The sequence below is a fragment of the Stenotrophomonas sp. LM091 genome (genome assembly GCF_001806305.1).
Classification (GTDB): Bacteria; Pseudomonadota; Gammaproteobacteria; order Xanthomonadales; family Xanthomonadaceae; genus Stenotrophomonas; species Stenotrophomonas bentonitica_A.
Genome location: NZ_CP017483.1, coordinates 1717109 through 1832451 on the forward strand (window position 1 = coordinate 1717109; position 115343 = coordinate 1832451).

The 115343-nt window shown below is 67.9% G+C and carries 82 protein-coding genes, 1 pseudogene and 2 riboswitches (2 of these 85 running past the window's edge); of the genes and pseudogenes, 40 read left to right on the plus strand and 43 right to left on the minus strand.

The window, feature by feature from the left end; translation table 11 throughout:
- Positions 1-101, minus strand: the beginning of a protein-coding gene (locus tag BIZ42_RS07540) for a hypothetical protein (protein ID WP_070426046.1). The gene continues 904 nt to the left of window position 1, outside the view; only the first 101 of its 1005 coding nucleotides appear in the window; the start codon lies at positions 99-101; the stop codon falls past the left edge of the window.
- Positions 102-538: 437 nt separating this feature from the next.
- Between BIZ42_RS07540 and BIZ42_RS07545 the strand changes: the two genes are divergently transcribed.
- On the plus strand, positions 539-2719 hold the full coding sequence (locus tag BIZ42_RS07545) for a primosomal protein N' (protein WP_070427475.1): 2181 nt from the start codon (positions 539-541) through the stop codon (positions 2717-2719).
- Positions 2720-2733: 14 nt separating this feature from the next.
- Here the strand turns inward: BIZ42_RS07545 and BIZ42_RS07550 are convergent, their stop codons facing one another.
- On the minus strand, positions 2734-3354 hold the full coding sequence (locus tag BIZ42_RS07550; RefSeq protein WP_019183569.1) for a glutathione S-transferase: 621 nt from the start codon (positions 3352-3354) through the stop codon (positions 2734-2736).
- Between the two features lie 74 nt (positions 3355-3428).
- Entirely contained in the window at positions 3429-4190 is a 762-nt protein-coding gene (locus tag BIZ42_RS07555; RefSeq protein ID WP_019183568.1) for an NYN domain-containing protein, read from the minus strand.
- A gap of 162 nt (positions 4191-4352) precedes the next feature.
- Here BIZ42_RS07555 and BIZ42_RS07560 point away from each other — a divergent pair, with 162 nt between their 5' ends.
- Positions 4353-5645: an NAD(P)/FAD-dependent oxidoreductase gene (locus BIZ42_RS07560; protein WP_070426047.1), complete on the plus strand. Its 1293-nt coding sequence runs from the start codon at positions 4353-4355 to the stop codon at positions 5643-5645.
- A gap of 58 nt (positions 5646-5703) precedes the next feature.
- On the opposite strand, the gene BIZ42_RS07565 is transcribed toward BIZ42_RS07560, so the two are convergent.
- Positions 5704-6048, minus strand: a complete 345-nt coding sequence (locus BIZ42_RS07565; protein ID WP_019183566.1) for a ribonuclease E inhibitor RraB — start codon at positions 6046-6048, stop codon at positions 5704-5706.
- 86 nt (positions 6049-6134) lie between these two features.
- Positions 6135-6404 (minus strand): GIY-YIG nuclease family protein, encoded by a 270-nt coding sequence (locus tag BIZ42_RS07570; protein ID WP_070426048.1) that lies wholly within the window; start codon positions 6402-6404, stop codon positions 6135-6137.
- Positions 6405-6448: 44 nt separating this feature from the next.
- Positions 6449-6531: riboswitch (glycine riboswitch) on the plus strand.
- Positions 6532-6551: 20 nt separating this feature from the next.
- Positions 6552-6643, plus strand: a riboswitch (glycine riboswitch).
- A gap of 94 nt (positions 6644-6737) precedes the next feature.
- Here BIZ42_RS07570 and BIZ42_RS07575 point away from each other — a divergent pair.
- From BIZ42_RS07575 to BIZ42_RS07590, 4 genes are all read left to right on the plus strand, one after another.
- On the plus strand, positions 6738-7355 hold the full coding sequence (locus tag BIZ42_RS07575) for a trimeric intracellular cation channel family protein (protein WP_019183564.1): 618 nt from the start codon (positions 6738-6740) through the stop codon (positions 7353-7355).
- A gap of 203 nt (positions 7356-7558) precedes the next feature.
- Positions 7559-8725 carry an MdtA/MuxA family multidrug efflux RND transporter periplasmic adaptor subunit gene (locus BIZ42_RS07580; protein WP_019183563.1) on the plus strand — a complete coding sequence of 389 codons (1167 nt, stop codon included), beginning with the start codon at positions 7559-7561 and terminating at the stop codon, positions 8723-8725.
- On the plus strand, positions 8722-11829 hold the full coding sequence (locus tag BIZ42_RS07585; protein WP_070426049.1) for an MdtB/MuxB family multidrug efflux RND transporter permease subunit: 3108 nt from the start codon (positions 8722-8724) through the stop codon (positions 11827-11829). Before BIZ42_RS07580 ends, BIZ42_RS07585 begins: the two co-directional genes overlap by 4 nt.
- Positions 11826-14891, plus strand: coding sequence for an efflux RND transporter permease subunit (locus BIZ42_RS07590; protein WP_070426050.1), 3066 nt, complete (start codon positions 11826-11828; stop codon positions 14889-14891). Before BIZ42_RS07585 ends, BIZ42_RS07590 begins: the two co-directional genes overlap by 4 nt.
- 15 nt (positions 14892-14906) lie before the next feature.
- On the opposite strand, the gene BIZ42_RS07595 is transcribed toward BIZ42_RS07590, so the two are convergent.
- The 6 genes from BIZ42_RS07595 to BIZ42_RS07620 form a co-directional block, all read right to left on the minus strand.
- A complete protein-coding gene (locus BIZ42_RS07595) occupies positions 14907-15383 on the minus strand; it encodes a GNAT family N-acetyltransferase (RefSeq protein WP_070426051.1) in 477 nt (158 codons plus the stop codon).
- A gap of 3 nt (positions 15384-15386) precedes the next feature.
- Positions 15387-15656 (minus strand): DUF1778 domain-containing protein, encoded by a 270-nt coding sequence (locus BIZ42_RS07600; RefSeq protein WP_070426052.1) that lies wholly within the window; start codon positions 15654-15656, stop codon positions 15387-15389.
- 178 nt (positions 15657-15834) lie between these two features.
- A complete protein-coding gene (aroG, locus tag BIZ42_RS07605) occupies positions 15835-16938 on the minus strand; it encodes a 3-deoxy-7-phosphoheptulonate synthase AroG (protein WP_070427476.1) in 1104 nt (367 codons plus the stop codon).
- 239 nt (positions 16939-17177) lie between these two features.
- A complete protein-coding gene (locus BIZ42_RS07610) occupies positions 17178-17525 on the minus strand; it encodes a DUF6616 family protein (RefSeq protein ID WP_019183559.1) in 348 nt (115 codons plus the stop codon).
- Between the two features lie 14 nt (positions 17526-17539).
- Positions 17540-18280, minus strand: a complete 741-nt coding sequence (locus BIZ42_RS07615) for a DNA alkylation repair protein (RefSeq protein ID WP_070426053.1) — start codon at positions 18278-18280, stop codon at positions 17540-17542.
- Positions 18277-18771 carry a MarR family transcriptional regulator gene (locus BIZ42_RS07620; protein WP_070426054.1) on the minus strand — a complete coding sequence of 165 codons (495 nt, stop codon included), beginning with the start codon at positions 18769-18771 and terminating at the stop codon, positions 18277-18279. Before BIZ42_RS07620 ends, BIZ42_RS07615 begins: the two co-directional genes overlap by 4 nt.
- A 130-nt stretch (positions 18772-18901) precedes the next feature.
- On the opposite strand from BIZ42_RS07620, the gene BIZ42_RS07625 reads away from it, so the two are divergent.
- Both BIZ42_RS07625 and BIZ42_RS07630 read left to right on the plus strand, forming a co-directional pair.
- Positions 18902-19186: a hypothetical protein gene (locus BIZ42_RS07625; protein ID WP_070426055.1), complete on the plus strand. Its 285-nt coding sequence runs from the start codon at positions 18902-18904 to the stop codon at positions 19184-19186.
- Between the two features lie 116 nt (positions 19187-19302).
- Positions 19303-20463, plus strand: coding sequence for a serine hydrolase domain-containing protein (locus BIZ42_RS07630; protein WP_070426056.1), 1161 nt, complete (start codon positions 19303-19305; stop codon positions 20461-20463).
- Positions 20464-20481: 18 nt separating this feature from the next.
- On the opposite strand, the gene BIZ42_RS07635 is transcribed toward BIZ42_RS07630, so the two are convergent.
- Together BIZ42_RS07635 and BIZ42_RS07640 are read right to left on the minus strand one after the other, a co-directional pair.
- Complete coding sequence (locus tag BIZ42_RS07635) at positions 20482-21531, minus strand: LLM class oxidoreductase (RefSeq protein ID WP_070426057.1); 1050 nt, start codon at positions 21529-21531, stop codon at positions 20482-20484.
- A gap of 15 nt (positions 21532-21546) precedes the next feature.
- Positions 21547-22182, minus strand: a complete 636-nt coding sequence (locus BIZ42_RS07640) for a glutathione S-transferase family protein (RefSeq protein WP_070426058.1) — start codon at positions 22180-22182, stop codon at positions 21547-21549.
- 225 nt (positions 22183-22407) lie between these two features.
- On the opposite strand from BIZ42_RS07640, the gene BIZ42_RS07645 reads away from it, so the two are divergent.
- Positions 22408-23307: a LysR substrate-binding domain-containing protein gene (locus BIZ42_RS07645; protein WP_070426059.1), complete on the plus strand. Its 900-nt coding sequence runs from the start codon at positions 22408-22410 to the stop codon at positions 23305-23307.
- A 96-nt stretch (positions 23308-23403) separates the two neighbouring features.
- On the opposite strand, the gene groL is transcribed toward BIZ42_RS07645, so the two are convergent.
- Together groL and BIZ42_RS07655 are read right to left on the minus strand one after the other, a co-directional pair.
- A complete protein-coding gene (gene groL / locus BIZ42_RS07650; RefSeq protein ID WP_070426060.1) occupies positions 23404-25053 on the minus strand; it encodes a chaperonin GroEL in 1650 nt (549 codons plus the stop codon).
- 91 nt (positions 25054-25144) lie between these two features.
- Positions 25145-25432 carry a co-chaperone GroES gene (locus BIZ42_RS07655; protein ID WP_019183551.1) on the minus strand — a complete coding sequence of 96 codons (288 nt, stop codon included), beginning with the start codon at positions 25430-25432 and terminating at the stop codon, positions 25145-25147.
- A gap of 293 nt (positions 25433-25725) precedes the next feature.
- Here BIZ42_RS07655 and BIZ42_RS07660 point away from each other — a divergent pair, with 293 nt between their 5' ends.
- From BIZ42_RS07660 to BIZ42_RS07680, 5 genes are all read left to right on the plus strand, one after another.
- A complete protein-coding gene (locus BIZ42_RS07660) occupies positions 25726-27510 on the plus strand; it encodes an endonuclease (RefSeq protein ID WP_070426061.1) in 1785 nt (594 codons plus the stop codon).
- 72 nt (positions 27511-27582) lie between these two features.
- Entirely contained in the window at positions 27583-27921 is a 339-nt protein-coding gene (gene cutA, locus BIZ42_RS07665) for a divalent-cation tolerance protein CutA (RefSeq protein WP_070426062.1), read from the plus strand.
- The gene (locus BIZ42_RS07670) at positions 27921-30281 is read left to right on the plus strand and encodes a protein-disulfide reductase DsbD domain-containing protein (protein WP_172838043.1); all 2361 of its coding nucleotides are present in this window, start codon (positions 27921-27923) and stop codon (positions 30279-30281) included. Before cutA ends, BIZ42_RS07670 begins: the two co-directional genes overlap by 1 nt.
- Positions 30278-30838, plus strand: a complete 561-nt coding sequence (locus tag BIZ42_RS07675; RefSeq protein WP_070426064.1) for a TlpA disulfide reductase family protein — start codon at positions 30278-30280, stop codon at positions 30836-30838. The genes BIZ42_RS07670 and BIZ42_RS07675 overlap by 4 nt, the downstream gene beginning before the upstream one ends.
- A 144-nt stretch (positions 30839-30982) precedes the next feature.
- Positions 30983-33499, plus strand: coding sequence for a sulfite reductase flavoprotein subunit alpha (locus tag BIZ42_RS07680; RefSeq protein ID WP_070426065.1), 2517 nt, complete (start codon positions 30983-30985; stop codon positions 33497-33499).
- A 15-nt stretch (positions 33500-33514) separates the two neighbouring features.
- On the opposite strand, the gene BIZ42_RS07685 is transcribed toward BIZ42_RS07680, so the two are convergent.
- Together BIZ42_RS07685 and BIZ42_RS07690 are read right to left on the minus strand one after the other, a co-directional pair.
- Positions 33515-36097, minus strand: coding sequence for an excinuclease ABC subunit UvrA (locus BIZ42_RS07685; RefSeq protein WP_237393569.1), 2583 nt, complete (start codon positions 36095-36097; stop codon positions 33515-33517).
- Between the two features lie 123 nt (positions 36098-36220).
- Positions 36221-38782 (minus strand): methyl-accepting chemotaxis protein, encoded by a 2562-nt coding sequence (locus tag BIZ42_RS07690; RefSeq protein ID WP_070426067.1) that lies wholly within the window; start codon positions 38780-38782, stop codon positions 36221-36223.
- A 309-nt stretch (positions 38783-39091) separates the two neighbouring features.
- Between BIZ42_RS07690 and BIZ42_RS19520 the strand changes: the two genes are divergently transcribed.
- The 3 genes from BIZ42_RS19520 to BIZ42_RS07700 all read left to right on the plus strand — a co-directional run bounded on the left by BIZ42_RS19520 (position 39092) and on the right by BIZ42_RS07700 (position 40076).
- Positions 39092-39235 carry a hypothetical protein gene (locus BIZ42_RS19520; RefSeq protein WP_019183543.1) on the plus strand — a complete coding sequence of 48 codons (144 nt, stop codon included), beginning with the start codon at positions 39092-39094 and terminating at the stop codon, positions 39233-39235.
- Positions 39232-39429 (plus strand): hypothetical protein, encoded by a 198-nt coding sequence (locus BIZ42_RS07695; protein WP_070426068.1) that lies wholly within the window; start codon positions 39232-39234, stop codon positions 39427-39429. Before BIZ42_RS19520 ends, BIZ42_RS07695 begins: the two co-directional genes overlap by 4 nt.
- Before the next feature lie 125 nt (positions 39430-39554).
- Positions 39555-40076 (plus strand): nuclear transport factor 2 family protein, encoded by a 522-nt coding sequence (locus tag BIZ42_RS07700; RefSeq protein ID WP_156785706.1) that lies wholly within the window; start codon positions 39555-39557, stop codon positions 40074-40076.
- 25 nt (positions 40077-40101) lie between these two features.
- Here BIZ42_RS07700 and BIZ42_RS07705 read toward each other — a convergent pair whose 3' ends face one another.
- Positions 40102-41307 (minus strand): MFS transporter, encoded by a 1206-nt coding sequence (locus BIZ42_RS07705; RefSeq protein ID WP_070426069.1) that lies wholly within the window; start codon positions 41305-41307, stop codon positions 40102-40104.
- Positions 41307-42515 (minus strand): MFS transporter, encoded by a 1209-nt coding sequence (locus BIZ42_RS07710; protein WP_156785707.1) that lies wholly within the window; start codon positions 42513-42515, stop codon positions 41307-41309. The genes BIZ42_RS07705 and BIZ42_RS07710 overlap by 1 nt, the downstream gene beginning before the upstream one ends.
- Positions 42516-42628: 113 nt before the next feature.
- Between BIZ42_RS07710 and BIZ42_RS07715 the strand changes: the two genes are divergently transcribed.
- Together BIZ42_RS07715 and BIZ42_RS07720 are read left to right on the plus strand one after the other, a co-directional pair.
- Entirely contained in the window at positions 42629-43222 is a 594-nt protein-coding gene (locus tag BIZ42_RS07715; RefSeq protein WP_070427477.1) for a TetR/AcrR family transcriptional regulator, read from the plus strand.
- Between the two features lie 115 nt (positions 43223-43337).
- Entirely contained in the window at positions 43338-43559 is a 222-nt protein-coding gene (locus BIZ42_RS07720) for a hypothetical protein (protein ID WP_070426071.1), read from the plus strand.
- Here the strand turns inward: BIZ42_RS07720 and BIZ42_RS07725 are convergent.
- Positions 43545-43925, minus strand: a complete 381-nt coding sequence (locus tag BIZ42_RS07725) for a helix-turn-helix domain-containing protein (protein WP_070426072.1) — start codon at positions 43923-43925, stop codon at positions 43545-43547. The two genes, BIZ42_RS07720 and BIZ42_RS07725, sit on opposite strands and share 15 nt — an antisense overlap.
- An 83-nt stretch (positions 43926-44008) precedes the next feature.
- On the opposite strand from BIZ42_RS07725, the gene BIZ42_RS07730 reads away from it, so the two are divergent.
- From BIZ42_RS07730 to accC, 6 genes are all read left to right on the plus strand, one after another.
- Entirely contained in the window at positions 44009-45076 is a 1068-nt protein-coding gene (locus BIZ42_RS07730) for an SDR family oxidoreductase (protein ID WP_216636723.1), read from the plus strand.
- 170 nt (positions 45077-45246) lie between these two features.
- A complete protein-coding gene (locus BIZ42_RS07735) occupies positions 45247-48042 on the plus strand; it encodes a PAS domain-containing protein (protein ID WP_237393570.1) in 2796 nt (931 codons plus the stop codon).
- A gap of 139 nt (positions 48043-48181) precedes the next feature.
- The gene (aroQ, locus tag BIZ42_RS07740) at positions 48182-48631 is read left to right on the plus strand and encodes a type II 3-dehydroquinate dehydratase (protein WP_070426075.1); all 450 of its coding nucleotides are present in this window, start codon (positions 48182-48184) and stop codon (positions 48629-48631) included.
- Positions 48631-49053: a lysozyme inhibitor LprI family protein gene (locus BIZ42_RS07745; protein WP_070426076.1), complete on the plus strand. Its 423-nt coding sequence runs from the start codon at positions 48631-48633 to the stop codon at positions 49051-49053. Before aroQ ends, BIZ42_RS07745 begins: the two co-directional genes overlap by 1 nt.
- Before the next feature lie 55 nt (positions 49054-49108).
- On the plus strand, positions 49109-49597 hold the full coding sequence (accB, locus tag BIZ42_RS07750; protein ID WP_019183531.1) for an acetyl-CoA carboxylase biotin carboxyl carrier protein: 489 nt from the start codon (positions 49109-49111) through the stop codon (positions 49595-49597).
- 10 nt (positions 49598-49607) lie between these two features.
- A complete protein-coding gene (gene accC, locus BIZ42_RS07755; RefSeq protein WP_019183530.1) occupies positions 49608-50975 on the plus strand; it encodes an acetyl-CoA carboxylase biotin carboxylase subunit in 1368 nt (455 codons plus the stop codon).
- 173 nt (positions 50976-51148) lie between these two features.
- Here the strand turns inward: accC and BIZ42_RS07760 are convergent, their stop codons facing one another.
- Together BIZ42_RS07760 and BIZ42_RS07765 are read right to left on the minus strand one after the other, a co-directional pair.
- A complete protein-coding gene (locus tag BIZ42_RS07760; RefSeq protein WP_070426077.1) occupies positions 51149-51523 on the minus strand; it encodes a hypothetical protein in 375 nt (124 codons plus the stop codon).
- Positions 51520-52482 carry a hypothetical protein gene (locus BIZ42_RS07765; protein ID WP_070426078.1) on the minus strand — a complete coding sequence of 321 codons (963 nt, stop codon included), beginning with the start codon at positions 52480-52482 and terminating at the stop codon, positions 51520-51522. The genes BIZ42_RS07760 and BIZ42_RS07765 overlap by 4 nt, the downstream gene beginning before the upstream one ends.
- A 188-nt stretch (positions 52483-52670) precedes the next feature.
- On the opposite strand from BIZ42_RS07765, the gene prmA reads away from it, so the two are divergent.
- From prmA to purD, 6 genes are all read left to right on the plus strand, one after another.
- Positions 52671-53591, plus strand: coding sequence for a 50S ribosomal protein L11 methyltransferase (gene prmA, locus BIZ42_RS07770; protein WP_019183527.1), 921 nt, complete (start codon positions 52671-52673; stop codon positions 53589-53591).
- A gap of 30 nt (positions 53592-53621) precedes the next feature.
- Positions 53622-54539 (plus strand): DUF3426 domain-containing protein, encoded by a 918-nt coding sequence (locus tag BIZ42_RS07775; RefSeq protein WP_070426079.1) that lies wholly within the window; start codon positions 53622-53624, stop codon positions 54537-54539.
- Between the two features lie 113 nt (positions 54540-54652).
- Positions 54653-54928, plus strand: coding sequence for a DNA-binding transcriptional regulator Fis (fis, locus tag BIZ42_RS07780; RefSeq protein WP_026069829.1), 276 nt, complete (start codon positions 54653-54655; stop codon positions 54926-54928).
- Between the two features lie 175 nt (positions 54929-55103).
- Entirely contained in the window at positions 55104-56687 is a 1584-nt protein-coding gene (gene purH / locus BIZ42_RS07785) for a bifunctional phosphoribosylaminoimidazolecarboxamide formyltransferase/IMP cyclohydrolase (protein ID WP_070426080.1), read from the plus strand.
- A 17-nt stretch (positions 56688-56704) separates the two neighbouring features.
- A complete protein-coding gene (locus BIZ42_RS07790) occupies positions 56705-57640 on the plus strand; it encodes a hypothetical protein (protein WP_070426081.1) in 936 nt (311 codons plus the stop codon).
- A gap of 93 nt (positions 57641-57733) precedes the next feature.
- Positions 57734-59020: a phosphoribosylamine--glycine ligase gene (gene purD / locus BIZ42_RS07795; RefSeq protein WP_070426082.1), complete on the plus strand. Its 1287-nt coding sequence runs from the start codon at positions 57734-57736 to the stop codon at positions 59018-59020.
- Between the two features lie 64 nt (positions 59021-59084).
- Here the strand turns inward: purD and BIZ42_RS07800 are convergent, their stop codons facing one another.
- From BIZ42_RS07800 to BIZ42_RS07825, 6 genes are all read right to left on the minus strand, one after another.
- Entirely contained in the window at positions 59085-59417 is a 333-nt protein-coding gene (locus BIZ42_RS07800; RefSeq protein ID WP_019183521.1) for a DNA-binding transcriptional regulator, read from the minus strand.
- Positions 59401-59790, minus strand: coding sequence for a type II toxin-antitoxin system RelE/ParE family toxin (locus tag BIZ42_RS07805; protein WP_083279815.1), 390 nt, complete (start codon positions 59788-59790; stop codon positions 59401-59403). Before BIZ42_RS07805 ends, BIZ42_RS07800 begins: the two co-directional genes overlap by 17 nt.
- Positions 59791-59942: 152 nt before the next feature.
- Positions 59943-60818, minus strand: coding sequence for an RNA polymerase sigma factor RpoH (gene rpoH, locus BIZ42_RS07810; protein WP_019183519.1), 876 nt, complete (start codon positions 60816-60818; stop codon positions 59943-59945).
- 446 nt (positions 60819-61264) lie between these two features.
- Positions 61265-64942: a TonB-dependent receptor gene (locus tag BIZ42_RS07815; RefSeq protein ID WP_237393571.1), complete on the minus strand. Its 3678-nt coding sequence runs from the start codon at positions 64940-64942 to the stop codon at positions 61265-61267.
- Position 64943: 1 nt separating this feature from the next.
- Positions 64944-80009, minus strand: a complete 15066-nt coding sequence (locus BIZ42_RS07820) for an Ig-like domain-containing protein (protein WP_172838044.1) — start codon at positions 80007-80009, stop codon at positions 64944-64946.
- Between the two features lie 114 nt (positions 80010-80123).
- The gene (locus BIZ42_RS07825) at positions 80124-82151 is read right to left on the minus strand and encodes a DUF11 domain-containing protein (protein WP_019183516.1); all 2028 of its coding nucleotides are present in this window, start codon (positions 82149-82151) and stop codon (positions 80124-80126) included.
- Positions 82152-82628: 477 nt separating this feature from the next.
- Here BIZ42_RS07825 and BIZ42_RS07830 point away from each other — a divergent pair, with 477 nt between their 5' ends.
- Complete coding sequence (locus BIZ42_RS07830; RefSeq protein WP_257785241.1) at positions 82629-82979, plus strand: helix-turn-helix transcriptional regulator; 351 nt, start codon at positions 82629-82631, stop codon at positions 82977-82979.
- A gap of 15 nt (positions 82980-82994) precedes the next feature.
- Here the strand turns inward: BIZ42_RS07830 and ung are convergent, their stop codons facing one another.
- From ung to rhlB, 5 genes are all read right to left on the minus strand, one after another.
- A complete protein-coding gene (gene ung, locus BIZ42_RS07835) occupies positions 82995-83714 on the minus strand; it encodes a uracil-DNA glycosylase (protein WP_070426084.1) in 720 nt (239 codons plus the stop codon).
- On the minus strand, positions 83711-84553 hold the full coding sequence (locus BIZ42_RS07840) for a response regulator (RefSeq protein WP_070426085.1): 843 nt from the start codon (positions 84551-84553) through the stop codon (positions 83711-83713). Before BIZ42_RS07840 ends, ung begins: the two co-directional genes overlap by 4 nt.
- 7 nt (positions 84554-84560) lie before the next feature.
- A complete protein-coding gene (ftsX, locus tag BIZ42_RS07845) occupies positions 84561-85511 on the minus strand; it encodes a permease-like cell division protein FtsX (RefSeq protein WP_070426086.1) in 951 nt (316 codons plus the stop codon).
- Entirely contained in the window at positions 85508-86194 is a 687-nt protein-coding gene (gene ftsE / locus BIZ42_RS07850) for a cell division ATP-binding protein FtsE (RefSeq protein ID WP_019183511.1), read from the minus strand. Before ftsE ends, ftsX begins: the two co-directional genes overlap by 4 nt.
- Before the next feature lie 105 nt (positions 86195-86299).
- Positions 86300-88012: an ATP-dependent RNA helicase RhlB gene (gene rhlB, locus BIZ42_RS07855; protein WP_070426087.1), complete on the minus strand. Its 1713-nt coding sequence runs from the start codon at positions 88010-88012 to the stop codon at positions 86300-86302.
- A 559-nt stretch (positions 88013-88571) separates the two neighbouring features.
- Here rhlB and trxA point away from each other — a divergent pair.
- Both trxA and rho read left to right on the plus strand, forming a co-directional pair.
- Positions 88572-88901, plus strand: coding sequence for a thioredoxin TrxA (trxA, locus tag BIZ42_RS07860; RefSeq protein WP_019183509.1), 330 nt, complete (start codon positions 88572-88574; stop codon positions 88899-88901).
- Positions 88902-89123: 222 nt separating this feature from the next.
- On the plus strand, positions 89124-90932 hold the full coding sequence (rho, locus tag BIZ42_RS07865) for a transcription termination factor Rho (protein ID WP_070426088.1): 1809 nt from the start codon (positions 89124-89126) through the stop codon (positions 90930-90932).
- An 81-nt stretch (positions 90933-91013) separates the two neighbouring features.
- Here the strand turns inward: rho and BIZ42_RS07870 are convergent, their stop codons facing one another.
- Positions 91014-93545, minus strand: a complete 2532-nt coding sequence (locus BIZ42_RS07870) for a glycoside hydrolase family 3 protein (RefSeq protein WP_070426089.1) — start codon at positions 93543-93545, stop codon at positions 91014-91016.
- 342 nt (positions 93546-93887) lie between these two features.
- Here BIZ42_RS07870 and BIZ42_RS07875 point away from each other — a divergent pair, with 342 nt between their 5' ends.
- The gene (locus tag BIZ42_RS07875) at positions 93888-94895 is read left to right on the plus strand and encodes a LacI family DNA-binding transcriptional regulator (RefSeq protein WP_046273075.1); all 1008 of its coding nucleotides are present in this window, start codon (positions 93888-93890) and stop codon (positions 94893-94895) included.
- Positions 94896-94904: 9 nt separating this feature from the next.
- Here the strand turns inward: BIZ42_RS07875 and BIZ42_RS07880 are convergent.
- Positions 94905-96181 (minus strand): annotated as a pseudogene (locus BIZ42_RS07880) (sugar MFS transporter).
- Positions 96182-96602: 421 nt separating this feature from the next.
- Here BIZ42_RS07880 and BIZ42_RS07885 point away from each other — a divergent pair.
- The 3 genes from BIZ42_RS07885 (at position 96603) to BIZ42_RS07895 (ending at position 102545) form a co-directional block, all read left to right on the plus strand.
- The gene (locus BIZ42_RS07885; RefSeq protein ID WP_019183504.1) at positions 96603-99614 is read left to right on the plus strand and encodes a TonB-dependent receptor; all 3012 of its coding nucleotides are present in this window, start codon (positions 96603-96605) and stop codon (positions 99612-99614) included.
- Between the two features lie 111 nt (positions 99615-99725).
- Positions 99726-100742 (plus strand): cupin-like domain-containing protein, encoded by a 1017-nt coding sequence (locus BIZ42_RS07890; protein WP_070426090.1) that lies wholly within the window; start codon positions 99726-99728, stop codon positions 100740-100742.
- 216 nt (positions 100743-100958) lie between these two features.
- Positions 100959-102545, plus strand: a complete 1587-nt coding sequence (locus tag BIZ42_RS07895) for a sensor domain-containing diguanylate cyclase (protein ID WP_070426091.1) — start codon at positions 100959-100961, stop codon at positions 102543-102545.
- A gap of 36 nt (positions 102546-102581) precedes the next feature.
- Here the strand turns inward: BIZ42_RS07895 and BIZ42_RS07900 are convergent, their stop codons facing one another.
- From BIZ42_RS07900 to BIZ42_RS07930, 8 genes are all read right to left on the minus strand, one after another.
- Positions 102582-103457, minus strand: a complete 876-nt coding sequence (locus BIZ42_RS07900) for an energy transducer TonB (RefSeq protein ID WP_139146346.1) — start codon at positions 103455-103457, stop codon at positions 102582-102584.
- 57 nt (positions 103458-103514) lie between these two features.
- Positions 103515-105227: a bifunctional isocitrate dehydrogenase kinase/phosphatase gene (aceK, locus tag BIZ42_RS07905; protein ID WP_070426092.1), complete on the minus strand. Its 1713-nt coding sequence runs from the start codon at positions 105225-105227 to the stop codon at positions 103515-103517.
- Between the two features lie 183 nt (positions 105228-105410).
- Positions 105411-107636, minus strand: a complete 2226-nt coding sequence (locus BIZ42_RS07910) for an NADP-dependent isocitrate dehydrogenase (protein WP_070426093.1) — start codon at positions 107634-107636, stop codon at positions 105411-105413.
- A gap of 269 nt (positions 107637-107905) precedes the next feature.
- A complete protein-coding gene (locus tag BIZ42_RS19260) occupies positions 107906-108475 on the minus strand; it encodes a hypothetical protein (RefSeq protein WP_237393572.1) in 570 nt (189 codons plus the stop codon).
- A gap of 314 nt (positions 108476-108789) precedes the next feature.
- Positions 108790-109293, minus strand: a complete 504-nt coding sequence (locus tag BIZ42_RS07915; protein ID WP_019183498.1) for a hypothetical protein — start codon at positions 109291-109293, stop codon at positions 108790-108792.
- 39 nt (positions 109294-109332) lie between these two features.
- Entirely contained in the window at positions 109333-109626 is a 294-nt protein-coding gene (locus BIZ42_RS07920) for a LysM peptidoglycan-binding domain-containing protein (protein WP_070426094.1), read from the minus strand.
- A 94-nt stretch (positions 109627-109720) separates the two neighbouring features.
- Positions 109721-110539, minus strand: coding sequence for an NADPH-dependent 7-cyano-7-deazaguanine reductase QueF (gene queF / locus BIZ42_RS07925; protein WP_070426095.1), 819 nt, complete (start codon positions 110537-110539; stop codon positions 109721-109723).
- A gap of 169 nt (positions 110540-110708) precedes the next feature.
- Positions 110709-112040, minus strand: a complete 1332-nt coding sequence (locus BIZ42_RS07930; RefSeq protein ID WP_070426096.1) for a M20 family metallopeptidase — start codon at positions 112038-112040, stop codon at positions 110709-110711.
- Between the two features lie 231 nt (positions 112041-112271).
- Between BIZ42_RS07930 and BIZ42_RS07935 the strand changes: the two genes are divergently transcribed.
- On the plus strand, positions 112272-113510 hold the full coding sequence (locus BIZ42_RS07935; RefSeq protein WP_070426097.1) for an efflux RND transporter periplasmic adaptor subunit: 1239 nt from the start codon (positions 112272-112274) through the stop codon (positions 113508-113510).
- An 88-nt stretch (positions 113511-113598) separates the two neighbouring features.
- A protein-coding gene (locus BIZ42_RS07940) for an efflux RND transporter permease subunit (protein WP_070426098.1) crosses the window boundary here: on the plus strand, positions 113599-115343 show its 5' portion. The gene runs 1495 nt beyond the window's last position; the window shows 1745 of its 3240 coding nt (coding positions 1-1745); it begins with the start codon at positions 113599-113601; its stop codon lies beyond the right edge, outside the window.

A 115343-nucleotide genomic window follows, 5' to 3' on the forward strand; every position in this document is an offset into this window, starting at 1 on the left:
TGCAGCTCGGCCACGACCAGGGCCCGGCGTTCAACGCCACGAAGAAATGCCGACAGCGCGCCGGCTGCGGTAGAGGAAACAGGGGCGGGCGCAGCCGTCATAGCAACTCCATCATTGTGGGGAAATGATAGCGATTGCGTCACTGCTGCGGCGCGCGGATGTTCATTTCCTGTGAGCGGCCACGGTCTGCAAAGCGTTCCGGTGGAAAAGGTTGTGCACAGCACCACGAAAAACCGGGGTAGAACCGCAGGTGAGGCCCACGTCAAGTCTGTTTCAACTTTGTTTCACAGCTATCTTGTTGTTTTTATTGATCATTGTTTCTTGGCTATTTTTTGACCAACCTGAGGAGAACATCGGAAGTTCCTGACGCAAGGCGGTCACATACGCAATGGCACACAGACTTATCCACAGAAGATGTGGATAAGCCTGAATCTCCAATCAACTCGGATATTTAGGTGGGATTTATGATTCGGCGCGCACCTGGTTGAGACGGTGAATGGGCGTGATCCGCGTCCACCTGCCCCGCTACACTGGCCCGATGACCTCCTCGTCTTCGACCCTGCGCGTCGCCCTGCCGGTGCCGCTGCCGCAACTGTTCGACTACGCCCCGCCGCCTGGGCCGGTCCCGGACCCCGGAATGACCGGGCAACGGGTACGGGTGCCGTTCGGCTCCCGCGAGCTGGTGGGGGTGGTGGCCGGGATCGGTCAGGTGGAGGATCCCGGCAGCCTGCGCGCGGCGATCGAGTGGATCGACACCACGCCGCTGCTGACCGGCGAGCTGTGGCGCTCGCTGCAGTGGCTGGCGCGCTACACCCATGCGCCGCTGGGCGAGGTGATCAGTACGGGCCTGCCCGGCCCGCTGCGGCGCGGTGAAGCAGTGCCGGACACCCATCAGTGGGGCTGGCAGCTCACCAACGCCGGGCACGACCCGCAGCCGAAGTTGCGCAACGGCACCCGCCCGCAGCGACTGGCCGAGTGCCTGGCCGAGGGGGTGGTGAACGAAGACCGCCTGGATACGTTGATGGACGACTGGCGCAGCGCCGCCCGCTCGCTGGCCAAGCGCGGGCTGGTTGAACGGATCGCGCTGGCCCATTCGCCGGCCGTGGCCTCGCCCGCAGGCGGCCCCGCGCCCAACGCCGAACAGGCCGACGCGATCGCCGCGATCACCGCCGCCGACGGCTTTGCCGCCTACCTGCTCGATGGCGTGACCGGCAGTGGCAAGACCGAGGTCTACCTGCAGGCGATCGTGGCGTGCCTTGCGCGTGGCAAGCAGGCGCTGGTGCTGGTGCCGGAGATCGGGCTGACCCCACAGACGCTGTCGCGCTTCCGCAATCGCCTGGGCATTCCGGTGCATGTGCTGCACTCGGGCCTGAACGACAACGAGCGTGCCCGCGTGTGGGCGGCTGCCGCGCGAGGTGAAGCGCAGGTCATCGTCGGCACGCGCTCGGCGGTGTTCACCCCGCTGCCGAATGCGGGCCTGATCGTGATCGACGAAGAGCACGACGGCAGCTACAAGCAACAGGACGGCATCCGCTACCACGCGCGGGATTTCGCGCTGGTGCGCGCCAAGGCACTGGACGTGGCGGTGGTGCTCGGCAGTGCCACGCCCTCGCTGGAATCGCTGCACAACGCGCAGGCCGGCCGCTACACCCACCTGCGCCTGAAGCAGCGCGCGGGCGCGGCGCGGCCCCCCGTGGTGCGCGTGCTCGACGTGCGCAAACGGCCGCTGCGCGATGGGCTATCGCCGGAGGTACTGGCCGGCATCACCCAGCATCTGCAGGCCCGGCACCAGGTGCTGGTGTTCAAGAACCGCCGCGGCTATGCACCCGTGCTGCTCTGCCATGACTGCGGTTGGACCGCCCCGTGCCAGCGCTGCGATGCGCCGATGACCGTGCACGCCGGCGGCCGCCGCCTGCAGTGCCATCACTGTGGCGCACGCCAGTCCGCGCCGCTGGCCTGCCCGGACTGCGGCAGCCTGGCGCTGCAGCCGCAGGGCATCGGGACGGAGCGGCTGGAAGAACATCTGGTCGAGGCCTTCCCGGATTTTCCGGTGATCCGCATCGACCGCGGCACCACCGGCAAGCGCGACGCGCTGGAGACCCAGTTGGCCTCGCTCGGCGATCGCGCGGGGATCCTGGTCGGCACGCAGATCCTGGCCAAGGGGCACGACCTGCCGAAGCTGACCCTGGTGGTCGTGGTCGGCATCGATGAAGGCCTGTTCTCGGCCGACTTCCGCGCCAGTGAAAAACTCGCGCAGCAGCTGATCCAGGTCGCCGGCCGCGCCGGGCGCGCGGTGGATGCGGGGGAGGTCTGGCTGCAGACCCACCACCCGGGGCATCCGTTGCTGGAGACACTGGTCAACGGCGGGTATCACGCCTTTGCCCATGCGGAACTGCAGCAGCGCGAGGCGGCCGGTTTTCCGCCCTTCGCGCATCTGGCACTGCTGCGTGCCGAAGCGCAGCAGGTGGAGCATGCCAACGCGATGCTCAGTGCCGTGCGCGCGTTGATTCCCGACGATGCGGCGGTGGAACGCTATGGCCCGATGCCCGCGCCGATGCCGCGCCGCGCGGGCTACCAGCGCACCCAGTTGCTGCTGTCCTCACCGGCGCGGCGCCCGTTGCATGGTGTGCTGGACCAGGTGACGCCGCAGATTGCCGGCTTGCCGCAGGCACGCCGGGTACGCTGGTCGCTGGATGTGGATCCGATGGATCTGTATTAGCGCGGCACGGTCGCTCAGGTGAGCGCGGTCATGACCCCACGCTGATATGCCGGCCGCTGTTTCAGCCGTTCGTACCAGGCCGCCAGGTGCGGCAGGTCCGGGCGCTGGATCGGCATCTCGAACCACGCATAGATGAAGGCGCCCAGCGGAATATCGCCCATCGCGAACTGCTCACCGGACAGATACGGCTGCCGCGACAGGGCTTCATCGGCCATCGCCAGCAACTCGCCGGAGCGCACCAGCGCGGCAGCGATGCGCGCCTCGTCCCGATCCGCCGGCGCGGTCCGCAGCGTGCCCCAGAACAGATCGCGGAACACGCCGGCGAAGGTCGAGGTGGTCCAGTCCATCCACTTCTCCGACTGCGCGCGCGCCACCACGTCTTCCGGGTACAGCGTGCCCAGCGCGTAGCGCGCGGAGAGGTAGCGCACGATCGTGTTGGATTCCCACAACGGCAGGCCCTGGTCCTCGATCACCGGCACCAGCCCGTTCGGGTTCATCGCACGGTATTCCGGCGACTGCGTGCCACCGAAGGCACCGCCGACCTCGATCGACTCGTACGGCGCGCCGATCTCCTCGGCACACCACAGCACTTTGCGCACGTTGCTGGAATTGCGACGGCCCCAGATTTTCAGCATGATCGGATTCTCATATCGGGCGATGCGCGGCACGGGTCGCGCGGTGCGGATACGATACGCCGATCGGCGGGGGCTTACTTCGCCGCTTTGGCCGCGCTCTTCTTGGGCAGCGCGCGCACATAGGTCGATTTGCCGTCCTTCTTCATCTCGAACAAGCCGGTCGCGGCCAGCAGATCGCTGAGTTTGCTGTACCCGTAATTGCGCGAATCGAACGAGGCCTGGTTGCCGATCTGGCTACCGACCGGCCCCAGGTGCGACCAGCCATCCTCCGCTTCGGCCGACGTAACTGCACGGCGCAGCATCTGCACCAGCCGGGTGTCGTTGCGCAGTTCGGGCCCGCTCTTGCGCGGGCGCGTTTCTTCGTTGTCCTGTTCCACTTCCTGATCGGCCGCGTGCGGCTGGCCCAGCGCTTCGATGTAGGTGAACTTCGAGCACGCGTTGACGAACGGCTCGGGCGTTTTCTTCTCACCGAAGCCGTACACCTTGACCCCGTCGGTCAGCAGGCGCATCACCAGCGGCGTGAAGTCGGCATCGCTGGAGACGATTGCAAAACCGTCCAGATTGCGCGCGTACAGCATGTCCATCGCATCGATCACCATCGCCATGTCCGAGGCATTTTTGCCACGGCTGTAGGCGAACTGCTGGATCGGGCGGATCGCGTATTCGTGCAGCACCGATTCCCACCCTTTCAAGCGCGGGCTCTTCCAGTTGCCGTAGGCACGGCGGACATTGGCCACGCCGTAGCGGGCGACTTCGGCCAGCACCGCATCGATCTTGGAGGCGGGTGCGTTGTCGGCATCGATCAGCAGGGCGATGCGCTTTTCCGGTTCGGACATCTCGGTCTCCAGGGCGGGATCGGATCGGCCATCGGGCAAGCGCGATGGCCCCTGAACCCAGTATCGGCCATCGACGTGAACATCGCGCTTCACGTGCGACCATGGGCCGCATCACGAGACGACCTGCGCCGCCCCCCTCCGGCGCCCGCCAAGGAGTGAAGCATGACCCGCGATCCCACGCCCCACCTGCTCATCATCGGTGGTGGTTTTGCCGGCCTCTGGGCCACCCGTGCCCTTGCCTCGGCGCACGTGCGCATCACCCTGGTGGACCGTCGCAACCACCATCTGTTCCAGCCGCTGCTTTACCAGGTGGCCACCGCCGGCCTCTCGGCACCCGATATCGCCGCCCCGCTGCGCCACATCCTGGGCCATCAGCGCAACGTTGAAGTGCGCCTGGGTGAAGTCACTGACATCGACAAGGCCGCACGCACTGCGACGCTGGCCGATGGCACGCAGATCGCCTACGACACGCTGATGCTGTGCACCGGCGCCACCCACGCCTACTTCGGTCACGACGAATGGGCCGCCGATGCGCCGGGCCTGAAAACGCTGGACGATGCCATCGCCCTGCGCCGCAAGCTGCTGCTCGCCTTCGAGCGCGCAGAGGCCGAGCCCGATCCCGCGCGCAAGGCCGCCTGGCTCAGTTTCGCCGTCGTCGGTGGCGGCCCCACCGGGGTGGAACTGGCCGGCACCCTGGCCGAGATCGCAAGGCATACCCTGCGCAATGAGTTCCGCCATATCGATCCCGCCTCGGCCAAGGTGCGCCTGGTCGAGGCCGGCCCGCGCGTGCTGTCCACCTTCCCCGAGGTGCTCTCGCTCAAGGCGCGCCGCCAGCTGGAGAAACTGGGCGTGGAAGTGCTCACCGGTACGCCGGTGAGCGACATCAACGCCGAGGGCTTCCAGCTGGGCGAGCGCTTCGTCGAAGCGCGCACCGTGGTCTGGGCCGCCGGTGTCGCCGCCTCACCGCTGGCGCGCACGCTGGAGGTTCCGCTGGATCGCGCCGGCCGCGTGCCGGTGCAGCCCGATCTCACCTTGGACGGTCACCCGGAGATCTTCGTGGCCGGGGATCTGGCCGCATTGACCCAGGCCGATGGCAAGCCGGTACCCGGCGTTGCCCCGGCAGCCAAGCAGATGGGCAAGCACGTGGCGACCACGATCCAGGCGCGCCTGTCCGGCAAGCCCGTGCCGGGCCCGTTCAAATACCAGGACTTCGGCAATCTGGCGACCATCGGTCGCATGGCCGCGATCGTCCACCTCGGCCGCCTGCAGCTTTCCGGCGTGCTGGCCTGGTGGTTCTGGCTGGCCGCGCACGTGTTCTTCCTGATCGGCTTCCGCAACCGCGTGGTGGTGCTGCTGAACTGGGCAGTGGCGTACTGGAGCTACCAGCGCAGCGCGCGGATCATCTTCGGCGATGCGCAGGATGATCGCCGGCCGAAGCGGCCGCCGACGCCCTGAGTGGTCGAGCGGCCACGGTGGCAGCCAGCCATGCCGGGCTGCCACACGGATGGGCCACTCAGCCCTGCGACAGACAGCCCCAGCCATCAACCTGGCCGCTGTAGGAGACCGCCTCGCTGGCGAGCAGCCCTTCGAAACCCGAGATGTTCTGGTGGGTCGGCAGCATCAGCGGATGCACCACCACCTGCCACGGGTATTCCTCGTTGCCCTCGTACGCGGCCAAGGACACCTTCTGCTCGTTCTTGAGCAGGTGCACGGCGAAGGCGATGGCCACGTCCTGGGTCGGGAAGATCAGCGCGAAATCCACCTCGCGCGGAATCGACAGGTCGTCGCCATCCTGCAACATGTTCCAGAGCACATCGCCATTCTCATCTTCCGGGTACAACGACAGATCGCGGGACATGGCACTCCAGGGCTTGGGCAAGCGGATAAACGAACGGAGATCGATGGTATGCCGCCGGCGAAGGCCCGAACAACCAGTACGCAGGGCTACATGGGATCGGGCAGCGCCAACCACGCCAGCTTGCGCTCGCGCGGTTGCCGCTTGAGCTGCCATTCGGCCTTCGACGCCGCGGCCCGGTCCGGGTAGGCGCGCATCGCCAGCACCCTCACCGGTGGGTGGGCCCGGGTGTATTTGGCCCCTTTGCCGGCGAGGTGGGCCTGGAAGCGCGCCTCCACGTCGTTGCTGATGCCGGCGTAATAGCTGCCGTTGCGGCATTCAAGCAGGTACAGGTACCAGAGGGCGGGTTCAGCGGGCATACCGGGATTATCCCCCGGCGCGGGCCCGGCGGCTGCTAGAATCCGCCCCGGATGCAGGAGAGAGGCGCCGCGCTGGCGCCCGCCGAAGGCGCAGGCTCCCATAATCGCTCAGGCCGGTGGCTCGATACGCCACCAACCATGCATCCGACACGCCGATCTGGAGAGAGGTCTTCAATGACCCGCCGAAGGGGCACGTGGCCTTGGCCACCGAACTCTCAGGCAAAAGGACAGCGGGAGCGGCAACGGAATCCCACCCTCATGACAGTGCAGCGGCGCTGGCGTGATGCGTGTGCGTTTCCGTCCCCGCCTGACGTGCTTTCCGGAGCCACCCCCATGCTGCTCTCCTTGATCTACCTCATCGCCATCTCGGCCGAAGCCATGACCGGCGCGCTGTCGGCCGGCCGCCGCCGCATGGACCTGTTCGGCGTGGTCATCATCGCCTGCGTCACCGCGCTCGGCGGCGGCTCACTGCGCGACATCGTGCTCGGGCATTACCCGCTGGGCTGGGTGAAGCACCCGGAGTACCTGGGCTTCACGATCTGCGCGGCGCTGATCGCGACCTGGGTGGCGCGCTGGATGCACCACTTCCGGCGCACCTTCCTGGTGCTCGATGGCCTGGGCCTGATCGCGTTCACCCTGATCGGCTGCGCGGTCGCACGCGAGGGCGGGCACACCGTGCCGATCATCCTGATCGCCGGCATGCTGACCGGTGCGTTCGGTGGCGTGCTGCGCGACGTGCTGTGCAACGAGGTGCCGCTGATCTTCCAGAAAGAACTGTATGCCGTGATCACCCTGCTCACCGGCGCGGCCTACCTGACCCTGCTGGAACTCGGCGTGTCGCTCAACGCGGCCACGCTGTGGTGCCTGGGCGGCGGCTTCCTGTTCCGCCTGCTGGCGATCCACTTCAAATGGGAAATGCCGAAGTTCGTGTACCGCGACGAGGTGCATTGACGCACGCGCAGGCATGACCAAGGTCACGGGAGCTTGAGCGGCCTGGCCCTGTATCATGGCGCTCCCGTTCCAATCGAACGGCATCCAGCCACGCGGCGGTGTTCCACCCGCTGCCCCGCCAGACACCCTCTCCCCCGTTGACCTGCCGCACTCGGCCGGTCCCCATGGACGCACTGCTCCGGTGGAGGGTGCGCAGGATGCGTATGTCCGCTTCAACGCCCGCCTCGTCTCGCCGTCGTTTCGCCAAACCGCTGTTGATCGCTGCCGCCGTCGGCCTGGCCGCGATCGCCGCATGGAAGCTGCTCTCGCCCGCGCCTGCCGCCAGTCCCGCCGGTGGCCCGCAGCCGACCCCGGTGCGCGTGGCCACTGCGACGCAGGAAGACCTGGTGGTGCGCCTGAAGGCGCTCGGCACGGTGACCCCGCTGCATACGGTGAGCCTGCGCAGCCGCGTGGATGGCGAACTGCTGCGGCTGGCGTTCTCCGAAGGCCAGCACGTCAAGGCCGGCGAGCTGCTGGCCGAGATCGACCCGCGCCCGTTCCAGGTACAGCTGTCGCGTGCGCTGGGCACCCAGCAGCAGAACCTGGCCGAGCTGGACAACGCCGAGAGCCAGCTCAAGCGCTTCACCGAACTGCAGACCAAGCACTTCGTCTCCGCGCAGGACCTGAGTGATCAGCAGAGCAAGGTGCGCCAGCTGCAGGGCCGTCGCCAGACCGACCAGGCGGCCGTGGATGAAGCGCGCCTGCAGCTGCAGTACACCCGGATCACCGCACCGGTGGCCGGGCGCATGGGCCTGCGCAACGTGGATGTCGGCAACCTGGTGCGCAGTGGCGATACCGAGCCGCTGGCCACGATCACCCAGACCACGCCGATCAGCGTGCTGTTCACCGTGCCCGAGCCGGACCTGCCGGCGGTGGTCGCCGCCGCCCGTGCCAATCCGCAGCTCACCGTGGAAGCCTGGGATCGCGAGGAGCGCACCGCGCTGGGCGACGGCGTGCTTTCCAGCCTGGACAACCGCATCGATACCGCCACCGGCACGCTCAAGCTGCGCGCGCAGTTCGCCAACGCCGATGAGTCGTTGTTCCCCAACCAGTTCGTCAACGTGCGCCTGCAGGTCAGCAGCAGCGATTCGGTGGTGATCCCCAATGCCGCCGTGCAGTTCGGCAGCAAGGGCAGCTACGTCTACGTGATCGCGGCCGATGCCACCTCGCACCTGCGCAACGTAGTGCTCGGCCCGGCCGATGGCGAACGGGTTTCGGTGCGCGAAGGGCTCAAGGCCGGCGAGCGCGTGGTGGTGGAAGGCATCGACGGCCTGCGCGAAGGCGCCAAGGTCGAGGTGGTGGAGCAGGACCCGCCGCGGACCGGCGCATGAACCTCTCGCGCCCCTTCATCGAGCGCCCGGTCGCGACCACGCTGCTGATGGTGGCGCTGCTGCTGTCCGGCGTGATGGCCTACCGCCTGCTGCCGGTCGCGGCACTGCCGCAGGTCGATTACCCGATCATCCAGATCACCACGCTGTATCCCGGTGCCAGCCCGGAGGTCACCACCAGCGCGGTCACTGCACCGCTGGAGCGGCAGCTGGGGCAGATCCCCGGCCTGAAGCAGATGTCCTCGACCAGTTCGGGCGGCGCGTCGGTCATCACGCTGCAGTTCTCGCTGGAGGTCGCGCTCGGCGTGGCCGAGCAGGAAGTGCAGGCCGCGATCAACGCCGCCGACAGCTTCCTGCCCGATGACCTGCCGGTGCCGCCGGTGTACCGCAAGGTCAACCCGGCCGATACCCCGATCCTGACCCTGGCGGTGACCTCGCAGGGGCTGTCGCTGCCGCAGGTGCACGATCTGGTCGATACGCGCATGGCCCAGCGCCTCTCGCAGCTGCCCGGCGTCGGCCTGGTCAGCCTGGCCGGTGGGCAGCGCCCGGCGGTGCGCATCCAGGTCAATCCTTCGGCGCTGGCCGCCAACGGCCTGAGCATGGCCAGCATCCGCACCGCGATCGGCACGGCCAACGTCAACATGCCCAAGGGCAGCTTCGACGGCCCGACCCGCGCGATCATGCTCGATGCCAACGACCAGATGCGCTCGGTGGCCGAGTACCGCGCGCTGATCCTGGCCTGGAAAGACGGCGCGCCGCTGCGCCTGGGCGACGTGGCCACCATCGAGGATGGCGCCGAGAACCGCCAGCTGGCCGCGTGGTCGGGCACCACCCCGGCCGTACTGATCAACATCCAGCGCCAGCCGGGCGCGAACGTGATCGCCGTGGTCGACCAGGTGCGGGCGCTGCTGCCGCAGCTGCAGGCGTCGCTGCCCAAGGGCGTGGACGTGGCAGTGCTGAGCGACCGCACCGAATCGATCCGCGCCTCGATCCGTGGCGTGCAGCACGAGCTGCTCATCGCGATCGCGCTCGTGGTGATGGTCACCTTCGTGTTCCTGCGCAACATCCGGGCCACGATCATTCCCAGCATCGCGGTACCGCTGTCGCTGGTGGGCACCTTCGGGGTGATGCTGCTGGCCGGCTTCTCGCTCAACAACCTCACCCTGATGGCGCTGACCATCGCCACCGGCTTCGTGGTGGACGATGCGATCGTCATGCTGGAGAACATCGCCCGTCACCTGGAGCGCGGCGCGACGCCGATGCAGGCGGCGCTGAAAGGCGCCAGGCAGATCGGCTTCACCCTGATCTCGCTGACGCTGTCGCTGATCGCGGTGCTGATCCCGCTGCTGTTCATGGCCGACGTAGTCGGCAAGTTGTTCCATGAGTTCGCGATCACACTGGCGGTGGCGATCGGCATTTCGCTGCTGGTCTCGCTGACGCTGACGCCGATGATGTGCGCGCGCCTGCTCAAGGCCGGCCACGCGACCCGTCGCGATGCCGATGGGCAGGAATCGTCGCAGCAGGGCGACCCGTTCGACCGCGTCGTGGCGCTCTACGATCGCCAGCTGCACTGGGTGCTCCAGCGCCAGCCGCTGATGCTGGCCGCCACCGTCGCCACGCTGGTGCTGACGGCCATGCTGTACATGTGGGTGCCCAAGGGCTTCTTCCCGGTGCAGGATGCCGGGCTGATCCAGGGCATCAGCGAGGCGCCGCAGTCGATTTCCTTCCAGGCGATGGCGCAGCGCCAGCAGGCGTTGTCCGCGGCGTTGCTGGAGGATGAGGACGTGGCCAGCCTGTCTTCGTTCATCGGCGTGGACGGCAACAACGCCACGCTCAACAGCGGCCGCCTGCTGATCGAGCTGAAGCCGCATGCACAGCGCGCTGCCGATGCACAGGCGATCATCGCGCGGCTGCAGCAGCGCGTGGCGCACGTACCGGGCATCAAGCTGTACCTGCAGCCGGTGCAGGAACTGGGCATCGAAGACCGGATCAGCCGGACCCAGTACCAGTTCACCCTGACCAGCCCGGACCTCGCGCAGCTGGAAACATGGACGCCGCGCCTGCTCGCGCACCTGCAGCAGTCGCCGGCGCTGGCCGACGTCGCCAGTGATCTGCAGAACCAGGGCCTGCAGGCGCATGTGGTGATCGACCGGGTCGCCGCCGCGCGGCTGGGGATCAGCGTGGAGGCCATCGCCGACGCGCTCTACGACGCCTTCGGGCAGCGCCAGATCTCGACCATCTTCACCCAGGCCAACCAGTACCGCGTGGTGCTGGAAGCGCGCCCGGACGTGGCCTTCGGCCCGGATGCGATCGCGCGCCTGCACGTCACCGGGCCGGACGGGCGGCAAGTGCCGCTGGGCGGCATCGCGCGGATCGAACAGCGCCCGGCGCAGCTGCTGATCAACCATGTCGGCCAGTTCCCGGCGGTGACGTTCTCCTTCAATCTCGCCCCGGATGCGTCGCTGGGCGAAGCGGTGGCGGCGATCGAAGGTGCACGCGCCGCGATCGGGCTGCCGGCCAGCGTCGAACTGCGCCTGCAGGGCGCGGCCGATGCGTTCCGCGCGTCGCTGTCGAGCACCTTGTGGCTGGTGCTGGCCGCGGTGGTGGTGATGTACCTGGTGCTGGGCGTGCTCTATGAGAGCTTCATCCACCCGATCACCATCCTTTCCACCCTGCCCTCGGCCACGGTGGGTGCGCTGCTGGCGTTGCTGGTCAGCGGGCGCAGCCTGGACCTGATCGCGGTGATCGGCATCGTGCTGCTGATCGGGCTGGTCAAGAAGAACGCGATCATGATGATCGACTTCGCGCTGGAGGCCGAGCGCGAGCATGGCATGGCGCCGCGCCAGGCGATCCACCAGGCCGCCCTGCTGCGCTTCCGCCCGATCCTGATGACCACGCTGGCCGCGCTGTTCGGCGCGATTCCGCTGATGTTCGCCAGTGGCTCGGGCGCCGAGCTGCGCCAGCCGCTGGGCCTGGTGATGGTGGGTGGGCTGATCGTCAGCCAGGTGCTGACCCTGTTCACCACGCCGGTGATCTACCTGTTCTTCGACCGCTTCCGCCAGCGCCCCGCGCCGGTGACCGACGAGGCTGACGAGGCGCTGGCGTGAGTCCGCTGTCGCGGGCGATCGGCTGGTTCGTGCAGCATCCGGTCGCCACCGTGCTGCTCGCGGTCGCGGTGGTGCTGGCCGGCCTGCTCGGGCTGCGCCTGCTGCCGGTCGCGCCGTTGCCGCAGGTCGACTACCCGGCCATCAACGTCAGCGCCAGCCTGCCCGGCGCGAGCCCGGAATCGATGGCGGCCAACGTCGCCACGCCGCTGGAGCGTGCCCTGGGCACCCTCCCCGGGCTGACCGGGATCGACTCGGCCAGCACCCAGGGCTCGACCCAGGTCGAGCTGAAGTTCGCGCTCGGCCGCGACGTGGACGATGCCGCGCGCGACGTGCAGGCCGCGATCAATGCCGCGCGCGCGCAGCTGCCCAGTGGCATGCCGGGCATGCCGCAGTACCGCAAGGTGAATCCCTCGCAGGCACCGATCATGGCGCTCGCGCTGAGTTCGGACAGCCTCTCGCCGGGGCAGATCTACGACGTGGCCTCCACGGTGATCGCGCAGAAGCTGGCGCAGATTCCCGGCGTCGGCGAGGTGCAGGTGGGCGGCAGTTCGCTGCCGGCGGTGCGCGTCTCGCTGGATCCCAATGCACTCAACCATCACCGCATCGCGCTGGACGACATCGCCGCGGCGATCCGCAATGCCAACGCACTCAAGCCACTGGGCACCGTCGCCAGCCAGGCCCAGCAGTGGCAGCTGGAAGCGACGCTGCAGCTGCGCACCGCCGCCGAGTACCGCCGCCTGATCGTGGCGATGCGCGATGGCCGCCCGGTGTACCTGGAGGACGTGGCCGGGATCAGCGAAGGGGTTGAAGACCGCTACGCCAGCGGCTTCCACAACGAGCGCCCGGCGGTGCTGCTGATCGTCAGCCGCCAGCCGGAGGCCAACATCATAGAGACCGTCGACGCCATCCAGGCACAGATGGACACGCTGCAGGCGCTGCTGCCGGCCAACATCGACATGCAGGTGGTGATGGACCGTTCGCCGGTGATCCGCGCCACCCTGCGCGAGGCCGAGCTGACGTTGCTGCTGGCGATCGCCCTGGTGGTGCTGGTGGTGCTGGCCTTCCTCGGCCACTGGCGCGCGGCGCTGGTGCCGACCGTCGCCATCCCGGTCTCGCTGCTGGGCGCGCTGGCGATCATCGCCCTGCTCGGGTTCTCGCTCAACACGCTCTCGCTGATGGCGCTGATCGTGGCCGCGGTGCTGGTGGTCGACGATGCCATCGTGGTGCTGGAGAACATCGCCCGCCACCGCGAGGAAGGCGCCTCACCGATGACCGCCGCGCTGCGGGGCGCGGGGGAAGTCGGCGCCACGCTGCTGTCGATGAACATCGCGCTGGCCGTGGTGTTCATCTCGATCCTGTTCCTGGATGACTTCGTCGAGAAGCTGTTCCGCGAGTTCTCGCTGACCCTGGTGGCGGCGATGGGTGTCTCGCTGCTGGTTTCGCTGAGCCTGACCCCGATGCTGTGCGCGCGCCTGCTCGGGCAGGCACGGCCCGGCCCCGGCAATAGCCTGCAGCGCGCCGGCACCGCGCTGTTCGAGCGTCTGCGCGGCGCCTATGTGGGCAGCCTGCAGACAATGCTGCGCTGGCTCGCGCTGCCCCTGCTGCTGTTCGCAGGTGTGATCGCGCTGAACGTGTGGCTGTTCCAGCAGGTGCCCAAGGGCATCGTGCCCAAGCAGGACACCGCGCAGCTGCGTGGCTTCGCGCGCGGCGACGATGGCCTCTCGTTCCAGGTGATGCAGCCCAAGATCGAGGCCTACCGCAAGCTGCTGCTGGCCGACCCGGCGATCAGCGACATCATCGGGTACATCGGCGGCCGCAGCGGGGTCAACAACGCCTTCATCATGATCAAGATGAAGCCGCTGGCCGAGCGCAAGGTCTCCAGCCAGCAGGTGATCGACCGCCTGCGCGCCAACATGCCGAAGATTCCCGGCGGCGGCATGTTCCTGTGGGTGGACCAGGACATCAAGCTGGAAGGCAGCGGCGACAGCGGCCAGTACGAGTTCCAGCTGCTCTCCGGCGAGCTGGAACCGCTGCGGCAGTGGACGCCCAAGGTGGCCGATGCGCTGCGCGCCCTGCCCGAGCTGGTCGATGTGGAATCCAAAGGCGATGAAGGCATGCGCCAGGTGGTGCTCGACATCGACCGCGATGCCGCCGCCCGCCTGGGCGTGGACATGCGCATGATCGCTTCCGTGCTCAACAATGCCTTCAGCCAACGCCAGGTTGCCACGCTGTACGACACGCTCAACCAGTACCGCGTGGTGATGGAGCTGGACCCGCGCTACACCCAGGATCCTTCCACGCTGGAGCAGATCCATGTGATCGGCAAGGACGGCCAGCGCCTGCCGTTGTCGTCGATCGCGCGGTGGGACTACGGCATGGCGCCGGACCGGATCTATCACAGCCAGCAGTTCGCCTCGGTGTGGATCGAGTTCGCGCTGGCGCCCGGCGTCACCCTGGACCAGGCAGTGAAAGCGGTGGACCAGGCCATGGCCAGGATCATGCTGCCCACCCATGTGCAGGCGCGGCTCAGCGGCGAGGCCGGCGGCTTCGAGAAACTGCGCGAGCGCCAGCTGTGGCTGATCCTCGGCGCGATGCTGGCGGTGTATCTGGTGCTGGGCGTGCTGTACGAAAGTTTCGTGCAGCCGCTGGCGATCCTCTCCACCCTGCCCTCGGCCGGCGTGGGCGCGTTGCTGGCGCTGATGGCCTTCGGCAACGAGCTGAACCTGATCTCGCTGCTCGGGCTGTTCCTGCTGGTGGGCGTGGTGATGAAGAACACCATCCTGATCATCGACTTCGCGCTGTCGGCCGAACGCGAGCGCGGCCTGTCGTCCTACGAGGCGGTCTGCGAGGCGGCACGACTGCGGTTCCGCCCGATCCTGATGACCAGCGTGGCCGCGTTGCTGGGCACGCTGCCGCTGATGCTGGCCACCGGCGAAGGCTGGGAGATGCGCCAGCCGCTGGGCATCGCGATCGTGGGCGGCCTGCTGGTCAGCCAGTGGCTGACCCTGTACACCACGCCGGCGATCTATCTGGCGTTGGCGAAGCTGAGGCGCGCCGCGTGATCATCAACGGGCGCGCTATGCAACAGGCAACATCATCGTCCTGCCATCCATCGGCGACGCGATGAAGCCATGCTTGAGATAGAACGCTTTGGCAGTGTCGTCGAACGCATGACACAACAAGGCGCGCGCGCCGATGTGCCCGCAGACCTGCATCGTGCGTTGCACAGCGTCTTTCAGCAGTCCCGCGCCGACGCCCTGGCCGACCCAGTCGGCATGGACGGCCAACCTGCACAGCACGATGACCGGAATGGGGTGCGGCATGTTCCGGCGAAGGCGACCGGGAACCAGCTGGTGCGAAACGCCGCCGGCAGCGAGCGCGTAATAGCCCACCACATTGTGTTGCGCATCACACACAACAAAACACCGCGATGCCCCCGATGCCTGGTTCTGGTGGGCACGCTCCATCAACCACGAGGTCAGCTCCGCCGCGCTGCATCGAAACTGCTCCAACCGATGCGCTTGAGCCAGCGCATGCGGCGCAGACAACCGCAACGCTCAGCGCTCCCAGGGTGCAGGCGTGCTCAACAGTTTCCTGATGGCCGCGTTGTTTTCCAGCGGTGCATCCAGCAACGCATTAAAGCGTCGCAGCTGCTGAGGATCCAGGGAGAACTGTGTCTGGTCCGCGAGTACCTCCCGCGCCTTCTCACAGGCAGCATCCAGAATGAACTCGGTTCGGCTCACCCCGGTAACCTCAACGGCGCGGTCGATCAGCGCCTGCTTGTCGGCGGGCGCCCGGAAGTTGATGACTTTGCTGGCGAGGGCCACGGAAGGCGCTCCGGAGGTCTGTGCATACAATGTACACACAACTGGATGATCGCTCAACGGCTCCCCCTCTTCTCAGATCGTAAGGCAAGGGTAATCCGTTGGCTCTCCATGGAAAATCGGGAGTTTCCCCGGAAAGCCGTAGGCCTGAGCGCCCCGCGAATGGGGGCGCCCCCACCCGTTACGCCGCCTCGCTGATCCGCGCCGCCCGCCGTGCCCGCACTGCCTCGGCCAGGCTCTCCAGCACCGCCAGCGAGCTGTCCCAGCCGATGCAGCCATCGGTGATGCTCTGGCCGTAGGTCAGCGGCTGGCCGTCCACCAGGTCCTGCCGGCCGGCCACCAGATGACTCTCGACCATGACGCCGACGATGCGCTCTTCGCCGTTGGCCAGCTGCGCGTTGATGTCGGCGATGACCTTGGGCTGGTTCTCCGGATTCTTGCTGCTGTTGGCGTGGCTGGCATCGATCATGATGCGTGCGGCCAGGTGCGACTTGGCCAGCGTCTGGCTGGTCGCTTCCACGTGGTCGGCATCGTAGTTCGGCGTCTTGCCGCCGCGCAGGATCACGTGACAGTCCGGATTGCCGGCGGTGGCCACGATGGCGGTGCCGCCTTCCTTGGTCACCGACAGGAAGTGATGCGGGTTGGAGGCCGCGCCGATCGCATCGGCGGCGATCTTGATGTTGCCGTCGGTACCGTTCTTGAACCCGACCGGGCACGACAGCCCCGAGGCCAGTTCGCGGTGCACCTGGCTTTCGGTGGTGCGTGCGCCGATGGCGCCCCAGGCGACCAGGTCGGCGATGTACTGCGGCGAGATCACATCGAGGAATTCAACGCCGGCCGGCAGGCCCAGCTTGTTGATGTCGCGCAGCAGGCCGCGCGCCACACGCAGGCCCTTGTTGATGTTGAAGCTGCCATCCAGGTCCGGATCGTTGATCAGGCCCTTCCAGCCCACCGTGGTGCGCGGCTTTTCGAAGTACACGCGCATGACGATTTCCAGCTCATCGGCGTAGGCATCGCGCAGCGGCTTGAGGCGCTGGGCGTACTCGATGGCGGCCACCGGGTCATGGATCGAACACGGGCCGATCACCACCGCGAGGCGATCGTCGCGGCCATGCAGGATCTCGTGCAGGGCCGCGCGCGAGGCGCTGACCGTATCGGAGGCTTCGTCGTCGCAGGGCAGCATCGCCAGCAGCTGTGCCGGCGGGGTCAACGGTTCGATCTTGCGGATGCGCAGGTCGTCGGTATGGGGGGCATGGGGTAACTCCTTGGAAGTGGGGGTCCCCAGCGCGGCGGCAACAAAAAAGCCGCCAGGTGCGCTGGCGGCTTTCGGGAATGCGTCTGAAGGTTTCTTCAGGGTGAGCGCATGCCTTCCTCCGCCGCTGGCTTCGGAAAGTAATACCAAAAGTAGGAATTGGCGGGGCGTGCGTTCATTGGGGAGTATTGATAACACAGGGGTTTGGAGGTGCCAACTGTTTCATTCGCAACTGCGGCATCGGTTCAGGCCCCTCCCCGCGAGCGGTGCGCTCACCCCCGCGGCAACGCCGCCAGCTCGGCCAGGTGCTGCTGCAGCGTGCCTGCTGCCCCCACCGCGTGCGTGGTGGTGAAGTACTCGTGCCACCCGGTAGCGCCGATCGCGGCCAGCAAGGCATCGGCATCGAGCCGTTCGGCGCACTGCCACACCGCATAGAACTGCTCGGCCGTGGTGTGCGGAACGTCCTGTTCGATGCGGCCCATCGCCACCGGCGTGATGCGGGCCGGATCCACGTGCTGCATGCCGGCGCCGATGCGGGCGAAGAACGCCCCGCGCGACACCGGGTCCAGCGCGGTCCAGGCGGGGGTGGCGGTGTAGAGCTCGATCAACATGTGCGACATGGCGTTCCTTGAGGTCAGAGCGAGCGCAGTGCGCGCGTGCGGATATAGGTGTTGGCCGGATCATCGGCGTGGTGCTGCTGCCATTCGCTGCACAGCGCGCGGACCCAGTCGGGCTGGCTTTTGCCGGCGTCGTTGAGCCAGTTGCCCACCGAATCCTGCACGTAGCGCGAGGCATCGCAGCACAGCGCCTGCAGCAGCGGCAGCGCGTGTTGCGGCGCCTGCTTGAACAAGGTGATGTGCGCAGCCCACACGCCCCGCGGGCGCAGCGCTTCGCAGGCGAAGCGACGCACGTTGGGTGAGACGTCGGTGGTCCAGCCGTGCAGGTGCGCGAGTACACGCAGGGGTTCGGCGACAACATGCGGACGCACAGCCAGCCATGCCCACTCGCGGACGCCGAAATGCGCATCGTCGGCCAGCGTGCGCAGCGCATCGAGCCTGTGCTCGAGCGACAAGGCCGGGTCGCTGCCGATCAGATAGCAGGCCCAGCCACGCACGGTGTCGCTGGCGTGCCGCGACCACCGTGCATGATCGCCGTGGCCATGCACGCGCAACAGCGTCGCGGCGCCCTGCATGCGCAGCGTGATGCCGCGCTTGGCGGCATTGCGCATCGGCGTGATCGCAGCGGCGGGCAAGCCGGGGGCGACATGGGCCATCAGCTTGGCGAAGTCGACGGCCAGCACTTCGGCCAGATGCGTGGCTTCGGTTTCACCGCGATCGAGCTGACCGCGGCGTTCGCGGGTGATGGGCTGTTTCATGCCGCACGCCCTGCGTCGGTGCGCGACCACACGCGCTGCAGCAGCGTGCCGAGCGTGCGCCGTTCCCGCGGGCTGATATCGGCGAACAGCGAGGCGATCCACGCGGTCTGCTGGTCGAACAGGCGCGCGGCCAGCGCCTGACCCGCCCTGGTCAAGCGCACGTGGATGCGGCGCTTGTCATCCGGATCACTGTGGCGGCTGACCAGGTGCTCGCGCTCCAGCCCATCGAGCAGGCCGGTGATGGTGGCGCGGGTCACCCCGGCGCGCTCGGCCAACTGGTGAGGCGAGAGTGCCGTTTCCGCACCCCGCAGCAGGAACAGCAGCACGAAACGCCCTTCACTCAGGCCCAGCGGCGCCAGCCGGCTGGCACAGTCCTGGTCGATCGCGCTGGCCAGCGACAGCACCTGGAAGCACAACGCCAGTTCGCCCGAATCGGGCTGGCCACGGCGCTCCAGCTCGGTCAGGAAAGCGAGGTGTTTGGTTTCCAGCATGCACGGAGACCCAGGATGATATGGCGGCTAACTATATCGCTGTCGCGACCTGCCTGGAAGCGCCGCCGTCCTTTACGCCGTGCAGGCAACAAGCGAAGATCGCCACAGGATCGCCCACGAGGATGTGTAGATGACCGCTTCCCAGGCTGACGCCATTGCCCAGGCCATCCTGCGGCCGGACACCAGGCGCGAGGCCGTCCAACAACGTCAGCGCGCGCAGGCGCAGTACCTGGCGCGACAACGCGTTGCCGTCGGCGTCGGCATGGTCGGCATGGCGCTGGGGACAGCGGCAGCGATACGGCTGCCCATGGCGAACTCGCAGGGAATGCTGGTGGGTGGCGCGCTGTTCTTCCTGCTTGCGCACCTCGGCCTCGCCTGGCGCGAGCGTCGGCGCGTGGCGCGCGCGCCGGGCTGACCGGCTGACCCCGGCAGAGCCCTGCCATCGACGCCAGAGGTCACGATGACCTTCGGCGCTGTACGCGGGGCCGCGCCGCGGTAGGATGCGGCCGAGTCCTGGAGGAGTGCCGTGCCATGCGCCCGTTCGCCTTGATGCTCGTGCTGCTGACGGCGGCGCCCATCGCGCGCGCCACGCCGCCCACAACGCTTCCAGACCCTGCCGCGGTCGATGCCGAGATGGCGCGGATGATGGCCAAGACGCGTGCGCAGGGCTTGGCACTGGCCGTGATCGATCATGGGAAGGTCGTGCAGGTGCATGCGGCCGGCAAGCGCAACGCCGCCGGTGACCCACTGACGACCGACACGGTGATGTACGGCGCGTCGCTGACCAAAATGGCCTTTGCCTACATGGTGATGCAGTTGGTGGACGAGGGGGTGCTGGACCTGGACCGGCCGATCGGCGAGTACCTGCAGCGCCCCTTGCCGGACTACCCGGCAGAGAAGCAGTACGCGCCCTGGCCGGACCTCAGGGACGACCCGCGCTGGCGTCGCCTGACCGCGCGGATGCTGCTCAGCCATCGCAGCGGGTTTGCCAATTTCGCGTTCCTGGAGCCGGATGGAAAGCTGCGCCTGCACTTCGATCCCGGCACGCGCTATGCCTACTCCGGCGAAGGCCTGATCCTGCTGCAGTTCGTGCTGGAGCGAGGATTGGGCCTGAAGGTGGGCGCGGAGATGCAACGGCGGGTGTTCGACCGCTTCGGCATGACCCGCACCAGCATGCTGTGGCGCCCCGACTTTGCCGGCAACCTGGCCGATGGCTGGACCCAGGACGGCACAAGCGAGCCGCACGATGAGCGCAGCCGCGTGCGAGCTGCCGGTTCAATGGATACCACCATTACCGACATCGCGCGTTTCGCTGCCGGCTACATGCGCGGCGAGGGGCTGTCGGCAAAGGGGCGTGCCGAGCTGGTCCACGCGCAGTGGCCGATCACCACGGCCAGCCAGTTTCCGACCCTGCAGGACGAGCTGGCGCCTGCGCAACGGCGCCGTGACCTCGCCGCCGGGCTGGGCGTGGTGGTGTTCCAGGGACCGCAGGGGCGCGGGTTCTACAAGGGCGGCCACGACGATGCGGTGGGCAACACGCTGGTGTGCGTGGCGCGACGCCAACGCTGCGTGGTGGTGCTGGGCAATGACGTGCGCGCCGAAGCGGCGTTCCCGGCCCTGGTGCGGTTCGTTCTGGGCGAAACCGGCGCGCCGTGGTCGTGGGAGTACGGGGGCAAGACGTTCGTCGAATGACGCAGGCCACGTAGCGGCTTACCAGCGCACCTGTGCCGGCAATGGCCCGTCATGCGAGGGAAACAACGGCAGCACGTACTCGGCCAGCTCCTGCAGCACCTCGGCTGCGGGGCGCTGCGAGAACTGGATCCCCAACGCAGCATGGTTCACGCCGGTACGCTGCCACTCGCAGAGTAGATCGATCAGCCCGTTCCGACCCGTCCTCAGCATGTAGCCACCCTTCACCGGGGTGCGTGGATGGTTCGGGTCCTCGACCAGATCCAGCCATTCGTTGGTGACATGCGGGCGGAAACCCCCGTCGGGAATGAGGCGGCGCCAGGCCTGGATCTTGCCGGCCAGGCGCTGCGGCCCGGCGGCGTGATGGGTTGCCTCGGGATAGGTCAGCCAACCATCGGCATGCTGCCCGACCCAGTCCAGTGTCTGCTGCGAGGTGCCGGTCACCAGCAGCGGAATCGCCCCGGCGACCGGCTTGGGCAACAGCTCGACGCCCTGCAGCGCGCCCAGTGGCGACTCGATATGCAGGGGACCGTGCTGCATCAACTGACGCACGCAGGCCACCGAGGCGGCGAAGCGCTTGCCACGGTCTGCATGCTGCAGGCCATACGCCGGGAACTCGACCGGGCGATCACCCGAAGCGATGCCCAGCACCAGGCGCCCACCGGACAGCTGGTCGATGGTGGCCGCGGACTTGGCCAGGTCGATCGGGTGGCGCAGGGAGAAGATCGCGCTGCCGGTGGCCAGCGCCAGCCGTTCGGTGCGCGCCGCCAGGAAGGCCAGGTAGGTGAACGGATCGAACACCTGCCCGGCATCGCCGAACAGCGGATCGAACAACGGCACATCCCGCACCCAGGTCGCGGCGAAACCGTCGCGGTCCAGCTGGCGCACCAGGTCGGCCTGGCCGGCCAGCACCTGCATGTCCCCCTGGTAGAAGCGCAGCGGCAGGAACACGCCCAGCGTGAGTGCTCCCTCGCGGAACATCCGCTGGTAACCGGCATGCCGGGCGAACGCGGGGGCGGAGGCGCCGGTCAGCGGCCCCTGTGCAGCGCTGATATCGGTCAACAGCGTCATCGTGATCGTCCTGGATCAGGGGCCGGTGGCCGGTTCGGGGAGCTGCACGCCGCGCTGCACCGCAGGCCGCTGTGACATGCGCAGGTGCCATGCACTCAAGTGGGGGTACGCGCTGAAATCGAAGCCGATCAGCTGTGCGATGTGGCTCCAGCCGTAGCCGGCGATGTCGGCGATCGAGTACGCCTCGCCGGCCAGCCATGGGCGGTCTGTGAGGCGCTGGTCCAGCGTGGCGAAGAACGCCTCGCTCAAGCGCCGATAGCGTTCGATCGCGGGCGCATGGGGCGCGTCGGCGAACATCTCGACATGCACGCGCTGGCCCAGGATCGGGCCGACGCTGGCGGCATGGAACATCAGCCAGGTGATTGCCTCCCAGCGCGCGCGTGGCGCCTGCGGCAACAGGCGTCCGCTCTGCTCGGCCAGGTAGAGCAGGATGGCGGCGGATTCGAACACCGTGATACCGGTTGCCTCGTCGACCAGCACCGGAATGCGGCCGTGTGGATGCAGCCGAAGGAAATCGGGATGGCGGTGCTCACCGGCGTCGATGCGCACGTGATGCAGCACGTAAGGGATGCCGAGCTCTTCCAGCGCGATGGTGATCTTGAAGCCGTTGGGCGAGCTGTCGGTGTACAGGTGCAGCGACGCTGGGGACATGCGGGTCTCCTTGGCAGGGGATGGATGGCGGAGGGAGGTCACGTCACGTCACGTCACGACGCCACGCCGCGATGGCAGCGCATGCCGGCTGCGGGCGCATTGGTGGAGTTCATGCAATGCAGCTGGACTAAACCGCCGTGAATCAACATGATCACGATGCTACGCAGGCCATGGCCTGCTGTAGAACGATTTATCGTGCTTGCTCAAGAGAGAAAATCTAACGTCATGGGCGCTGTCCTTCCCCTCCTCGCGCTGCGCGCCTTCGTCGAAACCGGACGTCATGGCAGCCTCAAGGCAGCCGCGGCAGTCATGGGCGTCACCCCGGGTGCGATCAGCCAGCAGCTCAAGCTGTTGCAGGCGCGCACCGGCGTGGAGCTCTTCACCCGCACGCGGCACGGCGTCGCCCTCACCGCCGCCGGCGCGCAGGTGCACCCTGCGCTGCTGCGTGCGTTCGATCAGATCCAGGACGGCATGGCGACGCTGGACGCCATCCATGCGCGGCAGACACTGACGATCAGCACCGTGCCCAGCTTTGCCGCCGCCTGGCTGGTGCCGCGGCTGGGCCGCTTCACCGCGCGGCATCCAGAGATCGAGGTGCGCGTGGAAGCCTCGTCGGCCTTGGCGGATCTGCGCCGCGATCGCATCGACATCGCGATCCGCCACGGTCTCGGCGAGTATCCCGGGCTGGTCTCGCGCCCGCTGGCGGCACCGGTGCTGTTGCCGGTGGCCTGCCCGACGCTGCTCGCCGAGGGGCCGCCGATCCACTCCCCCGCGGACTGCCTGCAGTACCCGCTGCTGCAGGATTCCGATCGCAGTGACTGGTCGCTATGGTTCCGCGCGCTTGGCCTGCCCGCCGATCCGCGCATCGAGCGTGGCCCGGCCTTCGATGATGACGTGCTGCTGATCCGCGCCGCGGAAGCGGGCCAGGGCATCGCGCTGGTGCGCGATCTGTATGTGGACGCCGAAGTGGCCAGCGGTCGGCTGGCGGTGGTGCTGGATCAGCCCTGGCCGACGCGGTTTGCGTACTACGCCGTCACCCTGCCCGGCGCCGAGGAGACACCGGCCATCGCAGCGTTCCTGGGTTGGTTGCAGGACGAGGTCGCGGCCCCCACCAGCGCGCTGTGAGTCGGTACTACGCGCACAAAAAAACCCCGCCTTCCGGCGGGGTTTTTCGTACTGCGGTGGCGGATGGCAGGTGCCGACCGATGGCCGGCCTCTACATCAGAAGTCCATGCCGCCCATGCCACCCATACCGCCCATGCCGCCGCCGGCTGCGCCAGCGCCGTCATCCTTCTTCGGGGCTTCGGCAACCATGGCTTCGGTGGTGATCATCAGGCCAGCGATCGAGGCCGCGTTCTGCAGCGCCGAACGGGTCACCTTGGTCGGGTCCAGGATGCCGAATTCCAGCATGTCGCCGAACTCGCCGGTGGCGGCGTTGTAGCCGAAGCTGCCGGTGCCTTCCTTGACCTTGTTGACGATCACGGACGGCTCTTCGCCAGCGTTGGCCACGATTTCGCGCAGCGGGGCTTCCATCGCGCGCAGGGCGATCTGGATGCCGTGGTTCTGGTCTTCGTTGGCACCCTTCAGGCCGCTCAGCGCGGTGACCGCACGGACCAGGGCAACGCCGCCGCCCGGGACCACGCCTTCTTCAACGGCTGCACGGGTCGCGTGCAGGGCGTCGTCGACGCGATCCTTCTTTTCCTTCATTTCGATTTCGGTCGAGGCACCGACCTTGATCACGGCAACGCCGCCGGCCAGCTTGGCTACGCGTTCCTGCAGCTTCTCGCGATCGTAATCCGACGAGGTGTCTTCGATCTGGGTCTTGATCTGGGTGACACGCGCTTCGATGCTGGCCTTCTCGCCGGCGCCATCGATGATCGTGGTGTTTTCCTTGGAGACCTGCACCTTCTTGGCGCGGCCCAGGTCCTTGATCGTCGCCTTTTCCAGCGACAGACCGATTTCCTCGGAGATCACGGTGCCGCCGGTCAGCACGGCCATGTCTTCCAGCATCGCCTTGCGACGGTCGCCGAAGCCCGGTGCCTTGACGGCCACGACCTTCACGATGCCACGGATGGTGTTGACCACCAGGGTGGCCAGCGCTTCGCCTTCGATGTCTTCGGCGATGATCAGCAGCGGCTTGCCGGCCTTGGCGACGCCTTCCAGCACGGGCAGCAGGTCGCGCACGTTGGAGATCTTCTTGTCGTGCAGCAGCACGTACGGATCGTCCAGGTCAGCGGTCTGCGACTGCTGGTTGTTGATGAAGTACGGGGACAGGTAGCCACGGTCGAACTGCATGCCTTCGACGACGTCCAGCTCGTTGTCCAGGCCCGAGCCTTCTTCAACGGTGATGACGCCTTCCTTGGTCACGCGGCGCATCGCTTCGGCGATGATGTTGCCGATCGACTCGTCCGAGTTGGCCGAGATCGTGCCGACCTGGGCAATGGCCTTGTCGTCAGCGGTCGGCTTGGAGATGTTCTTCAGCTCGGCGACGGCGGCGATCACGGCCTTGTCGATACCGCGCTTGAGGTCCATCGGGTTCATGCCGGCAGCGACGGCCTTGGCGCCTTCGCGGATCAGGGCCTGGGCCAGCACGGTGGCGGTGGTGGTGCCGTCGCCGGCGTCATCGTTGGTGCGCGACGCGACTTCCTTCACCATCTGCGCGCCCATGTTCTCGAACTTGTCAGCCAGTTCGATTTCCTTGGCGACGGAGACGCCGTCCTTGGTGATGGTCGGCGCGCCGAAGCTCTTCTCGAGCACGACGTTGCGGCCCTTCGGGCCCAGGGTGGCCTTGACGGCATTGGCGAGAACGTTGACGCCGCGAACCATGCGGGCGCGGGCGTCTTCACCGAAACGAATATCTTTGGCAGCCATTGCGATTACCTTTTTATGTAGAGCCGGGCCATGCCCGGCTGCTTGAACGGGAGGAAGTGCGGAAGCGCCGGCACGGGGCCGGCCGCATCACTCAGCCGACGATGGCGAGGATGTCGTCTTCGCGCAGAACCTTGAACTCGACGCCTTCGGACTTGTAGCTGCTGCCGGCGTACTGGCCGTAGATGACCTTGTCACCGACCTTCAGCGACGGCGCGCGCACGCTGCCGTTGTCCAGGGGCTTGCCCGGGCCGACGGCCACGACTTCACCCTTGGTCGACTTTTCCTTGGCGGAATCCGGAATCACGATGCCGCCGGACGAGATTTCGTCGGCTTCGATCGGCTTGACTACGACGCGGTCATGAAGCGGCTTGATGCTCATGTGAGACCCTTTTAAGTTGTTGATTGGTCTAGGAAAGTCTGGCGATGTTAGCACTCGCACAGGGCGACTGCCAGCCACGCTCACGAAAAAACCCGACGGTGCGGGACAGAGCAGAGATGGTGCTGGCCCCTGCCCTTTCAAGGGCAGCCGATCGGATTTTTTTGCCGGCCGGTGGTCGGACGTGAATGTTTGACGCAGTTCTCAGTGCGAAAGGTCGAATCCGACAGGGTGGCGGATGTGTCATCTGGATTGCGTAGATTCGAGCGGCACTGACCAATCACAAGGAGCCGTAGATGAGGTTGCTGACGCCGCTGTCCCTGGCCTGCCTGCTGGTACTGGCCACCAGCCCGGCCCGGGCCGATGTATTCATCAATGAACTGCATTACGACGACAGCACCCCGGCCGGGGATGTCGGCGAGGCGATCGAGGTGGTCGCCACCGCCGGTGAGGACCTGTCCGGCTACCGGCTCTACCTCTACAACGGCAGCAACCCCTCGGCCGCCGCGGTCTACGCCGACAACGCGGTCCCGGCCGGCACCGCCAGCTGCGGCAGCGCGCGGCTGGCCACGGTCAGCTACCCGACCAACGGCCTCCAGAACGGTCCCAACGATGGCATCGCCCTGGTCGATGCCAGCGGCAAGGTGGTCCAGTTCCTCAGCTACGAGGGCACCATCACCGCGGCCGGGGGACCCGCGGCGGGCCTGACCAGCCAGAACCTCCCGGTCAGCGAGACCAACAGCACTGCCCCGGGCACCTCTCTGCAGCTGACCGGCACCGGCAGCCAGTACGCGCATTTCACCTGGGCCGAAACGGCCGGGCAGACCTTCGGCGCCTGCAACCACGGCCAGACCTTCAGCGGCGGCGGTCCGACCGGCCCGAATACCGCGCCCTCGGTCACGGCGACCACCCCCGAACAGGGCGCCAGCACGTTCCCGGCCGCGGCCGACCTGAGCGTCATCTTCAGTGAGCCGGTCACCCTCTCCAGCGGCGCGTTCGCGCTGAGCTGCGGCCAGTCCGGCACGGTCGCGCTGAGCCATGCGACCACCGGTACCCGCTTCACGCTGGCCACCAACACCGCGCTGGTGGCGGGGGAAGCCTGCCGCTTCGATATCCGCGCCACCCGCGTGAAGGATGCCCAGGGCGCGCGCCCGGCCGCCGATACCCGCATCGCGTTCACCGTGGCCACCGCCACCACGCCCGACCCGGGCAATCCGGGCAACCCCGGCGAGTACTACGCGAAGGTGAACACCTCCAGCCCCAGCCAGCTGCGCTGCTCGCTGCACGAGACCATCAAGGGGCACACCGCGTATCCGTACAGCGGCTCGGGCACCAGCACCTGGACCATCCTGGAGATCGCCGACGAAGATCCCAACAACAGCGGCAACATCCTCGATGCCTACCGCAACCGCAGCTATACCAAGGTCAGCGGGCGGGCCGGCACCGGCAGTGGGCTGACCTACAACCGCGAGCACACCTGGCCCAACTCGCTGGGCTTTGCCAGCACCACCGGCGACAAGGGCCTGCCCTACGCGCCGTATACCGACACCCACATGCTGTACCTGACCGATGCGCAGTGGAATGCGGACCGCGGCAACAAGCCCTACGCCAAATGCGACAGCAACTGCGGTGAGCGTGCAACCGAATCCAACAACGGGTCCGGCGGCGGCAGCGGCGGCTACCCGGGCACCTCCAACTGGGTGCGCACGCCCGATGGCAATGGCGGCTCGTTCGAAGTGTGGGGCCATCGCAAGGGCGATATGGCGCGTGCGGTGATGTACATGGCGATCCGTTATGAAGGCGGTAAAGATGCGAAAACCGGCCAGTCCGAGCCGGACCTGGAGCTGACCGACGACCGCAGCAAGATCGTCAAAACGTCGGCCTCGCCTGCTTACATGGGCCTGCTCTCGACCCTGATCGACTGGCACCTTGCTGACCCGCCGGATGCGGCAGAACGCGCTCGCAATGAGGTGATCTTCAGTTTCCAGGGCAACCGCAATCCGTTCATCGACCACCCCGAATGGGCCACCCCGGCCCTGTTCACCTCGGCCAGGCCGGCCACCTGCCAGCTGGCCAACTGAGCCCGTCCGACCGGCGCCCCCTCGCGGCGCCGGTCGGACCATTGGCCTCCAGCGGTCCTATACTCGGCGGTCATGTCGATTGCCGATCCCGTCTTCGTGCTGTTCACCACCTGCCCCGACGTGGCCTGCGCCACGCGGCTGGCACATGCGCTGGTGGACGAACGCCTGGCCGCGTGCGTGACGCGCCTGGACGGGGCGCACTCGACCTACCGTTGGCAGGGCGAGGTCACCGAGGACCATGAGGTCCAACTGGTGATCAAGACCACCGGCAGCCGCCTGGATGCCGCGATCGCGCGCGTGCAGGCCCTGCATCCGTATGAACTCCCCGAGTGCATCGCGGTCGAAACCCGCGCCGGCCTGCCGGCGTACCTGGATTGGATTCGGGCGCAGACCCGTGAGGAAAGTGATTGATGACGCTGTTTCGTCGTGTTGCCGCGCTGTGCGCGTTGCTCGTGGTCTCCCTGCCGGCCTGGGCCGTCAGTGAAAAAGACCTGCTCCCGGTCGATGAGGCCTTCGGGCTTACTGCGCAGGCGCGTGACCGCGATCGCGTGGAGATCAGCTGGAAGATCGCCCCGGGTTATTACCTGTACCGCCACCGCACCACGGTCAAGGCCGAGGCCGGCTTCGATGCCGAGGCGCTGCAGCTGCCGGCCGGCAAGAAGCACCACGATGACTTCTTCGGCGAGGTGGAAACCTACCGCGAGCGCCTGACCGGTGTCCTGCCCGGCAAGGCCGCCGACGGCGCCGACACCGTCACGCTGGAAGTGCGCTACCAGGGCTGCGCCGATGCTGGCGTGTGCTATCCGCCGCAGAAGCGCACGCTGCAGGTGAAACTGCCGAGCGGCGGCAGCGGCGCGGCCAGCAGCGCCCCGGCCGCCGCCAGCGCTGCTGCCTCCCCGTTCAACAACCCGCTGGCCGGCAACACCGGCACCGGCCTGCGCCTGCCCGGCACCAGCACCACCCAGGCGCTGCCGCTGCCCTCCGAACGCGCGTTCGGCTTCGATGCGATCGTCGGCGATGGCAATACCGTGCTGCTGCGTTTCACCCCGGCGCCGGGCTACTACCTGTATCGCGACCGCACCTCGCTGGCGCTGGAAGGCGCCCCGGGCATCCGCGCGGACAAGCCCAAGTGGCCGGCTGCCAAATCGCACCGCGATGAACACTTCGGCGATGTCGCGGTGTATTTCGACCAGATCGATGTACCGCTGCCCCTGCGCCGCAGCACCGCCGGTGCGACCGACGCCACGCTGGTGATCACCTTCCAGGGCTGCCAGACCGATGGCATCTGCTACCCGCCGATGACGCGCCGGGTGAAGCTGGCGCTGCCGGCAGGCACGATCAACGCCAAGGCCGATGAGGTCGCGCAGAAGACCGAGGTCATCGCCCCCCTGCCCAATCGCGACAAGCGCGACCAGGCCCGCAGCGACGCCGGCAGCCAGCCGATGCTGATCCGCCCGAACGAACCGGCGCTGGCCGTGCCCGGCGATACCGCCACCCCGCCCGATGCCAGTGCCGACAACGCGCAGCGCACCCCGCCGCCGGTGGCACCGGCCGCCGCGCCCGGCAACCTGCTGGTGCTGCTGCTGTTCGCCGTGGCCGGCGGCCTGATCCTCAACCTGATGCCGTGCGTGCTGCCGATCCTGTCGCTGAAGGTGCTGGGCGTGGCGCAGAGTGGCGAGAGCCGCCAGCGCGCGCGCAGCCATGCGCTCTGGTACACCGCCGGCGTGCTGGTGGCCTTCGCTGCCATCGGCGCCCTGGTGATCGCGCTGCGGGCGGCCGGCCAGGCCGCGGGATGGGGCTTCCAGTTGCAGCACCCGTGGTTCATCGCCGCGCTGGTGTACCTGATGTTCGCCGTGGGCCTGAGCCTGTCGGGCGTGTTCACCCTCGGCGGCAGCCTGGGTGGCATGGGCCAGTCGCTGGCCTCGCGCAGCGGTCCGGTCGGCGATTTCTTCACCGGCGTGCTCGCCTGCGTGGTGGCCAGCCCGTGCGTGGCTCCGTTCATGGGGCCGGCCCTGGCCTACGCCTTCGCGGCACCCGGCCTGCAGGCGATGCTGGTGTTCCTGGCGCTCGGCCTGGGCCTGGCGCTGCCATTCCTGCTGATCGGCTTCGTGCCCTCGCTGGCGCGCCGCCTGCCGCGCCCCGGTGCGTGGATGGAAACCCTCAAGCTGGTGCTGGCCTTCCCGATGTACGGCACCGCGATCTGGCTGCTGTGGGTGCTGGGCAAGCAGCGCGGCGTGGACGCCATGGCCCTGGTGCTGGGCGGCCTGGTGATCCTGTCGCTGGCCCTGTGGTGGTTCGAGCGCAGCCGCTGGCGCAGCCAGCGCGTGGGTGGCCTGCTGGCCCTGCTGTTGGTGCTCGGCGCGCTGTATCCGATCTGGGGCGTGACCCGCCTGGATCCGCCGGCCAAGGCCGCACAGTCGGCCAGCGACAACGTGGTGGAGTACTCGCCGCAGATGCTGGACCGCCTGCGCCAGGACAACCGCGTGGTGTTCGTCAACATGACCGCCGACTGGTGCGTGACCTGCAAGGCCAACGAGCGCGCGGTGCTGGGCACCGACGCCTTCCGCGATACGTTGCGGCGGACCAACGCGGTCTACATGCGCGGCGACTACACCAATGTCGACCCGCAGATTACCGCCTTCCTGGATGAGCACAAGGCCGTCGGCGTGCCGCTTTACGTGGTCTACGGCCCGGGCGCCCCGCCCACCGTGCTGCCGACCGTGCTGACCCAGGCGCTGGTGGAAGAAGCGCTGCTGCGGACCGCGCGATGAGCCTGCGGCCACCACGGCGGACGGTCGTGGTGGTCGTGATCGCGGCCGTGCTGGGCATCGGCGCCGGCGTCTGGTTCGCCGGGCATGACGAGCGCCCGGCCACTGCCCCGCCACCGCCACGGCCGGCGGTGGTCGCGGCCCAACCGGGGGATCCGATGCCGGCGATCACCCTGCCGGACCTCCAAGGGAAACCGCAGGACCTGGCCAGCTTCCACGGGCGTCCGCTGCTGATCAATGTCTGGGCCAGCTGGTGCGGCCCCTGCGTGGAGGAAATGCCCGCGCTGACCGCCTTTGCCGACGCCCAGGGCGCTACCGGCGTGCAGGTGCTCGGGCTGGCGCTGGATACGCCCGAGGGCGTGCGCGATTTCCTGACCCGCGTACCGGTCGCCTATCCGATCGTACTCGATACCCCCGGGCCGGCCGATGCCAGCGTGCGGCTGGGCAATGCGCAGGGGCTGCTGCCGTATTCCGTGCTGATCGACGCGCAGGGGCGCATCGTGAAACAGAAGCTGGGGCCGTTTGCGGCCGGCGAAATCGAGGCCTGGGCAACGCCCTGACGCGCTTGGGCGAAGTGGCTGTTTGATCGGGGGCCCTACGGGCCCGACCTGGGCTATTGACCGCCTCCGGCCTGCGCCCAACAATGACGAGATCCATTCTCATCCACCGCCGGGCGCGCTTCGCCTTGCCGCCGGACCGCCCCCATGTTGAAGACCATCATTTTCCAGCTGCACTGGCTGCTGGGCATTACCGCTGGCACCGTGTTGGCGGTGATGGGCCTGAGCGGGGCCACGCTGGCCTTTGAAGACGAGATCATGCGCGCGGCCAACCCGGCCCTGGCGCAGGTGGTGCAGCGGCACGCGGCGGGCGAGCAGCCACTGGCCCTGACAGAGCTGCTGCCACGGCTGCAGCAGGGCATGCCACAGCCGCTGCAGCGGCTGCGCGTGGACGCCACCGGGCAGCGCCTGTCGGTGGCGCGTTTCGAAGGCGGCCAGGCGAATTGGCGCTATTTCGATCCGTACACCGGCACCGTGCTCACCGGGCTGAAGGGGCTGGACTTCTTCGCCTTCGTCGAGGATCTGCATCGCCACCTGGTCAGCGGTGAGCGCGGCAGCCTGATCACCGGCAGCTGCGCGATCGCGCTGGTGTTTTTCTGCCTGTCCGGCCTGTACCTGCGCTGGCCGCGGCGCTGGTGGCACTGGCGCACCTGGCTGGCGGTGGAGTGGGCGCGCAGCGGGCGCAGTTTCCTGTGGAGCCTGCACTCGGTGGTCGGCACCTGGGTGCTGCTGGTCTACCTGATGATCGCGCTGACCGGGCTGTGGTGGTCGTTCGACTGGTACCGCAAGGGCGCAACCGCATTGCTGGGCGGCCCCGCGGCCGAGCAGACCGCGCCGCGCACCCGTGGCGGCCCACTGGACCTGCACAAGGTGCAGACCACGCTGTACGCCTTGGAAGGCGTGCGGCGCGGGTACATCGATCTTCGTTTCCCGGCCAAGCCAGGCCGTGCGCTCACCAGCCGCGTGCAGGGAAGCAACACCGCGCACGACCGCGCGCAGGACATCCTCCAGCTCGATCCGTCCACGGGTGCCCTGCTCTCCTACGAGCCTTACCGCAGCAAGACCGTTGGCGGCAAGATCATCGTCAGTGTGTTCGCGCTGCACTCGGGCAGCTTCTTCGGGCTGCCGGGGCGGATCATCGTGATGCTCTCCAGCCTGGGCATGCTGGTGTTCTTCATCACCGGCTGGATGCTGTACCTGGACCGCCGCCGCAAGAAACGCGACGTGCGCGCCTCGCGCCTGCCACTGGCGACCGCCATCGGCACCGGGCAGCCGTGGCTGGTGGCATTCGCCAGCCAGAGTGGCTTTGCCGAACAGCTGGCCTGGCGCACGGCTGCACAGCTGCAGGCGGCCGGCCTGCCGGTGCACGTCCGCCCGCTGGCGCAGGTGGATGCCGCAGTCCTGGCAGACACGGACACCGCGTTGTTCGTCATCAGCACCTTCGGCGATGGCGAAGCACCGGACGCCGCGCGTGCCTTCGAGCGTCGGGTGCTGGCGCACGCCGCTGCGCTGCAGGGAATGAGGTATGCCGTGCTTGGGCTCGGCGATCGCGAGTACGCCCGCTTCTGTGGTTTCTCGCGCCAGGTGGACGGCTGGCTGGCGGCGCAGGGCGCGCAGCGGCTGTTCGCCAGCATCGAGGTGGATCGCACGGATGCGGTGCCACTGGCCCAGTGGCAGCAGCAGCTGGCCCTGCTGACCGGCGTTGAGGACCACACCCCGCTGCCGGCGCCGGTGGCGCTGCAGCCGTGGGCACTCGGTGCGCGCACCGTGCTCAATCCGGGCAGCGCCGCCGGGGCGATCTGGCAGGTGGCACTGCACCCGCCGGCCCACGCGCACTGGCAGGCCGGTGACATCCTGGAGATGGCGCCCCGCCACGCGCGTGCCCACGTGCTGGCGGCACTGGCCCGCAACGGCCTGGATCCGCAGGCACCGGTGACGGTCGATGGACGGATCACGACGCTGCTCGAAGCGGCTGCCGCGCGCGTGCTGCCGGAGGCTGTGGAGCCACGTGATCCTGCCGCCGCAGCCGATGCCGCGCGCTGGCTGGCGCGGCTGCCGGCGCTGCCCCATCGCGAGTACTCGATCGCCTCGGTACCGGCCGATGGGGCCGTGCAGCTGGTGATTCGCCTGACCGCGCTGCCCGACGGCCGCCATGGGCTGGGCTCTGGCTGGCTGTGCGTGCATGCCACCGAGGCGGAGAGCATCGCGGCCCGGGTACGTCGCAACACCGGCTTCCATCGCCATCCCGAGCATGCCCCGATGCTGCTGATCGGCAACGGCACCGGTATCGCCGGCCTGCGCAGCCTGCTGCGCGAAGCGGACGCACAGGGCGACCGCGGGCACTGGCTGGTGTTCGGCGAGCGCACCCGCGCGCACGATTTCCTCTATCGCGAGGAGATCGAGGCCTGGCAGGCGAAGGGCCATCTGAGCCGCGTGGACCTGGCGTTCTCGCGCGATGCCGAGGGTGGCGGCTATGTGCAGGATCGGCTGCGCGCCGCACCGGAGGCACTGCGCGCATGGGTGGATCTGGGTGGCAGCATCTATGTGTGCGGCTCGCTGCACGGCATGGCCGAAGGCGTCGATGCGGTGCTGCGCGAGGTACTGGGCAACGATCCGGTCGATGCCCTGCTCAACGACGGACGCTACCGTCGCGATGTGTACTGAGCAACGCCCGGCCGCTCAGGGGAACCAGCGGCGCAGATAGCGCGCCGTCGCCCCCTGCGTGGCCCGGCTGACCTGTGCCGGCGTGCCCTCGGCCACGATCCGCCCGCCCTCTTCGCCAGCCCCCGGCCCCACATCGATCACCCAGTCCGCATCGGCCACCACGCGCAGGTCGTGCTCGACGACCACCACCGTGTTGCCGGCATCCACCAGACCGTGCAGCTGCGCCATCAGCTTGTCCACGTCGGCCGGATGCAGGCCGGTGGTCGGCTCGTCCAGCACGTACAGGTTGCTGCCGTGCTGGCTGCGCTGCAGCTCGGTGGCCAGCTTGATCCGCTGCGCTTCGCCGCCGGACAGCTCGGTGGCGGGCTGGCCCAGGCGCAGATAGCCCAGCCCGATATCCCGCAGCAGCTGCAGCGGCCGCTGCACCGGTGGCTCCTCGGCGAAGAAGGCCAACGCCTCCTCCACCGTCATCGCCAGCACCTGCGCGATGTTGCGCCCGTTCCACTGCACCTCCAGCGTCTTGGCGTTGTAGCGCTGGCCATGACAGGTGGGGCACGGCGCGTAGACGCTGGGCATGAACAGCAGTTCGACGTGGACGAAGCCCTCGCCTTCGCAGGTCTCGCAGCGGCCGGCGGCGACGTTGAAGGAGAAGCGGCCGACGCTGTAGCGCCGCGCCTTGGCCGAGCGTGTACCGGCGAACAGCCGGCGAACATGATCGAACAGGCCGGTATAGGTCGCCAGATTCGAGCGCGGCGTGCGCCCGATCGGCTTCTGATCCACATTGACCAGGCGTTTGATCGCCTTGGCCCCGTTCAAGCGGCCCCGCGTGCGTTCCATGCGGCTGGGCTGCAGCAACTCGCTGTCGGTTTCCTCGATCACCGGCTCCTGCCCCAGGTGTTCGCCCACCAGCTCCACCAGTGCCTGGCTGACCAGACTGGACTTGCCCGAGCCGGAGACGCCGGTGACTGCGGTGAACGCACCAAGCGGAAAGCGCGCCTCCACGCCATGCAGATTGTTGCGGTGGACGCCCTGCAGGCCCAGCCAGCCGGACGGCGCGCGCGGCGTGCGGCGCGTGCCGGTGGCGTCCTGGAACAGATACGGCGCAGTGACCGAGGCTTTGACCGTGCGCAGGCCGTCCGGCGGCCCGCTGTAGAGCACCTGGCCGCCATGCTGCCCCGCGCCGGGGCCGACATCCACCAGCCAGTCCGCGCGGCGCAGCATCTCCAGATCATGCTCGACCACGAACAAGGTATTGCCGCCGGCCTTGAGCTGGGCCAGCGCGTCGTACAGGGCCTCGCCATCGGCCGGATGCAGGCCGGCGGTGGGTTCATCCAGCACGTACACCACCCCGAACAGGCTGGATCGGATCTGCGTCGCCAGGCGCAGGCGCTGCAGCTCGCCCGGCGACAGCGTCGGGGTCGCGCGGTCCATCGACAGATACCCCAGGCCCAGCGACTGCAGCGTGCCGATCCGCTCGACCAGATCGTGCGCGATGCGCTGTGCCGCGATGCGTTTCTCTTCGGACAGATCCGGCGTGCGGCGCACGTCACTGCCGCCGGCATGCGCATTGCCACCGGCGGCCACGCGCTTGGCGGTGGCCTGCCGACCTGCGCTGCGGCTGCGTGTGGCCGTAGCGGCCGGCGCATCGAAGTGGCCTTCGGCCGCAGGACGCAGCGCCTGCGCCATCGCACTGAGCGGCAGCTGCGACAGCGTGCCGATGTCCATGCCGGCGAATGTCACCGACAGCGCTTCGCGCTTCAGCCGGCGGCCATCACAGACCGGGCACTGGGCGCCGATCATGTAGCGGGCCACGCGCTTTTTCATCATCGCGCTCTGCGTGGTCGCAAAGGTGTGCAGCACATAGCGGCGCGCACCGCTGAAGGTGCCCATGTAACTGGGTTCCTCCTTGCGCCGCAGCGCGGCGCGGGTTTCGGCCGGGGTAAAGCCGGCGTAGACCGGCACCACCGGTTGTTCCTCAGTGAACAGGATCCAGTCGCGCTGTTTCTTGGGCAGCTCGCGCCAGGGAATGTCCACGTCGTAGCCCAGCGTGACCAGAATGTCGCGCTGGTTCTGCCCGTGCCACGCCGGTGGCCACGCGGCGATGGCGCGCTCGCGGATGCTCAGCGAGGGATCGGGCACCATCGATTGTTCGGTCACTTCATACACGTAGCCCAGCCCGTGGCAGTTCGGGCAGGCGCCCTGCGGTGTATTCGGCGAGAAATCCTCGGCATACAGCATCGGCTGCCTGGCCGGATAGGTACCGGCGCGCGAGTACAGCATCCGCAGCAGGCTCGACAGCGTGGTGACGCTGCCGACGCTGGAGCGCACGCTGGCAGTACCGCGCTGCTGCTGCAGGGCCACCGCCGGTGGCAGCCCTTCGATCGCGTCCACGTCCGGCACGCCGACCTGGTCGATCAGGCGACGTGCGTAGGGCGACAGCGATTCCAGGTAGCGCCGCTGTGCCTCGGCGTAAAGCGTGCCGAACGCCAGCGAAGACTTGCCCGAGCCGGAGATGCCGGAGAACACCACCAGCGCATCGCGCGGGATCTCGACATCCACATTCTTCAGGTTGTGTTCGCGTGCACCCCGGACGCGCACGAAGGCATCCGGGGCAGTGGGAGGCGACGGCCGGCGCGTGGATTTCTTCATAGGTGGACAATAGCGAACCACAGCGCCGGCTCACCGCCGGTGAAGAACGGTGAGCGCGGCCTTGACGCAGCCTCAGGCCGTCGCCCGCACACGCGCCGGCGGCGGTGGCGTCACGACGAAGGCATCCACCGCTTCGCCCAGCAGCGAGGCCTGGCGGTCCAGGGCGCGCGCCGAGGCCGAAGCCTCTTCCACCAGCGCCGCATTCTGCTGCGTGCTGCCATCCATCTGCAGCAACGTCTGGCTCACCTGCTCGATGCCCGCCGTCTGCTGCTGCGACGCGGCTGAAATGCTGGCCATGATCGATGTGACCCGCTGCACGCTGCCGACGATCTCACCCATGGTCGCACCCGCGTCATCGACCTGGCGCGTGCCGGCATCGACCTTCTCCACCGAGGCTTCGATCAGCTGCTTGATCTGGCGCGCGGCGTCGGCACTGCGTTGTGCCAACAGGCGCACTTCGCTGGCCACCACCGCGAAGCTGCGCCCCTGCTCGCCGGCCCGCGCCGCTTCCACGGCGGCGTTCAGGGCCAGGATGTTGGTCTGGAACGCGATCCCGTCGATCACCCCGGTGATCTCCCCGATCCGCCGCGAGGACAGGGCGATATCGGCCATGGTGGTGACCACCTGCGCCACCGATTCGCCGCCGCGGGCCGCAACTTCGGCCGCGCGTATCGCCAGTTGGTTGGCCTGCTGCGCTGAATCCGCGTTCTGCCGGACGGTGGCCGAGAGCGCCTCCATCGACGAGGCCGTCTCTTCCAGGTGCGCCGCCTGGCGCTCGGTGCGATCGGAGAGGTCGTGGTTGCCGGCGACGATCTCCCCGGCGGCATGGTTGATCGCCAGCGACGCCTGCTGGATGCGCGCGACGATGTCGGTCAGCTGCATCACCGTAGCATTGGCATCGTCGCGCAGGCGGGCGAACACGCCGTGGAAGTCACCGTGCATGCGGACGCGCAGATCGCCCTGCGATAGGGCCGAGAGGAGCCCCTGCAGCCCGGACAGATTGCTCTGGAACGTATCGAGCAGGTGGTTGATGCTCAGGGCCAGGGTTTTGACGAAGCCCTGCTTGTCGTCCACCGTGATGCGCTCGTGCAGTTCCCCCCGTGCGGCGGCGTCCACCAGTGCGGCGACTTCGTTTTCCACCGTGGTTTCCAGCGCGCGGCTGCGCCACTCCACCGCTGCGCCCAGCAGCTGGCCGTGGTCCACGATCGGGGTGATCACCAGCTGGTAGCGGATGCCCGCGTGCTCGATCTCGCGGCTGGCGCGCTGGCCGGCCTGCAGCGTCGGCACCAGGGTGGCGAAGGCCGGATGCAGGGCGGCAGCCGGTTGGCCGCTCCAGTCCGCGTGCGTGAGCTGCAGTTCGGCCAGCAGCGCCTGGTTGAGGAAACCGATCTGCCCCTCACCGTCGAGCACCATCACCCCGGTCTGTGCGCAGTCCAGCGCCTGGCGGGCACGGGTGTTGTCGCGCGCGGCCGCGCGCTCGGCGTCGATCCGCTCACGCAGGCGGTGCTGCATGTGGCGCAGGCGCGCGGCCAGCTGGCCGATTTCATCGTGCGGATTATGCAGGGGCAGGACGGTGTCGAGTCGATCCTCGGCGATGTCCTCGGCAAAGCGCAACGTATCGGTGATCGGGTGGCGCACCGCGCGCAGCACCAGCAGCAGCGTGGCGATCAGCACCACCGCGACCAGCAGCAGCGTGAGCGCGAATACGATCCCCATGGTGCTGGCCCGCGCGGCCTGTCGCTCGCGTGCCGCCGCCAAGGCCAGCGTCTGCGCCTGTTGCAGCGCCTGCAGCCCGGGGCCGATCTGGGCCGCGGTCTCGGCCAGTGACTGCGCTTCCACGTCCAGCCCGATGCGGGCAGCGGTGTAGGCCAACAGCGCGCCCTGGTAGTCGTCCATCTGCGTCCGCAGTGCCTCCTGTATCTCCGGCCCCAGGCGCGCCTGGCCCAGTGCGAGATCGAAGGGCAGCTTCTGTTCGCTGGCGCGATCGGTGTGCGCCGAATCGCCGGTGAGCAGCAGCAGGCTCTCCTCGCGGCGCATCTTCTGCAGCTGGGCCATCAGCGCCGGGCGCGCGCTGGCCTCGACGCTGGCCTCCAGCGTGGCAGCCGCTGCTTCCAGCTGTGCACGCAGGCCGGCATCGCCGCGTCCCATCTCGTCCACGCGGGCGTTCAACGCGGTGATGCCCTCGGCAAAGTCGGCTGCCCGCGTCGCCAACTCACGCAGCGCACCGGCACTGCCGGCATCGTGCGGATCGCGCTGCAGCCGGGCCAGCGTGGCCTGCAAGCGCTGGTGCGCCGCCTGCAGGGCGTCGCGATCGACATCATCGAAGGTGCTGGCATACCGTGTCTGCAGGCGTCTCGCCTCGGCGACTTCGGTTGCCAGCGTGGCCGCCAGCGCGGCCTCCTGCTGGTGGGCGGCGAAGGTCTCGGCCGCCCGCTCGGTATCATGCCGCGTCCAGCCGTACACCACGGCCACCGCGAACAGGCCCAGGCCGCAGATCAGCAGGCTGGCCCTGAGTTTCTGTGCCACGCTGAGACGACCGAGCCCGGCCAACCGGGACGGCGGGGCCAGACGGAAGCGGAACCGGTCGCCCAGGCGGGCGACGAACAACGACAGGCGGCGGGGGACAGCCGACATCACGTACTCCAGGCGGAAGGACGCATCGATATCGGCGGGTTTTGGATGAACTTTAGGGCCCATCTCAACCAGCGGCCGTGGCGTCGCCAGCGGCTCCCGTTGTAAGCGAGCCAGACGACGAAGTGATGACGGTCCGGCGACGAGCGCCCTGCGGCTCGGGGTATCCCTCGCAGGGACAGCGCCTTCACGGCGATTGCGCTGAACTAGCGCTGGGGTCGCGGCCGGGGCCGCTGCAGGCGCCGGTGCGCGCCACCGCGCCTTGGGCCGATCACGACGCATCAACGCCATACCGCACGGAGAGAGACCGCCATGAATGCCGCCTTCAAGATCTTTCTGCTCGCCGGTGCACTGCTGTACGGCCTGCCGGGGCTGGTGTGGTGGGTAAACCATCGGCGGGCCAAGCGCGCACGGCTGGCCCAGGGCGCGATCAGCGTCGAGGTCCGCGCGCCATGAGCGGAAGCGAAAGCACCCGGGCGCCCCTGACTGAAGAACAGCGGCAGATCCTTCGCGACATCAACGCTACGCGTCCGGTCAGCGATGAGGCGGCCAACTGGGCCGTCAAGGCCGGCTACGCCGCGCAGGCCGAAGACGGTGACATCGACCTCACCCAGGCCGGTCGCCAGCGGGTGGACTCCAGCACGCTGTAGGGGGCCACTGCCCTCGCCCGTGATTCCGTGCGCCGGAGGTCATCCGTCCGAATGACACTTGAAGGGCGTCCCGGCCCGTGCGAAAAGTGACGCCCGCTCTGGTCCGATCGAAGCAGGCACTGCCGATGAAACGCTCCCCCGCTGTTGTCGCCGCCGTGCTCGCGGCTGCCGGCATGCTCGCGCCCCTGGCGGCATCCGCTGGCGAGGAGGCCGAAGACGCCGCTGCCCTTACGCGCACCATCACCGGATTGGATGACCAGGTCTTCGACGCTTACAACCGCTGCGACCTGGAGACCTTTACCCGCTACTTTTCGCCTACCGTCGAGTTCTATCACGACAGCGGCGGGGCCACGTTCGATCGCGACACGGTGGTCTCCAACACGCGCAAGTACATTTGCCACAAGGTCCGCCGCGAACGGGTTCCCGGGACGCTCAAGGTCTACCCGATCAAGAACTTCGGCGCGATCGAGGAAGGCGAGCACCGCTTCTGCGAGGTGGCCACCGGCAAGTGCGAAGGCAGCGCGAAGTTCGTGATGGTCTGGCAGCACAAGGACGGGCAATGGCAGATGACCCGGGTGCTGAGCTACGGCCATCGCGCGTTGACCGTGGCTGAAAAGGCGGCGCTGGAGACGACAGGACAAAAGTGAGGCCTGGCAGGGTCGGTCCGCACTGTCACAGTGCGCCTGAGGGCTTGCCGGTATCCCGTTGCGCCGGTTGCATCCGGCGGCCGGCAATGCACACCACCACCGCCGCGACCGCGAAGCCTCCGGCGAGCCAGAGATTGGCGGTCAGGCCATACTGGTCCAGTGCCTGGCCCCCCATCCATGCCCCGGATGCGATACCGATGTTGAAGGCGCCGACGTAGAGCGAGGAGGCGACCTCCACCGCCCCTGGTGCGGCCTTCATCATCCACGTCATCAGGCCCACCGATACCCCGCCGTAGGCCAGCCCCCACGCCAGCAGCGCCATGGCGCCGCCCAGGCGGGAATCGCCGATGGACAGGAACAGCAACGGGGCCAGCACCAGGCCCGCCGCGATCAGCGACACCGTCAGCGGGGTACGTCGTGCTGCCACGATGCCGGCGATGAAGTTGCCTGCCATCCCGGCGGCGCCGTAGCCGAACAACAACAGCCCGACCCAGCGCGCGTCGAAGCCCGACACCGACAGCAGCAGCGGCCGCACGAAGGTAAAGGCGATGAAGTGTCCGGCCACCAGCAGGAAGGTCAGCATCAGCCCGAGCTGCAGCCCGCGGTTGCCCAGCGCGTGCCCGAATTGACGCAGGGGGGTCGCACCGGACGAAGGCAGCCGGGGCATGACGGCCATATGCAGGACGAGTACGGCACCTCCCAACAGCGCCATGCTGCCGAACGCCCAGCGCCATCCCAGCAGTTCACCGATCAGCGCACCCAGTGGAACGCCCAGTACCGACGCCGCCGCCACGCCGCCGAAGATGAGCGATGTTGCCAGGCCAACCGATCGGGCGGCCACCAGCCGCACCGCCAGGCCGCCGGCAATGGCCCAGATGCCGCCCATGCAGAGCCCGACCAGCACGCGGGCTGCCAGCATCCAGGCCAGGGTCGGTGCCAGCGCGGAGACCAGGTTGGCGATGACCAGAATCCCCAGCAGCGCGCACAGCAGCGTGCGGCGATCCACGCTGCCGGCGCTGATCACCACCAGCGGTGCGAACAGCGCTGCCAGCAGTGCGGGCAGCGAGACCATCACGCCTGCGGTGCCGGTGCTCGTTCCCAATGCGTCGGCGATCGACGTCAGCAGCCCTACCGGCAACATTTCCGTGGTGACGACCGAGAAGGTGGCCAGACTGGCGGCGGTGACCGCCCACCACGCGCGCGGCGATGTCGATTCCACGTGCGTGCGCATCAGCCTTCCCCCAGGTCGCGGTCGTCGCGCGGCCGCAACTGTCGATACGCGACCACGGCCGCCAGCAGCACCGCACCGCCGGCAGTGACCGCCAGCAGGAATCCAGCGCGCGCGCCGTACGCATCCACTCCGTAGCCTGACATCGCCGCGCCCAGCGCCACGCCCACGTTCAGCGCCGCCAGCAGCCAGGTCATGCCCTCGGTGAGCTGGCGCGCCGGTACCTGCTGCTCGATCAGCGACATCGCCACGATCATCGTCGGTGCGAAGAAGGCGCCGGCCACGAGCACCGTCGCCACAAGTGAGCCGATGCTGCCGACCAGTAGCAGCGGCACGGTCGTCAGGGCAGTCGCCATTCCACCCAGCAGCACCAGGCGATGCAGTGGCGCCTTCAGTTTGAGTGCGCCGAACAGGACCCCGGACAGACAGGACCCGGCCGCATACGCAGAGAGCACCAGGCTCGCCGCGGCCGGCTGGCCCAACTGCGCCGCGTAGGCGACGCTGACGATATCGATGGTGCCCACGATCACCCCCATCGCCACCATCAGCAGCGCCAGCCAGCGCACGCTTGCCAGGCCGATCACGGACCCTGAGTGCTCGCCGGTCGATGGCACGGCCTCGATGGGCGGCTCGGTCCTGCGCTGGGCGACCAGGGCGAAGACGCCGATCGGCAGCAGCATGGCCGCGGCAAGCACGCCGGCCTGCGGAAACAGCGAGACCGCCAGACCGACGGAGAGCGGCGGCCCGGCAATGAAGGTCACTTCATCGAACACCGTTTCCAGCGAGTACGCCGTCTGCAGGCGCGGCTGACCGCGGTAGAGCGCCGTCCAGCGCGCGCGCACCATCGCCGACAGGCTGGGCATGGCACCGGCGAGCAGTGCACCGACGAACAGCAGCGCGACCGGGGCGTGGTACCACGAGCCGCCGAGCAGGAGCAGAAGGCCGATCACGCTGATGCCGGTCGCCATCGGCAGTACCCGGCGCTGCCCCTGCCGGTCCACCAGGCGCGAGACCTGCGGAGACACCAGTGCATAGGTGAGCACGAAGGTCGCCGCGACCGCGCCGGCCAGCGCATAGCTGCCGCGCACCTGGGACAGCAGCGCGATGATGCCGATCCCGGTCATCGGCAGGGGCAGCCGCGCCAGCAGGCCGGCCAGGGTGAAGCCGGCCGTGCCGGGCGCAGCGAACAGATCGCGATAGGGGCGGTTCAACCTCTTCTCCATGGGCATGCTCACCCATTTACATACACATCGTATGTTTAAAATACTATATACATACGCACCGGATGTAAACAATCATCCGCCCCGTATGCCAGGAGATGACGATGGTTCGCCGCACCCGCGCCGAGATGGAGCAGACCCGCGCCACGCTGCTGGCCACCGCCCGCGCGTTCTTCAGCGCGCGCGGCTACGCCGACACCTCCATGGATGACCTCACCGCGCAGGCCGGCTTGACCCGTGGCGCGCTGTATCACCATTTCGGCGACAAGCAGGGCCTGCTCGCGGCGGTGGTGGAGCAGATCGACGCCGAGATGGACGAGCGTCTGAACGCGATCTCCGATGCTGCAGCCGATCCCTGGGAGGGGTTTCGCCTGCGCTGCACCGGGTATCTGGAGATGGCGCTGGAGCCGACCATCCAACGCGTCGTCCTGCGCGATGCCCGCGCGGTACTCGGCGGTGCCTCGCCGGAATCGCAACGCCACTGCATCGATTCCATGCAGCGCCTGCTCGCCGCCCTGATCGATCAGGGCATGGTCGCCGAGGCCAACCCGCAGGCCCTCGCCTCGCTGGTGTACGGCAGCCTGGCCGAGGCCGCGTTCTGGATCGCCGATGGCGATGATGGCGATGCGCGGCTGGCACAGAGCGTGGCGGCGCTCGACCTGCTGCTGCGTGGGCTGCGGGTCACCCCGCAGCACTGACCGCTCATCCGGTCAGGCCGCCATTGGATCCCGTCCCTGACCGCAGGTCATATATCGCTCCATGTGATCGCAGGGCCACCCCTACGCTTCTCCCATCTACTGAAGGAGAGGACGCATGAAGATTCTGGGTGTTGTGCTGATGGCATCGGCACTGGTGATGACCGGCTCCGCTGCGGCAACGAACGCTGCCCCGGCCCGAACCGAGGCGCTGGCCCGCGAAGCTGACGCCTTCTTCAAGGACCAGCAGCCGGGCGGCGTGGTCCTGGTGACCGATCCGCTGGAGGGGAGCCGTACTCTGCCCGATCCGGCTGGCCTGCCCTGCTCAGCGCCGACGTGAGGTCGCGCGCGGCTGCAACGCGTCCAGGGCGCCAGCATTGCGGCGCGCCCAGTCGTAGATCAGTTCGATCGGTTCGACCAGTTGGCGCCCCAGCGGGGTCAGCGTGTAGTCCACCGAGGGCGGCACGGTGGGGTACTCGGTGCGCAGCACGATTCCCGCATGCTCCATGTCACGCAGCGTCTGGATCAGCATCTTCTTGGAGACGGCCGGCAGGCTGCGGTGCAGCGCGTTGCTGCGGGCGGTACCGTCATGCCGCACGGCCAGGGTGTGCAGCACCATCGAGGTCCACTTGGTGCTGAACAGCTCCAGCACCCGCCGGGGGGCGCAATCCTCTCGCCAGTGCTCTTCGGGAGTACCCGTTTTCATGTGTGGTTACCGTTTGGTGCCTTCTTTCGAGGCGTACCTGGATATCCTAAGGTGTGCGCCTGTAAAGCAATGAAAGAGGCGACATCGTGAGGCAGAAAGCGTTGGTGGTCGGTGCAACGGGCATCGTGGGCAGTGCACTGATACAACGGCTGCTGCAGGAGGGCTGGGAAGTTCACGGCCTGGCCCGTCGGCCCGATTCGCTGCCCGCCGGCGCCCACGGCGTCTGTGCCGACCTGCACGATGCGCAGGCCACGCGCGCCGCGCTGTCCGGACTGGCACCCACGCACGTGTTCATCACTACCTGGTCCCGGCAGGCCAACGAGGCCGAGAACATCCGGGTGAACGGCGCGATGGTGCGTCACCTGCTGCAGGCCCTGGCGCCGGCTGGCACAGTGCAGCACGTAGCGCTGGTGACGGGCCTGAAACACTACCTCGGCCCGTTCGAGGCGTACGCGCAGGGCAACCTGCCGCAGACGCCCTTCCGTGAAGAACAACCGCGCCTGCCCGTGGACAACTTCTACTACGCGCAGGAGGACGAGGTGTTTGCCGCCGCCGCCCGCGATGGCTTCCAGTGGAGCGTGCACCGTCCGCACACGGTGATCGGCGCGGCGGTGGGCAATGCGATGAACATGGGCACGACCCTGGCCGTGCACGCGAGCCTGTGCAGGCACACCGGGCGCCCGTTCCAGTTCCCCGGTTCGCTCGCCCAATGGGAGGGGCTGACCGACATGACCGATGCCGGGCTGCTGGCGCGTCATCTGCTGTGGGCCACGCAGACACCGGCCGCCGCCAACCAGGCCTTCAACGTGGTCAACGGCGATGTGTTCCGGTGGCGCTGGATGTGGGGCCGGATCGCGGCGTGGTTCGATATCGAGGCCGTACCCTTCAGTGGCCACGTGCGGCCGCTGGCGGCGCAGATGGCCGACGATGCCGCGCCCTGGTCCGCACTGGCCGCCACGCACGGTCTGGCAGAGCCGGATATCCATCGGCTGATCTCGCCCTGGCACACCGATGCCGATCTCGGGCGCCCGCTGGAGGTGATCACGGACATGTCCAAAAGCCGCCGGATGGGCTTCCTGGACTACCAGCCCAGCGACGATGCGTTCTTCGACCTGTTCGCCCGCCTGCGGGCGGCGCGCCTGATCCCCTGATCGAGCCGGAGCCACGGGCGACCGACGGGATCCAGCCCGGGCAGCGGGGGCGAACGGGGGGGTGTTCCAAAGCGGCGCCCGGCAGCGATACCCTATCGTTGCCGCCCCGTGTCGCCTGCAGTACGGGCCACCGGGTTCCGGACCCGCCCCCCGCCGATCGCAGGTACCGCTTGAGTTCTTCACCTTCCCCCGGCTCCCACCGCGAGCGGGATTCCGAGCGCGTCAAGATGGCGCTGGCCGCCGGCGCGATCATCGGCACCTGGTTCTGGGACGTGGCCCGGGACAACCTCACGGTGGACGATGCCCTCGCCCTCGCCCATGGCCTGGACCCTGCCCTGGCGCGCACCGAACTGCGGCTGGAACAGGTGGTCGCCGCCGTTCATCCCGACGACCGCGCCGGCCTGGCCGATGCGATCGCCGAGGCGGTCCGCCGGGGCGGTCGCTATGCGCACCAGTACCGTACCCGCGGCCCGGACGGCGCGTACCGCTGGATCGAAGCGATCGGCCGGGTGGATCTCGATGCGCAGGGAGAGGCCATCGGCTTCCCCGGCGTGCTCATCGATATCGACGAACGCCGCCGGATCGAAGCCGAGCGGGACCAGGCACAGACCCTGCTGCGCTCCTTCGTCGAGGCAGCGCCCGGCGTGGTGTATGCCAAGGACCGCCAGGGCCGGATCCTGATCGGCAACCGCGGCACCACCGACCTCATCGGCCTGCCGCCGGAAGTGTACGTGGGCCGCACCGATGCCGAACTGCTGAACGACCCTGCCCAGGCCGCCACGGTCATGGCCACCGACGAGCGGGTCATGGCCAGCGGGCAGACCGAGCAGCTTGAAGAGGAAGTGAGCTTTCCCGATGGCCGGCGCGCCTACTGGCTGTCGACCAAGTCACCGTTGCGTGACGCCGACGGCACCGTGGTCGGCCTGGTCGGCACCTCGCTGGACATCACCGACCGCAAGGCCGCCGAGGCCCGCCACCTGGAAGTGGAGGAGCGCTATCGGCTGGCCGCCCAGGCCACCAACGATGCGATCTGGGACTGGCGGATCTCCGATGGCCATGTGATCTGGAACGAGGCGCTCACCACCCTGTTCGGCCATCCCCTGGCCGAGACCACGGCGCAGTGGTGGCTGGACCACATCCATCCCCATGACCGTGCGCGCGTCGATGCCGACATCCATGCGGTGATCGAAGGCGGCGGGACGGGCTGGAACAGCGAGTACCGGTTCCGGCGCGCCGATGGCAGCTTTGCGCCGGTGCTCGACCGCGGCACCGTATTGCGTGGCGGCGTGGGTGAGCCGCTGCGGATGATCGGCGCGATGCTCGACCTGACCGTCCGCAACACCGCCGAAGCTGCGCTGGCCAAGAGCGAGGAACGCCTGCGCTTTGCCACCGAGGCCGGTGACATGGGCTTCTGGGATGTCGACCTGGTCCGCGATGAACTGATCTGGCCGGCACGGACCAAGGCGATGTTCGGCATCTCGCCCGGGGTGGCAGTGACGTTGCGCGACTTCTACGACGGCATCCATCCCGATGACAGCGAGGCAACCTTCGCGGCCTTCGCCGCCGCGGCCGACCCGGCCCGGCGCGCGCTCTACGACGTGGAGTACCGCACCGTCGGCAAGGAAGACGGTGTCGTGCGCTGGGTGGCGGCAAAGGGGCGTGGCCATTTCGAAGGCGACCGCTGCGTGCGGGTGGTCGGCGTGGCGATCGAGATCACGGCGCGCAAGCTCGCCGACGCACGCCTGCATGAATTGAACGAACACCTCGAGAGCCGCGTGCTCGAAGAGGTCGCCGAGCGCACGCGCGTGGAAGATGCCCTGCGCCAAAGCCAGAAGATGGAGGCGGTGGGCCAGTTGACCGGCGGCATCGCGCACGACTTCAACAACATGCTCGCCACCGTGATCGGCCCGCTGGACCTGCTTTCGATGCGCATGGGCGACAGCGATCCGCGCGCCAAGCGCTACATCGACATGGCCATCGACGGCGCGACCCGGGCCGCGCAGCTGACCCAGCGCCTGCTGGCGTTTTCCCGGCAACAGCCCCTGCAGCCGGTGCCCTTGGACGTGAACCGGTTGATCGCCGGGATGTCGGACCTGCTGGTGCATTCGCTGGGCAGCAACATTCGCCTGGAGACCGTGCTGGCCGCGCAGGTGTGGTGCACCTTCGCCGATGCCAATCAGCTGGAGAACGTGATCCTCAACCTGGCCGTCAACGCGCGCGACGCGCTGCCGGGCGGCGGGCGGCTGGTGGTGGAAACGGCCAACTGCCGGATCGCCTCTGCCGCAGACGCCATGCGTGCCGACGTGCCCACCGGTGAGTACGTGCTGATCACCGTGGCCGACAACGGCGGCGGCATGCCACCGGAGGTGATCGCCAAGGCCTTCGATCCGTTCTTCACCACCAAGAAGGTCGGCCAGGGCACCGGGCTGGGCCTGTCACAGGTGTACGGCTTCGTCCGCCAATCGGCCGGGCACGTGAAGATCCATTCCTCGCTCGGCAAGGGAACGACGGTGGCGCTGTATCTCCCGCGCCGGGAGGGGGACATCGACGCGGGTCCTTCGACAGCACCGGCGGACAGTCGCCCGCTGAGCGGTGGCCGCGAGCTGGTCCTGGTCGTGGAAGACGAACCGGGCGTGCGACAGTTTTCCATCGAGGCGCTGAGCGAACTGGGCTACCCGGTCCTTGCCGCCGACAGTGCAGCCGGCGCGCTGGCGCTGCTCGAGCAGCATCCGGACATCGCGCTGCTGTTCACCGATGTGGTGATGCCGGAGGTCAACGGCCGGCAACTGGCCGACGAAGCCCTCAAACGGCGGCCCGACCTGAAAGTGCTGTTCACCACCGGCTACAGCCGCAATGCGCTGGAACACGATGGGGTGCTGGACCCCGCAGTCCACGTGATCGGCAAGCCCTTCACGCTGGAAGATCTGGCGCTGCGGGTGCGCGCGGTGCTGGCGGAGGTGCGGTGATCCCGACGCCGGCATGCCGTGCTGGGACAGGGATCGCACGCGAATTTCAAACAATCGCTTGAAACACGCGTAACTTCGCCGAACTGGACACGATCCACCAGTTCCGCCAGACTCCGCCCTTTCCTGTTGTTCGGCACCCATGGCGAAACTGCTGGTCCTGCATGGCCCCAACCTCAACCTGCTCGGCACGCGCGAGCCGGGGGTCTATGGGCACACCACGCTGGCGCAGATCGACCAGGCCCTGCTGGCCCGGGCGCAGGCCGCCGGCCATGCCCTGGAGAGCCTGCAGTCCAACGCCGAGCACGTGCTGGTGGACCGCGTGCAGGCCGCCCGGGACGACGGCACCGCCTTCATCCTGATCAACCCGGCAGCGTTCACCCACACCTCGGTGGCCCTGCGCGATGCGCTGGCCGCGGTGGACCTGCCCTTCATCGAGATCCATCTGTCCAACCCGCATGCACGCGAGCCCTTCCGCCAGCACAGCTATTTCAGCGACAAGGCGGTCGGGGTGATCTGTGGGTTCGGTGCGGACAGCTATCGCTACGCGATGGATGCAGCGCTGACCCGGCTGGCGGCCGCTTCGGCGTGATGACGCTGCCGCGGGTCCTGGCCAGCGTCGCGCTGTGGGGCTGCCTGTGTGGCGCCGCCATCGCCGCTGATCGCAGCGCGGAAGGCATCGACTGCGCGCAGCCGAGCGGCACCATGGAATCAGACCTGTGCGCCTCGGATGTGGCCAGCGAGGCCGATACCGAATTGAACGCGGTGTATGCCCAGGCGCGCCAGCAGTTGCGCAGCCAGGCTGCCGAAGGCGCCTGCACGCACTGCGCCGATGCCGAGAAGCAGCTGGTCCTGGCCCAGCGCGCGTGGATGCAGCTGCGCGACCACGACTGCGACGCGGTCTACGCCTTCAACGCCGATGGCACTTCGCGCAATGGCGCGCAGATGCATTGCCTGACCACCCTCGCGCGCGACCGTACGCGGCAGCTGCGCGATTTCTACGAACTGCTTTGACCCGAGCGCACCGCGCTTTCCCCTCTCCACTGACATCAAGACCACAGAGGCCCCTATGGATCTCCGCAAAATCAAGAAGCTGATCGACCTGCTGGAAGAGTCGAACCTCGCCGAAATCGAAATCAAGGAAGGCGAAGAGTCCGTGCGCCTGTCGCGCGCGCCCGTCTCCGGCTACGGCATGGTGCAGGCCCAGCCGCAGATGATGATGGCCCCGGCACCGGCCCAGGCCGCTGCCCCGGCGATGCCGATGCAGTCGCCGACCGAAGCCTCCACCGGTGGCACCGCCAAGGCCGGCAACGCCCTGCCGGACGGCCACGTGCTGCGCGCGCCGATGGTGGGCACGTTCTACGCCTCGTCCTCGCCGGACAAGCCGGCCTTCGTGTCGGTCGGCCAGGCCGTCAAGGCCGGTGAAACGCTGGCGATCATCGAAGCGATGAAGATGTTCAACCCGATCGAAGCCGATGTTTCCGGCACCATCGTCGCCATCCTGGGCGAAAACGGCCAGCCGGTCGAATTCGACCAGCCGCTGTTCGTGATCGGCTAAGGATTAGTCCATGCTCGACAAAGTCGTTATTGCCAACCGAGGGGAGATCGCGCTGCGCATCCTGCGCGCGTGCCATACCCTGGGCATCCGCACGGTGGCTGTGCATTCCACGGTCGACCGCAACCTCAAGCACGTGGCCATGGCCGACGAGTCGGTCTGCATCGGTCCGGCACCGTCCTCGGAGAGCTACCTCAACATCCCGGCCCTGATCGCTGCGGCGGAAGTCACCGACGCGCAGGCCATCCACCCGGGGTACGGCTTCCTCTCGGAGAACGCCGACTTCGCCGAGCGCGTGGAAGAATCCGGTTTCATCTTCATCGGCCCCAAGGCCGACACCATCCGCCTGATGGGCGACAAGGTGGAAGCGATCCGCGCGATGAAGGCGGCCGGCGTGCCGTGCGTGCCCGGCTCGGGCGGCCCGCTGACCGACGACATCGTGGCCAACACCAAGATCGCCCGTGAGATCGGCTACCCGGTCATCATCAAGGCCTCCGGTGGCGGTGGCGGTCGTGGCATGCGCGTGGTGCATGCCGAGGCCTCGCTGAAGGCGGCGATCGAGACCACCAAGTCCGAAGCCAAGGCCGCTTTCAGCAACGATCAGGTCTACATGGAGAAGTTCCTGGAGAATCCGCGCCACGTGGAGATCCAGGTGCTTGCCGACGGCCAGGGCAACGCCATCCACCTCGGTGAACGCGACTGCTCCATGCAGCGCCGCCACCAGAAAGTGGTGGAGGAAGCGCCGGCACCGGGCATCACCGCCGAACTGCGCGACGAGATCGGCAAGGTCTGCGTGGAAGCCTGCATCCGTATCGGCTACCGCGGCGCGGGTACCTTCGAGTTCCTGTTCGAAGACGGCCGCTTCTACTTCATCGAAATGAACACCCGCGTGCAGGTGGAGCATCCGGTGACGGAGATGGTGACCGGCATCGACCTGGTCTGCGAGCAGCTGCGCATCGCCGCCGGCCAGAAGCTGAGCATCAAGCAGAGCGACGTGGTGCTGACCGGCCACGCGATCGAATGCCGCATCAACGCCGAAGACGCGGAAACCTTCGTGCCGAGCCCGGGCCAGATCACCGCGTTCCATCCGCCGGGTGGCCCCGGTGTGCGCGTGGATACCCACATCTACAGTGGTTACCGCGTGCCGCCGAACTACGACTCGATGATCGGCAAGCTGATCGTGCACGGCCCGGATCGCGAGACTGCGATCGCGCGCATGCGCGTGGCGCTGAGCGAACTGGTCGTGGACGGCATCAAGACCAACGTCGCGCTGCAGCAGCGCATCATGCGCGACAAGGGCTTCCAGGCCGGTGGACAGAACATCCATTACCTGGAAAAGCGCCTGGCCGAACGCAAGAACAAGTCGATCGCGTTGACCTGATCGCTTGCGCGGGACGCTGGACAACAGAAAGGCGGGGATTTCCCCGCCTTTTTGTTTGCGCGAACCGGGCTGCCATGGCCCGCGATGCCGGTGGCGCCAACCCGGATTTGGTTGACCCGAGCCATGGCGAAGGCACGCTGCGGCCCCGCAGGGCGGGGCCATGCCGCGCGTGCTTACCGCTTGGCGGTATCGGCCGCGGTAACCTGCGAATTCTTCACCGGCTCCACGCCCAGCGACGAGGTCGGATCGACGATCACCATCGTCTCGGTGGAACCATCCGGCCACACCACCTGGAAGGTGCTGCCGGCCGGCAACGAAGCGAACGGCATGCCACTCTGCGCGCGATACACCGCAGCGACCTGACTGGCACCGGCACGACGCACTTCGGCATCGGCCTTGACCGAGGTCAACTGCACCTTGGACAGGCTTCGGTAACGATCATCGTAGGTATCGATCATCACCAGGCCCACTGCTCCGGCCGAGTACGCGACGAACAACGCGACCCAGAACCAGAATTTCGCACCGTGCAGGATTCGACGGTAATTCATCGCCCATTCCTCTGCTTGACCAGCTCTTCGACCAACACGTTCATTTTCCCCGCACCTTGCCGCGATACCGCGGCGTCATACACAAAAGTGGCAAAGTCCTGCCCACCGTTCTGCGAACAGATCCCTCCGTTCGCGCAGAAATTGTTCATCAGCACACTGTCCGGACCGCAGGCCATGCCCAGTTCGCAGGCCGCCAGCCGCCAGGCCAGTTCGCTGAACTGGTCGCCGGCCACCAGGCCGCTCATCGCGCTGTCCCCGCTGGCGCGCTGACCCATGCCTGGCGCGAGCGCCATGAAGGCTTCCGGATCGCGCGAATCCATCACGCGCTCGACCAGGCCGCGACGATAGGCCGGGGCGGTTTCCAGCGGGTGACCTTGGGCGAACAGCGACGCCTCCGCAGCCAGGTTGCCGGCCTTGGCCGCCTCCAGACGCTGGGTCAGGATCAACGGGCGGCCGAGATTATCGCTGCTGACGAAGCCCGCGCAGCGGCGCGACACGCGCTCGCGCGCGGCGACCATCGGTGCCGAGGCGCTCATGCCCATGCCGGTGAGCAGGGTGTTGTCGAGCTGGTAACCGCCCGGGTCCATCGCGTACATGGCGCAGTAGTCGTACACCCGGCTCACCATCCACCCGGCCTCGGCGTTGCCATTGGCGGCCTGGAACTGCAACCGCTGCGCGTAGGCGAACAGGTCGGTGTCGCCTTCGATATCCGCGCGCAGGTCCAGCGGAAGGCCCGAGGCCACCGCGGTGCCGCGCTCGCTGCCGAGCAGACGCCGGGCCAGTTGCCGCGCTTCGGCCGGAACCGCGCTGGTGGCCTCGCCGGCCTGCGGCCCATCCACCTGCGAGGTGGCCGGTTCGGCGTGCAGCACCCGATCGCCCGCGCGATAGCCCACCACCCCCAGCAACGCCAGGGCCGGTACGACCAGCAACCAGGTTTTCAGGGTCGGCACGAGCGCCATGGGCAGGACGTCACAGGCTGTCAGCGGTTGACAGCAGAACGCCAAGTTTAGCAAGCGCCCGCGAGGCTGTCTGAACCGGCTGTCAGGCCAATCTTACCGGCCGGCGAGACGCCCGCGCCGCGCGGCCGCCGGGACCATCGGCCCGCACTGGTCTAACATGCACGGTTTTCCGCCGGTCCCCTGCCCCCATGCCCTTCCTGGAACTCACCCTGCACTGCACCGAAGCCACCCAGCCGCGCTATGAGAATGCGCTGGACGACGTGGGCGCGCTGGCGGTGACCCTGCTTGATGCCGATGCCGACACCAGCAACGAGCGCGCGATCCTGGAGCCGGGCGTGGGCGAGACGCCACTGTGGAACGACCTGGTGCTGACCGCGCTGTTCCCGGGCGACACCAATGCGCTGGCCCTGCTGGCCGCGCTGGACGCCTTCGATCCGGGCCTGGACTGGGCCAATGCCAGCTTCCGCGCCGTGGCCGACGAAGACTGGGAACGCGCCTGGATCGACCAGTTCCAGCCGATGGCCTTCGGCGACCGCACCTGGATCGTGCCGTGGAACCACGACCTGCCGGAGGCCGCGCAGGCCGAGGATGCCGCCGTGGTCCGCCTGGACCCGGGCCTGGCGTTCGGCTCGGGCACCCACCCCACCACCGCGCTGTGCCTGCGTTGGCTGGACGGGCTGGCCACCGAAGGCGCGCTGGCCGGCAACACCGTGCTCGATTTCGGCTGCGGCTCGGGCATCCTCGCCCTGGCGGCGCTGAAGCTGGGGGCTGCCCGCGCGGTGGGCGTGGACAACGACCCGCAGGCGGTGATCGCCACCGGTGACAACGCAGAGCGCAATGGTCTTCAGGACCGGGTGCAGGTCTATCTGCCGGCGGACGAACCGCAGGCCACGTACCCGGTCGTGGTGGCGAACATCCTCGCCTCGGCGCTGGATGCACTGGCCGATGTGCTGGCCGCGCGCGTCGCCCCGGGCGGTCGCATCGCGCTGTCGGGCATCCTGCACGGGCAGGAAGGTGAACTGCTGGAGCGCTATGCCCCGGCCTTCGAGCAGCTGGCCGTGGCACAGGATGGCGACTGGATGCGCATCACCGGCGTCCGCCGTGCTTGAATAGCCCGTCCCCTGCCCGGTCCCGTGCCCATGTCCGAGCCTCCGATGCCGCCGCGACGCCCGCTCGCCACGTTCCTGCGTCCGTCTGCGCCGGCCCCGGCCGAACCGGCGGATCGTCCGGCCGCACCCGATGACACGCCGCCTGCGCCGTCGATGACGTCCGTGGGCGATCGCATCGCGCCGCTGGCGGTGGAACAGGTGATCGATGCACAGCCGCTGCATGCGCCGCAGCCGTCCGCGCCGGCACCTGGCATCGGGGTCGACTCCGACACTGATGCCGCACGCCGGTTCGTCGCCGACGCGGCGCCCGCAGCCGCGCCGGTCGGGCAGGCGCCAGCGCCATCGCCATCGCCTTCGACAGCGCTGCCCGATGACGGGCGCGCCCCGGGCGGGGACGCACGCACCCCGGCCACGGCTGCCCTGCCGCCAGCCGACGCGATCACCACGCCGAGTTTCCTGCGCCGGCCCGGTGCGCGCCTGCGCACGCCACGCTGGCAGTGGGGCATGGTTGCCGGGCTGGCCGCGCTGCTGCTGGTGCAGATCGCGGTGGCCGACCGCGCCCGGCTGGCTGCCGATGCCGGCACGCGGCCCTGGATTGCCGGGCTGTGCAGCGTGCTGCGCTGCGCCTTGCCGGCCTGGCGCGAGCCGACCGCTTTCAGCATGCTCAGCCGCGATGTACGCCCCGTTGCCGGCGTGGCCGGCGCGCTGCAGGTGCAGGCGAGCATCCGCAACGATGCGCGCTGGGCCCAGGCCTGGCCGTCGCTGCGGCTGTCCCTGTCCGATGCCGATGGCCGCGTGATCGGCACCAATGTGTTCGCGCCGGCCGACTATCTGGATCGCGCGACGGACCCGGCCGCCACGCTGGAACCGGGCCAGAGCGCACAGATCGCCTTCCGGGTGCGGGAGCCTGCGGCGTCTACGGTCGCATTCACCTTTGAGTTCCTCTGAGGCACCGCCGGGCTGCCAGAGCGTGGCAGGCGGCCGACGCACGCGCTAGACTGACCCCATCATCATTCCGCCGTGGGCTGTTGTCCGCCCCGGCTCTTGCACCGGGAAACTCCTTGAACGCTGTCCTTTCTCGTCCTGACAACAGTCGTGGCGCGCCCAAGCCACCCCTGCGCGAACACGTGGCCCAGTCGGTCAGGCGCTACCTGCGGGACCTGGATGGCTGCGATGCGGACGATGTCTACGAGATCGTGCTGCGCGAGATGGAGATCCCGCTGTTCGTGGAAGTGCTCAACCATTGCGAAGGCAACCAGAGCCGCGCTGCTTCGATGCTCGGCATCCACCGCGCCACCCTGCGCAAGAAGCTGAAGGAATACGGCATCACCACCTGATGCCGGGCCGGGCGCGCGCGTCGTGCCCGAGGGAAAGAAGGCCGGATCGAGCACGCCTCGGTACCGGCCTTCGTCGTTTCAGGGGCCCAACGGCCGTCGTGGTGACCACCAACGCGGCCATGCCAGCGCCACTGGCCTACAATATGGCCCCGCTCCGCTTCGATCTCCTGCCCCCATGAGTTCCGATCTGCTGCCCGTGCGCCGGGCCCTGCTGTCCGTTTCCGACAAAACCGGTCTGATCGACCTGGCCCGCGCCCTCGCCGCGCGCAACGTGGAGCTGCTCTCCACCGGCGGGACCGCCAAGGCGATCCGCGAGGCCGGCCTGGCAGTGAAAGATGTCGCCGACGTCACCGGCTTCCCGGAAATGATGGATGGCCGGGTCAAGACCCTGCACCCGATGGTGCACGGCGGCCTGCTCGGCCGCGCCGGGCTGGATGACGCCGTCATGGCCGAACACGGCATCGGCGCGATCGATCTGCTGGTGCTGAACCTGTATCCGTTCGAGTCGGTCACCGCCAAGGCGGACTGCACCCTCGAAGACGCCGTGGAGAACATCGACATCGGTGGCCCGGCGATGCTGCGTTCGGCCGCGAAGAATTTCGCCCGCGTGGCGGTGGCGACCGATCCGTCGCAGTACGCCGAACTGCTGGCCGAACTGGACGCCAACGACGGCAAGCTGTCGGCCGCCAAGCGCTTCGCCTTCTCGGTCGCCGCGTTCAACCGCGTGGCCCAGTACGACGCGGCGATCAGCAACTACCTCTCGGCCGTGACCACCACCGACACCGCCGTGCCCGTGCGCGCGGAGTTCCCGGCCCAGTTGAATTCGAACTTCGTGAAGGTGATGGATCTGCGCTACGGCGAGAACCCGCACCAGAGCGGCGCGTTCTATCGCGACCTGTACCCGGTGCCGGGCACGCTGGCCACCTTCCAGCAGCTGCAGGGCAAGGAACTGAGCTACAACAACCTGGCCGACGCCGATGCCGCGTGGGAATGCGTGCGTCAGTTCGACGTGCCGGCCTGCGTGATCGTCAAGCACGCCAACCCGTGCGGCGTGGCCGTGGGCGCCGGCAACGGCGATGCCTACGAGCTGGCCTATGCGACCGACCCGACCAGTGCCTTCGGCGGCATCATCGCCTTCAACCAGCCGCTGGACGCGGCCACCGCCAAGGTGATCCTGGACCGCCAGTTCGTCGAAGTACTGATCGCTCCGGATTACGAGCCGGCCGCGCTGGAATACGCGACCAGAAAGGCCAACGTGCGCGTGCTGCGCATTCCGCATGGCGAAGGCCTCAACAACTACGACACCAAGCGGATTGGTTCTGGCCTGCTGATGCAGAGTGCCGACAACCGCGGCATGAGCCGCGACGAACTGACCGTGGTGAGCAAGCTGGCGCCGACCGAGAAGCAGTTCGCCGATCTGCTGTTCGCCTGGAAGGTCGCCAAGTTCGTCAAGTCCAACGCGATCGTCTACGCCAAGGACAACCGCACCATCGGTGTCGGCGCCGGCCAGATGAGCCGCGTGTACTCGGCGCGCATCGCCGGCATCAAGGCCGCCGATGCGAACCTGGTGGTGGAAGGCTCGGTGATGGCCTCCGATGCGTTCTTCCCGTTCCGCGATGGCATCGATGCCGCCGCTGCCGCCGGCATCAAGGCGGTGATCCAGCCGGGTGGCTCGATGCGCGACAACGAAGTGATCGCCGCCGCCGACGAGCATGGCCTGGCGATGGTGTTCACCGGCGTCCGTCACTTCCGTCACTGATGGTGGCATCGACACGGATGTCGTCCTCGCGCCGCAATCGCCTCGCAGCGGTGGTCATGGCCACTGCTGCGGGGCTGCTGGGGTGCACGCCTGCCAGTGAACCGGGGGCGTCTTCCGAGCCCGCCAAACCGCACCGTGTGCTCGACACCACGGCGCAGCCAGAAGACACGATCCGCGTCAGGGGCGATCACACCCAGCGCCTGCAGGCCTTCCTGCGCCTGCGCTATGGCGACAAGGCCGCACTGGATGCACCGTGGAAGGATGCGTGGGAGGACACCGAGGTGGAGGCACTTCGCCCGGTCACCCGCCGTGTGTGCGCGCGTGACACGGCCACGGCCGACGGTCAGGAACAGACCCTGCTGGCGGTGTGCCAGACTCTGGACGATGCCGCCACGGTCGAGCCGGGCCGGGTCGATCTGTACGTGCTGCGCGTGGGTACGGACGAGGAAGGAACCAACCGGGGCGGCTTCTTCGCGCAGCTGCCCGCCGATGATCCGCTGCTGGTCATGGCCCAGCGCCTGCAGGGGCAGTACGGGCGCCACGGTTCACCCGGCACGGTCCAGATCGCGCAGCTCGGCCCGCAGCGCCGCGCGTTCCAGATCACCCATGAGGAACACCGGCGCGGCCATCGGCGCGTCTGGCGCAGCTACATCGCCGAACACAACCATCGCCTGCGCGATGTCGCCCGGTACCGCGATCACCTCGACAACCTTGCCCTGCACGGCTGTGACGGCAATCCGGCCGACTGCGGCGAGGGCGTGTTCGCGGTCGACTTCAACACGACCGTGGGCGACAGCAACGCCGTGGAGGGCTACTGGCCGCTGACGGTGCGTGCCAGCGGCCACGACTGCACGGGACCTGCGACCGGGTTCTACCATCTCATCTTCGATGCGCGGCAGCGCGCCTATCCGGTGCCGGACGACCTGCAGCGCGACGGCTGCGCTGACAGCTGAGGCCGTGGGTTGCCACGGCAGCCGACCGCCCGAATGCACCCGCCGCCCGCACCGCGTAAAATCACGTTCCTGCCCTCTTACGCGAGAACTGCATTGAAGATCCTGGTCATCGGCGCTGGCGGCCGTGAACACGCCCTGGCCTGGAAGCTGGCCCAGTCCGCGAAGGTCCGCGAGGTCATCGTCGCCCCCGGCAATGCAGGCACCGCGACCGAACCCAAGTGCCGCAACGTGGACGTCAAGGTCAACGACCTGGACGGCCTGCTGGCACTGGTCGGTACCGAAGGCATCGGCCTGACCGTGGTCGGCCCGGAAGTGCCGCTGGTGGCCGGTGTGGTCGATCGCTTCCGCGCCGCCGGCCACCGCATCTTCGGGCCCACCGCCGCCGCCGCGCAGCTGGAAGGCAGCAAGGCGTATGCGAAGGACTTCCTGGCCCGCCACAAGATCCCGACCGCGTTCTACGCCGTGCACACCGAGGTCGAGCCGGCGCTGGCCTACCTGCGCGAGAAGGGCGCCCCGATCGTGGTCAAGGCCGATGGCCTGGCCGCCGGCAAGGGCGTGATCGTGGCGATGACGCTGGCCGAGGCCGAGGACGCGGTGCGCGACATGCTCTCCGGCAATGCGTTCGGTGATGCCGGCGCCCGCGTGGTGATCGAAGAATTCCTGGACGGCGAAGAAGCCAGCTTCATCTCGATGGTGGACGGCAGGACCGCGCTGCCGATGGCGACCTCGCAGGACCACAAGCGCGTCGGCGACGGCGACACCGGCCCCAACACCGGCGGCATGGGCGCGTACTCGCCAGCCCCGGTGGTGACCGATGAAGTACATGCGCGCGTGATGCGTGAGGTGGTCAACCCGACCGTGCAGGGCATGCTCGCCGACGGCATTCCGTTCACCGGCTTCCTTTATGCGGGCCTGATGATCGATGCCAGCGGCGCGCCGAAGGTGATCGAATTCAACGTGCGCTTTGGCGATCCCGAAACCCAGCCGGTGATGCTGCGCCTGCAGTCGGATCTGGTGGATCTGGTCGAAGCGGCGATCGACGAGCGCCTGGATACCGTGGAGGCGCAGTGGGACCCGCGCCCGTCGCTGGGCGTGGTGATGGCGGCCTCGCCGTATCCGGAGACGCCGATCACCGGTGACGTGATCCACGGCCTGGACGCTGTCGCCGCGACGGCCAAGGTGTTCCATGCCGGCACCACGCTGGACGCGCAGGGCCAGGTGCTCAGTGCCGGCGGACGCGTGCTGTGCGTGGCTGCACTGGGCGGCACGGTGGGCGAAGCACAGCGCAACGCCTACGCCGGCGTCGGTGCCATCCACTGGGCCCATGAGTTCCACCGCGGTGATATCGGCTGGCGGGCGATCGCGCGCGAGCGGGGCTGAGGCGGGTCAAGGGCAGCGACGGCTGCCGTACAGCGCAACGGCCCGGCATTGCCGGGCCGTTGTTCTAGAGGACGGCGTCGAGGCCTTTCCGGTCGATCAGGTTCAACAGTTTCAGCGATGGCCCACTGGGCTTCTTGTCGCCCTGCTCCCAACTGCGCACCGTTGAAACGCTGGTGTTGAGAACGCCTGCGAATACCGGCTGGCTGAGCGCAAGCGACGTGCGAAGTGCACGAATCTGGGCGCTGCTGTATGCGGGCACCGGCTCCAGGCACAAGGCGTCGTAGCAGCTCAATCGACGCCTATCGATGACCCCATGCGCGTGCAGGTGCACGGCAGCATCGTGCACGGCCTCCAGAAGTCGGCTCTTCGCGCGCCCGCGTTCAGAGGTCTTTGTCATGACAGATCTCCTGCAGGTCGCCGCATTTCACGGCGTGATCCAACTGTGTCAAGCTCATTCCCAGAAATTCCGAGGCATACAACTGGAGCGCATCCTGTTCCGTAGCGCTGATTGTCGCGCGCTCGTTCTTCTCATAGCCAAACAGGAAGAACCAACTGGTGCCCACCGGGGCCGCGATGATGGTCCGGACACTCCCGCGCTTACCACGACCAGGCAACCGCACCCGCTTCTTGAAGATGCCACCGCCCAGGTCAGCATCCACCAGGCCTCGACGCATCTCATCGACCGCGCGGCACAGGGCCTCGGCGGTGAGCGCAGACCTTCGCAGGCTGCGGTTGAAGCTCCGGGTGCGGAAGACACGTTGCATGATCATACCGTGCCACTGAGTGGTACGGCGTGAACATCAGCACGTGGCGTGCCCGGCTGTCGGAAAGATCAGTGGGCAAACACGGGTGCAGCGCTGCCAGAACAGAAAAGGCCCGGCATCACGCCGGGCCTTTTCGCGTGACCACGCCAGTCACTGCATCACGCAGTAAACAGCGCCTTCATCTTCTTCAGGGCATTCGCTTCGACCTGGCGGATGCGTTCGGCGGACACGCCGTACTCATCGGCCAGCTCCTGCAGCGTCACCTTGCTGTCCGCGTCCAACCAGCGACGGCGGATGATGTCGCGCGAACGCGCATCCAGCTCGGCCATGCCTTCGCGCAGCAGCTGCAACTGATTGTCTTCACTGTCCATCCGCTCATACGCCATCGAAGGATCTTCTTCGTTGGCGCGCAGATAGGCAGCCGGCGACGGCGGTGCATGATCGTCATCGTCATCGCTGGAGAGATCGAAACCGATATCGCGACCCGACAGGCGCGACTCCATCTCGAGCACTTCGCGCTCGGACACGTTCAGGTCCTTGGCCACCGCGCTGACCTCGGCCGCGTTCATCCAGCCCAGGCGGGTCTTGGACTTGCGCAGGTTGAAGAACAGCTTGCGCTGCGCCTTGGTCGTGGCGACCTTGACGATGCGCCAGTTCTTGAGGATGAACTCGTGCATTTCCGCACGGATCCAATGCACCGCGAACGACACCAGGCGAACGCCCATGTCCGGGTCGAAGCGCTTCACGGCCTTCATCAGGCCGATGTTGCCTTCCTGGATCAGGTCGCCCAGCGCCAGGCCGTAGCCGTTGTAGCCACGGGCGACGTGCACCACGAAGCGAAGGTGGGAATGGACCAGCTCGCGCGCGGCGTCCAGATCCAGCTCGTCGCGGAAGCGGCGGGCCAGGTCCTGCTCGTCATCGACCGACAGCACCGGGATCTGGTGCACGGCACCGATGTAGGCGTCCAGCGAACCGAGCGCACTGGGAATCGGGAGATTGTTTGCCACAAGGGCAGTAGAGGTGTTCTGGCTCATAGCACTCATCTTAGCAGTCCCGGAATTGGACTGCTAAAGGGGAAAGAAGTTCCAGCGTTCTGTTGATGGGATGCTGGTACAGATTGCACGTCTAACGTACCGCGAAATGATGACAGTGGCGAGAGGCCGGAAACAACCCATCAACTCCCATGAAATCAACAAGATAGAGGGATGAATTGGGGGCTGGCGCGTGTTTTCTGGCTGAACGGGCTGCCGGAAGCGCCCATTCAGGCCGGAAAGGTTGTCGGCAGTTCAGCCAGGCATGGCCTGGCTCTACCCCCTGCGCCCCCTCCCCCCACGAAGCCAACCGCCAACACCGCGGTCCCCGGTAGTGCCACGCCATGCGTGGCAGCCCGAACTCACCGGAGCCCATTCCACCCCATGCGTGGCAGGCCCAAGCCCACCGAAGCCGTAATCCACGCCATGCGTGGCAGGCCTGACCGACGCTAGTAATACCCGGCCATGTTCAGGAAGAACCCCTTCTGGTCGTACTTCAGCTCGGTCATGTCATCGCTGAACTCGGTGAAGTTGTAGCCCACCCCGACCTTGAAGTTCTCCCCGACCCGGCGGTCCACGCCCACCAGCCAGCCCTTGCGCACGCCGCCGTCGCGCACCTTCAGCCAGCGGTGCTCGGCCAGGCCTTCCCAGTGGGCGAACAGGCGATAACGCAGCTGCAGCGCGGCGAAGTCGGCACGGCTGTCCAGCCAGGCCCCTTCCCCACGGCCGGTGCGGTAGTCGCCCCAGCGCGAGGCCAGCTTGCCGGCCACTTCCCAGCGTGCGCCCAGCTGGCGGATGCCTTCCAGCGAGAGAATCTGCGAGCGCTGGTCGTACAGGTTGCCACCCTCCTGCCCGAGCGAGGCGACATCGTAGAGATAGGTGAACTTGCCGAAGCCGGCCCAGCGCGTGTTGTCATGCGGGCGCCAGGCAAAGCCCATGTTGGTCTCCACCAGTTTGGCATCGGCCAGGCGGTCGATGCGGTCTTCGGTATCGGCATAGTTGGCGCGTAGCGCGAAGCGCCAGTCTTCGTTGAGCTTGTACAGCAGGCGGTTGGTGGTCACCCACTGCTCGCGCTGCTCGGCGCCGCTGTCACGGCGGTACTCCAGCTTGCTGTTCCACTGCGCCACCGCATCGGTGCGCCCGCCACTGACGCTGTAGGCACGGCGGTCGACGCGGCCGACGGTGGAATCCAGCTCGCCATCCATGATCGTGAAGCCCAGGTTCCAGCCCTGTGCGGGATAGAAATCCATGCCGAAGGTATGCACGATGCCGGCGCTGTCCTGGCGACGGTCCTTCAGATACTGGCTCTCGTTGTAGACGTTGACCTGGTTGCTCAACCGCCAGCGCTGGCCCAGCGTCCAGCCGCTCTGCAGGCCGGTATCGAACAAGGGATCGGTGCCGGTGCGGTCGGTGCTGTAGCTGTAACTGCCGTACAGGCTGTGGTCGGGCGCCATGCGGTACTCGCCATCCACCTTGGCACCATGGCCACGGCTGCCACCGCTGACTTCCGCACCAACACTGCTGCGGTCGCCGAACAGATACCGCGCGCCGAGGGTGAGCAGGTCGTTCTTCTCGTACGCGCCGCCATCGTCATCCAGGGTCACCTGCCCGGTGCCGTACAGCTCCCATGACGATCCGAAGCGCTGGCGGTACCCGATCGCGGCCAGCAGTGCGTCCACGCTCTGCAGTTCCTGTTCTTCGCGCACGCGGCGTAGTTCGCCGGTCAGCTGGCCGTCGTTGCCCAGCCGCCACTCGGCGGTCAGCTGGCTCTGCTCCAACGCCAACTCGCCCTGCTCGGTGCGGGTGTGGCGGCCGTACAGACTGAAATCATCGGTGAGGTAGCCAAGGAACTCGGCACCGTATTCCTGCATCGGCAGGCCGGTGTCCTGGCGCGCGACCGAGAAGCCGGCATCCACATCGCGCCACCAGGCACCCAGGCTCCAGTCCTGCGTGGTCCAGCCCAGCTCGCGCAGGTTGGCCCGCGCTTCCACCGCGATGGCGGTGCCCGAGCGCCGGCCTTCGTACGGGTTGCGGCGGATGAAGCTCAGGCCGCCGTTGTCCGAATAGAACACCGGGGCGGCGGTGGCTTCAGTGCGGGTCTGCTCCATCTTCAGGTAGGTGCCACGCCCGGCCTGCAGGGTGAGGTCGGCGCCTTTGAGGCTGTAGTTCTCGCCACTGCGGTTCTCGTCGATCCAGGTACCGCCGATCGCCACGTGGTCGCCGAGCCACTGGCGGCCACGCGCACCGTAGGTCACGTCGTCGCTGCTGAAGCCAAGCGGCACGTATTCGTAGTCCACCAGCAGCAACTGGTCGTAGCCATCGAGCGGCATGTCGCGGGTGATGCTGCGCACGTTCTCGCGGGTGAGCTGGGCCAGCGGACGGGTCAGGATCAGGCGCCCCTGAAGATTGTCGATCTCGTAGTCCACGCCTTCCTGCAGGGTGGCGCGCGTTTCGGTGCGGCCGGTGGTGCGATCGCGCACTTCCAGCACGACCTGCTCCGAGCCGGGCAGCACATCGGTGTGGCGCAGGTAGTACAGGCTGCCGCCGGTGCCGAGGAATTCACTGTGGCCCGGCGCGGACTGCGCCTCCGAGCCGAATACCTTCACCTGCGAGCGCGCCTCGCCCAGCGGCGTGGCCTCCAGCGAGCGCCAGTTCAATGCACCGCCGTACAGCGAGCGGACGTACTGGCCGTACTCGGTGCCGGTGATGCCGGTGGCGTAGTTGCCCCACACGGCCTGGCTCTGGTCCCAGTCCACGCGCAGGTACAAGCGCCCCTGCGTATCCACGTCGCGGTAGGTGGTGGAGTCATCGCCATACACCGGGTAGTACAGATCCGGGTCGAGGCGACGGAACACATCCTGTGCGTCGGCCTGGGTGAAATCGCGGAACAGATACTTCAGCTCACGGTCCTGGGTGTCGGCCTGCGCAGTCACCAGGTATTTGCCGCGCAGCTTGCCCTTCAGATAGAACGCCAGCCGGCCCTCGCTGAGGAAACTGTCGTCGTCACGATCATCGGCGGCGAGCGGCTGCAGATTGCCGCTGGCGCTGTTCCTGGAGACGGTGACATCGGCAATGGCGACCAGGAACAGGTAGCGACCGGTGACATCCACATCCAGCTGCCGCTGTGCGGAGGGCGCATCACGGGATTCGACACTGACGTCGTACCGATGCTCGCCAACCGGCTCGAGGAACTCGGCCGCGAACTTCTGCTCCAGATCGACCGGGAAGTCCTGGCCGTTGATGCGCACGCGGCTGTTGGGCTCCAGGTTGCGGCCGTACAGACGCACGCGCGAGCCGTGGATGGGAATGTTCTGCAGGCGCAGCATGCTCTGCCCGTAGATGCTGTTGCTCAGCTGCAGGTCCTGCGCACTGTCGCCATCGAGTGCCTGGCCCAACGTCTTCTGCACGTTCTCGCGGGTGACCTGCAGGCCACGGTCGAAATCGGCCGGGGTGACCAGCTGGATGCGCTGCAGGCGCGTTTCATCGAAGGCGCCGCCGGCGCCGTACGCACGTGCGACGTAGATCAGCTCATCGCCGGTGCGCAGCTTGATCTGCGCTGGCAGCTCACCGCTCCATTCGGCGTCGCCAACGTAGTCGGCCGGCAGCTCGATGCGGGCCAGCGGCGTGACCAGATCGGTATCGGTACCGCGATACAGCGTTACCTCCAGTTTCTGGATGAACGAGGCGTAGTTGTTGTAACTGTGGAACCGCAGCGGGCGGATCACCCGGCCATTTTCGAACGGCACGGTGGCCGCGGCCTGCACGCTCAGGCTGGGCGGCACCATGGTCGGGTCTTCGGTGGCCCACACCACGCCACCGTTGGGCAGCTCGGCCATGAACTGGCCACCGCGCGCGGCGACATCCGGCGTGACGGCCGGCGACATCGGCACGACGTCGGTCCCCACCGGCCCGGCGCGGCCCGGCAGCGGAAGCGCATCGGCGCTGTCATCGCGGATGCGCAGCAGCAGGCCGTCATCGTTGCGGCAGCTGTCGGCCTCACAGCGGATCGGTGCGGGTGACGGTGCCGGTCCGGCCTGCTGGGCGGCGGCCGGCAGTGCGGCCAGCAGCAATGCGCTGGCCAGGCCGAGGGAAAGGCGGCGGGAGATCGGGCTCAGGGTCATGTCCATGTCAGCGCCCCTCCCCGGCCGCGCGGCCGGGACTGGCAGGCTCGGGGGGATCGTCCAGGCGCAGGCGGTGCAGCACGCGTCCGTCGGCGCCCAGCACCTCGACCGTGGTTGCCGCGGCGATTGGCCCGGACAGTTGCGCTCGCAGTGCCTGGCGCAGCGCCTGCGCACGTTGCAGGGCAAGTGCCTCCTGCCCGGCGCCGGCGCCCACGCTGAGCTGCAGGCGCCCGCCTCCGCGCGTCGACAACGCCCGGGCAGCGGTGTCGATCACCGGCGCACGGTCTGCTCCCAGCTGCGCACTGCCCGTGGCGAACAAGGCGTCGCCGAGTTCAATCCGCGCCGGTCGCGATGCCGGTGCGGGCGCAGCCGGGGCCGAGGCCGTCGTGCTCAATGCACCGTCAGGCATGCGCACACCGAAATCGAAGCGCACCGGCAGCCCTGGAGTGATACGGCGCACTAGCGGGTTGGGCGTGGTGAAGCGTGCCCCGGCCGGCAGCGTGGAGGGATCCACCTTGAGGATGAAGTTGCGCCCGCGCGCCTCGCCGCCCGGAATGCCGACCAGGTGGTAGCGGCCAAAGGCATCGGTTTCCATCAGCAGGCCTTCCACCGCTGCGATGCGCACGCCGGGAATGCCACGCTCACCGTCATCCTGGATGCCATTGCTGTTGCGATCGTCGAAGACGCTGCCCACGATCAGGCTTTCATCGAGCAAGGGATCGGTGCTGATGTCCACCTCGGCCGAGGCCGTGTTGCCGATCGTGCGGTTCTCGCCGTCGACGGCGGTGATGCGGTTGGTGTGCACACCGGTGCCGGTGCCCGCGCCGACGCGCAGGTAGTACACCACCGTCGCCCGCCCACCGGCAGCCACGTCGATGCCATCGATGCGCAAGGGCTGCACCCCGCTGGTGCGTGCGTCGTTGTCGGCGTCGATCACCGCGAACCCGCCGCGCACGAAGGTGAAGCCCGGCGGCAGCGTATCGAGCAGGGTGGCGCCGTTGGCATCCACCTCGCCCACGTTGTCGATCGTCACGGTGTAACGCACCAGGTCACCGATCTGCGCACTGCGCTTGCCGGCTACCTTGGTCAGGCGCAGCACCGCCTGCTGGCCGGCCACGGTGACCGCGACGTTGGCCTCGGCACACAGCGGGGTGGGGATCGACACATCACAGACGCGGTAGCGGAAGCTGTCGGTGCCAGCGAAATTCGCTGCCGGCGTGTACGTGCAGCTGCCGTTGGCACACGCCACGCTGCCGTGCGTGGGCGCCACCGCGATCTGCAGCGAGCCCGGATCCAGCGGCGCCGTGCGGGCGCTGTCGTTGGCCAGCACGTTGATCACCAGCGGCGCGGAGGTCTCCGCGGTGACGGCATCGTCGGTCAGGGTCAGCACGTTCGGATCGACCACCACCGTCACCGTGGCGCTGGCGCACATGGCCGGGTCGGCGATGTCGCAGACCTGGTAATCGAAGCGCTGCTCGCCGGAGAAGTTGGCCAGCGCGGCGAAGCGGATGCGGGCACGCGGCAGTACCGTGGCCGTGCCATACGGGGGCGGCGCGGTGATGCTGACGGTCACGGTGTCCGGATCGATCGGCGTGCCGTTGACGCGGTCGTTGCCCAGCACGTCGATCTCGATCACGCCGTCCTGCGGCATCTCCACCCGATCATCTTCGGCATCCACGCCGGGCTCGCCGGCGGTGACCGTAACCGTCACGGTGCCGGTATCGCACACGGTGGGCTGGTTGAGCAGGCAGATCGTGTAGGTGGTGCTGTAGCTGCCAGGCGCCAGGCCGGCGGCAACATCGACCCAGCCATCGCTGCTGATGCTCAATGCGTTGGTGGCGACCGGCGCGATGCTCACCTGGGCCGGATCCAGCGGCGCGGTGTTGAACGTGTCGTTGCTGAAGACGTTGAGCAGGCGGGTACGGCCGTCCGGCCCGACCGGGCCTCCCGTGTCATCCACCGCCAGCAGCGCGCCCACCGGGCCCTGCACCAGCACGGTGGCGATGGCGGTGGTGCAGTTGGTCGGCACCCCGTTCTCGCACAGCTGGTAGGCCAGCTGCACCTGCCCGGCCTGCACACCCGGAGCCACCATGATCTGGCCCTGGTTGTTCATCGTGTAGCCCGGCGTGCTGCCGGTCAGACTGGCGACCACGCTGCCCACCGGCGGCGGCGACACGTTGTTGAAGCTGTCATTGTCCAGCACCGAGCGGACGATGGTGCCGCCCACCGAAGGATCGACCGGCGTACTGCTGAAGTCGTCATTCACCGCCAGCACCACGTTGGCTGCGCCGCCCACGTTGAAGGTCACCGTGGCCGTGCTGCACAGCGTTGCGTTCGGTGCCGGCAGGCAGACCTGGTAAGTGAAGCTCACCGGCCCGCTGGTACCCACCGGCGGGGTGTAGGTGAAACTGCCATCAGCGTTGAACAGCAGGCCTGGCGGCGTGGCCCCCTGCACGCTCCACACCGAACCGGCAGGCATGTTGTCGTTGCCGGCCACGCTGTTGGCCAGGGTCTGCCCGGCCTGCGCGCTGAAGGTATCCGGCTGCGGGGCAGGACTGACCACCACGGTCACGCTGGCAGTGGCACAGTTGCCCGGCGCGGCCACTTCGCAGACCTGGTAGGTGACCGTGGTCGGTCCGGAGGTCACCCCGGTCCCGATGCTGATCGTGCCATCGGGATTGATGCTCAGGCCTGCCGGTGCGCCGACCAGGGTGAGGCTGACGGTGCCAGCGGCCGGTGGCGAGACGCCGTTGAGCGAATCGTTGCCCAGCACGCTGGGCGTGGTACCGCCCGGGGCGATGCCGCTGAAGCTGTCATCGCCGGCCACCAGCGTGCCGGTGTTGACGTTGAGGGTGACTGCGGCCGTGCCGCACAGCGCCGCGTTCGGCGCGGGCAGGCACACCTGGTAGGTGAAGGTGACCGCGCCCAGGGTGCCGGCCGGCGGCGTATAGGTGAAGCTGCCGTCGGCGTTGAACACCAGGCCCGGCGGCGTTGCGCCCTGTACGCTCCAGCTCGAACCGGCCGGCATGCTGTCGTTGCCCGCCACGGAATTGGCCAGCACCTGGCCGGCGCGGACGCTGAAGGCATCCGGCTGCGGTGCCGGGCTGACCACCAGGTTCACCGTGGCATTGGCGCAGTTGGTGGGCGCGGCTGCCTCGCAGACCTGATACGTGATGCTGGTCGGGCCCGAGGGCACGCCGCTGCCGACGCTGAGCGTGCCGTCCGGATTGATGCCGATACCGGCCGGCGCACCGACCAGGCTGAGCGTCACCGCGTTCGCCGGCGGCGGGCTGACACCGTTGAGCGAATCGTTGGCCAGCACGCTGGGCGTGCTGCCGCCCGGAGCAATGCCGGTGAAGCTGTCATCGCCGGCCAGCAGCGTGCCGGTGTTGACGTTGAGGGCCACCGACGCGGTGCCACACAGCGCCGCATCCGGTGCCGGCAGGCAGGTCTGGTAGGTGAAGGTGACCGCACCGGTGGTGCCCACCGGCGGCGTGTAGGTGAAGCTGCCATCGGGGTTGAACACCAGGCCAGTGGGCGCAGGGCCCTGCACGCTCCAGCTCGAGCCGGCCGGCATGCCGTCATTGCCTGCCACACTGTTGGACAGCGTCTGCCCGGCCTGCACCGAGAAGGCATCCGCCTGCGGCACGGGGCTGACCACCACCGCCACCGTGGCGGTGGCGCAGTTGCTCGGCGCCGCCGCTTCGCACACGCGATAGGTCAGTGTGGTGGCACCGGCGGTAACGCCGCCTCCGATGCTGATCGTGCCGTCGGCATTGATCGCGAAACCGGCCGGTGCACCGACCAGGCCCAGGGTCACCGTACCGGCAGAAGGCGGCGACACACCATTGAGCGAATCGTTGGCCAGCACGCTGGGCGTGGTGCCGCCCGGGGCGATGCCGCCGAAGCTGTCATTGGCCGCCAGCAGGGTACCGGTGGCGATGTTGAAAGTGACCGTGGCCGTCGCGCACAGCGCTGCATTCGGTGCCGGCAGACAGGCCTGGTAGGTGACGCCGACGACGCCGGTGGTGCCGGCCGGCGGGGTATAGGTGAAGCTGCCATCGGTGTTGAACACCAGGCCGGGCGGCGTCGCTCCCTGCACGCTGAAGCTCGAACCGGCCGGCAGGTTGTCATTGCCTGCCACCGTGTTGGACAGCACCTGCCCGGCCTGCACGCTGAAGGCATCGGCCTGCGGTGCCGGACTGACCACCACGTTCACCGTGGCGGTGGCGCAATTGCCCGCGGCCGCCGCCTCGCAGACCTGGTAGGTCAGCGTGGTGCTGCCGGAGGTGACGCCGGGGCCGACACTGATCGTGCCGTCGGCAGCGATGCCGAAGCCGGCCGGAGCACCGACCAGGCTTACGGTGACGCTGCCAGCGGCCGGCGGCGACACGCCATTGAGCGAATCGTTGGTCAGAACGCTGGGCGTGGACGTGCCCGGGGCGATGCCGGTGAAGCTGTCGTTGCCGGCCAGCAGGGTGCCGCTGTTGACGTTCAAGGTGACCGTCGCGGTGCCACACAGCGCCGCGTTCGGCGCCGGCAGGCAGGCCTGGTAGGTGAAGCTGACCGCACCGGTGGTGCCCGATGGCGGTGCGTAGCTGAAGCTGCCATCGGTGTTGAACACCAGGCCTGCCGGCGTCACGCCCTGCACGCTGAAGCTCGAACCGGCCGGCAGGTTGTCGTTGCCGGCCACGGTGTTGTTCACCGACTGCCCGGCCTGCACGCTGAAGGCATCGGCCTGCGGCACCGGACTGACGACCACGGTGATGCTGGCGGTGGCGCAGTTGCTGGACGCCGCCACTTCACAGATCTGGTAGGTCAGCGTGGTGCTGCCCGACACAACGCCGGTGCCGACGCTGACAGTGCCGTCGGGATTGATGCCGAAACCGGTGGGCGCCCCCACCAGGCTCAGCGCCACCGATGCGGCCGGCGGCGGCGACACCCCATTGAGCGAGTCGTTACCCAGCACGCTGGGCGTGGCCGTGCCCGGGGCGATGTTGCTGAAGCTGTCATCGCCGGCCACCAGGGTGCCGGTGTTGACGTTGAGGGTGACCGTGGCGTTGCCGCAGACGGTGCCGTTCGGTGCCGGCAGGCAGGTCTGGTAGGTGAAGGAGACCGCACCGAGGGTGCCGGCCGGCGGCGTGTAGGTGAAGCTGCCATCGGCGTTGAAGCGCAGCCCGGCCGGGGCGGTGCCCTGCACGGTCCAGGTCGAACCGGCCGGCATGTTGTCGTTGCCGGACACGGTGCTGGCCAGCTGCTGCCCGGCCTGCACCGAGAACGCATCGGCCTGCGGCGACGGGCCGACCACGACGGTGACGCTGGCGGTATCGCAGTTGTTGGCGGCCGCCGCTTCGCAGAGCTGGTAGGTCAGCGCGGTGGCGCCGGCCGGCACGCCGGTGCCGATGCTGATCGTGCCATCCGGGTTCAGGATGAAGCCGACCGGAGCACCCACCAGCGACAGCCGCACATCGGCCGCCGGGGCCGGGCTGGCGCCGTTGAGGCGGTCGTTGGCCAGTACGCTGGCCACCGATGTGCCGCCGGCCACCACATTGGTGATCACATCATCGCCGGCGACCAGGTCACCGTTGTTGATGTTCAGGGTGAGCGTGGCGGTGCCGCACAGCGCCGCGTTCGGCGCGGGCAGGCAGGCCTGGTAGGCCACCGTGATCGGCCCCGCGGTGCCGGCCGGCGGTGCATAGGTGAAGCTGCCATCGGCGTTGAAGACGAACCCGGCCGGGGCCGTGCCCTGCACGCTGTAGGTCGAACCGACCGGCATGTTGTCGTTGCCGGCCACGCTGTTGGCCAGCGTCTGCCCGGCCTGCACGGCGAACGCATCGGCCTGCGGCGCCGGGCTGACCACCACCAGCACGCTGGCGGTGTCGCAGTTGGCCGGCGAGGCCGCTTCGCAGATCTGGTAGGTCAGCGTGGTCGACCCGGACAGCACGCCGGTCCCGACCGTGAGCAGGCCATCGGCACTGATCGAGAAGCCCGACGGGGCACCCACCAGCGACAACGTTACCGACGTCGCCGGCGGCGGCGACACGCCGTTGAGCGAATCATTGGCCAGCACGCTGGTCCCCACCGTGCTGCCCGGCGCGATGTTGCTGAAGGTGTCATCGCCGGCCACCAGGGTGCCGTTGTTGATGCTGATGCTGGCGGTGGTGACGCCACACACTGCGGCATTCGGTGCCGGCAGGCAGGCCTGGTAATTGAAGGTGACCAGGCCCAGCCGGCCCGGCGGCGGCGTATAGGTGAAGGCGCCGGTGGCGGTCAGCACCAGGCCGTCCGGTGCGGTGCCCTGCACGCTGTATTGCGCGCCGGGCGGCACGTTGTCGTTGCCGGCCACGCTGGCCGACAGCGTCTGCCCGACCTGCACGGCGAACGCATCCGGCTGTGGCACCGGACTGACCACCACGGTGACGCTGGCGGTGTCGCAGTTGTTGGCGGCGGCGGCTTCGCAGATCTGGTAGGTCAGCGTGAGCGGACCGGCCACCGCGGTGGATGGCACGCTGAGGGTGCCATCGGCGGTGATCGCGTAACCGGCCGGGGCCCCCACCAGGCTCAGCACCACCGAGGCCGGTGCCGGCGGCGTGGTGCCGTTGAGCGAATCATTGGCCAGCACGCTGGCGCCGGAGGTACTGCCCGGGGCGATGCCGGCCAGGGTGTCGTCCACAGCGACCAGCGCCCCGTTGTTGATATTGAGGGTGAGCGTGGCGGCGCCGCACAGGTTGGCGTTGGGTGCCGGCAGGCAGACCTGGTAGGCCACCACCACCGGACCACGGGTGCCGGCGGGCGGCGCATAGGTGTAGCTGCCGTCGGCGTTGAAGCTGAAGCCTGCCGGCGGCGTACCCGGCAGGCTCCAGCTGGAACCGGCCGGCATGTTGTCGTTGCCGGCCACGCTGGCATCCAGGCTCTGCCCCACCTGCACGGCGGCGGCATCGTCCTGCGGCGCCGGGTTGACCACCACGGTGACGCTGGCATTGGCGCAGTTGGCGGGCGCCACGGCTTCGCAGATCTGGTAGGTCAGCGTGGTCGGGCCGGACATCGCACCGCTGCCGGCGCTGATGGTGCCGTTCGGGTTGAGGGTGAACGCGGCCGGGGCACCGACCAGGCTCAGCACCACGTCGCCCGGCGCGGGCGGGCTGACGCCATTGAGCGAATCGTTGGCCAGCACGCTGGCTGCCGAGGTACCGCCCGGGGCGATGCCGGCCAGCGTGTCGTCACCGGCCAGCAGGGTGCCGTTGGCCACGTTCAGCGTCACCTGGGCGGTGCCGCACAGCGCGCCGTTCGGCGCTGCCAGGCACGCCTGGTAGCTGAAGGTGACCGGGCCGGTGGTACCGGTGGGCGGGGTATAGCTGAAGCTGCCATCGGCAGTGAACTGCAGGCCGGCCGGTGCAGTTCCCTGCAGCGCCCAGCTGGAACCGGCCGGCATCGTATCGTTGCCGGCCACGCTGGCCGACAGCACCTGCCCGGCCTGCACGTTGAAGGCATCGTTCTGCGGTGCGGGCAGGATCACCAGCGCGATGCTGGCGGTGTCGCAGTTGCCGGCCGCTGCCGCTTCGCAGGCCTGGTAGGTCAGCGTCAGCGGGCCGGAGACGATGCCGGTGGGCACGGTAAGCACGCCATCCGTGCCGAGCACGACGCCGGCCGGTGCGCCCACCAGGCTGACCAGGACAGTCCCGGCGGCCGGCGGCGAAACGCCATTGAGCGAGTCGTTGGCCAGCACGCTGGTACCGGCGCTGCCACCCGGTGCAACCGTGACGCTGTCATCGAGGGCCAACAGGGTGCCATCGTTGATATTGAGCGTCACCGTGGCGGAGCCGCACAGGGCAGCATCCGGCGCAGGCAGGCAAGCCTGGTAGGTGAAGGTCACCGGGCTGGGGGTATTGGCCGGCGCGGTATAGGTGAAGGTGCCATCGGCGTTGAAGACCAGGCCGGCAGGCGCGGGACCCTGCACGGTGAACTGCGCGCCGGCCGGCAGGTTGTCGTTGGCGGCCACGTTGCCATTGCTGATCGTGCCAGCGGCCTGCACCGAATACGCATCGGCCTGCGGCGACGGCGCGATGACCAGGGCCACGGTAGCGGTATCGCAGTTGCCCGGCACGGCGGTTTCGCAGATCTGGTAGGTCAGCGTGGTCGCGCCGGACCGCACCCCCGTCGGCACGGCGATGCTGCCGTCCGGATTGATGACGAAACCGGCCGGTGCACCGACCAGGCTGAGCTGCACGCTGGCGGGCGCCGGCGGTGTGGTGCCGTTGAGGCTGTCGTTGGCCAGCACGCTGGGCGTGGTGCCGCCTTCGGCGATGCCGCTGTAGCTGTCGTCGGCGGCTACCAGTGTTCCGGTGTTGACGTTGATGGTGGCCGTAGCGGTACCGCACACCGTGGCGTTCGGCGCGGGCAGGCAGGCCTGGTAGCTGAAGGTGACCGCACCGGTGGTACCCACCGGCGGCGTGTAGCTGAAGCTGCCATCGGCGTTGAACGCCAGGCCGGCCGGCGGGGTGCCCTGCACCGCCCAGCTGGCGCCTGCCGGCATGGCGTCGTTGGTCGCCACGCTGGTACCGGTCAGGCTGGCACCGGCCTGCACGGCGAACGCATCGGCCTGCGGCGCTGGTGTCACCACGAAGGTGATGGCCGCGGTGGCGCAGTTGGTGGGCGAAGCGGTTTCGCACAGCTGGTAGGTGAGCGAGGTCGCGCCAGCAGCAGCGCTGGCTGGAATCTGCACGCTGCCGTCGTTGTTGATGACGAAACCGGCCGGGGCGGCCACCAGCAGCAACTGCACGGCGGCCGATGGCGGCGGAGTGACACCGTTGAGGACGTCGTTGGCCAGCACGCTGGGGGTGACCGAGCCTGCGATCAGCGGCGCGGCGAAGGCATCATCGTTGGCGACGATGGCATTCACCGCGATGTCGAGGGTTGCCGTGGCGGTGCCGCACACCGCGGCATCCGGCGCGGGCAGGCAGGCCTGGTAGCTGAAGGTGACGGCGCCCAGGGTGCCGGCCGGCGGCGTGTAGGTGAAGCTGCCGTTGGCGTTGAACACCAGGCCCTGCGGCGGCGATGGCACGCTCCAGCTGGAACCGGCTGGCATGGCGTCATTGCCGGCGACATTGCCGGTGTTGGCCTGGCCGGCCTGCACGCTGATCGTGTCGTTCACCGGCGTTGGCCGCACCACCAGCGCGATGCTGGCGGTGGCGCAGTTGTTGGCGGCCGCCGTTTCGCAGACCTGGTAGGTCAGCGTGGTGGCGCCACTGGCGGCATCGGCCGGCACGGACACCGCGCCGGTGGGGGAGATGCTGAAACCCGCCGGCGCGCCCACCAGCGACAGCGCGACGTTGGCCGATGCCGGCGGACTGAGGCCATTGAGGGTGTCGTTGGCCAGCACGCTGGCCGTGGTGCCACCCGGCGCGATCGCACCGAAACTGTCGTCGTTGGCCAACAGGGCGCCGTTGTTGATGTTCAACGTGACCGTGGCCGTCGCGCACACCGCGGTGTTCGGTGCGGGCAGGCAGGCTTGGTAGACGAAGCTGGCCGGGCTGGTGGTGCCGGCCGGCGGTGCATAGGTGAAGCTGCCATCGGCGTTGAAGGTCACCCCGGCCGGCGGCGTGCCCTGCACGGCGAAGGTCGAACCCACCGGCATGCCGTCGTTGCTGGCCACAGTGGCGGTGACGGTCAGCCCCGCCTGCACGGCGAAGGCGTCGTTGGCCGGCGCGGGCGCGACCACCAGGGCCACGTTGGCGGTGGCGCAGTTGGTGGTCGCCGCCGCTTCGCAGACCTGGTAGGTCAGCGAGACCGCGCCCGATGCGGTGCCGGTGGCGACCGCGATCGTGCCATCGGCGGCGATCGAGAAACCGGACGGCGCGCCGACCAGGCTGAGCACCACCTCGTCCGCCAGCGGCGTCGCACCGTTGAGCGTGTCGTTGCCCAGCACGCTGGGCGTGGCGGTGCCGCCGGCGACCGGCGCGGCGATGCTGTCGTCCACCGCGACCAGGGTGCCGCTGTTGATGTTGAGCGTGGCCGTCGCCGTGGCGCAGAGGGCGCTGTCGGGCGCAGGCAGGCAGGCCTGGTAAGTGAAGGTGACCGCGCCGCTGAAGCCCGCTGCCGGGGTGTAGGCGAAGCTGCCATCGGCATTGAACACCAGCCCGGCCGGCGGGGCGCCGACCACGCTGAACTGCGCACCGCTGCCGACGTTGTCGTTGCCCGCCACCGAACTGTTCAGGACCACGCCGGCTGGCGTGGAGAGCGCATCGTCAATGGCCGACGGTGCCACCACCAGGCGCAGGTCTGCGTTGGCGCAGTTGCCCGGCGCCGCCGCTTCGCACAGCTGGTAGGCCAGCGTCCGCCCACCGGCCGGTACGCCCGCGGCGACGCTCACCGTGCCATCCGGATTCAGGGTGATGCCGGCCGGTGCGCCGGTCAGGCTCAACAGCACATCGGCGGCCGACGGCGGCGTGCTGCCGTTCAACGCATCGTTGAGCAGCACCGAGGGCGTGCTGCCACCGGTAACCGGATTGACCGGCGCGCTGCTGAAGTCATCGTCGTTGGCCGCCAGGCTGCCCACGGTGATGTTGATGTCGGCCGTGGCCGTGGCGCACAGCGCGCTGTTCGGCGCCGGCAGGCAGACCTGGTAGGTGAACGTCACCGGGCTGGCCGCGCCAACCGGGGGCACGTAGGTGAAGCTGCCGCCGCCGCCGAAGCTCAGCCCCGGCGGTGTGCTGCCGACGATGGCGAACACGGCACCGGCCGGCACGTTGTCGTTGTCGCCGACACTGCCGTTCAACGGCTGGCCGGCGGCGGTGGAGTAGCTGTCGTTCTGCGCCGACGGCGTCACCACCAGGCGGATGCTGGCACTGGCGCAGTTGCTGGGCGCGGCGGTTTCGCAGACCTGGTAGTTCAGTACCGTGGCACCGGCGGCGGCGCTGGCGGGCACCTGCAACAGGCCGGCGGCGGTGAGGGCGTAACCCGACGGCGCACCCACCAGGGTCAGGGTCACGCTGCCGGCCGGCGGCGGCACGCTGCCATTGAGGCTGTCGTTGAGCAGCACGCTGGTGCTGGTGCTTGCACCCGGCGCCAGCGGCGTGCCGCTGAAGTCATCGTCCATCGCCATCAGGGTGCCGGCGTTGACGTTGATGGTTGCCCCGGCCGTGCTGCACAGCGTGCTGTCCGGCGCCGGCAGGCACACCTGGTAGCTGAAGCCCACCGGCCCGGTGAACCCGGCCGGCGGGGTGTACTGGAAATTGCCATCGCGGCCGAGCTGCAGGCCGTCCGGTGCGGCGCCCGACACGGTGAACACCGCGCCCACCGGGGCATTGTCATTGCTGGCCACGCTGCCCGAGAGCAGCTGCCCGGCCGGTGTGGAAAACACGTCGGCCGCAGCGGTCGGCGAGACCACCAGGCGGATCTGTGCCGAATCGCAGTTGCTCGGCAACGCGGTCTCGCACAGCTGGTAGGTCAACGTGAGCGCGCCGGACGGCACGCCCGCATCGACGTTCAACACCCCATTGGCATCCAGCGTGAAGCCCGACGGCGCGCCGACCAGGCTCAGCAGCACATCGGCCGAGGCCGGCGGCTGGGTCCCGTTGAGGCTGTCATTGAGCAGCACCGACACGGTGCTGCCGCCACCGGCGCCGATCGGCGTCGCGCGGAAATCGTCATCGCCCGCGGCCAGGGTGCCGGCGTTGACGTTGATGGTCACCGTCGCCCCCGCGCACACGGTGGCATTGGGGGCCGGCAGGCACGCCTGGTAAGCGAAGGTGACCGGACCCTGGCTGCCGGCCGGCGGCGTGTAGGTGAAGCCGCCGCCGGCGGCTAGCACCAGGCCCGCCGGCACGGTGCCGGTCACGCTGAAGGTGGCACCAGCGGGGACGTTGTCGTTGCTGCCGACATTGCCACTGACCGGTACGCCCACGGCCGTGCTGACAGTGTCGTTCACCGCCACCGGGGCCAGCAGCAGCTGCACCGCACCGTCATCGCAGTTGGTCGGCAGCGCCGCCTCGCACAGGCGGTAGCCGAAGCTGACCGCGCCAGCGGCCGCACCACCGGGCACCGAGACGGTGCCGTTGGTGTTGAGTACGTAGCCGGCCGGTGCACCCAGCAGGCTCAGGATCACCTCGGCCGGCGCAGGCGGAATCGCGCCGTTGATGGTGTCGTTGGCCAGCACGCTGAGGGTGGTGCCACCGGTGGCCGGGTTCAGCAGGCTGTCGCGGAAATCATCATCGTTGGCGACCAGGGTGCCCGCGTTGACGTTGAGGGTTGCCGTGGCGGTACTGCAGACGGTGTTGTACGGGGCGGCCAGGCACGCCTGGTAGCTGAAGGGGGTGGTGCCGGTGTACTGCGCCGGCGGCGTGTAGGTGAAGCTGCCATCGGCATTGAACACCAGCCCCTGCGGCGCGGTGCCGGTGACCGCATAGGTAGTGCCGGCGGCGACGCGATCGTTCACGCCGACGTTGCCGCTGAGCGGACGCCCGACCTGGGTGGTGAAGCTGTCGGCCACCGCCTGCGGCGCGATCACCACCGCGATGCTGGCCGTGGTGCAGTTGCCGGTACCCGCCTGGCACAGCTGGTAGGTCAGGTTCACCGGGCCGGCCGGCGTTCCGGCAGGCACCTGCAGTTCGCCGGTGGGCGCGAGGGTGAAGCCGGCCGGCGGCGCATTGATCAGCGACAGCGTCGCCTGCGCGGCGGCGATCGGCGCGCCATTGAGGGTGTCGTTGGCCAGCACGCTGGCCGTGGTGCCCCCGTCGCCCTGCACGGGCGTGGCGGTGAAGTCGTCATTGCCGGCGACCACGGCGGCAACGGCCACGTTCAGGGTCACGGTCGCGGCATCGCAGATGCCACCGTTGGGGGCCGGCAGGCAGACCTGGTAGCGGAAGCTGTCCGGCCCGGAATACGTGCCCTGCGCGGTATAGCTGAAGCTGCCATCGGCCGTGACGCTGACCGTGCCGTGGGCCGCGCCCGCCAGCAGGCTGAACACTGCACCGGTCGGCACGTTGTCGTTGCCGGCCACGGTCTCGGCCAACGCCACGCCGGCGGTCGCGGCGAAGCTGTCGTCCACCGCTTCCGGGGCGATCACCAGCTGCACATTGGCCGTCGCGCAGTTGGTGCCGCCCGGCAGTTCGCAGATCTGGTAAGTGAAGGCATAGGCCCCCGCTGCAGCGCCTGCCGCTACCTGCAGCTGGCCGGCGGTGTTGGCGGTGATGCTGCCCGGCGCACCGCTCAGTGTCAGGCTGACGCCTGCCGGCGTCACTGCCGTGCCGTTCAGGGTGTCGTTGCCGAGCAGGCTGGTGGGGGTGGTACCCGGCTGCAGCGGCGTGGCGAACAGGTCATCGGCGGCGGCCAGCTGGTTGGCGGCCACGCTCACGTTCACCGTGGCCGTGTCGCAGACGGTCGCGTTGGGGGCCGGCAGGCAGAGCTCGTAGGTAAAGCTGTCCGGCCCGGTGTTGGCGTCGGCGGGGGTATAGGTGAAGGTGCCATCGGCGTTGACCACGGCAGTGCCGCGGGCGGCCTGGGTCGCCAGGCTGAAGGCCGAGCCACTCGGGAAGTTGTCGTTCCCGGCCAGGTTGGCGGTCAGCGGCCGCCCGCCACCAGGCGTGCTGACCGTGTCGTCCACGGCATCCGGGCTGATCACCAGGGTGGCGGTGGCAGTGGCGCAGTTGGCCGGCGCCGCGTTGTCGCAGAACCGGTACGTCAGCGACAGCGGGCCGGCGGCAGCGGTCGGCGGCACGACGAGGGTGCCGTTGGGGTTGATCGAGAAGCCCGTGGGCGCACCCACCAGGCTGAGCGTCACCTGCGCCTGCGGCACCGCGTTGCCATCGTAGGTGTCGTTGCCCAACACCGTGGGCGTCGTGCCGCCGGCACCGGGCAGCAAGGGTGCACTGAAGGTGTCATCGACAGCGACCAGCACATTGGCATCGACCAGCACCGATGCCGTGGCGGTGGAACAGACACTGCCATTCGGCGCGGGCAGGCACACCTGGTAGGGAATCGATGCCGGCTGGGTGATGCCCCCGGTGGGCGCGTAGGTCAGGGTGCCGGTGCTGCTGATGGTCGCCCCGGGCACCGGCGTGCCGGAGGCGCTGTAGGTGGCGCCGGCCGGTGCGTTGTCATTGCTGGCCAGGTTGCCGCTGAGCGTGCCCGCCCCGGCCAGGGCATTGAAGCTGTCGTCGACGGCGGTGGGCGTGATGATCAGGCTGGCGCTGGCGGTGGCGCAGTTGGTCGGCGATGCGTTTTCGCAGATCTGGTAGCCGATCGACGTTGCGCCCGCAGCGGCACCGGCCGGCACCGCGATGACGCCTGCGCTGTTGATGGTGAAGCCGGCCGGCGCGTTCTGCAGTGAAATGATGAGGTTGCCGCCCACCACCGGGGAGCCGTTCAAGGTGTCGTTGCCCAACACCGTGGGCGTGCTGCCACCGGTGGTGGAAGAAAGGGGCGTGGCGAAGCTGTCGTTGACCGCCACCAGCGCGTTGGCCTGCACCGGCACCGCTGGCGTGCTGGCGGTGTTGTCGCCGGGGGTCGGGTCGGTGGTGCCCGTGGGCAGTACCAGCGACACGGTGTTGGCCGGCACCGTGGCCGGGGTGGCGGCAGGTGCGGTGCCATTCACCAGCAGCACCACGCTGTCACCCACGCCGACGTTGACCAGCACGTTCACGGCATTGCCGCTGCCGCTGGGCTGGGCGCACGACGACGCAGCGGTGGTCGGCTGGCAGCTCCAGGTGACGTTGGTCAGCAGCGAAGACACCGTATCGACCACGCCCACGCCGCTGGCCGCGGACGGCCCGGCGTTGCTGACCTGGATGCGGTACTGCACCGCGCCACCGGCGGCCACCGGGGTGGCGCTGACCAGGGCCTTGCTGACGCTCAGCTGCGCCTGCAGCGCCAGGGCATTGGTATCGGTGGCGCTGTTGTTGCCGGGCGTGGGGTCGGCCACATCGGTGGGCGCGGTGACGGTGGCGGTGTTGTTGAGCGGGTTCGGGTAGCTCTGTGCCAGCAGCGGCGGTGGCAGCAGCAATGCCAGCACGGCCATGGCCTGCGCGATGCCGGCCGAAGCCCTGCCTGCCCTGCGCTGCCTGCCCGTTGCTGCCATGCGTTCATCCTCGAAAGCTTGCCCTGGCCTGTTGCAGGCACGCGGCATCGGTGGTCCTGTCATTCATCCGCAAGGGGCGTCCCCTGCACGCACTGCACTGCACCGCACCGGCCGCTAGTACGCGCCCGGGTTGTTGCTGAAACTGACCGGGACGCTGATCGTGGCCTGCCCGCCGTTGATCAGATTCACGCCGGCATTCACCGCATTGCCGCCCACCGCACCGCCGCTGGCCGCCGCGCAGGTGCTGCCGCTGGTGGCACTGCAGGTCCATGCGCCGCGCAGCGTGGTGCCGCTCGGCAGGCTGTCGGTGACCACGGCATTGGTGACGGCATCCGGGCCGTCGTTGCGGACCAGCAGCGTGTAGGTCGCGGTGCCGCCCGGCGTGTAGGTGCCGCTGCCGTCGGTCTTGGTGATCGACAGATCCGCCTGGCGCGTTCGATTGGTGATCCGGCACACCAGCGTCACGGCCGTGGCCGTCATCGCCGGCGCCTGCAGGGTGAAGCTGCCGCCGCTGCCGGAAGAGACCACGGTGTTGTTCTGGTCGGTGCACTGCCAGGTGCTGGCATAACGGCTGAGCGTGGTACCGGCCGCGGCCGCTTCGGCCAGCGCGTAGCTGCCGCCGGGCACCGTGATCACCGTGGCCGTCGCGCCGTTGTTGCCGACGTTGCTGGCCGAGCCGACCGTGCTGCCGTTGTAGGTGATGGACAGATTGAACCGCCCGGTATCGCTGGTGGGCTGCAGGTCCTTGACCAGCTGCAGTGTCGCCGCGCACGCCTGGGTGATGCCTTCGACGGTGAAGACCGCCTGTCCGATGCGGATGCCGAGCAGGGCCAGCAGGTTGTCCACCAGCCCGCCCAGCAATGCGGTCAGCACCGGCGTGACCACGGCGTTGACCTGGGTGCGGATCGGCGTCAGCAACGTGTTGACGATGCCGTTGACCAGGTCCGCCACCGGCAGCGGCAGTGCGATGCCGCCCAGCAGCGTGACCGTGGGGTTGCCACTGGTCACCTGGATGCTGAGCGAGTTGACCAGGGTCGAGACCATCGTCGCCGCACTGACCGTGCCGGCGCTCAGCGTGCGGGTCTGTGGATACGGACCGGTGAAGCTCGCGCTCTGCAGCCCGGGCGTGGCAGTGGCGAAACTGCGGATGCTGACCGTCAGCGGGATGGTGATGTCGGCGATCGGCGTGAGCAGGCCGAGCACATTGGCCGACACGCGCACCCGCACGCTGAGCGAGGTCAGCGTCGCCGCGCTCAGCGCGGTATCGGTGAGCACCGTCGTGCGGTTGAAGAAGGTCGCATCGCTGATCTGGCCGACATACAGGTTCACCAGCCCCGGACGCGCCTGCAGCGTGACCGCGTTGCCGACCAGGTTGATCGCCGAGATCGCTCCTTCGGCGCGTGCGACATCGGCGTAGACCTGCAGATGCAGGACATCGGCGGTGATGCTGGTGTTGGAGAGGGTGACGCCCAGCAGGTTCAGGCCACTGAGCGCCGCCGAGAGCGTGCCCGTGTTCAAACCCTGCACCAGGTCCAGATCGAGCTTGATGCGGATCGCCGCGCTGTGGAACGCCGCGCCGGCCGCGCCGCAGGTGTACACCGGCGGCTCGACCACCTGCAGCCACAGGCGCACGTTGGCCACGCCGTTGAGGCCAAGTGCCGCGGTGTTGACCGTGATCGGCGTGGGCGTGGTGAGTACGTTGCGGAAGTTGTAAAGCTGCACACCGCCGGTAAGCAGGTCCAGCACGTTCAGGCGCACGGTCGCCAGCGAGCCGGTGGGCAGCGCGATCTGCAGGATGTCGGCCAGGCGGATGCTGCCGCCTACGCCCGCCGCGCCGAGCGGCAACGCATTGAGGACATTGGCGGCCGCGGTCTGCCCGTCCGCCTGCAGGACCTGCACCATCGCCGCACGCAACTGGCCGAGGGTGATGCTGGCGTTGAGCACCTGGCTGGGATCACTGACCACCACGCCGCCGTTGAGCTGGGTCAGCAACGCGTTGAGATTGATGTTCGCCCCGGCCAGGTTGTTCCAGTCGGCCACGCTGAGATTGACCGCAGTGCCCGGCAGCAACGCACCGAACAGCAGATTGAGCACCGGGCTCTGGGTGGAATCGATCGAGGCCAGGCGCGGGCCTGCACTCACACAGGCGCCAGCCGTGCAGGCCGATTGCGCGGCGGCCGATGAAATACCGGCACTTAATGCGAACAGCATCACAAATAACAGCGAAATCGCTCTCAAACTGAATCGCCGTAACGCCAACTTCACAACAGAAACTTTATCCATCGGCCATCCCCTGCGTCCTGGCCGAAGCGGTCTTTCACGGGCCGGTGGATACCGACCATGATCGACAGGGCATCGGCCTGCTTCCGATGTTTTGGATGTCCCGGCGCGTCATGGCCGGCTTGAGGGATTAACTACGTGCACGCAGGTAAACCGTCAAACCGGCCGTGTCGCGTGCAGGGGGAAGTTTCACTGTCGCTCGTGGATTCATCGGCGGAGCGATTGCAACGGCAAGGGCGGCAAGCAGTTCTGTACAGACCGAAAAAAGAATCGCTGCCCGGTAAGTATCGATAACCATCCACTGTTCAAGGAACGAGAAAGGGGAAGGCCATGTTGGCGATGTCGGATCGAATTCGCGCAGCACGCACCAGCGCAGGGATGTCACAGACGCAGTTGGCAGTGGAAACCGGGGTCAAGCGCAGTGCCGTCGCGCAATGGGAGCGCCGGGGAGGAACGCATCCGAGTGTGTCGCACCTGGTGCACATCGCCGTCAGTACGCGGGTGCGATTCGAGTGGTTGGCCACCGGTCGCGGCGTGTGCAAGGCCAGCGGGGAGGAACTGATGTTGACCGCGCCCGCACAGGACTACGTACGCGATGACCTGGAGGGCAACATCCTGTCGCTGCTGCGGCGGTTGCCACCGCGCAAGCGGCAGGTGGCGCAGTCCATCATCGAGATGCTGGCCGTGTAGGCCACGGCCGGGCGCTCAGGCCGGCAGTTCCAGCGCGGCACGCGGCGGCAGCGACCAGTCGATGCGCGCGTTGCCGCGGCGCTGCAGGTACTCATTGGCCATCGAAAAATGGCGGCAGCCCAGGAAGCCGCGATGCGCCGACAGCGGCGAAGGGTGCGGTGCCTTGAGCACGCGGTGCCGGCCGGTATCGATGACCTTGCCCTTCTGCTGGGCGTAGCTGCCCCACAACAGGAACACCAGGCCCTCTCGCTCGCGGTTGAGCGTATCCACCACATGGTCGGTGAAGCCCTCCCAGCCACGCCGCTGGTGAGAGCCGGCGTTGCCCGCCTCCACCGTCAGCACCGCATTGAGCAGCAGCACCCCGCGGTGCGCCCACGGCAGCAGGCAGCCGTGGTCCGGGCGCGGGATGCCCAGATCGGCCTCGATCTCTTTGTAGATGTTGAGCAGCGACGGCGGTACCGGCACGCCCGGCATCACCGAGAAGCTCAGGCCGTGCGCCTGGCCGTACCCGTGATACGGATCCTGGCCGAGGATGACCACCTTGACCTGGTCGAAGGGCGTGGCATCGAAGGCGGCAAAGATCTGCGGGCCCGGTGGGAACACCTGGGCTCCGGCCGCTTTGCGCTGGCGCAGAAAAGCGGACAACTCCCGCATGTCCGGCCGCAGCAGGTAATCACCGATACGCGTCTTCCAGCTCGGTTCGAGCTGGATGCTGGGTACTACATCGTCATTCATCGCACTGCAGGCTTGTCGTTGAGGCGGGACAGACGCAGCTGGAACAGCACCTTGGTGATGAGCAGCCGCTCTTCGATCGGCTTCTGCACCAGATCGTTGGCACCGGCCTGGAGCAGACCGGATTGATTGTGCGGGTTGCCGTCGCCGGTCATCACCAGCACCGGCAGGCGGCGTTTGCCGTAGCCGAAATCCACGCGGACGCGCTGCACCACGTCGCGACCACTGAGCTCGCCCTTGAGCGTGACATCGGTCAGCACCAGGTCGATGCGATGGCTGCTGCGGCCAAGCGACTCGGCGGTGAGCAGCGCGAACGCATCTTCGGCGGTCAGCACGTGCAGCACGTTCAGGCCCTGCCGTTCGAGCATGCGCTTGGTCGCCTCGGCGACGACGCGGCTGTCTTCAACGTACAGGATCGTCGCGCCGGGAATCGTCTCCGGCTGCACATAGCCGCGGATGAAGGTGGCCAGCGCTTCGTGACCGAGCGCCTTGTCGAAATAGTCGGTGACGTACTCGGTGAAGCGACGCTGCTCCAGATGCTGCTGCGCATCGCCGGAGACCACGATCACCGGTACGTAGGCCTGCCCCGCGGCGTCGCGCACGATGCGCGCCAGGTCGAGCCCGTCGCCATCGCTCAGCGTGAGCGAGGTGGTGACCAGGCTGACCGGGCCGGCATCCAGCGCCGCCCGCGCCTCGGCGATGCTCGCACAGCCCACCACCTCCACCGCCGGCAGTTCGCGTTGCAGCACATCGGCGATCAACTTGCGGACCAGCCGGGAGCCATCGACGACGATCACGCGCGGTGCGTCGTCGACGAGGTGCTTTAGGGCTTGCGGACGCATGCGGGGCTCAGGTTTCGGTGGGACGGGTCTGGCGCAGGAAATGTCCCGTCACCAGCCAGGCGCCCAGCCAGCCCAGCACCACGGTGCCGAGCAGCACGAACGAGGAATGCAGCAGGTCCAGACCATGCAGCACGAACGGGCTGCCATAACTATGCGAGAGCGCGGCCAGCGGCGGGCGCAGCGCCAGCCCGGCGGCACCGATCAGGGCCAGCGCCACCGCGCCGGCGCCCAGGCCGTACCACGCGCCCAGGTACAGGAACGGGCGACGGATGAAGCCATCGCTGGCACCGAGCAGCTGCAGCACGCCGATCTCATCGCGGCGGGCCTGGATATCCAGGCGCACCGTGTTGCCGACCACCAGCGCGGCACCGAGCCCGAGCAGCACCGACAACACCTGCACCAGGCGCGTGCCGAAGCCCAGCCAGCCATCCAGCCGCTTGCGCCACAGTGCATCGTGCTGCACCAGGTCGGCCTGCGGCAGGGCTTCCAGCGACTGCGCCAGGCGCGCGTCATCGGCGCCCTCGCCCGGGGTCACGATCAGCAGCGTCGGCAGCGGGTTGTCGTGCAGCGCATCGATCGCTTCGCCGAGCCCGGCACTTTCGCGCAGCTCCTGCAGCCCCTGCTCCGGCGTCTGCACGGTCACCTTGGCCACGTCGGCGCGGGCGCGCAAAGTCTCGGCGACCTGGCCGGCCGCATCGGCCCCGGCATCGGTTTTGAGGAACAGATTGATGTCGCGCGACTGCTGCACGCTGCCGGCGAAGTGCTTGAGGTTGTCCAGCGCGATCGACAGGCCCAGCGGCAGGGCCAGCGCCAGCGCCATGACCATCACCGTGAGCAGGGTCGCCCACGGCTTGCGCCAGGCGCGGCCGAGGCTGAAGACCACGCTGTGGCCATGATGGTGCAGCCACACGCCCAGGCGCGACGGCGCGGCGGTTTCCTTGGTCACCGGAGTATTCATTCGGCCAGGTCCTGCGGCGAGATGTCATCGACCAGGCGGCCGTGGTCCAGGATCAGCACGCGCTTGCGCATGCGCCGCAGCAGGGCCAGATCGTGGCTGACCACCAGCACGCTGGTGCCGCGGTCGGGTAGTTCGGCGAACAACGCCATGATTTCTGCCGCCAGGGTCGGATCGAGATTGCCGGTTGGTTCATCGGCGACCAGCAGCTTGGGCTCGCCGACAATCGCACGGGCGATGCCGACGCGCTGCTGCTCGCCGGCCGACAACTGCGAGGGGAGCGCTTTTTCGCGATGACCCAGGCCCATCCGTTCGAGCACCGAGCGCACGCGCTTGCCGATCTCGTTGCGACGGGTGCCACGCAGGATCAGCGGCAGGGCGACATTCTCGGCGATGCTGCGGTCCATCAGCAGGCGGTGGTCCTGGTAGACCGCACCGACCTCGCGCCGATGCCGCGGAATACTGCCGCCGCGCACCTTCAGCAGGTTGCGCTCATCGAAGATCACCGCGCCGCGGCTGGGCCGCTCGTCGAGATGGATCAACTTGAGCAGGGTGCTCTTGCCCGCACCGGAATGACCGGTAACGAACAGCATCTCCCCGGGGGCGACATCGAAGCTGACGTCCACCAGTGCCTGGTGGCCGCCGGCATATTGTTTGCTGACATTGTCAAAACGCAGGACGCTCATCCCCTGATTATGCAGGACGAGCGTGGCGCGTAGGTAACGGCAACCTGATGGGGGGGCTGATCGGTAGCGCCGGCCAGCGGCCGGCACTACCTCAGCCGTCAGGTCTTACGAACCGGAGAGCATCCGGCGGATTTTGCGGCCCAGGCGGGTCAGGAACGAGGCGCCCGGATCGGCGGCCGGCGTGCCGCGCATCGGCTTGGCGGTCACCTGCACCGGGGTCACCGGGCCGGTGGCTGCCGCGCCTTCGGCACCTTCGACCGGACGGCCGTGGCGGCGACGACGACGCTTGCGCGGGGCGCGCTCGCCTTCCACGGCGGGGCTGCCCTCGGCGGACGGGGCGGCGGTCGGTGCGAGCTGCGACTTGGCCACGGCATCGGCGGCGGCAGCCACCGGCTGCTCGCCTTCCACGCGCGGCTTGCGCTCACGGCGCGGCTTGCCATCGGCACTGCGCTCACCCGGGGCGCGGCGCTCGCCGCGGCCACCGGACGGCTTGCCGCCGCGGCTGCTGCCACCGCCACGACGCTGCTCTTCCGCCGCACGCGCTTCGCGCGCTTCACGGAAGATCTGGCCGACGCTCTCGTTCTCGTCGCCCTCGGCATCACCCTCGCCTTCGGGCGACGGTGCACGCGGCGCGCGCGGGATCGGGGTCAGGATTTCGCTGGTGACCGGCTCGACCGGAATCTTCTGGTCGATGTAGGCCTCGATATCCGGCAGGCCCATCGCGTAGCGCTCGCAGGCGAAGCTGATCGCATCACCCTCTTCGCCCAGCCGCGCGGTGCGGCCGATGCGGTGCACGTAGTCTTCCGCATCGAACGGCAGGTCGTAGTTGTAGACGTACTTGATGCCGTCGATGTGCAGGCCGCGGGCGGCCACATCGGTGGCCACCAGGATTTCCAGCTGGCCCTTCTGGAAGCGGTTGAGCAGGCTTTCGCGCTTCTTCTGCGGCACATCGCCGGACAGCACGCCGACGCGGTAGCCGGCCTTCTCCAGCGAACGCGCGACGCGCTCGACGAACACCTTGGTATTGACGAACACCATGGTGCGGGCGCCTTCGCTGCGCGAGAGCAGGCCCAGCAGCAGCGGGATCTTCTCTTCGTCGGCCGGGAAGTAGATGCGCTGGCGCACGCGGGCGGCGGTGATCGATTCGCTCTCCACCACCAGCTTCTGCGGCTCGTTCATGTGCTCATAGGCCAGCTCCAGCACGCGGTGGCTGAGCGTGGCGCTGAACAGCAGCGTCTGGCGCGTGGTGCGCTCGGGCATGCGGCGCAGCAGGAAGCGGATGTCCTTGATGAAGCCCAGGTCGAACATGCGGTCGGCTTCGTCGAGCACGCAGATCTCGCAGGCATGCAGCGAGACCACCTTGTGCTGCTTGACGTAGTCGATCAGGCGGCCCGGGGTGGCGATGATCACGTCCACGCCCTGCTGCAGGATCTCGCGCTGCTTGTCGTAATCCACGCCACCGTAGACCAGCGCGAAGCGCAGGCCGAGGTCGGAGCCGAACTTCACGGCGTCCTTGTGGATCTGGATGGCCAGCTCGCGGGTCGGCGCCAGGATCAGCGCGCGCGGGTCTTCCGGCTTGCGGTCGGCCAGCGCCGGGCGGGTCAGCAGGCGGTTCACCACGGCGACCAGGAAGGCCAGGGTCTTGCCGGTGCCGGTCTGGGCCTGGCCGGCGACGTCGCCGCCGGGCAGCGCGACCGGCAGGGTCAGCGCCTGGATGGGCGTGCAACGGGTGAATCCGGCTCCTTCAAGGCCGGCCTGCAGGGCCGGATGCAGCTCGAAGGAGGAGAAGGTCAAATCGGTCAGCGGTTTGTCGCTCATGAGTCCGTCTTGGTAAGGCCATCCCGGCAGAGGTGCGGGGTGGCTTGCAATCTTGGGGGGCACCGTCGCAAACGGCCCCTGCGCCGGGATTGGCAGGGCCGGACTCCAGGTCCAGGGCGCCGCACAATGCCCCAGTTTAGCGCAATGTCGGCGTCAAACCGGGATCACCCGTCGCGCAGCGCCATGAGAATGCCCGCCCGGCGTGCTTTTTGCGGCAGGTTTCAGGCCCTGGAAGGCTCTCCACCTCGCATTCACCGGCCCTGCCGCCGGTTGAACGGGGTAGCGGGAAGGGCTGGAAGCGTCGTGCCGGCCCCCGCATATCAACCAGGATCGTCGCGATAACGCAGGTGGGCGATCACGGGACGCTTCTTTCCAACCAGCGTCTGTCCGGTCACGGCGATAGCGGTACACTGCGCCCCGTGAGCGTCCAGGCATCCGCCGAACGCACCGCTGGCCGCCCGCGGCCACGAGGCACCAGACGAGGGTGACGCCCGGTTGGCGTTGCCCAAATTCAACTTCCTCCGGCCCTGCCGGGTGCATTACCAGACGAGAAACCAAGATGAGCGACAAGGTTGTACATGTCGGCGACGCCGACTTTGATAGCGCAGTGCTGAATTCCAAGGAACCGGTGCTGGTCGATTTCTGGGCCGAATGGTGTGGTCCCTGCAAGATGATCGCCCCGGCCCTGGACGAACTGGCCGACGCCTACAACGGCCGCGCCAAGATCGCCAAGGTCAACGTGGACCAGAACCGTGCCCTGGCCGCCAAGTACCACGTGCGCTCGATCCCGATGCTGCTGGTGTTCAAGGACGGCGAAGTCCAGGCCCAGCAGATCGGTGCCGTCGGCAAGGCCCAGCTGGCCGGCATGCTCGACAAGGCCCTGGCCTGATCGCTGCAGGCAGCCGGCCCCGTCCGGCTGCCACGCGGGCCCATCGCCCGCATGAATGACCCTGCCCCACCCGGCTTGCGCGCTGCCGCGAGCCGGTGTTAGTGTCGGCATATCCGGCCGCATTCGCGCGCCGCATCTTCTGGACGCAGTTTCCTTCCAGATCCTTTCCCAACGTTCGCCGCCCTGCCGGGCGCTCGCACCTTCTAGCGAGGAATCCAGCACTTGTCCGATATCACTACTTCCGAACCCGGGAGCGCCGACGCGCCCGCCGAGAAGCGCGTGCGCAAGCCGCGCGTCGCCAAGGCCGCCGCCAACACCGCTGCCGAGGCAGGTTCCCCCCCCTCACAACCCGCTCTGCCTCTGGCTGCCGCGTCTGACGCGCCGGCGCCGGCTGCTGCTCCTTCGGCAGCCCCGCAGGCATCGGCGCCGGCAGCTCCTGCCGGTGGCGACGCATCGCCCTCCCAGGGCGGTGGTCAGCAGGACACCGGCGACGGTGGCCAGCGCAACCAGAATGGCCGGCACCAAAACCAAAACCAGAACCAGAACCAGCAGGGCGGGCAGAACCCGTACCAGCAGGGTCAGGGCCAGAACCAGGGCCAGAACCAGGGCCAGGGTCAGGGCCAAGGCAACCGCCGCGACCGTTTCCGCAATCGCCGTGACCGCAACCGCGGTGGCGATCGCTACAACGATGACGGCATGCCGCAGGACAACGGCGAACAGCAGCCGTTCGTGCGCAGCCAGCAGGCCAACGTGCCCGAAGGCTTCCCGGTCTATTCGCTGAGCGACCTCAAGCGCATGCCGGCGCAGAAGCTGCTGGAAATCGCCGAGCAGCTGCAGATCTCCGAAGGCGTGGCCCGTGCCCGCAAGCAGGACGTGATCTTCGCCCTGCTCAAAGTGCTGACCCGTCATGGCGACGGCGTCGCCGCCGACGGCGTGCTGGAAATCCTGCCCGACGGCTTCGGCTTCCTGCGTGCGGCCGAAGCCAGCTACCTGGCCGGCCCGGACGATACCTACATTTCGCCCAGCCAGATCCGCCGCTTCAACCTGCGCACCGGCGACCACCTGTCCGGCCGCATCCGCTTCCCGAAGGACGGCGAACGCTACTTCGCGCTGTCGATCGTGGACACCATCAACGGTGAGCCGCTGGAAGCGTCCAAGAACAAGGTGCTGTTCGAGAACCTCACCCCGCTGTTCCCGCGCAAGCGCTTCACCCTGGAACGCGGCAACGGTTCGTCCGAAGACATCACCGGCCGCATCCTCGATCTGATGGCACCGCAGGGCAAGGGTCAGCGCTCGCTGATCGTCTCCCAGCCCAAGGCCGGCAAGACGATGATGATGCAGCAGGTGGCCACGGCGATCACCACCAATCATCCGGACGTGCACCTGATCGTGCTGCTGATCGATGAGCGCCCGGAAGAAGTGACGGAAATGCAGCGCACCGTGCGCGGCGAAGTCATCAGCTCCACCTTCGACGAGCCGGCCGCCCGCCACGTGCAGGTCGCCGAAATGGTGATCGAGCGTGCCAAGCGCCTGGTCGAGCACAAGAAGGACGTGGTGATCCTGCTCGACTCGATCACCCGCCTGGCGCGTGCCTACAACAACGTGGTGCCCAGCTCCGGCAAGGTGCTCACCGGTGGTGTGGACGCCAACGCACTGCACCGTCCGAAGCGCTTCTTCGGCGCCGCGCGCAACGTGGAGGAAGGCGGCAGCCTGACCATCATCGCCACCGCGCTGGTCGATACCGGCAGCAAGATGGACGAGGTGATCTACGAAGAGTTCAAGGGCACCGGCAACAGCGAAGTGCACCTGAGCCGCCGCATCTCGGAAAAGCGCGTGTTCCCGGCGATCGACATCAACCGCTCGGGCACCCGTCGCGAAGACCTGCTGATCGAACCGGAACTGCTGCAGAAGATCTGGATCCTGCGCAAGCTGCTGCATCCGATGGATGAAATGGCCGCGATGGAGTTCCTGCTCGACAAGATGAAGAACACCAAGTCCAACGACGAGTTCTTCGGTTCGATGAAGCGCTGATAGGCGCATCTTCCGGACAGAGAAGGGCCCCGCATCGCGGGGCCTTTTTCGTTGAGGGGGACGTCCGGGCAGAGCCCGGCGCTACGGGCAGCGCACCCCGCCCGCCGCGTTGTCTGCATCCACCGATACGCGCACCTGGGTGAACGCCGCCGCGAAGGGCGTGTCGGCGCTCACCACGAACGGTGCTTCCACCGCACCCAGGTCCACGCCCTGCTTGGCAAAGCACGCCAGCGGCACGGTCACGGTCTGCTTCTGCCCCGGCGAAAGGGTGGCCAGGACCGGCGCGATATCCACGCCACCCTCGCAGCCGGTACCGCACTGCATGCTCACCTTCACCGGGGACACCGGGCGCTGCACCAGCTGCACGTCGAACTGCAGCGCGCCGTGATTGCGGGCCAGCGCACCCAGGTTGCGCCGCGAGGAACTGCGTGCGATCAACTGCGCCGGCGCCAGCCAGGTCACTTCCTTGGCATCCTGCTGGGTATTGATCTGCACGGTGCGTACCTGCACTACCGGCGCGGCGGCCGGCCAGCGCAACGTGGCGTTGAGATCGTTGCCCAGCGGCTGGGTGGCACCAGCGGCCGCCACATGCAGCGCGAACGGCGGCGTGTCGGCCCGGTTGAAGATCGGCAGCGTGGTGACCTCGCCGCAGTTGTCCGGGTTGGCTTCGGGCAGGCGGTCGACCTTGCCCGGGGTGCGGTAACTCAGGCCGTGGCCAAGCGCGAACAGCGGCGGCTGCTTCGGATCCGGACGGTCGATCGGCGCCGGGCACGGCACGCCCGGCCACGGGAAGCTCAGGCGCCCGCGGAAATCATGCGCGGGCTTGCCGTCCTTGCCAGCCACCAGCACGTCGGTGATGCCCTTGCCTTCGGTACCCGGCAGCCACGCCGCCACGAAGGCCTGGGAGTGGTTGAGCAGGTCGTTGGTGTACATCGGGCGCCCGGAGAAGTACACGGTCACCACCGGCTTGCCACTGGCCTGGGCCGCGCGCAGCACGGCCAGATCCTGCGGATAGGCACGGCTGTGGCTGACCGGATCGGACGCGAGGATGTCGCCGTTGGTTTCGGCATATGGCGTCTCGCCGATCACGGCCACCACGACGTCGAACTGCGCGGGATCCAGCGCCGTCGCATCGGCGCTGTAGGCAACCTTCTGTGCGCCAAGTTCGGCACGCAGCGCACCCAGCACCGAATCGCCAGTGGGGAAATCGGCATTGCGGTTCTCGGTGCCCTGCCAGGTCAGCGACCAGCCGCCGGACTGATCGGACAGGTTGTCGGCACTCTTGCCGACCACCATCACCCGCGCATCGCGGCGCAGTGGCAACACCTTGGCCTCGTTCTTGAGCAGCACCAGCGACTCACGCACGGCCTGGCGCGCCAGCTCACGGTGCTGCACGGCGGCGACGTCACCGGCATGGCGGCTGTCGGACGGCTTGTGATCGAACAGGCCCGCGCGCAGCTTCACGCGCAGGATGCGGGTGACCGCATCATCGATGCGCGCCATCGGGATCTCCCCGCTCTCCACCTGGGCGATGGTGTTGGCGATGAAGGCCTTCCAGTCATCGGGCACCATCACCATGTCGATGCCGGCGTTGATCGCCTGCGCACAGCTGTCGTTGCGGCAGCCCGGCACCTGGGCGATGCCGTTCCAGTCGGAGACGACGAAACCGTCGAAGCCCATCTTCTCCTTCAGCGCGCCGGTCAGCAGCGCTTTGTTGCCGTGCATCTTGCCGTAGTCGACGCCACCGCTGCGGTCGTTCCAGCTGTTGAACGAGGCCATCACCGTCTGCACGCCTTCGCCAAGCGCACCGTAGTAGCCCTGCCCGTGCACGTTGATCATGGTGGCCTTGTCGACCAGCGCTTCGCCCTGGTCGCGGCCGCTGTCGGTCGCGCCATCGCCGATGTAGTGCTTGGCGGTGGCAACGACATTGCCGTCGTCGCCGAAGCGCCCCTGCGCACCCTTGACGTAGGCCTGGGCGAATTCGCGTACCACGTGCGGGTCGGAGGAATAGCTTTCGTAGGTGCGCCCCCAACGTGGATCGTGCGCTACTGCCAGTGTCGGCGCGAACACCCAGTCGATGCCGGTGGCACGCACCGCGTGTGCGGTGGCCCGGCCGATCCGCTCGATCAGCGCGGCGTCGCCGGCCGCGCCCAGCCCGATGTTGTGCGGGAACAGCGTGGCACCGTAGACGTTGTTGTGGCCGTGCACTGCATCGGTGCCCCAGATCACCGGGATCGGCGTACGCGCATCGGTGGCCAGCGAGGCCGCCCGATACGCATCGGCCAACTGCAGCCACTGCGCGACCGTGGCGTGCTTGTCCATGCCCGGCCAGGAGCCGCCGCCATTGAGGACCGAGCCGATGTAGTACTGGCGGACCTGGTCGGGCGTGATCATCTTGATCTCGGGCTGGGTCATCTGGCCCACCTTCTGCGCCAGCGTCATCTGCGCCACGATCTGCTGCACCCGCGCCTCCAGCGCAGCATCCGGCCCGATCGCGCTGGTCACATGGGGCCAGTCCTTCAGGCGTTCACCGGTGGCCGGTGCGGCACCGGCCGTCGAGGCCAGCGCAGCCAGCAGGCAGGTAGCGAGAATCGTCTTGTTGGAGCTGGTCACTGGACATCTTCCTCTGATGAAATACGCGCGAACGGAACGGGCGGGACTGCAGCCGGGCGGCGGTCAGCGCCCCGCTCTGACAGCGCTGTCATATAAGCCCATGGCAACGCTGTCAACCGCCCGCGGCCGCGCTTGCGACCGGCGTCCCGCTGCAGCGGGGATCACCACCGGAGATGATGTCCAGGCCGTGCTTGAACTGCTGCATCGCGACATGGAAAACCCGAACCCGCCACGCACGTCGCCGGCATGGCAACATCCGCCTGCATCGGCAACATCGATGTGACACACGCGCACTACCATCGGCACCTGGCCGCCCGCCCCTCCGAGAGGAACCCCCGCACCATGCGTAGTCGTATCGAGGATGTCGCCGCCGTTGCGGGTGTATCGATCAAGACGGTCTCCCGCGTGCTCAACAACGAGCCCAACGTACGCGCGGAAACCCGCGAGCGGGTGCTGGCCGCCGTGACGCGCCTGGGCTACAAGCCCAACCTCTCCGCGCGCAGCCTGGCCGGGCAGCGCTCGTATGCACTGGCGCTGGTCTACAACAATCCCTCGCGCAACTACCTGATGGAAATCCAGAACGGGATGCTGGAGGCGTGCCATGCGCACCACTACAACCTGATCCTGGGCCCGGTCGGCACGGCGCGCCGCACCCTGCCCGACCTGGCCGCGTTGTTCGAGAATTCGCGCCCGGACGGGGTGGTGCTGATCCCGCCGCTGACCGATGACGCGGTGGTGCTGGCCTACCTGGAAGAGCATGAGATTCCGTATGCGTCCATCGCACCGCGGCATCCGGACGGCTGCATCGGCGTGCGCATGGATGAGACCACCGCAGTGGTTGAACTGATCGGTCACCTGGTCGCGCAGGGGCATCGCCGCATCGGCCATATCAAGGGCCCGCGCGCGCACGGCGCCTGCCAGTGGCGTCTGGCCGGCTACCGCCAGGCGTTGCGCCAGTACGGCATCGCCTACGATCCGGCGCTGGTGGTCAACGGGCAGTTCTCGTTCGAATCCGGCATCGAGGCGGCCAATGCACTGCTGGACCTGCCGGAGCCACCGAGCGCGATCTTCGCCGCCAACGATGACATGGCCGCCGCGGTGTTCCGCGTCGCCGGGCAGCGCGGCCTGCGCATTCCCCGCGACCTGTCGGTCTGCGGCTTCGATGACACGCCGATCGCCGGGCACATCTACCCGGCGCTGACCACCGTGCGCCAGCCGACCGCCTCCATGGGCAGGCTGGCCACCGAGCAGTTGATCGACCGCATCCGCTCCCCGGAGGCCGGGGTCATGGTCACCGTCGACCATGCGGTGCTGGTGCGCGAATCCACGCACCCCCCGCGTCGCCGCTGAGCGCCTGCCTCAGTGGCTGTGGCGTGAACCGCGCCAGGCGTAGAAGGCAATGAACAGGTAGCACAGCATCGGCAGCAGGAAGGACACCTGCAGCCCGTGATGGTCGGCCAGCCAGCCCATCGCCAGCGGGATCACCGCGCCGCCCACGATCGCCATCACCAGCAGGCTGGAGGCCTGCCCGGTCAACGTGCCCAGGCGGGCGATGGCCAGCGCGAAGATCGTCGGGAACATGATCGAGTTGAACAGGCCGATGCTGACCACGCTCCACTTGGCCAGGTTGCCGCTGCCGAGCATCGTCACCGTCAGCAGGGCGATCACGATCAACGCGAAGACCCCCAGCATGCGGCGCGGGTCCAGCCGGGTCAGCAACGCTGCACCCAGCAGACGGCCAACCAGCGCCCCCCCCAATACAGCGACACGTAGCGCGTGGCTTCCTGCTCGGTCAGCCCCTCACCGATACCGGGCATCGAAAGGAAATTGACCAGCACGCTGCCGATCGAGACCTCCGCGCCCACGTAGAAGAAGATGGCCAGCACGCCATAGCGCAGGTGGCGGTGGCGCAGCGCATCGCGCAGGCGGCCACTGCCGGTGGCGGCCGCGCCTTCCACGCCGGGAATGGCCGGCAGGCGGAACATCCAGATCGCCACCGCCAGCACGAACAGCGCGACGGCCAGGCCGAAGTACGGCAGCTGCACCGATTGCGCTTCGGCGGCGCGGTAAGCCAGTGCCTCGGCCTGCGGCAGCAGGGCCAGTTCATCGGCGGTGCGCGGCGCGGCCGAGAGAATCAGCAGGCCGCCGAACAACGGCGCGATCGTGGTGCCCAACGCGTTCATCGACTGCGCCAGGGTCAGCCGGCTGGAGCTGGTCTGCTCCGGACCAAGCAGCGCAACATAGGGATTGGCAGCGACCTGCAGCACGGTGATGCCGGTGGCCAGCACGAACAGCGCGCCGAGGAACAGGCCATACACATGCGCCTGTGCTGCCGGCCAGAACAACAGCGCGCCCACACCGGCGACGGCCAGGCCGGCAACGATGCCGCGCTTGTAGCCCACCGCCGCGACCAGGCGCCCGGCGGGCAGCGACATCAGGAAGTACGCGCCGAAGAATGTGAACTGGACCAGCATCGCCTGCACCCAGGTGAGCGCGAACGCCGCCTTCAGGTGCGGAATCAGGATGTCGTTGAGGCAGGTGAGGAAACCCCACATGAAAAAGATGGCGGTGACCACGGCCAGTGCAACGCCATTGCTTTGCACATGTTGTCCGCGGACGGCAGCAGGAGTGTCCATTGCATGTCCTTCCAGATTGGGAGAGCCGGCCAGTCGGCGGCCAGACATGGAACCTGCTTGGACCGCGATTGTCCAGCGCTGTCAGCCATCCGCTGCCCGTGGCCCGCGATGCTGCGGTGCGTGCACGCGAATCACTTCGCGCAGTTTCGTTCTGCACTGCACAACGCGTGTGCATCCTCCTTCCGGCGGCCGACGTCCCGGTGAAATCGGGCCACAACGCCTGCGTTGCAGTGCTTCCGCCGCGCAGGTGCCCGATGTGCAGGCAACGTGGAACGCGTGACGATGGCCAGGCAAAGCGCAGCGGGGACGTCGTTTGTTGACAACGCTGTCAACCATGGCTCCAATCCGGGCCGTGCGCACTGGAACCCGCGCCGACACAACGCAGAACCGCCACGATCGAATTCCCTGGGGAGGGATCATCATGAAGACGTACAAGGCCGTACCCCGCAAGGCGATGCTCACCTCCGCACTTCTCGCTGTCCTGGCCGGCCCGGCCTGGGCGCAGGATCCCGCGGCCCGGGAAACCTCCACGACAGCCCCGAATGGCGTCGACCCCACCACGCTGGATGCGGTGCAGGTCACCGGCATCCGTGGCAGCCTCACCTCGTCGATGAACCTCAAGCGCGACAGCCAGGGCGTGGTCGACGGCATCGTTGCCGAGGACATCGGCAAGTTCCCGGATACCAACCTGGCCGAATCGCTGCAGCGCATCAGCGGCGTGTCGATCGACCGCACCTCCAGCGGCGAGGGCTCCAAGGTGACCGTCCGCGGCATCGGCCCGGACTACAACCTGGTGCTCCTGAACGGCCGGCAGATGCCGGCGTCCAACCTCGGCAACGGCGGTGCCGGCCTGAACGGCTCGCGATCGTTCGACTTTGCGAACATCGCCTCCGAATCGATTTCGGCCGTGGAGGTCTACAAGACCACCCGCGCCGACAATCCGACCGGCGGCATCGGTGCCACCATCAACATCAAGACGCTGCGTCCACTGGAGGCGGCGCCGGTCGTCAGCCTGGGCCTGAAGGCGGTGCACGACACCTCCAACGACAACGTGCCGCGCACGCTGCAAGGGTCCAACATCACCGGTGAGCTGTCGGGCATCTTCAGCCAGACCTACGCCGACGGACGCTTCGGCGTTGCACTCAGTGCCAGCCACCAGGAACGCGATTCGGGCTTCAACCAGGCGACCGTTGCCGAAGGCTGGGCGACGCTTCGTGGCAGCGACACCACCGACTGGCGGGCATTGCCACAACCCGGCACGGGCTATGCCGACCGGATCACCAACCGCCCGGGCCCCGATGATATCTATGGCCGCCCGCAGAACTCGGCCTACAACGTCAATGCGGTACAGCGGCAGCGCACCAACGGGCAGGCCACGTTCCAGTGGAAGCCGCTGGACAACGTGACCACCACGCTGGACTACACCTATGTCGAGAACAAGGTCCAGCAGCAGCGCAGCGAACTGTCGGTGTGGTTCAACTACGGCCCCGGCGACAGCACCTGGACCAACGGCCCGGTTGCCGCGCCGATCGTCTACAGCGAAGACGTGGTCAACGGCGACGTGGCCATGGGCGGCATGAAGCTGGCGACCAAGAACAACATGGAAGCGGTAGGCTTCAACGTCGAGTGGGAGGTCAACGACGCGCTGGACATGACCTTCGACTACAACCGCGCCAGTGCCGAATCGCAGCCCGATGGCCCCTACGGCTCGGCGGGCGTGCTGGGCGTCGCCGCTTACGTGCGTGGCAAGACCACGGTCGATTACAGCGGCGACCTCCCCATCATCAACATCGCACTGCCTCCTGGCGGCATCCAGGCATCGGATGCCCTGGTGACCGGCTCGGTCTTCCAGAACAGCTACAACAAGTCTGAAGTGGAGCAGCTGCAGGCCAAGGGCGTGTTCCGCTTTGCCGACTACTCCGCGCTGGATTTCGGCGTGGGCCACACCAAGGTGGACAACCGCTCGGCGGCGGCCATCATGCAGCGAGACAGCTGGGGCGGCGTCGGTACGCCTGCGGACTACGATGACAGCATCTGGTACGCCGATGACATGGCCAAGTACTTCAAGGCGTTCTCCGGCCACAACGATCCGCGCCTGACGGGCCAGTTCCTGGTGTTCGATTTCGACCGCCTGCGCGATCGTGCCGCCCAGGTGGCCAATGGCGTGGAGCCGGCCTGCCCCACCTGCTATGTCGCCCCGACGGAATACTCCGAGGACATCCGCACCACGGAAACGTCCAAGAGCGCCTACCTGCAATACCGCACTACCTTTGACTGGAACATGCCGCTGCATATTGCCGCGGGTGTGCGCTACGAAGAAACCGAGGTGGAATCGCAGGCGCTGGTGCGCGTCCCGACCTCCATCAGCTGGAATTCGCTCAACGAGTTCAACATCACCTATGCCGACGAAGGCGCCTTCGTGGGTGGCAAGGGCAAGTACGACTACATCCTGCCCAATCTCGACCTGAAGCTGGACCTGAGCGAATCGTTGGCGCTGCGCGGCAGCTACAGCCGCAGTCTCGGCCGTCCGGGCTGGACGCAGATCGAAAGCGGGCAGCGTCTGGACAACATCGTGCGCACCCAGGGCGGCACCGGCTCGCGTGGCAACCCGGCACTGGAGCCGTTGCTCTCGGATAACTTCGATCTCTCGCTGGAGTGGTACTACGGAGAGGCCAGCTACGCCTCGGTCGGCTTCTTCCGCAAGAACATCAAGAACTTCATCAGCAACACGATCGCGCGGGAGGATGCAGGCAGTCTGCACACCCCGGTGGGCGGGGCCTACTGGAACGAGGCACTGGCATCGGGCTGCGTGGCCACCGATACGGTGTGCATCCGCAACTACATCTTCACCAACCATGCCGGCGACCCGGGCGTGACCTCCACCGGCGTCAATTCCGCAGGTCAGCAGACCGGCAGCATCGTCGGCCAGCCGGGTGATCCGATTGCCGGGTTTGACGTCACCCTGCCGGCCAACCAGCGTTCGGACCACCTCCAGGGTTGGGAAGTGGCCGTGCAGCATCTGTTCGGCCAGTCCGGCTTTGGCGTGGCGGCAAACTACACCAAGGTGAAGTCCGGCCTGACCTTCGACAACCTCAGCCTGGGCGATCAGTATCCGATGATCGGCCTCAGCGACTCGGCCAATGCGGTGCTGTTCTACGACAAGAACGCCTGGCAGGTGCGTGCGGCCTACAACTGGCGCGACAAGTTCCTCAACGGCATCGGCGGCCAGGGCCCCAACCCGAACTACACCGAAGCCTACGGCCAGCTGGATCTCAACATCAGCTACGCGGTCAGCGAGCAGCTGACCCTGAGCCTGGAAGCGATCAACCTGACCGACGAGACCATGCGCACCTACTCGCGCCACACCAACATGCTGCGCTACGCCACCCAGACCGGCCCGCGGTACATGTTCGGCGTCCGTTACAAGTTCTGAGTCGGCACTGCCGAGCTGCAGCACCGGAAGGCCGCGCTCATCCCACGGCCTTCCGCTTCCCTCACCTGCGCGCTACCGTGGGCGCCACCCGCCCCTGCCATCAGGATGCCGATGTCCGCCATGCCCGGCCCGATCGAGGAACTGCATGATCTGGATCCGGCGCAGCTGCACGCGCAGTTGCCCGGCTGGACCACGCCGAAGGTGATCCGCGGGCTGGTGGCCGGGTGGCCGCTGGTCGCCGCAGCGACCCGGTCCGCGCAGGCGGCGGTTGACCATCTCAAGCAGTTCGATCACGGCGCGCTGCCGGTCACTGCCACCACGGCGCCACCGGAGGCCCGGGGACGGGTGTTCTACAACGCGGACATGAGTGGCTTCAATTTCCGCCGCGAGCAGATCCCGTTGAAGGTCGTGCTCGATACCCTGCTCAAGTACGCGCCGGCACTGGCACCGCCGTCGATCTATGTGGCATCGACCACGCTGGACAGCTTCCTGCCTGGCTTCCGCCAGACCAATGCGCTGGAACTGGGGGTGGACGATCCGCTGGCCAGCATCTGGATCGGCAACCGCTCGCGCATCGCCGCCCACCAGGACGTGCCGGACAACCTGGCCTGCGTAGCCGCCGGCCGCCGCCGCGTCACCCTGTTCCCCCCATCGCAGGTGGGCAATCTGTATATCGGGCCACTGGATTTCACGCCGGCCGGGCAGGCGGTCAGCCTGGTCGATTTCGCCGCACCGGACCTGGTGCGGTTTCCACGCTTCAGCGCGGCACTGGCGCACGCACAGGTGGCCGAGCTGGGGCCGGGCGATGCCGTGTTCATTCCATCGCTGTGGTGGCACCACATGGAAGGGCTGGAGGCGTTCAACGTGCTGGTCAATTACTGGTGGCGGCCGGTGCCGGCGTGGATGGATGCGCCGATGAACGCATTGATGCTCTCGCTGCTGGCGCTCCGCGATCTGCCGCCGGCGCAGCGCGCGCATTGGCAGGCGATGTTCCAGCATTACGTCTTCCAGGCCGATGAACACACCACCGCGCACATCCCCGAGGCCGTACGCGGTGTGCTCGGACCACTGGACCAGGCCGGCGCCGATCACCTGCGCGGCGTACTGCGCAGGCGCCTGGAACGCTGAAGGCCGCCACCGCGGTGCCCACTTCACCCACGTGGGGGTGTAATCCGCAATAATCGCCGCCCAAAGAGTTGTTGACCGCCCGGGGGCGGGGTCGTCGAAAGGCGGGCGCGGCACGCGCACCGGTTCGGCACTGTGTCGTGCGCTCCTGACTGCTTCGCTGCTGCCGTTCCATCCGCGTGTTCCGGTTGGTGCTGCACCCTGCTGCCCGTGAACCGCATGCGCCCGTTGTCCGCCCGCCTCAACCTCGGCACGTTGATCCTTGCCCTGGCCCTGCTCAGCGCGATCATCGCCCTGGCCAACACCCTGCATGCCAGCTACCGCGTGCAGCGCGAACAGTTGATCGGCAACACGCTGGAAGCCAACCGCGTGTACGCCAGCAAGCTCGCCGAATCGACCCAGAACTTCGTGCTCTCCGCTCAGCAGCAGGTGGCCTACAGCGCCACCCTGCTCGGCCAGCGCCGGCATGATCGCCAGGCGCTGGAGGCCGAGGCCGCCCGCCTGCAACTGCAGACCAACAGCTTCAACTCGGTGTTGATCGTCGATGCCGGTGGCACCGTGCTGGCCACCTCACCGCAGAGTCTTGCCCTGCAGGGCGTGCTGCTCAACAGTGCCGGCAACCGCGACGCCCTCGCCCGGCGTGCGCCGTTCATCAGCGATCCGTACCAGTCGGCCACCGGCCGGCTGCTGGTGGCGATCTCGCACCCGATCTTCTCCGCGCAGGGCCAGTACCAGGGCTACGTCAGCGGCACCATCTACCTGCGCCAGCGCAGCATCCTGCAGTCGTTGCTGGGCAAGCACTACTACCGCGATGGCTCCTACCTGTACGTGGTCGACCGCAACGGCCGCATCCTGTACCACATCGAGCAGGACCGGGTCGGCCAGTTCGCGCTGCAGAACCCGGCCGTGCAGGCAGTCACCCAGGGCCACTCGGGCGCCCAGCAGGTGCGCAATACCCATGGCGTGCAGATGCTGGCCGGCTACGCCCCGGTACCGAGTGTCGGCTGGGGCGTGGTGGCCCAGCGCCCGACCACGGCCACCCTGGCATCCTTGTCGCAGCTGATGTCCTCGGTGATCTGGAATGCGATCCCGCTGGGCATCCTGTCGCTGCTGATCACCTGGTGGTTTGCGCGGCGCATCTCGCTGCCTCTGTGGCAGCTGGCGCGCAACGTGCAGAACCGCGACACCGGCATCGCGATCCGCCACGTCACCGGCATCCGCGCCTGGTACTACGAGGTCGCCCAGCTCAAGACCGCCCTGCTGTACAGCTTCAACCTGCTCCAGGACCGCATCGGCAAGCTCAACCGCGCCAGCATGACCGACCCGCTCACCGGCCTGCAGAACCGGCGTGGCCTGCAGCAGGGCCTGGAAGACTGGCAGGCGCGCGGCCAGCCGTTCGGGATCATCGCGCTGGATATCGACCGCTTCAAAACCATCAACGACCGCTTCGGACACGCTGTCGGCGATGCGGTGATCCTGCGCATCGCGCAGCTGATGCGCAACGACGCGCGCGATACCGACCTGCTCTGCCGCAACGGTGGCGAGGAATTCCTGATCCTGCTGCCGGGAATCGATGCCGCCAACGCTGCCCAGGTTGCCGAGCGCCTGCGCGTGCAGGTCGCCGCCGAAGTTTTCGAGCAGGTCGGCACGGTCACCGTATCGCTGGGCGTGGCCCACTACCCGACCTACCACGACGATCCGCAGCAGGCGCTGCGGCTGGCCGACAAGGCGCTGTACATGGCCAAGGAACAGGGCCGCAATCGCACCGTGGTGTACCCGCAGCCCGGCAGTCCGGGCGTTGGTTGAGGGACCGCGGGCGCGACGCCCGCGCTCTTGGCAGCCTCAGCCGCCGAGCGGCGTCAGCAGCTTCGGCGCCTTGCTGGCGGCGTCGGCCATGAACACGCCGCCGGCGGGCAGCAGGTCGGCATTGGCATCGGCGCTCAGTGCCTTGTCGCTGCGCCACGGGGCCTGCTGGTGCGGGCCGGGAATGTAGGCATCCCAGCGGCCGTAGCGCTCCACCTCATCGCTGAACGAGAATCGCACCGGCACCCGGATGGTCCAGCTCGCCTCGTCCTTCTGATCTCCGGTAGAGGGCGCCTTGAAGGTCCACTTGCGTGCGGCGCCCATCGACACGCGGGCCAGCTTGTCGCGCATTTTCCGCATGTTCGCCTCGTTGGCGATCACACGAAGATTGACCTGCTCGGTGGCCACATCCAGCACCTTCCCGTCGCGCCCGACCTGTATCAACAGCAGTACATCGCCACGCCCGCGCGCGTTGAAGACATCCTCGGGATACACCGGCGGCGTCATCTTCACCTTGGTGACGTTGTCGGTCGAGGTTTCGTCGTACGTTTCGAAATTCGCTGCCAGCAGCGTGATCAGGCCGGTGCCATCGGGGTTGTTCTTCGCACCCAGGCGGATGGTGGCCGGGGTACGTGCCTTGACGGCCTGGCCATTCACAAGCACCGGGGCGAAACGCCACGTCTTCACGGCATTTTCGACGAAGGTGACGATGGTCTCGTCGACCTGCGCGCGCTTGTCCAGACGGAACGCTTCGACCTGGCCTTCGGTGCCGATATCGATCTCGCCGGTAAGCACCATGCTGGCTTCGGCCTGCTCGCGCACCTCGCGCTTGGTCTGTGCGTCCGCATCGGGGACCACGACCATGCCCACGCCGCTGAAGGCCAATGCCAGGGCAAGAATAGGGGAACAACGCATCGCACTCTCTCCTTGTGGATGCCTGACAGCGTAGCGCAGTGGGAATCGGGTGGACAATCAGGCCAGCCGCAGCGCCCCGGCGTACGGCGGGGTATCCGGAAAATCACCGGCCGCGAAACCGGCCTGCAGCCGCTGCCACCACGCCGGATCGAACAGATGCCCGAAGTGCTCGCGCACCGCCGCCAGCTCGGGCGCCGGCAGCCCCATGAACATCCAGAAGCGCTCGGGAAACACGTCCTGGGGGCCGATCTGGAACCATGGCTCGTCGGCCAGCGCTTCCTCTTCGTTGCGCGGCGCCGGCCAGGCGCGGAAGGCACACTCGGTGACCAGGCACAGCTCATCGTAGTCGTAAAACACGGCACGCCCATGCCGCGACACGCCAAAGTTCTTCGGCAGCATGTCGCCGGGAAAGATGTTGTTGCGCGCCATGTCGGTGATCGCCTGCGCGTAGTCGAGCGCGGCAATGCGACGCGCCTCGGCGGTCTGCTCGCGCAGGTACAGATTGAGCGGACGGAAGCGTCGCTGCACGTAGCACAGCGCGATCACCAGTTCCTCGCCCTCCTCATGCACGCTGCCGGCGCACTGGGTCAGCAGTTCCTCGCGCAGCGCCGCGGAGAAACGCGACCGCGGGAAGCGCAGGTGCCGATAGGGCTGCGCGTCGAGCAGCCGGCCGACACGGTCCAGGTTGAATACCAGCGCATACTTCTCTTCGACCTGGTGCCGGGTCATGGTCTTGGGCCAGGCGAAACGGTCGCGGATCAGCTTGAACACCAGCGGATAGCTGGGCAGGGTGAACACCGCCATGACCATGCCGGGCGTGCCAGCGGCATGCACCAGCTGCTCGCCGGGCTGGTCCTGGAAGTGACGGAAGAACGTGCGATAGCGCTCGGTCTTGCCCTGCTTGGCGCGCCCGAGCACGGTGTAGATCTCATCGACCGGCTTGCCCGGCAGCAGGCTGCGCAGGAACACCACCGCATCGCCAACGGTCGCCAGGTCGGCCTGGAAGTAGCTGCGCGAGACACCGAACAGATGCGCGAGATCGCGGCGCCGGCTCAGCACCGCATCGACGCGCAGGCCGCGCTCGTCATGGACCAGTGCGATCACGCAGGGCGAGAAGCGATGCTCGCCGAAGACGCGCCCCACCAGATAGGCGCGGCGCTCACGGTAGAACACCGTATCGAGCAGTTCGATGCTGCGCACCGGGTAATCCCCCCAATGTGCCAGATCGTCCTGCAGGCGCACGGCCACCGCCGCGGCGCAGCGCAGCTGGTGTGCATACGGCACATCGAACCGATAGTCGCCGAGCACGCGCATGAACGCGTCCGCCGGGCGCGTGGGAGAGAGCGTATAGCTGTGTCGCGCGACCGGATGGGTAATGGCATCGGACGGCTCCACGTCCATCGCCATGAACTCGATCGCACCGTCCACACCGCGGGTGGCGAACAACCGCCGCGCCAGTGTGTTGTAGAAGGTCTTGTAGAGCTCGGCGTCGATCAACCCGGCCAGCAGCGCAGCGTAGGCGGGGCGTATGCGCAGCCACAGCGCGCGCTCACCGATGTCCGCGCCCGCTGCGCGGCGCAGGGCATCGACGGTCCCGGCGATGCACAGGTCGTACAGCCCGATGCGCTCCACGGCGTCCTGCCGGGCCCCGGCCCAGTCCCTCTGTTCGAAACGCTGCCGCGCGCGCCGGCTGATCGCCGCGAAGCGCGCATGGTAGTCCTCGAAGCCATCGCGGATCAGCCGCGCCAGCGCATCGGCTGCCGTGTTCATGCGACACCCCGGACAGCGCAGTGAGAGAACCGGCAGGAACAGCGAGCGCGCATGCAGCCACTTCCAGGGAACCTGTTGCCACCATACGGCAGCGACGGGGCGCTTGCCCAGCGGGCACCCATAAAAAAACCCGCGCCGGAGCGCGGGCTCTTCATCGATCACCGCAATGGCGGGACCGCTGCCTTACAGCGCAGCCAGCGCGCTGTTGAAGGTGCTGCTGGGGCGCATCGCGGCGCTGGCCTTGGCCACGTCCGGGCGGTAGTAGCCACCGATATCGACCGCCTTGCCCTGCACCGCGGCCAGCTCACCGACGATGGCCTGCTCGTTCTCGGCCAGTGCCTTGGCCAGCGGCGCGAAACGGGCCTTCAGCGCGGCATCGTCGTCCTGCGCGGCCAGGGCCTGGGCCCAGTACAGCGCGATGTAGAAGTGGCTGCCGCGGTTGTCGATGCCACCGAGCTTGCGCGACGGCGACTTGTCGTTGTCCAGGAACTGGCCGTTGGCCTGGTCCAGGGTCTTGGCCAGCACGGTGGCACCGGCGTTGTCGTAACGGTTGCCCAGGTGTTCCAGCGAAGCGGCCAGGGCGAGGAACTCACCGAGCGAATCCCAGCGCAGGTAATCCTCTTCCACGAACTGCTGCACGTGCTTGGGCGCCGAACCACCGGCACCGGTCTCGAACAGGCCACCACCGGCCATCAACGGCACGATGGAGAGCATCTTGGCGCTGGTGCCCAGCTCCATGATCGGGAACAGATCGGTCAGGTAGTCGCGCAGCACGTTGCCGGTCACCGAGATGGTGTCCTCACCCTTGCGGATGCGGTCCAGCGAGAAGGCGGTCGCCTCCACCGGCGCCAGGAGGCGGATGTCCAGGCCGTTGGTGTCGTGGTCCTTCAGATAGGTCTCGACCTTGGCGATCACCTGTGCGTCGTGCGCGCGGTTCGCATCCAGCCAGAACACCGCAGGGGTGTTGCTCAGGCGGGCGCGGTTGACGGCCAGCTTCACCCAGTCCTGGATCGGCGCATCCTTGGTCTGGCACATGCGCCAGATGTCACCGGTCTGCACGGCGTGCTCGAACACCACCTTGCCAGTCTCGTCCGTTACGCGCACGGTGCCGTCAGCCGGGATCTGGAAGGTCTTGTCGTGCGAGCCGTATTCCTCGGCCTTCTGCGCCATCAGGCCCACGTTGGGCACGGAGCCCATGGTGGCCGGGTCGAACGCACCGTGGGTGCGGCAATCGTCGATCACCGCCTGGTACACGCCGGCGTAGCAGCGGTCCGGAATGACGGCCTTGGTGTCCTGCAGCTTGCCGTCGGCGTTCCACATGCCACCGGAGTCGCGGATCATCGCCGGCATCGAGGCGTCGACGATCACGTCGCTGGGCACGTGCAGGTTGGTGATGCCCTTGTCCGAATTGACCATGGCCAGGCCCGGGCGCTTGCCGTACTCGGCAGCCAGGTCGGCCTTGATCGCTTCCTGGGTCGCTTCGGGCAGCTGCGGCAGGCGCGCGAACAGATCGCCGATGCCGTTGTTCGGATCGAAACCGGCCTGCTTGAGCACGTCGGCGTGCTTGGCCAGCACGTCCTTGTAGAACTCCTCGACGACGACGCCGAACATGATCGGGTCGGAGACCTTCATCATGGTGGCCTTCAGATGCAGCGAGAACAGCACGCCCTTGGCCTTGGCATCGGCGATCTGCGCCTGCACGAACGAGGCCAGCGCATTGCGGCTCATCACGGCGGCATCGACGATTTCACCGGCCTTGACCGCGGTCTTTTCCTTGAGCACGACGCTGCTGCCGTCGGCCTTGAACAGTTCGATCTTCAGGCTGCCGGCGTTGGCCAGCGTGGCCGACTTCTCGCTGCCGTAGAAGTCACCGCCATCCATGTGCGCAACGTGCGACTTGGAGTCCTTGGACCACTTGCCCATGCGGTGCGGGTGCTTGCGCGCGTAGTTCTTGACCGACAGCGGCGCGCGGCGATCGGAGTTGCCTTCGCGCAGCACCGGATTCACCGCACTGCCCTTGACCTTGTCGTAGCGCGCCTTGATGTCGCGCGAGACGTCGTCGGTCGGCACGTCCGGGTAGTTCGGCAGCGCGAAGCCCTGGTCCTGCAGTTCCTTGATCGCGGCCTTCAGCTGCGGCACCGAGGCGCTGATGTTGGGCAGCTTGATGATGTTCGCGTCCGGGGTGGTCGCCAGCTGGCCCAGTTCGGCCAGGTGGTCGGCCTCTTTCTGGTCGTCCTTCAGGTAATCCGGGAACAGGGCCAGGATGCGGCCGGACAGCGAGATGTCGCGGGTTTCCACGGCGATACCGGCGGTGGCGGTGTAGGCCTCGACGATCGGCAGCAGCGACTGCGTGGCCAGGAACGGGGCTTCATCGGTGAGCGTGTAGAGAATCTTGGGCGTGTTCGACATGGGGGATCAGGGCTCTCTTGCAGATCTCGTGAATGATGGCCGGCGGCAATGCCGGGCCGCGTGCAACCGTGTCGCGTGCAGGGCCTGGCACAGCGGGCCCGCACTTTCCCCGGGGACCGCGCCGACCAACGGCGCGCACGGCGGGAAACCCCCGCATTGTCGCGTTTTCAGCCCCCCGGAGCAAAGCCATCCCATACGCAAACGTACTGGAACGGTGTGATGCATCAGCGCCAACCGGCAGCTCAGGCGCCCTCCGGGTGCAGATCCGCTCATTCGGAAACTGCTGCGGCCTCCCGGAGACCGTCCACCCATTCCGCAAGGGGCTTTCCCCACACGCTTTGGCGAGGACACGTGAGTGTCTGGCTGCTGTGGTTGCGCTTGAAACTACATACCCGGAAGCCGCCAACTGCCGCTGCCAGGTCCTTTCGCTGTGAGGCGCCGGTCGCCGTGCCGATCAGATGCAGCGGCATGACACCCGATCGGTCAGGCCTGACGAAGATGTCGTATCGGGTCGAATCGCCCTCGGCCGTTCTGTAGCCTGAAAGCTGATAGCCAGGAAGGGTTAATTTCAGATCGATAGACGATCCCGGACTGGGCGGTTGCGGTGCGTCACCTTCATAGACCAGCAACACGCTCCGCTGATCTTTCAGAACGTCATGAATCCCGAAATCCGCAGGTGATTCGTAGCTGATCGACATCCCGGCGGGGACCCGCAGGCACGCGCCATAGAGGAAGTGATCGCAACTGTGGCCCCATATTGCTGCTTCCTGTCCACATGCGTATCCAGGAACAAACGCCATAGCAGGCGCAAAGAAACACCACATCCCCGTTTTGCTCATTGCCGCTCCTTGGATCCCAGCGCCGCGCCATGCCCCATCCTCCGACTATACGAGTTCCGCCCTCCGCGGATAGTGTGGATCGGGTGATGCCACCGCTGGAGCCTGCTGCGAGCCTGAAACCGAGTCCTTCCGTGAGGCGGCAATCATCTGGCTACGCGGGCCGCGCTGCACTCGACCCACACCGGCGGATGTGCGCGCAATGGCATCAAGCACTTCTGCTTGCCACGCCGATGGAAAAAGAACAATAAAAAAGACGCAGCCTCGCGGCTGCGTCCATCGTGAGCCTGTTGCCGGGAGAGAGTCGGCGTCTAGGCTTACTTGACCTCAAACTCCTGCGGCGATCCAGCCGCCTTACCATCTACCGTGACTTCCGCGCGGTACTTGCCCGCCGGCCAGCCATTGGCATTCTTGAAGGAGATGTTGGTGGTCTCGGCACCGGTGGTATTGACCACCTGGTTCTGCTCGCCGGCGACCTGCCCGTTCTGGAAGGTCAGCTTGGCCGCAACGTTGGCGTTGTTGGCGCTGCCGTCCGTGCGGATCGAGACGATGATGTCGTCCTTCGGCGCGAACAATGCGGCCGAGGTGACGGTCTTGTCCGCCGCAGCGGTCTTGCCCACGGTGACGGTCGAAACGGTCACGCCGGTGGCAGCGGTCATCGGCTGCGGCGCGGCTTCGGTCATCGGAGCCGGTGCGGCAGGCGCGGTCGCCGCCGGCTGTGCGTTGTTATCGGCGGTGTCTTCTTTCTTCTTGCAGCCAGCCAGGGCCACGGTGGCCAGAAGCGCAGCGAGAACGGCAGTACTGATGGACGACTTCTTCATGGAGGTTGCTCCCTGTGTGATGGTGGGCAGTAAAGTGGATCAGGCTTTGGGCGGCAGTTTCAGGGTCTGGCCGGGCTGGATCTTGTCCGGGTCGTCCAGCACGTCGCGGTTGGCCTCGAAGATGCGCTTCCACGCATTGGCATCGCCCAGTTCCTGCTTGGCGATCTTCGAGAGCGAATCGCCCTTCTGCACCGTGTAGGTGCCTCCGACCTTCTCCGCGGTGGTATCCACCGAGGCGGTCACACCCGAGAAATCGACCTGATCGACTTTCTGCGCGGTGGTGTCAACGCTGGCGCTGACACCGGAAAAGTCGACTTTCTTATCGGTACTCATCCATACACTCCCGTCTTGATTGACGACATGGGAGGCACGGTGTCACAGCCCTTGTTAATGGGGCATGGCGTGGATGTGAAGACGTGCGGAACGCCTACTGGCGCAGGTCGCGGACCGTCCGCGCCGGGGCAGCGATGCCCGGGCTGGCCCGCCACGGGTTGATGTCCAGCCCGCCGCGGCGGGTGTAGCGCGCTTCCACTTCCAGCCACTGTGGCTGGCAGCGCTGGGTGATCTCGCTGAAGATCCGCTCCACGCACTGCTCATGGAACTCGGCGTGTTCGCGGTAGCTGATCAGGTACTTCAGCAGGCCGTCGCGGTCGATCTTCGGGCCGCGGTAGCGCACGCTGACACTGGCCCAGTCCGGCTGGCCGGTGACCGGGCAGTTGGACTTGAGCAGCGCCGAACTCAATGTCTCGGTGACCACGTCATCGGCATCGGCGAACAGGAATTCCGGCGCCGGCGGGCCGTAGCGCTCGATGGCCACGTCGCGCTCGTCCAGCGATTCGCCCTCGGCTTCTTCCACCAGCGGTGGCACCCCGAACACGACCGTCACCACCGCCCCCGCACAGGCCGACAGATCGCGCGTGATGCACAGGCGCGCAGCCGCGTCATCGTCGAAGCGCGTGCTGTTGAGCGAGTTGAGGTACAGCTTGAATGACTTGGATTCGATCAGGTTCGGCGAGGTGCACGGCACGCTGACCGTGGCCACCGCCACGCGCGGCTTGCCGCGCCCGTCCAGCCAGCTCAGCTCATAGGCCTGCCAGCGGTCATGGCCGACGAACGGCAGCGCCGCCTCGTCCAGGCCGATTTCTTCGCGGGCGCCGCGGCGCGGGATGGGGAAAAGCAGGCCGGGATCGTACTGCGACGGGTAAGCCACCTCGCGACCGAGGCTGGAGTCCTGGGGGGTATTCATGCCGCCATTTTACGCCGGTAGGCGCGCGGCGTCCGGCGGCGAAAACGAGAGGCCGCGGCGACCGGGTGATTGCCTCCCGGCCAACGGGAGGGTCGGAACCCTCCCGCCCGTGCCGGTTCTCGCCCCGGCCAGCGGCCGGGACCTACCGTCTACCAGCCGTCGTCTGACGTCAGCCCGCGCCAGGCGCCGCAGCCGGCGTCCCATTGAGGTAATCCAGGCTCACCTGCAGCAGCGCGCGCAGGCCTACATCCAGTGCTTTCTCATCGAGCAGGAACTTCGGCGAATGGTTGGCCGGCGCCGTGGCCGGATCGATCCCCTCGCCGGTCGAGCCGACGAAGAAGAACATGCCCGGCACCTGCTGGGCATACAGCGAGAAGTCCTCGGCGCCCATCTGCAGCGGCGGCTCGTAGACATTGCCTTCGCCCACCACGGCCTGCAGGCTCGGCAGCATCCGCGCGGTCAGGGCCGGGTCGTTGACCGTGGCCGGGTTGCCTTCGGATTCGTAGATCTCGGTTTCCGCCTTGGCCCCGTGCGCGGCCGCGGTGTGCTCGGCCACGTTGCGCAGGTCGGCGAAGATCTGCTGGCGCATGCCCTCATCGAAGGTACGGATGGTGCCGACCATCTCCACTTCATCGGGGATGATGTTGTAGCGGATGCCGCCCTTGATCGCGCCGAAGGTCACCACCGCCGGCTGCTTGGAGAGGTTGGCGCGGCGGCTGACGATGGTCTGCGCGGTGCCGACCAGGTCGGCCGTGGCCACGATCGGGTCCACCCCGTTCCACGGCGCCGAGCCATGGGTCTGGCGGCCGATCACCTTGATCCCGAACCGGTCCGAGGCCGCCATCAGCGGGCCGCCGCGCACCGCGATCTGGCCCGCGGGCACGCTGGAGAACACGTGCAGGCCGAACACCGCCTCGGGCTTGAAGTCCTTGAACAGGCCTTCCTTGAGCATCAGCGCCGCACCGCCCTCTTCCGGCGGCGGCGCGCCTTCTTCGGCGGGCTGGAAGATCAGCATCACTTCGCCGGGCAGGTTCGCGCGCATCTTCACCAGCGCGTCGGCCACGCCCAGCAGGGTGGCGGTGTGGGCATCGTGGCCGCAGGCGTGCATCACCCCGACGGTCTCGCCGCGGTAGGTGCTGGTGGCCTTGGAGGCGAACGGCAGGCCGGTCTGTTCGGTCACCGGCAGGGCGTCCATGTCCGCGCGCAGGGCGATCCGCGGGCCGGGCTTGCCGCCCTTGATGATGGCCACCACGCCATGGTGGGCGATACCGGTCTGCGGCTTCAGGCCCATCGCGCGCAGGCGCTCGGCGACCTTGGCCGAGGTGCGTTCCTCGCGGTTGGACAGCTCCGGGTGCTGGTGGAAATCGCGGCGCCAGTCGATGACCTGGGCCTTGAGGCGGGTCGCGGCGGCCGCCACTTCGGGGCGTTCGGCGGGGGCGGCGGCGGCCAGGCCGGGGGTGGCCAACAGCAGGGCGGACATCAGCAGCGACAGACGGGGCATTGCAGGTCTCCACGGGGCAGGACAACGGTCGAACCTGAATGTAGGGCATCCGGAACCGCCGCGGTGTAACTTTCTGCCCCGGCGAACGTTCATGGGGGAACCTCACCCGTCACATCCGGTCTGATCGCCCGTCCCATCCGTCATGCATGAAAGGCCACGGGCGACGAGTATGCTTTGCGCCTAGCCAACCGGGGCCCCCCGCCCTCCGCCAGCCCCCTCAGGAGTTATTGAATGTCGCGTTTCTGGAAGATCGTGCTGCTGGTGGTCGCAGTGCTGGTGGTTGCCGTCGTGGGTGTGCGCCTGATGGGCGGCAAGAAGGGAGACGCGGCAGGTCCGGCAGCCGAAGGGCGGCAGGCCGGTGATCCGGCCAACGCAGGCCCGGTGCCGGTCACGGTGATCGAGGCGGCGCGCCAGGACGTGCCGGTCTATGCAAGCGCACTGGGCACGGTCGCGGCGATGAACACCGTCACCGTGAGCCCGCAGGTCGGCGGCCAGCTGATCAGCCTGAACTTCAAGGAAGGCCAGGAAGTGAAGAAGGGGGACCTGCTCGCCCAGATCGATCCGCGCACCCTGCAGGCCAGCTACGACGAGGCCGCGGCGGCCAAGCGCCAGAACCAGGCCCAGCTCGCCACCGCCCGCTCCAACTACCAGCGCTCGAACTCGGCCGAGTACCGCCAGTACGTGGCCAAGACCGACCTGGATACCCAGCGCAACCAGGTGGCCCAGTTTGAAAGTGCCGTGGCGGCCAACGAAGCCAGCATGCGCGCCGCCCAGGTGCAGCTGCAGTACACCCGCGTGACGGCGCCGATCTCGGGCATCGCCGGTATCCGTGCGGTCGATGCCGGCAACATCGTCAGCGCCGGCACCGCGCTGGTGACCCTGACCCAGATCCACCCGATCCACGTCGTGTTCAATCTGCCCGAGCGTCAGCTGCCCGCCGTCCGCCAGGCCCAGGCCGCCGGCGCGGTGGCCATCGCCGCGCTGGACCGCAACGATGCGCACGTACTGACCGATGGCGGCAAGCTGGACGTGGTCGACAACCAGATCAGCAGCGACAGCGGCACCTTCCGCGCGCGCGCCCTGTTCGACAACGAAGACAATTCGCTGTGGCCGGGCCAGTTCGTCAACGTCCGCATGCAGCTGCGCACCATCGCCGGCGGCGTCGTCATTCCGACCCAGGCCGTGATGCGTGGCCCGGACGGCGAGTACGTCTATATCGTCAAGCCGGACAGCACCGTGGCCATGCAGACGGTCAAGAGCGGTGTGGAAGTCGGCGACAGCCAGGTGCAGATCACCGAGGGCCTGAAGGGCGGCGAACGGGTCGTGAGCGAAGGCCAGTTCCGGCTCAAGCCGGGCGCCAAGGTCACTGCGCTCAAGCCCGGCGAAACCCCCGCCGCACCGACCGAAGCCGAGCTCAAGGCCGCCCAGCAGCAGGGTGGCGGTGGACGCCGCGGTGGCGGTCCGCGCTGATCGCGCCCGCCCTGTGTACCTGACGCCGGCCCAAGCGCCGGCGTTCGCCTGATCCAACGCAGCACGACGCACCAGCAAGGACCCGCCCGTGGGCTTTTCGACGATTTTCATCCGCCGCCCGATCGCCACCTCGCTGCTGATGGCAGGCCTGCTGCTGCTCGGCATCCTCGGTTACCGCCAGCTGCCGGTGTCGGCGCTGCCCGAGATCGATGCGCCCAGCCTGGTGGTGACCACCCAGTACCCCGGCGCCAACGCGGTCACCATGGCCTCGCTGGTGACCACGCCGCTGGAGCGCCAGTTCGGGCAGATTTCCGGGCTGGAGATCATGACCTCCGATTCGTCGGCGGGGCTGTCCACGATCATCCTGCAGTTCTCGATGGACCGCGACATCGACATCGCCGCGCAGGACGTGCAGGCCGCGATCCGCCAGGCCACGCTGCCTTCTTCGCTGCCCTACCAGCCGGTCTACAACCGGGTGAACCCGGCCGACGCGGCCATCGTCACCCTCAAGCTCACCTCCGATACGCGCCCGCTGCGCGACGTCAACAATTACGCCGACTCCATCCTCGCCCAGCGCCTGTCGCAGGTGCAGGGCGTAGGCCTGGTCTCGATCGCCGGCAACGTGCGCCCGGCCGTGCGCATCCAGGTCAACCCGGCGCAGCTGTCCAACATGGGCCTGACCCTGGAAGACCTGCGCAGCGCGCTGACCCAGGCCAACGTCAACGCGCCCAAGGGCTCGCTCAACGGCAAGACCCAGTCCTACTCGATCGGCACCAATGACCAGCTGACCAGTGCTGCCGAGTACCGCGACACCATCATCAGCTACAAGAACGGCCGCCCGGTGCGCCTGTCCGATGTCGCCAACGTGGTCGACGGCGTGGAGAACGACCAGCTGGCCGCGTGGGCCGATGGCAAGCCGGCGGTGCTGCTGGAAGTGCGCCGCCAGCCCGGTGCCAACATCGTGCAGACCGTCGAGCGCATCCGTACGCTGCTGCCGCAGCTGCAGAACGTGCTGCCGGCCGACGTGCACCTGGAGATCTTCAACGACCGGACCGAGACCATCCGCGCCTCGGTGCATGAAGTGCAGTTCACCCTGATCCTGACCATCGGCCTGGTGGTGGCGGTGATCTTCGTGTTCCTGCGCCGCCTGTGGGCCACCATCATTCCCTCGGTGGCGGTGCCGCTGTCGCTGGCCGGCACCTTCGGGGTGATGGCGTTCGCCGGCATGTCGCTGGACAACCTCTCGCTGATGGCGCTGGTGGTGGCCACCGGCTTCGTGGTCGACGATGCGATCGTGATGATCGAGAACATCGTGCGTTACATCGAACAGGGCAAGAGCGGCCCCGAAGCAGCCGAGATCGGCGCACAGCAGATCGGCTTCACGGTGCTCTCGCTGACCATCTCGCTGGTGGCGGTGTTCCTGCCGCTGCTGCTGATGCCCGGCGTCACCGGCCGCCTGTTCCATGAGTTCGCCTGGGTGCTGAGCATCGCGGTGACGCTGTCGATGCTGATCTCGCTGACGCTCACCCCGATGATGTGCGCCTACCTGCTCAAGCCCGACGCGCTGCCTGAAGGCGAAGATGCGCACGAGCGTGCCGCCGCGGCCGGCAAGACCACCGTGTGGTCGCGCACCGTCGGCCTGTACGAGCGCAGCCTGGACTGGGTGCTCGATCACCAGCCGCTGACCCTGGCCGTCGCCGCCGGTGCGCTGGTGCTGACCGTGGTGCTGTACATCGTGATCCCCAAGGGCCTGCTGCCCGAACAGGACACCGGGCTGATCACCGGCGTGGTCCAGGCCGACCAGAACATCGCCTTCCCGCAGATGGAGCAGCG

What these genes read in the sequence shown, in the direction of transcription:
- BIZ42_RS07575 (WP_019183564.1), top strand. Translation starts at nt 6,738, where the DNA reads ATGCTGCTCTCCTTGATCTACCTCATCGCCATCTCGGCCGAAGCCATG.
- BIZ42_RS19520 (WP_019183543.1), top strand. Translation starts at nt 39,092, where the DNA reads ATGAATGCCGCCTTCAAGATCTTTCTGCTCGCCGGTGCACTGCTGTAC.
- BIZ42_RS07645 (WP_070426059.1), top strand. Translation starts at nt 22,408, where the DNA reads ATGGGCGCTGTCCTTCCCCTCCTCGCGCTGCGCGCCTTCGTCGAAACC.
- BIZ42_RS07895 (WP_070426091.1), top strand. Translation starts at nt 100,959, where the DNA reads ATGCGCCCGTTGTCCGCCCGCCTCAACCTCGGCACGTTGATCCTTGCC.
- BIZ42_RS07565 (WP_019183566.1), bottom strand. Translation starts at nt 6,048, where the DNA reads ATGTCCCGCGATCTGTCGTTGTACCCGGAAGATGAGAATGGCGATGTG.
- BIZ42_RS07610 (WP_019183559.1), bottom strand. Translation starts at nt 17,525, where the DNA reads ATGTCGCACATGTTGATCGAGCTCTACACCGCCACCCCCGCCTGGACC.
- accB (WP_019183531.1), top strand. Translation starts at nt 49,109, where the DNA reads ATGGATCTCCGCAAAATCAAGAAGCTGATCGACCTGCTGGAAGAGTCG.
- BIZ42_RS07910 (WP_070426093.1), bottom strand. Translation starts at nt 107,636, where the DNA reads ATGTCGAACACGCCCAAGATTCTCTACACGCTCACCGATGAAGCCCCG.
- BIZ42_RS07670 (WP_172838043.1), top strand. Translation starts at nt 27,921, where the DNA reads ATGACGCTGTTTCGTCGTGTTGCCGCGCTGTGCGCGTTGCTCGTGGTC.
- queF (WP_070426095.1), bottom strand. Translation starts at nt 110,539, where the DNA reads ATGAATACCCCCCAGGACTCCAGCCTCGGTCGCGAGGTGGCTTACCCG.
- BIZ42_RS07635 (WP_070426057.1), bottom strand. Translation starts at nt 21,531, where the DNA reads ATGACGCTGTTGACCGATATCAGCGCTGCACAGGGGCCGCTGACCGGC.
- BIZ42_RS07840 (WP_070426085.1), bottom strand. Translation starts at nt 84,553, where the DNA reads ATGCGTCCGCAAGCCCTAAAGCACCTCGTCGACGACGCACCGCGCGTG.
- cutA (WP_070426062.1), top strand. Translation starts at nt 27,583, where the DNA reads ATGTCGATTGCCGATCCCGTCTTCGTGCTGTTCACCACCTGCCCCGAC.
- BIZ42_RS07760 (WP_070426077.1), bottom strand. Translation starts at nt 51,523, where the DNA reads ATGAATTACCGTCGAATCCTGCACGGTGCGAAATTCTGGTTCTGGGTC.
- groL (WP_070426060.1), bottom strand. Translation starts at nt 25,053, where the DNA reads ATGGCTGCCAAAGATATTCGTTTCGGTGAAGACGCCCGCGCCCGCATG.
- rpoH (WP_019183519.1), bottom strand. Translation starts at nt 60,818, where the DNA reads ATGAGCCAGAACACCTCTACTGCCCTTGTGGCAAACAATCTCCCGATT.
- BIZ42_RS07550 (WP_019183569.1), bottom strand. Translation starts at nt 3,354, where the DNA reads ATGCTGAAAATCTGGGGCCGTCGCAATTCCAGCAACGTGCGCAAAGTG.
- BIZ42_RS07885 (WP_019183504.1), top strand. Translation starts at nt 96,603, where the DNA reads ATGAAGACGTACAAGGCCGTACCCCGCAAGGCGATGCTCACCTCCGCA.
- prmA (WP_019183527.1), top strand. Translation starts at nt 52,671, where the DNA reads ATGCCCTTCCTGGAACTCACCCTGCACTGCACCGAAGCCACCCAGCCG.
- BIZ42_RS07640 (WP_070426058.1), bottom strand. Translation starts at nt 22,182, where the DNA reads ATGTCCCCAGCGTCGCTGCACCTGTACACCGACAGCTCGCCCAACGGC.
- BIZ42_RS07920 (WP_070426094.1), bottom strand. Translation starts at nt 109,626, where the DNA reads ATGAGTACCGATAAGAAAGTCGACTTTTCCGGTGTCAGCGCCAGCGTT.
- BIZ42_RS07570 (WP_070426048.1), bottom strand. Translation starts at nt 6,404, where the DNA reads ATGCCCGCTGAACCCGCCCTCTGGTACCTGTACCTGCTTGAATGCCGC.
- BIZ42_RS07615 (WP_070426053.1), bottom strand. Translation starts at nt 18,280, where the DNA reads ATGAAACAGCCCATCACCCGCGAACGCCGCGGTCAGCTCGATCGCGGT.
- BIZ42_RS07820 (WP_172838044.1), bottom strand. Translation starts at nt 80,009, where the DNA reads ATGGCAGCAACGGGCAGGCAGCGCAGGGCAGGCAGGGCTTCGGCCGGC.
- BIZ42_RS07900 (WP_139146346.1), bottom strand. Translation starts at nt 103,457, where the DNA reads ATGCGTTGTTCCCCTATTCTTGCCCTGGCATTGGCCTTCAGCGGCGTG.
- BIZ42_RS07890 (WP_070426090.1), top strand. Translation starts at nt 99,726, where the DNA reads ATGTCCGCCATGCCCGGCCCGATCGAGGAACTGCATGATCTGGATCCG.
- BIZ42_RS07680 (WP_070426065.1), top strand. Translation starts at nt 30,983, where the DNA reads ATGTTGAAGACCATCATTTTCCAGCTGCACTGGCTGCTGGGCATTACC.
- BIZ42_RS07790 (WP_070426081.1), top strand. Translation starts at nt 56,705, where the DNA reads ATGTCGTCCTCGCGCCGCAATCGCCTCGCAGCGGTGGTCATGGCCACT.
- BIZ42_RS07745 (WP_070426076.1), top strand. Translation starts at nt 48,631, where the DNA reads ATGACGCTGCCGCGGGTCCTGGCCAGCGTCGCGCTGTGGGGCTGCCTG.
- BIZ42_RS19260 (WP_237393572.1), bottom strand. Translation starts at nt 108,475, where the DNA reads ATGAGCAAAACGGGGATGTGGTGTTTCTTTGCGCCTGCTATGGCGTTT.
- BIZ42_RS07660 (WP_070426061.1), top strand. Translation starts at nt 25,726, where the DNA reads ATGAGGTTGCTGACGCCGCTGTCCCTGGCCTGCCTGCTGGTACTGGCC.
- BIZ42_RS07625 (WP_070426055.1), top strand. Translation starts at nt 18,902, where the DNA reads ATGACCGCTTCCCAGGCTGACGCCATTGCCCAGGCCATCCTGCGGCCG.
- ftsX (WP_070426086.1), bottom strand. Translation starts at nt 85,511, where the DNA reads ATGAATACTCCGGTGACCAAGGAAACCGCCGCGCCGTCGCGCCTGGGC.
- BIZ42_RS07620 (WP_070426054.1), bottom strand. Translation starts at nt 18,771, where the DNA reads ATGCTGGAAACCAAACACCTCGCTTTCCTGACCGAGCTGGAGCGCCGT.
- BIZ42_RS07675 (WP_070426064.1), top strand. Translation starts at nt 30,278, where the DNA reads ATGAGCCTGCGGCCACCACGGCGGACGGTCGTGGTGGTCGTGATCGCG.
- trxA (WP_019183509.1), top strand. Translation starts at nt 88,572, where the DNA reads ATGAGCGACAAGGTTGTACATGTCGGCGACGCCGACTTTGATAGCGCA.
- BIZ42_RS07915 (WP_019183498.1), bottom strand. Translation starts at nt 109,293, where the DNA reads ATGAAGAAGTCGTCCATCAGTACTGCCGTTCTCGCTGCGCTTCTGGCC.
- accC (WP_019183530.1), top strand. Translation starts at nt 49,608, where the DNA reads ATGCTCGACAAAGTCGTTATTGCCAACCGAGGGGAGATCGCGCTGCGC.
- BIZ42_RS07720 (WP_070426071.1), top strand. Translation starts at nt 43,338, where the DNA reads ATGAAGATTCTGGGTGTTGTGCTGATGGCATCGGCACTGGTGATGACC.
- BIZ42_RS07805 (WP_083279815.1), bottom strand. Translation starts at nt 59,790, where the DNA reads ATGATCATGCAACGTGTCTTCCGCACCCGGAGCTTCAACCGCAGCCTG.
- aroQ (WP_070426075.1), top strand. Translation starts at nt 48,182, where the DNA reads ATGGCGAAACTGCTGGTCCTGCATGGCCCCAACCTCAACCTGCTCGGC.
- ftsE (WP_019183511.1), bottom strand. Translation starts at nt 86,194, where the DNA reads ATGAGCGTCCTGCGTTTTGACAATGTCAGCAAACAATATGCCGGCGGC.
- BIZ42_RS07715 (WP_070427477.1), top strand. Translation starts at nt 42,629, where the DNA reads ATGGTTCGCCGCACCCGCGCCGAGATGGAGCAGACCCGCGCCACGCTG.
- BIZ42_RS07930 (WP_070426096.1), bottom strand. Translation starts at nt 112,040, where the DNA reads ATGCCCCGTCTGTCGCTGCTGATGTCCGCCCTGCTGTTGGCCACCCCC.
- BIZ42_RS07690 (WP_070426067.1), bottom strand. Translation starts at nt 38,782, where the DNA reads ATGTCGGCTGTCCCCCGCCGCCTGTCGTTGTTCGTCGCCCGCCTGGGC.
- BIZ42_RS07875 (WP_046273075.1), top strand. Translation starts at nt 93,888, where the DNA reads ATGCGTAGTCGTATCGAGGATGTCGCCGCCGTTGCGGGTGTATCGATC.
- BIZ42_RS07700 (WP_156785706.1), top strand. Translation starts at nt 39,555, where the DNA reads ATGAAACGCTCCCCCGCTGTTGTCGCCGCCGTGCTCGCGGCTGCCGGC.
- BIZ42_RS07800 (WP_019183521.1), bottom strand. Translation starts at nt 59,417, where the DNA reads ATGACAAAGACCTCTGAACGCGGGCGCGCGAAGAGCCGACTTCTGGAG.
- BIZ42_RS07630 (WP_070426056.1), top strand. Translation starts at nt 19,303, where the DNA reads ATGCGCCCGTTCGCCTTGATGCTCGTGCTGCTGACGGCGGCGCCCATC.
- aceK (WP_070426092.1), bottom strand. Translation starts at nt 105,227, where the DNA reads ATGAACACGGCAGCCGATGCGCTGGCGCGGCTGATCCGCGATGGCTTC.
- BIZ42_RS07580 (WP_019183563.1), top strand. Translation starts at nt 7,559, where the DNA reads ATGTCCGCTTCAACGCCCGCCTCGTCTCGCCGTCGTTTCGCCAAACCG.
- BIZ42_RS07655 (WP_019183551.1), bottom strand. Translation starts at nt 25,432, where the DNA reads ATGAGCATCAAGCCGCTTCATGACCGCGTCGTAGTCAAGCCGATCGAA.
- BIZ42_RS07695 (WP_070426068.1), top strand. Translation starts at nt 39,232, where the DNA reads ATGAGCGGAAGCGAAAGCACCCGGGCGCCCCTGACTGAAGAACAGCGG.
- BIZ42_RS07560 (WP_070426047.1), top strand. Translation starts at nt 4,353, where the DNA reads ATGACCCGCGATCCCACGCCCCACCTGCTCATCATCGGTGGTGGTTTT.
- BIZ42_RS07815 (WP_237393571.1), bottom strand. Translation starts at nt 64,942, where the DNA reads ATGGACATGACCCTGAGCCCGATCTCCCGCCGCCTTTCCCTCGGCCTG.
- BIZ42_RS07585 (WP_070426049.1), top strand. Translation starts at nt 8,722, where the DNA reads ATGAACCTCTCGCGCCCCTTCATCGAGCGCCCGGTCGCGACCACGCTG.
- BIZ42_RS07725 (WP_070426072.1), bottom strand. Translation starts at nt 43,925, where the DNA reads ATGAAAACGGGTACTCCCGAAGAGCACTGGCGAGAGGATTGCGCCCCC.
- BIZ42_RS07555 (WP_019183568.1), bottom strand. Translation starts at nt 4,190, where the DNA reads ATGTCCGAACCGGAAAAGCGCATCGCCCTGCTGATCGATGCCGACAAC.
- BIZ42_RS07705 (WP_070426069.1), bottom strand. Translation starts at nt 41,307, where the DNA reads ATGCGCACGCACGTGGAATCGACATCGCCGCGCGCGTGGTGGGCGGTC.
- ung (WP_070426084.1), bottom strand. Translation starts at nt 83,714, where the DNA reads ATGAATGACGATGTAGTACCCAGCATCCAGCTCGAACCGAGCTGGAAG.
- BIZ42_RS07775 (WP_070426079.1), top strand. Translation starts at nt 53,622, where the DNA reads ATGTCCGAGCCTCCGATGCCGCCGCGACGCCCGCTCGCCACGTTCCTG.
- BIZ42_RS07935 (WP_070426097.1), top strand. Translation starts at nt 112,272, where the DNA reads ATGTCGCGTTTCTGGAAGATCGTGCTGCTGGTGGTCGCAGTGCTGGTG.
- BIZ42_RS07545 (WP_070427475.1), top strand. Translation starts at nt 539, where the DNA reads ATGACCTCCTCGTCTTCGACCCTGCGCGTCGCCCTGCCGGTGCCGCTG.
- BIZ42_RS07765 (WP_070426078.1), bottom strand. Translation starts at nt 52,482, where the DNA reads ATGGCGCTCGTGCCGACCCTGAAAACCTGGTTGCTGGTCGTACCGGCC.
- BIZ42_RS07830 (WP_257785241.1), top strand. Translation starts at nt 82,629, where the DNA reads ATGTCGGATCGAATTCGCGCAGCACGCACCAGCGCAGGGATGTCACAG.
- rhlB (WP_070426087.1), bottom strand. Translation starts at nt 88,012, where the DNA reads ATGAGCGACAAACCGCTGACCGATTTGACCTTCTCCTCCTTCGAGCTG.
- purH (WP_070426080.1), top strand. Translation starts at nt 55,104, where the DNA reads ATGAGTTCCGATCTGCTGCCCGTGCGCCGGGCCCTGCTGTCCGTTTCC.